Origin of the sequence: Actinosynnema sp. NPDC050436 (genome assembly GCF_040655415.1) — a bacterium.
Classification (GTDB): domain Bacteria; phylum Actinomycetota; class Actinomycetes; order Mycobacteriales; family Pseudonocardiaceae; genus Actinosynnema.
Genome location: NZ_JBFAJV010000001.1, coordinates 1 through 114,633 on the forward strand (window position 1 = coordinate 1; position 114,633 = coordinate 114,633).

The 114,633-nt window shown below is 74.0% G+C and carries 108 protein-coding genes and 1 CRISPR repeat array (1 of these 109 only partly in view); of the genes, 47 read left to right on the forward strand and 61 right to left on the reverse strand.

The window, feature by feature from the left end; all coding sequences use genetic code 11:
- Nucleotides 1-1,469, reverse strand: a 1,469-nt coding sequence (locus AB0I60_RS00005; RefSeq protein ID WP_360724403.1) for an ABC transporter substrate-binding protein, incomplete at its 3' end; no start/stop codon positions are given.
- Nucleotides 1,470-2,184: 715 nt separating this feature from the next.
- Here AB0I60_RS00005 and AB0I60_RS00010 point away from each other — a divergent pair.
- The 3 genes from AB0I60_RS00010 (at nt 2,185) to AB0I60_RS00020 (ending at nt 5,273) form a co-directional block, all read left to right on the forward strand.
- Nucleotides 2,185-3,060 carry a class I SAM-dependent methyltransferase gene (locus tag AB0I60_RS00010; protein ID WP_360724405.1) on the forward strand — a complete coding sequence of 292 codons (876 nt, stop codon included), beginning with the start codon at nt 2,185-2,187 and terminating at the stop codon, nt 3,058-3,060.
- Nucleotides 3,061-3,301: 241 nt separating this feature from the next.
- Nucleotides 3,302-4,453, forward strand: coding sequence for an acyl-CoA dehydrogenase family protein (locus tag AB0I60_RS00015; RefSeq protein ID WP_360724407.1), 1,152 nt, complete (start codon nt 3,302-3,304; stop codon nt 4,451-4,453).
- A gap of 55 nt (nt 4,454-4,508) precedes the next feature.
- Entirely contained in the window at nt 4,509-5,273 is a 765-nt protein-coding gene (locus tag AB0I60_RS00020) for a class I SAM-dependent methyltransferase (protein ID WP_360724409.1), read from the forward strand.
- A gap of 10 nt (nt 5,274-5,283) precedes the next feature.
- On the opposite strand, the gene AB0I60_RS00025 is transcribed toward AB0I60_RS00020, so the two are convergent.
- From AB0I60_RS00025 to AB0I60_RS00090, 14 genes are all read right to left on the reverse strand, one after another.
- Nucleotides 5,284-6,906 (reverse strand): thiamine pyrophosphate-binding protein, encoded by a 1,623-nt coding sequence (locus tag AB0I60_RS00025; RefSeq protein WP_360724411.1) that lies wholly within the window; start codon nt 6,904-6,906, stop codon nt 5,284-5,286.
- The gene (locus AB0I60_RS00030; protein WP_360724413.1) at nt 6,903-7,664 is read right to left on the reverse strand and encodes a cyclase family protein; all 762 of its coding nucleotides are present in this window, start codon (nt 7,662-7,664) and stop codon (nt 6,903-6,905) included. Before AB0I60_RS00030 ends, AB0I60_RS00025 begins: the two co-directional genes overlap by 4 nt.
- A gap of 116 nt (nt 7,665-7,780) precedes the next feature.
- A complete protein-coding gene (locus AB0I60_RS00035; RefSeq protein ID WP_360724415.1) occupies nt 7,781-8,482 on the reverse strand; it encodes a cupin domain-containing protein in 702 nt (233 codons plus the stop codon).
- Nucleotides 8,479-8,910, reverse strand: a complete 432-nt coding sequence (locus tag AB0I60_RS00040) for an OsmC family peroxiredoxin (protein WP_360724417.1) — start codon at nt 8,908-8,910, stop codon at nt 8,479-8,481. The genes AB0I60_RS00035 and AB0I60_RS00040 overlap by 4 nt, the downstream gene beginning before the upstream one ends.
- Nucleotides 8,911-8,919: 9 nt before the next feature.
- Complete coding sequence (locus tag AB0I60_RS00045) at nt 8,920-10,062, reverse strand: aminotransferase class V-fold PLP-dependent enzyme (protein ID WP_360724419.1); 1,143 nt, start codon at nt 10,060-10,062, stop codon at nt 8,920-8,922.
- A 169-nt stretch (nt 10,063-10,231) separates the two neighbouring features.
- Entirely contained in the window at nt 10,232-10,765 is a 534-nt protein-coding gene (locus AB0I60_RS00050; RefSeq protein ID WP_360724421.1) for an XRE family transcriptional regulator, read from the reverse strand.
- Between the two features lie 46 nt (nt 10,766-10,811).
- Nucleotides 10,812-11,810, reverse strand: a complete 999-nt coding sequence (locus AB0I60_RS00055; protein ID WP_360724423.1) for an LLM class flavin-dependent oxidoreductase — start codon at nt 11,808-11,810, stop codon at nt 10,812-10,814.
- Nucleotides 11,786-12,685 carry an ABC transporter permease gene (locus tag AB0I60_RS00060; protein WP_360724425.1) on the reverse strand — a complete coding sequence of 300 codons (900 nt, stop codon included), beginning with the start codon at nt 12,683-12,685 and terminating at the stop codon, nt 11,786-11,788. The genes AB0I60_RS00055 and AB0I60_RS00060 overlap by 25 nt, the downstream gene beginning before the upstream one ends.
- Nucleotides 12,682-13,686, reverse strand: a complete 1,005-nt coding sequence (locus AB0I60_RS00065; RefSeq protein WP_360724427.1) for an ABC transporter permease — start codon at nt 13,684-13,686, stop codon at nt 12,682-12,684. The genes AB0I60_RS00060 and AB0I60_RS00065 overlap by 4 nt, the downstream gene beginning before the upstream one ends.
- Nucleotides 13,687-13,689: 3 nt before the next feature.
- Nucleotides 13,690-14,076 (reverse strand): hypothetical protein, encoded by a 387-nt coding sequence (locus tag AB0I60_RS00070; protein WP_360724429.1) that lies wholly within the window; start codon nt 14,074-14,076, stop codon nt 13,690-13,692.
- A gap of 1 nt (nt 14,077) precedes the next feature.
- The gene (locus AB0I60_RS00075) at nt 14,078-15,685 is read right to left on the reverse strand and encodes an ABC transporter substrate-binding protein (RefSeq protein ID WP_360724431.1); all 1,608 of its coding nucleotides are present in this window, start codon (nt 15,683-15,685) and stop codon (nt 14,078-14,080) included.
- Entirely contained in the window at nt 15,682-16,671 is a 990-nt protein-coding gene (locus AB0I60_RS00080) for an ABC transporter ATP-binding protein (RefSeq protein ID WP_360724433.1), read from the reverse strand. Before AB0I60_RS00080 ends, AB0I60_RS00075 begins: the two co-directional genes overlap by 4 nt.
- Nucleotides 16,664-17,653: an ABC transporter ATP-binding protein gene (locus AB0I60_RS00085; RefSeq protein ID WP_360724435.1), complete on the reverse strand. Its 990-nt coding sequence runs from the start codon at nt 17,651-17,653 to the stop codon at nt 16,664-16,666. Before AB0I60_RS00085 ends, AB0I60_RS00080 begins: the two co-directional genes overlap by 8 nt.
- Before the next feature lie 254 nt (nt 17,654-17,907).
- The gene (locus tag AB0I60_RS00090) at nt 17,908-19,845 is read right to left on the reverse strand and encodes an FAD-dependent oxidoreductase (protein WP_360724437.1); all 1,938 of its coding nucleotides are present in this window, start codon (nt 19,843-19,845) and stop codon (nt 17,908-17,910) included.
- Between the two features lie 295 nt (nt 19,846-20,140).
- Between AB0I60_RS00090 and AB0I60_RS00095 the strand changes: the two genes are divergently transcribed.
- Together AB0I60_RS00095 and AB0I60_RS00100 are read left to right on the forward strand one after the other, a co-directional pair.
- Nucleotides 20,141-20,935: an SDR family oxidoreductase gene (locus AB0I60_RS00095; RefSeq protein ID WP_360724439.1), complete on the forward strand. Its 795-nt coding sequence runs from the start codon at nt 20,141-20,143 to the stop codon at nt 20,933-20,935.
- Nucleotides 20,936-21,032: 97 nt separating this feature from the next.
- Nucleotides 21,033-22,457 (forward strand): WGR domain-containing protein, encoded by a 1,425-nt coding sequence (locus AB0I60_RS00100; RefSeq protein WP_360724441.1) that lies wholly within the window; start codon nt 21,033-21,035, stop codon nt 22,455-22,457.
- A gap of 129 nt (nt 22,458-22,586) precedes the next feature.
- Here AB0I60_RS00100 and AB0I60_RS00105 read toward each other — a convergent pair whose 3' ends face one another.
- Nucleotides 22,587-23,078, reverse strand: coding sequence for a GNAT family N-acetyltransferase (locus tag AB0I60_RS00105; protein WP_360724443.1), 492 nt, complete (start codon nt 23,076-23,078; stop codon nt 22,587-22,589).
- 142 nt (nt 23,079-23,220) lie between these two features.
- On the opposite strand from AB0I60_RS00105, the gene AB0I60_RS00110 reads away from it, so the two are divergent.
- From AB0I60_RS00110 to AB0I60_RS00130, 5 genes are all read left to right on the forward strand, one after another.
- Nucleotides 23,221-23,418, forward strand: a complete 198-nt coding sequence (locus AB0I60_RS00110) for a hypothetical protein (RefSeq protein WP_360724445.1) — start codon at nt 23,221-23,223, stop codon at nt 23,416-23,418.
- A gap of 3 nt (nt 23,419-23,421) precedes the next feature.
- The gene (locus AB0I60_RS00115; protein ID WP_360724447.1) at nt 23,422-23,895 is read left to right on the forward strand and encodes an alpha/beta fold hydrolase; all 474 of its coding nucleotides are present in this window, start codon (nt 23,422-23,424) and stop codon (nt 23,893-23,895) included.
- Nucleotides 23,883-24,128 (forward strand): hypothetical protein, encoded by a 246-nt coding sequence (locus AB0I60_RS00120; RefSeq protein WP_360724449.1) that lies wholly within the window; start codon nt 23,883-23,885, stop codon nt 24,126-24,128. Before AB0I60_RS00115 ends, AB0I60_RS00120 begins: the two co-directional genes overlap by 13 nt.
- Nucleotides 24,110-24,829: an aminoglycoside phosphotransferase family protein gene (locus AB0I60_RS00125; protein WP_360724451.1), complete on the forward strand. Its 720-nt coding sequence runs from the start codon at nt 24,110-24,112 to the stop codon at nt 24,827-24,829. Before AB0I60_RS00120 ends, AB0I60_RS00125 begins: the two co-directional genes overlap by 19 nt.
- Before the next feature lie 69 nt (nt 24,830-24,898).
- Nucleotides 24,899-25,819 (forward strand): TIGR01777 family oxidoreductase, encoded by a 921-nt coding sequence (locus AB0I60_RS00130; RefSeq protein WP_360724453.1) that lies wholly within the window; start codon nt 24,899-24,901, stop codon nt 25,817-25,819.
- 36 nt (nt 25,820-25,855) lie between these two features.
- Here AB0I60_RS00130 and AB0I60_RS00135 read toward each other — a convergent pair whose 3' ends face one another.
- The 5 genes from AB0I60_RS00135 to AB0I60_RS00155 all read right to left on the reverse strand — a co-directional run bounded on the left by AB0I60_RS00135 (nt 25,856) and on the right by AB0I60_RS00155 (nt 30,548).
- On the reverse strand, nt 25,856-26,815 hold the full coding sequence (locus tag AB0I60_RS00135) for a tat pathway signal sequence (RefSeq protein ID WP_360724455.1): 960 nt from the start codon (nt 26,813-26,815) through the stop codon (nt 25,856-25,858).
- A gap of 77 nt (nt 26,816-26,892) precedes the next feature.
- On the reverse strand, nt 26,893-27,384 hold the full coding sequence (locus AB0I60_RS00140; RefSeq protein ID WP_360724457.1) for a metallophosphoesterase family protein: 492 nt from the start codon (nt 27,382-27,384) through the stop codon (nt 26,893-26,895).
- A gap of 34 nt (nt 27,385-27,418) precedes the next feature.
- The gene (locus tag AB0I60_RS00145) at nt 27,419-29,020 is read right to left on the reverse strand and encodes an ABC-F family ATP-binding cassette domain-containing protein (RefSeq protein WP_360724459.1); all 1,602 of its coding nucleotides are present in this window, start codon (nt 29,018-29,020) and stop codon (nt 27,419-27,421) included.
- A gap of 87 nt (nt 29,021-29,107) precedes the next feature.
- On the reverse strand, nt 29,108-29,470 hold the full coding sequence (locus AB0I60_RS00150) for a hypothetical protein (RefSeq protein ID WP_360724461.1): 363 nt from the start codon (nt 29,468-29,470) through the stop codon (nt 29,108-29,110).
- Nucleotides 29,471-29,618: 148 nt separating this feature from the next.
- Nucleotides 29,619-30,548, reverse strand: a complete 930-nt coding sequence (locus AB0I60_RS00155; RefSeq protein WP_360724463.1) for a hypothetical protein — start codon at nt 30,546-30,548, stop codon at nt 29,619-29,621.
- Between the two features lie 138 nt (nt 30,549-30,686).
- Between AB0I60_RS00155 and AB0I60_RS00160 the strand changes: the two genes are divergently transcribed.
- Nucleotides 30,687-31,112: a hypothetical protein gene (locus AB0I60_RS00160; protein WP_360724465.1), complete on the forward strand. Its 426-nt coding sequence runs from the start codon at nt 30,687-30,689 to the stop codon at nt 31,110-31,112.
- Nucleotides 31,113-31,202: 90 nt separating this feature from the next.
- Here the strand turns inward: AB0I60_RS00160 and AB0I60_RS00165 are convergent, their stop codons facing one another.
- Both AB0I60_RS00165 and AB0I60_RS00170 read right to left on the reverse strand, forming a co-directional pair.
- A complete protein-coding gene (locus tag AB0I60_RS00165) occupies nt 31,203-31,982 on the reverse strand; it encodes a DUF3152 domain-containing protein (RefSeq protein WP_360724467.1) in 780 nt (259 codons plus the stop codon).
- Nucleotides 31,979-33,520, reverse strand: a complete 1,542-nt coding sequence (locus AB0I60_RS00170; protein WP_360724469.1) for a putative glycoside hydrolase — start codon at nt 33,518-33,520, stop codon at nt 31,979-31,981. Before AB0I60_RS00170 ends, AB0I60_RS00165 begins: the two co-directional genes overlap by 4 nt.
- Before the next feature lie 178 nt (nt 33,521-33,698).
- Here AB0I60_RS00170 and AB0I60_RS00175 point away from each other — a divergent pair, with 178 nt between their 5' ends.
- The 5 genes from AB0I60_RS00175 (at nt 33,699) to AB0I60_RS00195 (ending at nt 41,549) form a co-directional block, all read left to right on the forward strand.
- Entirely contained in the window at nt 33,699-34,754 is a 1,056-nt protein-coding gene (locus AB0I60_RS00175) for a polysaccharide deacetylase family protein (protein ID WP_360724471.1), read from the forward strand.
- Nucleotides 34,755-34,889: 135 nt separating this feature from the next.
- Nucleotides 34,890-35,630: a hypothetical protein gene (locus tag AB0I60_RS00180; RefSeq protein ID WP_360724473.1), complete on the forward strand. Its 741-nt coding sequence runs from the start codon at nt 34,890-34,892 to the stop codon at nt 35,628-35,630.
- Nucleotides 35,631-35,723: 93 nt separating this feature from the next.
- Nucleotides 35,724-37,409: an ABC transporter ATP-binding protein gene (locus AB0I60_RS00185; protein WP_360724475.1), complete on the forward strand. Its 1,686-nt coding sequence runs from the start codon at nt 35,724-35,726 to the stop codon at nt 37,407-37,409.
- A complete protein-coding gene (locus tag AB0I60_RS00190; RefSeq protein ID WP_360724477.1) occupies nt 37,406-39,145 on the forward strand; it encodes an ABC transporter ATP-binding protein in 1,740 nt (579 codons plus the stop codon). The genes AB0I60_RS00185 and AB0I60_RS00190 overlap by 4 nt, the downstream gene beginning before the upstream one ends.
- 217 nt (nt 39,146-39,362) lie before the next feature.
- A complete protein-coding gene (locus AB0I60_RS00195; protein ID WP_360724479.1) occupies nt 39,363-41,549 on the forward strand; it encodes an RICIN domain-containing protein in 2,187 nt (728 codons plus the stop codon).
- 70 nt (nt 41,550-41,619) lie between these two features.
- Here the strand turns inward: AB0I60_RS00195 and AB0I60_RS00200 are convergent, their stop codons facing one another.
- Together AB0I60_RS00200 and AB0I60_RS00205 are read right to left on the reverse strand one after the other, a co-directional pair.
- Complete coding sequence (locus AB0I60_RS00200; RefSeq protein WP_360724481.1) at nt 41,620-44,973, reverse strand: S8 family serine peptidase; 3,354 nt, start codon at nt 44,971-44,973, stop codon at nt 41,620-41,622.
- A 79-nt stretch (nt 44,974-45,052) separates the two neighbouring features.
- The gene (locus AB0I60_RS00205; RefSeq protein WP_360724483.1) at nt 45,053-46,633 is read right to left on the reverse strand and encodes an FAD-dependent oxidoreductase; all 1,581 of its coding nucleotides are present in this window, start codon (nt 46,631-46,633) and stop codon (nt 45,053-45,055) included.
- Between the two features lie 288 nt (nt 46,634-46,921).
- Between AB0I60_RS00205 and AB0I60_RS00210 the strand changes: the two genes are divergently transcribed.
- The 4 genes from AB0I60_RS00210 (at nt 46,922) to AB0I60_RS00225 (ending at nt 50,003) form a co-directional block, all read left to right on the forward strand.
- Nucleotides 46,922-47,302, forward strand: coding sequence for a hypothetical protein (locus AB0I60_RS00210; RefSeq protein ID WP_360724485.1), 381 nt, complete (start codon nt 46,922-46,924; stop codon nt 47,300-47,302).
- Nucleotides 47,303-47,399: 97 nt separating this feature from the next.
- A complete protein-coding gene (locus AB0I60_RS00215) occupies nt 47,400-47,948 on the forward strand; it encodes a DUF5134 domain-containing protein (protein ID WP_360724487.1) in 549 nt (182 codons plus the stop codon).
- 76 nt (nt 47,949-48,024) lie between these two features.
- The gene (locus tag AB0I60_RS00220; protein WP_360724489.1) at nt 48,025-49,170 is read left to right on the forward strand and encodes an MFS transporter; all 1,146 of its coding nucleotides are present in this window, start codon (nt 48,025-48,027) and stop codon (nt 49,168-49,170) included.
- Nucleotides 49,167-50,003, forward strand: coding sequence for a hypothetical protein (locus AB0I60_RS00225; RefSeq protein WP_360724491.1), 837 nt, complete (start codon nt 49,167-49,169; stop codon nt 50,001-50,003). The genes AB0I60_RS00220 and AB0I60_RS00225 overlap by 4 nt, the downstream gene beginning before the upstream one ends.
- Nucleotides 50,004-50,210: 207 nt before the next feature.
- A CRISPR array of direct repeats spans nt 50,211-50,478; the repeat unit is 26 nt; unit sequence TTTCCCCGCGCACGCGGGGGTGGTCC.
- Between the two features lie 74 nt (nt 50,479-50,552).
- Here AB0I60_RS00225 and AB0I60_RS00230 read toward each other — a convergent pair.
- Nucleotides 50,553-51,659, reverse strand: a complete 1,107-nt coding sequence (locus AB0I60_RS00230) for an acyl-CoA dehydrogenase (RefSeq protein WP_360724493.1) — start codon at nt 51,657-51,659, stop codon at nt 50,553-50,555.
- A 56-nt stretch (nt 51,660-51,715) separates the two neighbouring features.
- On the opposite strand from AB0I60_RS00230, the gene AB0I60_RS00235 reads away from it, so the two are divergent.
- Both AB0I60_RS00235 and AB0I60_RS00240 read left to right on the forward strand, forming a co-directional pair.
- Entirely contained in the window at nt 51,716-53,479 is a 1,764-nt protein-coding gene (locus tag AB0I60_RS00235) for a CoA transferase (protein ID WP_360724495.1), read from the forward strand.
- Nucleotides 53,476-55,122: a class I adenylate-forming enzyme family protein gene (locus AB0I60_RS00240; protein WP_360724497.1), complete on the forward strand. Its 1,647-nt coding sequence runs from the start codon at nt 53,476-53,478 to the stop codon at nt 55,120-55,122. The genes AB0I60_RS00235 and AB0I60_RS00240 overlap by 4 nt, the downstream gene beginning before the upstream one ends.
- Nucleotides 55,123-55,172: 50 nt before the next feature.
- Here the strand turns inward: AB0I60_RS00240 and AB0I60_RS00245 are convergent, their stop codons facing one another.
- The 5 genes from AB0I60_RS00245 to AB0I60_RS00265 form a co-directional block, all read right to left on the reverse strand.
- Nucleotides 55,173-55,973 (reverse strand): zinc ABC transporter substrate-binding protein, encoded by an 801-nt coding sequence (locus tag AB0I60_RS00245; protein WP_360724499.1) that lies wholly within the window; start codon nt 55,971-55,973, stop codon nt 55,173-55,175.
- A complete protein-coding gene (locus AB0I60_RS00250) occupies nt 55,946-56,902 on the reverse strand; it encodes a metal ABC transporter permease (RefSeq protein ID WP_360724501.1) in 957 nt (318 codons plus the stop codon). Before AB0I60_RS00250 ends, AB0I60_RS00245 begins: the two co-directional genes overlap by 28 nt.
- Nucleotides 56,899-57,534, reverse strand: coding sequence for an ATP-binding cassette domain-containing protein (locus AB0I60_RS00255; protein ID WP_360724503.1), 636 nt, complete (start codon nt 57,532-57,534; stop codon nt 56,899-56,901). Before AB0I60_RS00255 ends, AB0I60_RS00250 begins: the two co-directional genes overlap by 4 nt.
- Before the next feature lie 81 nt (nt 57,535-57,615).
- A complete protein-coding gene (locus tag AB0I60_RS00260; RefSeq protein ID WP_360724505.1) occupies nt 57,616-58,167 on the reverse strand; it encodes a sigma-70 family RNA polymerase sigma factor in 552 nt (183 codons plus the stop codon).
- 210 nt (nt 58,168-58,377) lie between these two features.
- Complete coding sequence (locus AB0I60_RS00265) at nt 58,378-59,562, reverse strand: M35 family metallo-endopeptidase (protein WP_360724507.1); 1,185 nt, start codon at nt 59,560-59,562, stop codon at nt 58,378-58,380.
- 389 nt (nt 59,563-59,951) lie between these two features.
- Between AB0I60_RS00265 and AB0I60_RS00270 the strand changes: the two genes are divergently transcribed.
- A complete protein-coding gene (locus AB0I60_RS00270; protein WP_360724509.1) occupies nt 59,952-60,578 on the forward strand; it encodes an ATP-dependent Clp protease proteolytic subunit in 627 nt (208 codons plus the stop codon).
- Nucleotides 60,575-61,165 (forward strand): ATP-dependent Clp protease proteolytic subunit, encoded by a 591-nt coding sequence (locus AB0I60_RS00275; RefSeq protein ID WP_360724511.1) that lies wholly within the window; start codon nt 60,575-60,577, stop codon nt 61,163-61,165. The genes AB0I60_RS00270 and AB0I60_RS00275 overlap by 4 nt, the downstream gene beginning before the upstream one ends.
- 97 nt (nt 61,166-61,262) lie before the next feature.
- On the opposite strand, the gene AB0I60_RS00280 is transcribed toward AB0I60_RS00275, so the two are convergent.
- From AB0I60_RS00280 to AB0I60_RS00290, 3 genes are all read right to left on the reverse strand, one after another.
- On the reverse strand, nt 61,263-61,550 hold the full coding sequence (locus AB0I60_RS00280) for a helix-turn-helix transcriptional regulator (protein WP_360725734.1): 288 nt from the start codon (nt 61,548-61,550) through the stop codon (nt 61,263-61,265).
- A gap of 326 nt (nt 61,551-61,876) precedes the next feature.
- Entirely contained in the window at nt 61,877-63,301 is a 1,425-nt protein-coding gene (locus AB0I60_RS00285) for an amidase (protein WP_360724513.1), read from the reverse strand.
- Nucleotides 63,288-63,521, reverse strand: coding sequence for a hypothetical protein (locus tag AB0I60_RS00290; protein ID WP_360724515.1), 234 nt, complete (start codon nt 63,519-63,521; stop codon nt 63,288-63,290). Before AB0I60_RS00290 ends, AB0I60_RS00285 begins: the two co-directional genes overlap by 14 nt.
- A gap of 146 nt (nt 63,522-63,667) precedes the next feature.
- On the opposite strand from AB0I60_RS00290, the gene AB0I60_RS00295 reads away from it, so the two are divergent.
- Entirely contained in the window at nt 63,668-64,279 is a 612-nt protein-coding gene (locus AB0I60_RS00295) for an isochorismatase family cysteine hydrolase (RefSeq protein WP_360724517.1), read from the forward strand.
- A gap of 12 nt (nt 64,280-64,291) precedes the next feature.
- On the opposite strand, the gene AB0I60_RS00300 is transcribed toward AB0I60_RS00295, so the two are convergent.
- Together AB0I60_RS00300 and AB0I60_RS00305 are read right to left on the reverse strand one after the other, a co-directional pair.
- Nucleotides 64,292-65,209, reverse strand: a complete 918-nt coding sequence (locus AB0I60_RS00300; RefSeq protein WP_360724519.1) for a winged helix-turn-helix domain-containing protein — start codon at nt 65,207-65,209, stop codon at nt 64,292-64,294.
- Nucleotides 65,210-65,249: 40 nt separating this feature from the next.
- Entirely contained in the window at nt 65,250-67,139 is a 1,890-nt protein-coding gene (locus tag AB0I60_RS00305) for a PIG-L family deacetylase (RefSeq protein ID WP_360724521.1), read from the reverse strand.
- 285 nt (nt 67,140-67,424) lie between these two features.
- Between AB0I60_RS00305 and AB0I60_RS00310 the strand changes: the two genes are divergently transcribed.
- Together AB0I60_RS00310 and AB0I60_RS00315 are read left to right on the forward strand one after the other, a co-directional pair.
- A complete protein-coding gene (locus AB0I60_RS00310; RefSeq protein ID WP_360724523.1) occupies nt 67,425-68,213 on the forward strand; it encodes a DUF6544 family protein in 789 nt (262 codons plus the stop codon).
- Nucleotides 68,214-68,384: 171 nt separating this feature from the next.
- Nucleotides 68,385-70,988: an exo 1,3/1,4-beta-D-glucan glucohydrolase gene (locus AB0I60_RS00315; protein ID WP_360724525.1), complete on the forward strand. Its 2,604-nt coding sequence runs from the start codon at nt 68,385-68,387 to the stop codon at nt 70,986-70,988.
- 241 nt (nt 70,989-71,229) lie between these two features.
- Here AB0I60_RS00315 and AB0I60_RS00320 read toward each other — a convergent pair whose 3' ends face one another.
- Together AB0I60_RS00320 and AB0I60_RS00325 are read right to left on the reverse strand one after the other, a co-directional pair.
- A complete protein-coding gene (locus tag AB0I60_RS00320) occupies nt 71,230-72,096 on the reverse strand; it encodes a hypothetical protein (protein ID WP_360724527.1) in 867 nt (288 codons plus the stop codon).
- Nucleotides 72,097-72,229: 133 nt separating this feature from the next.
- Nucleotides 72,230-73,084 (reverse strand): DUF4253 domain-containing protein, encoded by an 855-nt coding sequence (locus tag AB0I60_RS00325; protein WP_360724529.1) that lies wholly within the window; start codon nt 73,082-73,084, stop codon nt 72,230-72,232.
- A gap of 159 nt (nt 73,085-73,243) precedes the next feature.
- Between AB0I60_RS00325 and AB0I60_RS00330 the strand changes: the two genes are divergently transcribed.
- Nucleotides 73,244-73,918, forward strand: coding sequence for a TetR/AcrR family transcriptional regulator (locus AB0I60_RS00330; protein WP_360724531.1), 675 nt, complete (start codon nt 73,244-73,246; stop codon nt 73,916-73,918).
- Between the two features lie 106 nt (nt 73,919-74,024).
- Here the strand turns inward: AB0I60_RS00330 and AB0I60_RS00335 are convergent, their stop codons facing one another.
- The 6 genes from AB0I60_RS00335 to AB0I60_RS00360 form a co-directional block, all read right to left on the reverse strand.
- Nucleotides 74,025-74,363, reverse strand: coding sequence for a hypothetical protein (locus tag AB0I60_RS00335; protein ID WP_360724533.1), 339 nt, complete (start codon nt 74,361-74,363; stop codon nt 74,025-74,027).
- The gene (locus tag AB0I60_RS00340; protein WP_360724535.1) at nt 74,318-75,010 is read right to left on the reverse strand and encodes a hypothetical protein; all 693 of its coding nucleotides are present in this window, start codon (nt 75,008-75,010) and stop codon (nt 74,318-74,320) included. The genes AB0I60_RS00335 and AB0I60_RS00340 overlap by 46 nt, the downstream gene beginning before the upstream one ends.
- Nucleotides 75,011-75,153: 143 nt before the next feature.
- The gene (locus AB0I60_RS00345) at nt 75,154-75,618 is read right to left on the reverse strand and encodes a response regulator (RefSeq protein ID WP_360724537.1); all 465 of its coding nucleotides are present in this window, start codon (nt 75,616-75,618) and stop codon (nt 75,154-75,156) included.
- 262 nt (nt 75,619-75,880) lie between these two features.
- The gene (locus AB0I60_RS00350; RefSeq protein ID WP_360724539.1) at nt 75,881-76,306 is read right to left on the reverse strand and encodes an ATP-binding protein; all 426 of its coding nucleotides are present in this window, start codon (nt 76,304-76,306) and stop codon (nt 75,881-75,883) included.
- Nucleotides 76,307-76,482: 176 nt separating this feature from the next.
- Nucleotides 76,483-78,315, reverse strand: a complete 1,833-nt coding sequence (locus AB0I60_RS00355) for a SpoIIE family protein phosphatase (RefSeq protein WP_360724541.1) — start codon at nt 78,313-78,315, stop codon at nt 76,483-76,485.
- Nucleotides 78,316-78,381: 66 nt separating this feature from the next.
- Entirely contained in the window at nt 78,382-78,717 is a 336-nt protein-coding gene (locus tag AB0I60_RS00360) for an STAS domain-containing protein (RefSeq protein ID WP_360724543.1), read from the reverse strand.
- A gap of 426 nt (nt 78,718-79,143) precedes the next feature.
- On the opposite strand from AB0I60_RS00360, the gene AB0I60_RS00365 reads away from it, so the two are divergent.
- The 4 genes from AB0I60_RS00365 to AB0I60_RS00380 all read left to right on the forward strand — a co-directional run bounded on the left by AB0I60_RS00365 (nt 79,144) and on the right by AB0I60_RS00380 (nt 83,922).
- Nucleotides 79,144-79,647, forward strand: a complete 504-nt coding sequence (locus AB0I60_RS00365) for a 2Fe-2S iron-sulfur cluster-binding protein (protein WP_360724545.1) — start codon at nt 79,144-79,146, stop codon at nt 79,645-79,647.
- Nucleotides 79,644-80,633 carry a xanthine dehydrogenase family protein subunit M gene (locus AB0I60_RS00370; protein ID WP_360724547.1) on the forward strand — a complete coding sequence of 330 codons (990 nt, stop codon included), beginning with the start codon at nt 79,644-79,646 and terminating at the stop codon, nt 80,631-80,633. The genes AB0I60_RS00365 and AB0I60_RS00370 overlap by 4 nt, the downstream gene beginning before the upstream one ends.
- The gene (locus AB0I60_RS00375; RefSeq protein WP_360724549.1) at nt 80,630-82,714 is read left to right on the forward strand and encodes a xanthine dehydrogenase family protein molybdopterin-binding subunit; all 2,085 of its coding nucleotides are present in this window, start codon (nt 80,630-80,632) and stop codon (nt 82,712-82,714) included. The genes AB0I60_RS00370 and AB0I60_RS00375 overlap by 4 nt, the downstream gene beginning before the upstream one ends.
- 170 nt (nt 82,715-82,884) lie before the next feature.
- On the forward strand, nt 82,885-83,922 hold the full coding sequence (locus tag AB0I60_RS00380) for a glycosyltransferase (RefSeq protein WP_360724551.1): 1,038 nt from the start codon (nt 82,885-82,887) through the stop codon (nt 83,920-83,922).
- Nucleotides 83,923-83,967: 45 nt separating this feature from the next.
- On the opposite strand, the gene AB0I60_RS00385 is transcribed toward AB0I60_RS00380, so the two are convergent.
- The gene (locus AB0I60_RS00385; protein WP_360724553.1) at nt 83,968-85,128 is read right to left on the reverse strand and encodes a cytochrome; all 1,161 of its coding nucleotides are present in this window, start codon (nt 85,126-85,128) and stop codon (nt 83,968-83,970) included.
- Between the two features lie 139 nt (nt 85,129-85,267).
- Here AB0I60_RS00385 and AB0I60_RS00390 point away from each other — a divergent pair, with 139 nt between their 5' ends.
- The 4 genes from AB0I60_RS00390 to AB0I60_RS00405 all read left to right on the forward strand — a co-directional run bounded on the left by AB0I60_RS00390 (nt 85,268) and on the right by AB0I60_RS00405 (nt 89,345).
- Complete coding sequence (locus AB0I60_RS00390) at nt 85,268-85,744, forward strand: MSMEG_6728 family protein (RefSeq protein WP_360725735.1); 477 nt, start codon at nt 85,268-85,270, stop codon at nt 85,742-85,744.
- Between the two features lie 59 nt (nt 85,745-85,803).
- On the forward strand, nt 85,804-88,344 hold the full coding sequence (locus tag AB0I60_RS00395; RefSeq protein ID WP_360725736.1) for a nitrate reductase: 2,541 nt from the start codon (nt 85,804-85,806) through the stop codon (nt 88,342-88,344).
- Nucleotides 88,345-88,347: 3 nt separating this feature from the next.
- Nucleotides 88,348-88,806, forward strand: coding sequence for a hypothetical protein (locus tag AB0I60_RS00400; RefSeq protein ID WP_360724555.1), 459 nt, complete (start codon nt 88,348-88,350; stop codon nt 88,804-88,806).
- A 137-nt stretch (nt 88,807-88,943) separates the two neighbouring features.
- Nucleotides 88,944-89,345, forward strand: a complete 402-nt coding sequence (locus AB0I60_RS00405) for an STAS domain-containing protein (RefSeq protein ID WP_360724557.1) — start codon at nt 88,944-88,946, stop codon at nt 89,343-89,345.
- Between the two features lie 21 nt (nt 89,346-89,366).
- Here AB0I60_RS00405 and AB0I60_RS00410 read toward each other — a convergent pair whose 3' ends face one another.
- From AB0I60_RS00410 to AB0I60_RS00420, 3 genes are all read right to left on the reverse strand, one after another.
- Nucleotides 89,367-89,837 (reverse strand): STAS domain-containing protein, encoded by a 471-nt coding sequence (locus AB0I60_RS00410; protein WP_360724559.1) that lies wholly within the window; start codon nt 89,835-89,837, stop codon nt 89,367-89,369.
- A gap of 192 nt (nt 89,838-90,029) precedes the next feature.
- Entirely contained in the window at nt 90,030-91,280 is a 1,251-nt protein-coding gene (locus tag AB0I60_RS00415) for a glycosyltransferase (protein WP_360724561.1), read from the reverse strand.
- 409 nt (nt 91,281-91,689) lie between these two features.
- The gene (locus tag AB0I60_RS00420; RefSeq protein WP_360724563.1) at nt 91,690-92,283 is read right to left on the reverse strand and encodes a DUF6082 family protein; all 594 of its coding nucleotides are present in this window, start codon (nt 92,281-92,283) and stop codon (nt 91,690-91,692) included.
- Between AB0I60_RS00420 and AB0I60_RS00425 the strand changes: the two genes are divergently transcribed.
- Complete coding sequence (locus tag AB0I60_RS00425) at nt 92,274-92,843, forward strand: hypothetical protein (RefSeq protein WP_360724565.1); 570 nt, start codon at nt 92,274-92,276, stop codon at nt 92,841-92,843. The genes AB0I60_RS00420 and AB0I60_RS00425 overlap by 10 nt on opposite strands.
- Before the next feature lie 59 nt (nt 92,844-92,902).
- Nucleotides 92,903-93,763 carry an alpha/beta hydrolase gene (locus AB0I60_RS00430; protein WP_360724567.1) on the forward strand — a complete coding sequence of 287 codons (861 nt, stop codon included), beginning with the start codon at nt 92,903-92,905 and terminating at the stop codon, nt 93,761-93,763.
- Between the two features lie 119 nt (nt 93,764-93,882).
- On the opposite strand, the gene AB0I60_RS00435 is transcribed toward AB0I60_RS00430, so the two are convergent.
- Nucleotides 93,883-94,071: a DUF3072 domain-containing protein gene (locus AB0I60_RS00435; protein ID WP_360724569.1), complete on the reverse strand. Its 189-nt coding sequence runs from the start codon at nt 94,069-94,071 to the stop codon at nt 93,883-93,885.
- A gap of 141 nt (nt 94,072-94,212) precedes the next feature.
- On the opposite strand from AB0I60_RS00435, the gene AB0I60_RS00440 reads away from it, so the two are divergent.
- Nucleotides 94,213-95,019, forward strand: a complete 807-nt coding sequence (locus AB0I60_RS00440; protein ID WP_360724571.1) for a GNAT family N-acetyltransferase — start codon at nt 94,213-94,215, stop codon at nt 95,017-95,019.
- Between the two features lie 65 nt (nt 95,020-95,084).
- Here the strand turns inward: AB0I60_RS00440 and AB0I60_RS00445 are convergent, their stop codons facing one another.
- The 5 genes from AB0I60_RS00445 to AB0I60_RS00465 form a co-directional block, all read right to left on the reverse strand.
- Nucleotides 95,085-96,617: an alpha-amylase family protein gene (locus AB0I60_RS00445; RefSeq protein ID WP_360724573.1), complete on the reverse strand. Its 1,533-nt coding sequence runs from the start codon at nt 96,615-96,617 to the stop codon at nt 95,085-95,087.
- Nucleotides 96,614-97,573 carry a TIGR03885 family FMN-dependent LLM class oxidoreductase gene (locus AB0I60_RS00450; RefSeq protein ID WP_360724575.1) on the reverse strand — a complete coding sequence of 320 codons (960 nt, stop codon included), beginning with the start codon at nt 97,571-97,573 and terminating at the stop codon, nt 96,614-96,616. The genes AB0I60_RS00445 and AB0I60_RS00450 overlap by 4 nt, the downstream gene beginning before the upstream one ends.
- A gap of 106 nt (nt 97,574-97,679) precedes the next feature.
- Entirely contained in the window at nt 97,680-99,905 is a 2,226-nt protein-coding gene (locus AB0I60_RS00455; protein ID WP_360724577.1) for a catalase, read from the reverse strand.
- Nucleotides 99,906-100,094: 189 nt separating this feature from the next.
- The gene (locus AB0I60_RS00460; protein ID WP_360724579.1) at nt 100,095-100,310 is read right to left on the reverse strand and encodes a DUF6766 family protein; all 216 of its coding nucleotides are present in this window, start codon (nt 100,308-100,310) and stop codon (nt 100,095-100,097) included.
- Nucleotides 100,311-100,392: 82 nt separating this feature from the next.
- On the reverse strand, nt 100,393-100,569 hold the full coding sequence (locus AB0I60_RS00465; protein ID WP_360724581.1) for a hypothetical protein: 177 nt from the start codon (nt 100,567-100,569) through the stop codon (nt 100,393-100,395).
- 169 nt (nt 100,570-100,738) lie between these two features.
- Here AB0I60_RS00465 and AB0I60_RS00470 point away from each other — a divergent pair, with 169 nt between their 5' ends.
- The 3 genes from AB0I60_RS00470 (at nt 100,739) to AB0I60_RS00480 (ending at nt 103,684) form a co-directional block, all read left to right on the forward strand.
- Nucleotides 100,739-101,191 (forward strand): DUF4383 domain-containing protein, encoded by a 453-nt coding sequence (locus tag AB0I60_RS00470; protein WP_360724583.1) that lies wholly within the window; start codon nt 100,739-100,741, stop codon nt 101,189-101,191.
- A 127-nt stretch (nt 101,192-101,318) separates the two neighbouring features.
- Nucleotides 101,319-102,848 (forward strand): FAD-dependent oxidoreductase, encoded by a 1,530-nt coding sequence (locus AB0I60_RS00475; RefSeq protein WP_360724585.1) that lies wholly within the window; start codon nt 101,319-101,321, stop codon nt 102,846-102,848.
- Between the two features lie 74 nt (nt 102,849-102,922).
- On the forward strand, nt 102,923-103,684 hold the full coding sequence (locus AB0I60_RS00480; protein WP_360724587.1) for a CPBP family intramembrane glutamic endopeptidase: 762 nt from the start codon (nt 102,923-102,925) through the stop codon (nt 103,682-103,684).
- Between the two features lie 90 nt (nt 103,685-103,774).
- Here AB0I60_RS00480 and AB0I60_RS00485 read toward each other — a convergent pair whose 3' ends face one another.
- Together AB0I60_RS00485 and AB0I60_RS00490 are read right to left on the reverse strand one after the other, a co-directional pair.
- Entirely contained in the window at nt 103,775-104,155 is a 381-nt protein-coding gene (locus tag AB0I60_RS00485; protein ID WP_360724589.1) for a DUF6292 family protein, read from the reverse strand.
- A gap of 120 nt (nt 104,156-104,275) precedes the next feature.
- The gene (locus tag AB0I60_RS00490) at nt 104,276-105,454 is read right to left on the reverse strand and encodes a zinc-dependent alcohol dehydrogenase (RefSeq protein WP_360724591.1); all 1,179 of its coding nucleotides are present in this window, start codon (nt 105,452-105,454) and stop codon (nt 104,276-104,278) included.
- Between the two features lie 187 nt (nt 105,455-105,641).
- On the opposite strand from AB0I60_RS00490, the gene AB0I60_RS00495 reads away from it, so the two are divergent.
- Nucleotides 105,642-106,634 carry an iron-containing redox enzyme family protein gene (locus AB0I60_RS00495; protein WP_360725737.1) on the forward strand — a complete coding sequence of 331 codons (993 nt, stop codon included), beginning with the start codon at nt 105,642-105,644 and terminating at the stop codon, nt 106,632-106,634.
- Nucleotides 106,635-106,774: 140 nt separating this feature from the next.
- Here AB0I60_RS00495 and AB0I60_RS00500 read toward each other — a convergent pair whose 3' ends face one another.
- Complete coding sequence (locus AB0I60_RS00500; protein WP_360724593.1) at nt 106,775-106,969, reverse strand: CDGSH iron-sulfur domain-containing protein; 195 nt, start codon at nt 106,967-106,969, stop codon at nt 106,775-106,777.
- A gap of 122 nt (nt 106,970-107,091) precedes the next feature.
- Nucleotides 107,092-107,760 (reverse strand): DNA alkylation repair protein, encoded by a 669-nt coding sequence (locus tag AB0I60_RS00505; RefSeq protein WP_360724595.1) that lies wholly within the window; start codon nt 107,758-107,760, stop codon nt 107,092-107,094.
- Nucleotides 107,761-108,231: 471 nt separating this feature from the next.
- Here AB0I60_RS00505 and trpB point away from each other — a divergent pair, with 471 nt between their 5' ends.
- From trpB to AB0I60_RS00525, 4 genes are all read left to right on the forward strand, one after another.
- Nucleotides 108,232-109,398 carry a tryptophan synthase subunit beta gene (gene trpB / locus AB0I60_RS00510; protein WP_360724597.1) on the forward strand — a complete coding sequence of 389 codons (1,167 nt, stop codon included), beginning with the start codon at nt 108,232-108,234 and terminating at the stop codon, nt 109,396-109,398.
- A 6-nt stretch (nt 109,399-109,404) separates the two neighbouring features.
- A complete protein-coding gene (gene trpA / locus AB0I60_RS00515; protein ID WP_360724599.1) occupies nt 109,405-110,199 on the forward strand; it encodes a tryptophan synthase subunit alpha in 795 nt (264 codons plus the stop codon).
- On the forward strand, nt 110,199-111,104 hold the full coding sequence (locus AB0I60_RS00520; RefSeq protein ID WP_360724601.1) for a DMT family transporter: 906 nt from the start codon (nt 110,199-110,201) through the stop codon (nt 111,102-111,104). The genes trpA and AB0I60_RS00520 overlap by 1 nt, the downstream gene beginning before the upstream one ends.
- Before the next feature lie 213 nt (nt 111,105-111,317).
- The gene (locus AB0I60_RS00525; protein WP_360724603.1) at nt 111,318-112,628 is read left to right on the forward strand and encodes a M14 family zinc carboxypeptidase; all 1,311 of its coding nucleotides are present in this window, start codon (nt 111,318-111,320) and stop codon (nt 112,626-112,628) included.
- Nucleotides 112,629-112,713: 85 nt separating this feature from the next.
- Here the strand turns inward: AB0I60_RS00525 and AB0I60_RS00530 are convergent, their stop codons facing one another.
- The 3 genes from AB0I60_RS00530 to AB0I60_RS00540 form a co-directional block, all read right to left on the reverse strand.
- Nucleotides 112,714-113,379 (reverse strand): hypothetical protein, encoded by a 666-nt coding sequence (locus AB0I60_RS00530; protein WP_360724605.1) that lies wholly within the window; start codon nt 113,377-113,379, stop codon nt 112,714-112,716.
- 131 nt (nt 113,380-113,510) lie between these two features.
- The gene (locus AB0I60_RS00535; RefSeq protein ID WP_360724607.1) at nt 113,511-114,380 is read right to left on the reverse strand and encodes an AraC family transcriptional regulator; all 870 of its coding nucleotides are present in this window, start codon (nt 114,378-114,380) and stop codon (nt 113,511-113,513) included.
- 186 nt (nt 114,381-114,566) lie between these two features.
- On the reverse strand, nt 114,567-114,633 hold the end of the coding sequence (locus tag AB0I60_RS00540) for a lipase family protein (RefSeq protein WP_360724609.1). Its footprint extends 752 nt past the window's final position; only the last 67 of its 819 coding nucleotides appear in the window; its start codon lies beyond the right edge, outside the window; it ends in the stop codon at nt 114,567-114,569.

Sequence of the window (114,633 nt, forward strand, 5' to 3'; positions counted from 1 at the left end):
TTGTCGTTGAAGTCGGCGGCCTGGTCGTCGACGATCTCGATGCCGGCCTGGCGGCACTTGTCCTGCAGGATGCGGACGGTGTCCGCACGGCGCTGCACCGTCTTGTGGCCCAGCTTGAAGGACGCGCGGTACTCGCCCTTGGTGAAGATGCCGTCGCCGCCCTGCTTCCAGCCGGCGTCCTCCAGGGTCTTCTTCGACGCCGCGACGTCACCCTTGCCCAGGTCCGTGTAGTGGTCCTCGTAGCCCACCTCGTTGGGCATGAACGTGAACGAGCCCAGCGGCTTCGCGTTCTCGTCCACGTCCTTGACCAGCTTCTCGACCAGGTCGTCGCGGTCGAAGCACTGGGCGACCGCCAGGCGCAGTTCCTTGTTGTTCTTGAACAGCGGACGCGCCATGTTGAAGTCGACGTGCTCGTAGGTCTGGCCACCGGCCGCGTACACGGCGAACGCGCTGTCGCCGCGCAACTGCTGCGCCACCGCCGCCTCGGCCTGCGGCGCGATCACGACGACTTCCTTGTTCTGCAACTGCTGGGCAGCCGACTGCGCGTCGGTGTTGGTCTTCAGCACGACCTTCGCGGCGGACGGCTTCTCGCCCCACCACTTCGGGTTGCGCACGACGACCGTCTGGTCCTTCAGGTCAGAGGACTCGATCAGGTACGGCCCGCCCGACAGCGCCACCGACGCGTCGAAGCCCAGCCAGCCCTTCGTGTAGAACTCGGCGACCTTCTTGACGGTCTCGTCGTTCTGCGCCGGCAGCACCTTGGTGATGTCCGCGACGCCGGTCTTCTCCTCCAGCACGTGCGCGGGCAGGAGGCTGTCACCGCCCGGCTGGGAGAACAGCGCGCGGTAGTCCGCGAACGGCTTGTCCTTGAAGAACGACGTGGTGATCGTCTTGTCGTCGTCCGAGCACTCGAGCTTCTCGATGTTCTCGTAGCCCGTGGGCGAGGTGTCGAAGATCGTGGCCTCCGAGCCGTCCTCGCCCTTCACCGTCGCCTTGCTGGTCGCGGCCAGCCACTTGAGGTAGAAGTCGTCGCAGTCGATCGGCTTGCCGTCCGACCACACCGCCGCCTTGTTGACCTTCCACTCGATGACCTGCGGGTCGGTCGAGGTGACCTTGATCGACTCCATCAGGTCGCCGTCGATCTTGATGACGAACTTGCCGTCGATCAGGTCGGTGATGTAAGGCGAAGGCTGCACGTTCGACAACACGGTGGTGTTGGCGAAGTTGTTGGACGCCCCGAGGTTGTTGTTGTAGTCGTGGAAGCCCTCGTCGACGGTGATGGCGATGTCACCGATGTCGTCGACCTTGGGACGCTTGAACAGCTCGTCCTGACCACCGATCTTGCCGGGGTCGGAGTTCTGCATCGGGCCCTGGCCCGCCGACCCGTCGTTGCCGCTGCCGCACGCCCCGACCAGCAGCGTGGCGCACGCGAGCAGCGCGAACGCCGGTACCGCCTTAGACCGCCTCATTGAATCTGCACCCTCCCCGAGCCGACTCCGCCGCGCACAACCGAATTACCGCGAGCCGGCTACGAACTACCCAAGTAAACGAGCCGACCATATCACCGGACCGCGCGGCGCATTCGCCGCAGAGGACCGCGCAGAGCCGACCGGACAGGTACCGTACGTTACCGCTGGAACATACGCGCAGGTGACGAGGGTCACGAGGTCGCGGTCGAGTAGTTGACCGACAACTGTCAGGCAACGATGTTCGGTCATTCCCCGACGATCCCGGACAACACTCGTGGGTGTGTCACCCCGCCGGGCGACACCGGTTCGCGCACGTCTCCCGGCGACTCACGCACCCGTCCGCGCACGGAATTGCCCACGCCGACCGACCGCCATTGTGATGTGCCACACCACTCCCGAGGGAATTCACTTGACTGCGAATTCCCCCGTTCCGGTGCGTCGTACTCCGGCGCGCGGCACGCGGTGACCGCACCAACGCGGAGTGCCCGCCGACGAACGCCCGCCGGCACCAACGGGTGATCGACCGGTTGTCGGCACGGCGTGCTCGGCGCGGTTCGGCGTCGAGGTGGAATGCGCCGGATTCCCGGCCCCGCAGGGCGTTGCGACCAGCGGCGCGGCCGGAACGGATCGTGCGGGCGGGGAATTGCGGTCCGGTTCGCGCGGGCGCTCGGCAGGATTGCGGCACCGAACTCGGCGACGCGGAAGGGGGCGTGCGGTGGACCAGGCGCGCGCGGTGATCAAGGCGGTCCGGGGTGCGTGGTCGGCGCTCGGTGAGCCGCTGTACGTGCCGGCCGGCCACTTCTACTCGCCGGTGCCAGGGCGGCACGACGTCGCGCGGGCCGTCGGCGTCGACCGGGCCGCCCGGTCGCTGCCCGGGATCGACCTGCGCGAGCAGGCGCAGCGGGAACTGGCCGCCGACCTCGCACCGCGCTGGGCCGACGTGCCCACCGGTCGGCACCCGGACTGGCGCTACCGACCCGACAACGAGATGTTCGGCTTCGCCGACGCCGCGCTCTGCTACTCGGTGCTCGCCCACCTGCGCCCCCGCCGGGTGGTCGAGGTCGGCTCGGGCTTCTCCTCGGCGATCGCGCTGGACGCCGCCGACCGCCACGCGCCCGGGTGCTCCTTCCTGTTCGTCGAGCCCTACCCGGACCGCCTGCTCGGCCTGCTCGACCAGTCCGACCGGCGGTGGGAGCTGCTGCGCAGCCCCGTGCAGGACGTGCCGCTCGACGTGTACGACGACCTCGGGGACGGCGACGTCCTGTTCATCGACTCGACGCACGTGAGCAAGGCGGGCAGCGACGTCAACCACCTCTTCTTCGAGGTGCTGCCCCGCCTCGCGCCGGGGGTGGTGGTGCACGTCCACGACATCTTCTGGCCGTTCGAGTACCCGGTGGGGTGGCTGGAGGAAGGGCGGGGCTGGACGGAGAACTACCTGCTGCGGGCGTTCCTGTCCTACAACTCGGCGTTCGAGGTGCTGCTGTTCGCGTCGTGGCTGTGGACGGCGGAACGCGATTTCGTCCGCACGCACCTCCCCCACGCCGTCGACCAGTCCCCCGGCAGCATCTGGCTGCGCAAGACCGGGTCCTGACGACGGCGGGCCGGTCGGCACCGGGCGAACCCGCCGTCTTCGGTGCGGGCACCCGGACCCGTCGCACCGCCGGCCGGGCGGTGGGCGACCCGATCGGCCCAGCGGGTGCCGTCGTCCGCGGTACGTGCGGTGAGCACGCCGGGACCGTTCGGGTGCCGTGGCCCGGACACCTCCGTGACCGATTATCCGTTGTGGCACAGTGAATCCGGCGGACGTCCGGGGTGCCGGCGCGGGAGGGCAGATGGCTGATCTCATCGAGCGGGTGCGCGCGCTGGTCCCGGCGTTGCGGGCCAACGCGACGCGGTGCACCGCCGAGCACCGGGTGCCGCTGGAGAACCTGGAGGCGTTGCGCGAGACCGGCCTGTACCGGGCGGGGCTGCCCCTGCACGCGGGCGGGACCGCGTGCGACCTGCGGACCAAGTTCGACGCCCTGGTCGAGGTGGCGCGGGGGTGCGGTTCCACCGCGTGGGTCTCGGCGATCTACACCGACGTCGGCTTCCTGCTGACCAAGTTCCCCGACGACGTGCAGGACGAGGTCTACGCCGACCCGGACGCGTTCCACTGCGGCACGCTCGCGCTGCCCGGCCGGGCGGTGGCCGTCGACGGCGGGTACCTGGTCTCCGGGCGCTGGCCGTTCAACAGCGGCTGCCTGGACGCGTCCTTCCTGGTGCAGCCGGCCCTGGTGGAGGGTGGCGAGCTGACCCACTTCGTGTTCCCCCGGGGCGCGCTGACCATCGAGGACGACTGGCACGTGAGCGGCCTGGAGGGCACCGGCAGCCACTCGGTGTCGGGCCAGGACGTGTTCGTGGCGGACCGGTGCGCGATCCCGACCGCGCGGCTGCTCGACCAGGAGCACCGCAGCGCGCGCAACGCCGACTCGTCCTACCACCGGCACCCGCCGATCACCTACCTGCTCACCAGCGCCGTGGCGCCGTTCGTGGGCATGGCGGAGCACGCCTACGAGTTCTACCTGGAACGCCTGCCCGACCGGGGCCAGGTCGCCTACACCGGCTACAGCCACCACCGCGACGCCGCGATCACCCACCTGCACGTGGCGGAGGCGCGGATGAAGATCGACTCCGCGCGGCTGCTCGCCGAGCGGGCCTGCTCGCTGCTGGACGAGCGGGTCGCGGCCGGTGCGGTGAGCGGGCCCGAGGTGCTGGCCGAGGTGTGGGGGCTGACGGTGTACGCGTCGAAGCTGAGCACCGAGGCGGTCGAGCTGCTGCGGCTGGCCTCGGGCGCGTCGGGCATCGCGACCCGGTTCCCCCTGCACCAGGTGTCGCGGGACATCAACGCCCTGGCCACGCACGCGCTCATGGTGCCGTCGACCGGGATGGAGCACTACGGCCGCTCGCTGTGCGGGGTGGAACCGACCACCATGCTCCTGCGGTGACCGGTTCTCGCCCGAACGGGCACCTCGCCCGCGCCCGGCGGCCTACGGTGGGGGGATGAGCGATCTGCCGGACACGTTCGACGACGCGTTCTCGGTCGTCGAGCAGTCGGAGTGGCTGCGGAAGGTGTTCCCGTCCGTGGTCGACGCGGAGCTGCCGGGAGAGGTCGAGCCGTTCTCGTTCGTGCCGGCCGCCGGGTTGGCGGAGGTCGCGGCGGCGGTGCGGGTCGGTCCCGGCGGGCTGCTGGTCGACCTGGCGTGCGGGCGCGGCGGGCCGGGGCTGTGGGTGGCGCGGCGGCTCGGTGCCCGGCTGCGCGGGGTCGACGCGTCCCCGGTCGCGGTGGCCGCCGCGACCCGGCGGCGCGCGCTGTTCGGGCCGGGCCTGGACGCGCGGTTCGCGGTCGGCGACCTGGCGGGCACCGGGCTGGACGACGGCGTGGCCGACGCGGTGGTGTGCGTCGACGCCTTCCAGTTCTCCGAGGACCACGACCCGGTCGTCCGCGAGCTGCGGCGGGTGCTGCGGCCCGGCGGGCGGCTGGCGCTGACCTGCTGGGAGTCCCGGGACCTCGGCGACTCAGCCGTGCCCGCCCGGTTCGCCGGCCTGCGGTGCGGGGAGCTGCTGCGGCGCGGTGGTCTCGCCGACGTCGAGGTGGTCGAGCGGCCCGGCTGGGAGCAGCGCCGCCGGGCCGCCTACGAGGCGGCGCTCGCGGCCGGACCGTCCGACGACGCCGGGTTGGCGCTGATGCGCGAGGAGGCCCGGTCCGCCCTCGGCTCCCTGCCCCGGCTCAGGCGGGTGCTGGTCACGGCCACCAACCCCGCCTGACCGCTCGGGGTCAGTGCCCCCGGAACGCCTCCTCCAGCCACCACGCGGCGCGGTCGGTGGTGACCTTGGCGTCGATCAGCAGCGGGGTGTCGCGCGGGCCGTCCAGCCACCGGGTCAGGCCCGCGAGGTCGTCGCGGCGGCGCACGGTCAGCGCGGCGCAGCCGAACCCCCGGCCGAGGGCGGCGAAGTCGGTGTCGGGGAACCGCACGGTGTCCAGCGGGTGCCCGGCCGGGCCGAAGTGGTGGACCTCGGCGCCGTAGCCGCTGTCGTTGTACACCACGACGACCATCGGCAGGCCGAGCCGGACGACGGTCTCCAGCTCGGCCACGCCCATCAGGCCGCCGCCGTCGCCCAGCGCCGCGACGGGCAGCCGGTCGGGCCGGGCCAGCGCCGCGCCGATGGTGGTGGCCAGGCCGAGGCCGATCGACTGGAACGCCTGGGTGAAGCAGAAGCCGCGCTCGTCGGGCACCGACAGGTACGCGCTCGGGTAGCCCATGAAGTTGCCGGAGTCCACGCCGAGCACCCGCTCGGCGGGCAGCAGGTCGTCCAGCCGGACCGACAGCGCGCGCGGGTCGATCCGGTCCGCTCCGGACCCGTCGGCGAACGGGACGTCGCGCCAGCGGACCGCGGCGGCGATCCGCGACGCCAGCTCGGGCGAGCGGTAGCCGGGCGTCCCGTCCACCCGCACTGCGTCGGCGACGGCCCGCACGTCGCCGACCACGCCCACGTCGACGGGGCGGTGCGCGCCCAGCGCGTCGGCGTCCAGGTCCACCTGGGCGACGGTGGCACCGGGCCCGACCAGCGCGCCGTGCCGCAGGGTCCACCCGTTCAGCGCGCACCCCCAGCCGACCACGAGGTCCGCGCCGGCGATCAGCTCGGCGGCGAGCGGGCTGGCGAACCCGCCGGAGATGCCCAGCGACCACGGGTTGCCGGCGAACAGCCCGTTGGCCACGGCCGAGGTCGCCAGCAGCGCACCGCACCGCGCGGCGAGCCGTTCGAGCCCGGCGCGGGCGTGCCGGGCGCCCCGGCCCGCGATGAACACCGGCCGGCGGGCCGAGGCGATGGCCTCGGCGAGCGCGTCCACCCCAGCGGGAGGATCGAGCACGGGAGGATCGAGCACTGAACGGTCGAGCGCAGAGGAGGCCGAAGGGGCGGGCTCGGACTGCCGGTCCAGCGGCAGGTTGAGCACGACGGTCCGCCGCTCGTGCGTCGCGCGCCGGACCGCCCGCACCACGGTGTCCACGGCGGTCGACGCGGACGTGACCCGCTCGCTGACCGCGCCGACCGCCGTGGCCAGGGCGGTCTGGTCCACGAAGAAGTTCGAGCGCGGCGAGGTCACCTCGGCGGCGAGCACCACCAGCGGCGTCCGGCTCTTGGCGGCCTCGGTGATGCCCGTCATCGCGTTGGTCAGGCCGCAACCCTGGTGCACCGACAGCACCCCGAGCCGGCCGCTGGTCCGCGCGTAGGCGTCCGCCATGGTGGCCGCGCCGCCCTCGTGCCGGGCGGCGACGTACCGCGCGCCGCCGGCGACCAGGGCGTTGGTGACGTGGAAGTTCCCGCTGCCGACCACGCCGAAGACGTGGTCGGCACCGAGGTCGGCCAGCGCGCGGCCGACGGCGTCCGCGACGGTCACCGCTCGACCAGCGCCAGCACCCGGGTGGGGCTGCCCGAGCCGCCGACGATCGGCAGCGGCCCGGTGAGCACCACGGCGCCGGTCGGCGGCAGCAGCGCGAGGTTGCGCAGCTGGGTCAGGCCGTACTTGCCCGCGCCCAGCAGGTAGGAGTGGCAGGGGAAGGCGGGCTCGAACGAGTGCGCCGCACCCGCGTCCGTGCCCACGGTCTCCACGCCGACGCCGATGACCGGCGTCTCCTCGGCCAGCCAGCGGGCGCACTCCGGCGAGATGCCGGGGCTGTGCCCGCCGTTGACGAAGTCCTCCTGGCTCTCGCCGCGCGCGTCCCAGCCGGTCCGGTAGAGCAGCCAGCCGCCCTCCGGCAGCGGGCCGTGCTCGTCCTGCCACTGCCGCACGTGCGCGATCTCCAGCAGGAAGTCCGGGTCCTGCGCGGCGTGCCCGGCGAAGTCCAGCACGGCGGCGGGCGCGACGAACTTCGCCGGGTCGACCTGCGACACGTCCTCGCCGTCCCGGGCGGTGGCCCAGTGCACCGGGGCGTCGAAGTGGGTGCCGGTGTGCTCGCCGGTGTGGATGTCGTTCCAGTACCAGGCGGGTCCCCGGTCGTCGTAGCGGCTGATCTCCTCCAGCCGGAACGGGATGGTGTTGGCGAACGGCGCGGGCAGTTGCAGCAGCGGGGTGCCGGGGTGCAGCGGGGCGGTCAGGTCGACGACCTCGACCCTCCCCGAACCGAGCGCGCCGAGCAGGTCGGACAGAACCGACATGGGCCTCTCCCCTCTCAGGGGCTGTGGGGCGCGGCACCCCGCCGGCGGCGGTCCGCGCCAGGGCGTCGAACGGCACTTCGGCGCGAAGGGTACTGGTCGCCGCGCCGGGCGACGGGTCACGCGGGGCTGTTCTCCGACGGGCTGCCGGCGGGCTCGAACACCCCGAGCAGGCGCAGGTAGCCGTCCTCGCCGAGGTTCTCCACGAGGTGGTGGACGCCGGCCGGGAGGTAGAAGCACGAGCCCGCGCCGATTTCCGAGGTCACGCCCGCGATCTCGACCTGGCCGGTCCCGGACAGCACGAACACCATCTCGCTGTACGGGTGGAAGTGCATGGGCGTGCGCAGGGTCGGGATGTAGCCGACGAACTGGGTGACACCCGAGCACCCGCTGTCGGGGTCGAACAGGGTCTGGAACTCGCGGTCGCTCACCGCGTCCTGCTTGACCTGGTCGGCGAGGTCGATCCACGGCCGGGGCGCGGCGCACGCCACGTCGGGCCGCTGCCGCGCCGTCACCGACACGAGCACGACCTCGTCGTCGGTGGCGATCTCGTAGGACGACTCGCCGACGACGAGCAGCGCGAGTTCGGGGCGCAGCTCGTGGCTCTCCCCGTCCACGTGCAGGGTGCCGGTGCCGGAGAGCACGAACAGCGCCTCCAGCCGGTCCGCGCCGGGCGAGCGCGGCTTCGAGCGGCCGGCGCGCGCGTGGTAGACCGCCTGCCGCAGCCCGTTCGCGTCGTCGCGGTGGGTCTCGCGGACGTCCACCGTGTCACCGTCCGCGCGGGACGGTCGGACCTGCTCGTAGTGGAAGACCTCGCTCACGATTCGACCTCGACTCTCAGGGTGACATCGGCGTTGTAGAGCAGCCTTACCGGACAGGTGCGCTCGGCCTGCTCCGCCATCGCGCGCACGGCGTCCTCCGCGACGCCCGGGGCGCGCACCGTGCAGGACAGCTCGACGGTGGGGATGCGGAAGCCCTCGGGCGTCTGCACCAGGTGGACGACGGCGACCGCGTCGACCGCGTCGAGCGGCGTGCCGGCCTCCTCGGCCAGGTTGGCCAGCGACATCGAGAAGCAGCCGGCCAGCGCGGAGCCGAGCAGCTCCTCGGGGTTGGTGGCGGGCTCGTCGCCGACCCTGCTGCGCAGGCTGAACGGCAGGGACGCGCCGCGCCTGCCGAGGTCGAGCGTCCCGCTCCCGGTGGACGCCGGACCGCGCCAGCTCGCGCGGGAGGACTTGCGGATGTGCAGCACGGTGGCTCCTCAGCCGTTCGCGCGGTGGTCGGCGATCGCCGAGCACACCGCGTCCACATCGGACTCGTCGTTGAAGTAGTGGAAAGCCAGGCGCAGCACCGGACCGCGCGGTGCGGCGGCGATGCGGCGGGTGGACAGCCAGGCGGCCAGGGCGTTCGGGTCCTGGTCGACCAACGCCACCTGGGGCCCGGCGTGCGCGGGGTCGCGAGGTGCCCAGACCTGCTCGCCGGCGGCGCGCAGCCGCTCGGTGGCCAGGGCCGCCAGCTCGCCCACGTGCCGCTGCACGTCGTGCAGGTCGACCCGGGACAGCAGCCGCATCCCGGCGTTGGCGGCGTAGACGGACGGGATGCCGGGGGTGCCGGTCTCGAACCGGCGGGCCTCGGTCGGGTAGTCGACCGTGCGGGGGTCGAACCGGAACGGGTCGACCCGGCCGAACCAGCCGGTGAGCTGCGGCGGCAGGTCGTCGGCGAGGCCGCCCCGGGCGTAGAGGAACGCGACGCCGGGCAGCCCGAGCAGGTACTTGAGCGCGCCGGAGACGAGGTAGTCGCAGTCGAGCGCGCGGACGTCCACCGGGAGCACCCCGGCGGCCTGGTAGGCGTCGACGAACACCCGCGCGCCGACCTCGTGCGCCTTGTCGACGGCCTCGCGGACCGGCAGCCGCGCCCCGTTGCGGTAGGACGCGATCGGCACCGACACCAGACCGGTGCGCTCGTCGATCGCGGCCAGCAGCTCGTCGGTGTCCACGGCGGCGCCGCGCTCGGGCACGTGCGTGACGCGCGCGCCGCGCGCCGCCTGGGCGAGCCAGACGTGCCCCACGGAGGGGAACTCCATGTCGGTGGTCACGACGCCCGGCCGCGCGGACCAGTCCTTTGTGGACGCGACCTGGTAGGCGCCGTCCGAGGCGCAGTGCACCACGGCGACCTCGTCGGGCCGGGCGTTGATCAGCGCGGCGAACCGCTGCCGCGCCTGGTCGACCTCGGCCATCCAGAGGTCCCACGGCGCGGCGTGCTCGCGCATGGTGAAGGTCATCTCGGACAGTGCGGTCAGCAGTTCGCCGGACAGCGCCCCCTGGCTGCAACTGGCCAGGTGCACGGTGTCGGCCAGGACGGGGAAGCACTCCCGGAACTGGCGGCTGGTGAGTTTCACTGACATGACACCTCAACATTTTTAGTGTGACTAAACGATGGTAAGTAGCCTTTCCACACGGCGTCAAGGCGTCGCGGGTGACGACCTGCCTGAAGCTTTTTAGGCACGCTGAAGACGGCCCCTACCACCCCCGGAGCGCGGCCGGGGGTGGCGGGGTGCGACGGGTGACCGGGGATCAGTAGCTGGGCGGCGTCACCGACAGCAGGAAGCGCACCGGCTTGGTGGTCTCGTTGAGGTACCGGTGCGGCAGGCGGGAGTCGAAGCTGCCGCTGTCACCGGGCTTCAGCTCGTACCGCTCGCCGTCCACCTCCAGCACCAGCCGCCCGGTGAGCACCACGACGCACTCGTCGGACGGGTGGCTCCAGCCGGTCTCGGAGGACGCCGCGCCCGCTTCGAGCAGGCCCTCCAGCACCTCGATCTTGCCCGAGCCCGCCGACACCCGCTGGTAGACCAGCCCGCCCTGCGGCGACCGGATGTCCATGCGGCGGTCCTTGCGCACCACCGCGACCCGCTCCAGGTCGGTGTCCTGGAAGAGGTTGAACACCGGGGTGTCCAGCGCCCGCGCGATCCGCCGGACCGTCTCCAGGCTGGGGTCGGTGATCCCGCGCTCGACCTGGCTGATCAACCCGACCGACACGTCGGCCGCCTTGGCCAGCTCGGTCGCCGTCATCGACCGCGCCGCGCGCAGCTCCCGGATCCGTTCACCCATCACGGCGTGTGCACTCCCTGTCGTAGTCGGTCCGGCGGAACTGTAGTCAACCCAGCGCCGGGAGCACCCGCTCGCCCAGCAGGCGGATCGCCGCCGCCGGGTCGGGGCCGAGCGGTCCGCCGATGCTGAGCTGGGTGACGCCCGCGTCGACCAGCCCGGCCAGCCGGGCGGCCACCTCGTCCGGGGTGCCGACCACGGCCAGGCGCAGCATGTCGTCGGTGACCAGCCGGGCCGCCGCCTCGACGCCGCCGTCCCGCATCGCCGCCGTGACCGGCGCGAAGTCGTCCGGGCCGAGGCCCGCCACGGCCAACTCCCGCTCCGACAGGTACGGCCCGAAGAACGCGATCGTCGGCCGGATCAGGTCGCCCGCCTCGGCCGGGTCGTCGGCCACCGACACCCAGACGCAGCCCGCCACGTCCACTTCGGACGGGTCGCGGCCCGCCGCCCCCGCGCCCGCGCGCACCCAGCCGACCACCTCCGGCGCGGTCTCCGGCGGGAACAGGATCGGCAGCACGCCGTCGCCGTAGCCGCCGGCGGCGGTCAGGAACTCCTCGCCGTACGCGGTGACGTGCAGCGGGATCCGCCTGCGGTGCGGGGTGAACCCGAGCGCGCACCCCGGCGCCCACCGGAAGTGCTCGCCGTCGGTCGGCGCCTCCTCCCCCGCGATCAGCGCGCGGACCAGCCGGACCGCCTCCGCCGTGCGGGCCGGGGTGGACTTGCCGTCCAGGCCGAGCCTGGGCACCATCCCGTCGGTGTGCGCGCCGATGCCGACCAGCGCCCGACCGCCGGAGAGCAGGTCGAGCGTGCCGAGGTGGGCCGCGATCTCCGACGGGTCGACGGTCACCGGGTTCACGCCGAGCGCGCCGACGTGCACGCGCGTCGTGCGCAGCGCGGCGGCCGTGCACAGCGACCAGGTGTGCAGCATGAACGGGTCACTGGCGAACCACACCTGGTCGAACCCGGCCTCCTCGGCCGCGACGGCCAAGTCGACCAGCTCGGCCGGTCCGCCGACGAACTGGGTCAGTCGGATGCTGGTGACGACCACTTCTGACGCACCTTTCGCTTCTTCCCACCGGAAACCCGGGAGAGCCGGTCCCCGACGTCGTCGCCGAGGACGGTGAACGCGAGCACCACGAGCGCGATGGCCAGACCCGGGAACAGCGAGTACCACCAGGCGTCGAGCATGAACCCGAGCCCGTCGCTGGTCATCACCCCCCACTCCGGTGTCGGCGGCCGGGCGCCCAGGCCGAGGAACCCGAGCCCGGCGCTGGCCAGGATCACGAACCCCACGTCCGTGGTGGCCAGCACGACGACCGGCCCGATCGCGTTGGGCAGCACGTGCCGGAGCAGGATGCGCCGGGTGGGCACGCCCAGCACGACCGCGCTGTCGACGTAGGGCCGCCGCCGGACCGACACCACCTGCCCGCGCATCAGCCGCGCGTAGGAGGGCCACCACACCACCGCCAGCGCGATGGTGGTGTTGACCAGGCTGGGCTGCAACGCGACGACCACCACCATCGGCAGCAGGATGTAGGGCACGGACAGGAAGACGTCGGTGACCCGCATGACCACCTCGTCCACCCAGCCGCCCCGGAAGCCCGCGACCAGGCCGAGCCCGCCGCCCACCACCGTCGAGAACAGCACCACCGAGACGCCGATCGCCAGCGAGATGCCCGCGCCGTGCACGATCCGGCTGAGCAGGTCCCGGCCGTTGTTGTCGGTGCCGAACCAGTGGTCGGCCGAGGGCGGCAGCAGGCTCGCGCCGAGGTCGATGGCGTTGGGGTCGTAGGGGGCCAGCACGCCGGGGACGACCGCCATCACGACGGTCACCCCCAGCACCGCCAGGGCGACCGCGGTGGACGCCGGCCACCCGGCCAGGCCCGTCCGGCGGCGGATCCGCCGGGGCAGCACGGCCGTCACGACAGCCTCACCTTCGGGTCGAGCACCGCGTGCAGCACGTCGACCAGCAGGTTGACCACGAGGAACGCCACCGTCGCCACGAGCGTCACCCCCATCACGGAGTTGTAGTCCAGCACGGTGATCGACTCGTAGGCGTAGCGGCCGACGCCCGGCCACTTGAAGATCTTCTCCACCAGCACGGAACCGCCCAGCAGGTAGCCGAACGCGAGCCCGGTCACGGTGACCACCGGCATCATCGCGTTGCGCAGGGCGTGCACGTACACGACCCGGAACTCCGGCACGCCCTTCGCCCGCGCGGTCGCCACGTACGGTTCCGCCAGCGCCTCCAGCATCGACGCCCGGGTGGTCCGCATGACGCGGGCCAGCGTCGGCAGCGCCAGCGTGGTCGCGGGCAGCACCAGGTGGTGCAGCACGTCGAGCAGCCCCGCGCCGTCGCCGCGCAGGACCGCGTCCAGCGAGGCGAACCCGGTGATCGCCTCGGCCCCGGACGCCACGTCGGCCTGCCCCTCGCTGGGCAGCCAGCCGAGCTGCGCGTAGAAGACCACGACGAGCACGATGCCGACCCAGAAGACCGGGACCGCGACCCCGGCGAGGCTGAGCAGCCGGGCGAGGTGGTCGAGCACCCCGCCTCGCCGGGTGGCCGCGAGCACGCCGAGCGGGATGCCCAGGGCCAGGGCGACGACCAGCGACGCCACGGTCAGCTCGACGGTCGCGGGCAGCGTGTCGAGCAGGTTGGTCAGCACCGGCTGCTGGTTGGTCAGCGACTCGCCGAGGTCACCGCGCACCAGCCGCAGCAGGTACAGCCAGAACTGGGCGACCAGCGGCTGGTCCAGCCCCGCCTGCTCGCGGATGCGCTGCACGGCCTCCTCGCTCGCGTTCAGCCCGGCCAGCACCCGCGCCGGGTCGCCCGGCACGAGGTGGGTGAGCAGGAACGTGATCACGGAGACCGCGAGCACCAGCGGCACGGCGACCAGGACCCGGAGCACCACGAACCGGCCCATGGGCTAAGACCTCGGTCGCCCCGGGAGCCACAGGCCGCGCTCGACCGGCTCCCAGAAGTTCAGCGTGACGTTGTCGAGGAACGGCTCGTACGGGTCCACCTTCTTGTACTCGGCGTACGGCCCGGACCAGTCCTTGCGCCGCTCCTTGTAGGCGCGGCGCTCCTCCTCGGAGTGGTACTCGAACAACATCGTGTACCGGCCGGTCGGCGCGAGCGTGGGCTGGTCGACCTCGTGGTAGTAGGACGCGCCCTTCCACTCGGGGAACAGCTCCTCCCGGTGGTCGGCGACCCAGCGGAACCAGGTGCGCATCCCCTCGTGGTACTCGGCCGGGTCGACGCCGTCCCGGATCGTCCACGACTCGACCTCGATGATGCTGTTGTCCTCTGGCATCTCAACCCTTCCCGACGGTGAACAGGTCCGGCCGCGTCAGCGCGGACTCCTTGTAGTTGGTGACGTCCTTGCGCACCGCGCGCCGGTCGACGTCCTGGTAGAGCGGCAGCCACGGCGCGTCCTGGCTGATCCGGGCGGACGCCGCGAGCCAGTCCGCGTCCTGCGCGGCGCGGTCGGCCGACCCCCGTGCCCGGTCCAGCAGCGCGTCGACCTCGGCGTTGCGGTAGTGCGCGAGGTTGCCCTCCACGGAGCGGGACGCGCCGCCGTGCAGCTTGCCGTACAGCAGCGCGTCCGGGCTCGCGTAGTTCAGCGTGGACTTCCAGGAGAAGAACGGCAGCTCGCCCTTGCCGACCTTGTCGATGATGGTCGACAGCGGCAGCTCGCCGATCGCGCACTCGATGCCGACCTCCTTGAGGTTGGCCTGCATCACCTCGGCGATCTGCTTGAGCGTGCCGTACCCCGGCACGTAGGTGCTGTCGATCTTCAACCCGTTGGCGTGGCCCGCCGCCGCGAGCAGCTCCCTGGCCTTGGCGACGTCGCGCTTGTAGACCACGACGTCCTTGTTGTCGGCGTAGCCGTCCACCAGGCTGCCCGGGATCGGGCCGCGCAGCGGGATGCCGCTCTCCTTCACGACGTTGGCCATGATCGCGTCGTGGTCGATCGCGTAGCAGATGGCCTGCCGCACGCGGACGTCGTCGAAGGGCGCCTGCTCGGTCTGGAAGATCCAGTAGGTGATGTCGAGCAGCGGCGTGGCGGTGATGGTGACGTCGTCGCGCTGCGCGAGCCGCTCGATCAGGTTGGCGGGCAGGTTGCCGACCACGTCGAGGTCGCCGCGTTCCAGTTGCAGCGCGGCGGTCGACGGTTCGACCGGCGAGTTGAACAGCACCCCGGCCAGCTTCGGCCGGCCGCGCCAGTGGCTGTCCGACGCCTTCAGCTCGATGACCTGGTTGGGCGTCCAGCGGACGAACTGGAACGCGCCGCTGCCGGCCATGTTCCGCGCCAGGTACTTCGCCGCCGTCGGGTCGGCCTGGGTCTTGTTCGCCGCCACCACGGCCGGGTTGACCACCGAGCCGACCGCGTCCAGCGCGAGCGTGCGCAGGAACGGTGAGAACGGCGCGTCCAGCGTGATGACGACGGTCCCGGCGTCCTTGGCGACGATGTTGCCCGGCTGCACGTGGTCGACCAGCAGGTCGCTCGCGCCCTGCCCGACCTCCATCGTGCGGCGCAGCGAGGCGACCACGGCGGCGGCGTCGAGCGTGCTGCCGTCGGAGAACTTGACGCCCTGGCGCAGGTGGAAGGTGTGGCCGATGCCGTCGGGCGTGACCTCCCACCGCTCCGCGAGCCCCGCGGAGACGTCCTTGCCGTCCCCGGTCAGCTCCAGCAGCCGGTCGTAGACGTTGTGGATCACGATGCCGGAGTTGGACTCGCCGGTGGTGGCCGGGTCGAGCCCCTTCGGCTCGGCCGACAGCGCGTAGCGCAGCGTGCCGCCCGCGCCGGACCGGGTGGTCCGGGTGTCGCCGCAGGCGGAGGCGAACGGGACCAGCAGGGCGGCCCCTCCGGCCGCGCGCAGGAATCCCCGTCTGGAGAAGTGGTGGTGGTGACCGGTCACGGTTGTCCCTCCGAGGGGATGTGCGAGCGGCGGATCTGGGGGAAGAGGCAGGCTGCCGAGTGGCCCGGCGCGACGGCGGCCAGGTCGGGCAGGGCGGTGCCGCACTCCGGGCGGGCGTGCGGGCAGCGCGGGCGGAAGTGGCACCCCTCCGGTGGGTTCACCGGGCTGGGCGCCTCGCCGTCGAGCCGGGTCGGTGTGCCCGGGGTCAACGTGGGGATCGAGGCGAGCAGGGCTCGGGTGTAGGGGTGCGCCGGGGACTCGAAGACGTCCTGCGCGGTACCCGACTCGACGATCCGGCCGAGGTACATGACCGCGACCCGGTCCGCGATCTGGCGCACCACGGCCAGGTCGTGGCTGATGAAGACGTAGGCGATGCCGAGTTCGGCCTGCAACCGCCGCAGCAGCGCGATGATCTGGGCCTGCACCGAGACGTCGAGCGCCGACGTGGGCTCGTCGCAGATCAGCACCGCCGGGTGCGGGGCGAGGGCCCGCGCGATGGCGACCCGCTGCCGCTGCCCGCCGGAGAGCTGGCGCGGGTGGTGGCCCGCGAGGGCGGGGTCCAGGCCGACCCGCGCGAGCAATTCGGCCACGGCGGCGCGCGCGGACTCGACGCCGTCGGGCAGGCCGTGCACCTCGTAGGCCTCGCCGACGAGGTCGCCGACGCTCATCCTCGGGTTGAGCGAGGCGAACGGGTCCTGGAACACCATCTGGATCCGCTTGCGGGTGCGCCGGCGGCGGCGCTCGGGCATCCCGGCCAGGTCGAGGTCGTCGAGCAGCACCCGACCGGACGTCGGCTGTTCCAGGCACACCAGCGTCCTGGCCAACGTCGACTTGCCGCAGCCGGACTCGCCGACCAGGGCCAGCGTCTCGCCCCGGGCCAGCTCGAAGCTGACGTCGTGCACCGCGCGGACCGTGGCGCGCGTCCGTCCACTCCGGACCCGGTAGTGCTTGACGACGTTCTCGGCGCGCAGCAGCGGCTCAGCCACCGGCCACCTCCTCCGCGCGGTGGCACGACACCAGGGAGCCGTCCGGCAGGGCGCGCAGCACCGGCTGCTCCACCCGGCAGCGGTCGACGGCGAACCGGCAGCGCGCCGCGAACGCGCACCCGGTGGGCAGCGCGGCAGGGTCCGGCGGGGAGCCCGGGATCGAGCCGAGTTCCTCGACCCGCCGCTCCACCCTCGGCACCGACTCCAGCAGCGAGATCGTGTAGGGGTGGCGGGGCGCGCGGTAGAGCCGTTCCAGCGGGCCGGTCTCGACCACCTGACCGGCGTACATGACCGCGCCGCGCGACGCGACCTGCGCGGCGACGGCGAGGTCGTGCGTGATGAGCACGAGCGCGGTCCGGTACTCGCGGCGCAGTTCCTGGAGCAGCTCGATGATCTGCGCCTGCACGGTCACGTCGAGCGCCGTGGTCGGCTCGTCGGCGAGCAGCAGCTCGGGGCCGAGCGCGACGGCCATCGCGATCACCACCCGCTGGCGCATCCCGCCGGAGAGCTGGTGCGGGTACTCCCCCGCCCGCCGCCGCGCGTCGGGTATGCCGACCTTGGCGATGAGGTCCGCCGCCTGCTCGCGGGCCGCCTTCCTGGACGCGCCGCCGTGCACCCGGAACATCTCGGCGATCTGGTCGCCGACGGTGAACGACGGGTTCAGCGCGGTCTGCGCGTCCTGGAAGACCATGGCGATCTTGCTGCCGCACAGGGCGCGGCGGCGCTTGGCGGGCAGGGCGAGCACGTCCTCGCCCCGGTAGACGATCCGGCCGGCCACCTCGGCGCCCGGGTCGAGCAGGCCCATCACCGCGCGGGCGGTGGCCGTCTTGCCGCACCCGGACTCGCCCAGCACGGCCACGGATTCCCTGGCGGACAGGGAGAACGAGACGCCGCGCACGGCGGGCACCTCCCGTTGGCCGTGGAAGGTGACCCGGAGGTCCTCGATCGAGAGCAACGCGGTGTCGGAAGTGGACTCGCTCATGTCGCCTCCACCTTGCAGATTTCGGGAAGGCTAAATCCGTTTAGCCACACTGTCAACGGGTGCGCAAAGACCGGTGCCGCAACGGGACCGCCCTCGCGCGCGCGTCCTCCCGCGCGCCCGAGGGGGCACCGGCGGGGCAGGCGCGCGGCGCACCCGAGGACGACACGACCGGGGACCTCGCTCCCCGGCGGGACCGGCAGCCACCCGACCGGCCCGGCGACGACGCGCCGCGACCGACCCCTGCCGGAGCGTTGCTAGAGGCCGCCGTGCGGGCGCTGCGCGCGGTGCAGCCGTTGCGCACCGGGCAGGGTCGTTCCGCCCAGCGTGCTCTCCAGCTGTTCCCACCGCGCCACGAGGTTCTCGATCATCAGCATCATGACGTCCGGGAACGCGTAGAGGAACGTCTTGTAGCGGTAGTGGTCCAGGAAGTACGCCCGCACCTCGCCCAGCGCGGTCACCGTCGTGGTGCGCGCGGTGAAGAACAGGTCGTGACCGCCCAGCAGCGCGCCGGCGCCCAGCGCCGCGCGCTCGTAGATGCCCCCGAAGTCGACCTCGACCTCACCGCCGGAGATCAGGTAGACACCGTGCGCGGCGTCGTCCTCCCGGCACAGGACGTCACCGGCGGAGAAGTCGACCTCGTCGAACATCGACGCGAGCGCGTCCAGCTCGGTGCCCTCCAGCGACGCGAAGACGCGCACGCCGTACGGGTCGACGCTCTCCCGCAGGCAGGTGACGCGCTCCCGCACCGCGTCCTCGCCCAGGTGCCCCATGCGCATCCCGGCGAACCGCTTCATCCGGTCGATGTCGCGCCGCTGCCGCCGGGAGATCTCGGCCGTGGGCGGCGTGTAGAGCGCGGGGTTGCCGCTGATCCGCGCGGCCTCGCGCAGGCCCGACTCGTAGGCGCTGTGCACGCAGCCCCAGTGGTAGCTGTTCGTCGCCTCCCCGGCGAAGAACAGGTTCCCGCCGACCGGCTCGGCGAGCGTCCGCAGGTCGCGGGGCGAGCCGTCGACACCGATGCAGGCGTAGGACCCGCGCGCGAACGGGTCGGCCGACCACGCCGTGCGCGTGAGGTGCTCGGGCGCGGGCGCGTCGGGGCCGAACATGTCCCGGACGACGGTCGTTGCGTAGCCCTCGACCTCCTCGTCCGACCAGGTCTCCAGATCCCGGCCCAGCGACGCGCCGAGCAGCATCACCAGGGTCGCCCGGCCGTGCGACTTCCACATGCTGATCACGACCGTCGGGTAGCGGTCGGTGTCCCGGCACAGGTATCCGAACACGTACTGGTCCGGCGGCCAGAACGGCGCGCGGTAGTGCAACGCGACCTTGTTGAGCGTGCCGAAACCGAGCCGCGCGACGGCCGCCCGCTTCGCCTCGGGCAACGGCGGCTCGAAGGTGACCACCCCGCTCTTGAGCACGCCCAGCGGCAGCGTGACGAGCACCTTGTCGGCCTGGAAGTCGCCGCGATCGGTCACCACCCGGACGGGCTGCCCGCTCCCGCTGCTGTCGATCCGGGTCACCACGTGCTCCAACTGCACGTAGAGCCCCTCGGCGAGGGCCGCCACGACGGACTGGTAGCCGTCCCGCAGGATGCTGTCGCCGTAGCCGTAGACCAGGTAACCGTCCTCCCAGTACTTGTGCGAGAGCTTGCTCGCGTCCTCGGCGACGTCCTCCCGCAGGATCACGTTCAAGTGGTAGCGGATACCCCGCTCGTGCTCGTCGCTGAAATCGCGCGCGGCGATGATCGCGTCGACCGCTTCGGCCAGCGAGATGTCCGGGAGTTCCCGTTTCCGGGCGAGTTCGGCGCGTTGTTCGAGTTCGTGCAGCACGCTGTCGGCGAGTTCGAGCACGTGGTTCTTCAGGGCGTGCCCGAGCACCTGCCCGTCCACGCCGACCAGCCGCAGCCGGTCGAAGCCCCCGGTGTACGCGCTGTCCCCGCCGACGTAGCTGTACGGGATGTCCAGGCTCTCCACCAGCTCCGTGACCGGGTTGCCGTCGGTGCCGTGGATCCAGTGCGCGCCCAGGTCGACCCCGTCCCGGTCGGTCCAGATGCGCCCGCCGACGCGGTCGCGGGCCTCCAGGACGGTGACCGGGTAGCCGAGGTCGTGCAGGGTCCGCGCGGCGGCCAGCCCGGCGATGCCGGCCCCGACGACGAGGACGGAGGGCAGCCCGACCGGCAGGTGGTCGTTCGTCATGGGACATCGTCCTCGGGATCGGGGGAACAGCCGCAGACGACACCGACAGCACTTCTCGGCAGGTTTTTCGGAGTCGAACGAATTCCCGCGATTGCGAGTGGAATTATCATAACACGGGGCACCCACCGCCAAAATATCACTAAAGAGTGAAACGGTCGCCGCGGTGAATACGATCGGTGATCGAACGCCGTTCTCCCCGGCACAGCACCCGCACCCGGCCGGCGTCCGTGGCGGCGGCGCGCGGCCCGTGGTTCGGTGGGGGACGACAGCCCGACGCCGACGCAGGGAGACCCGGATGCACCTCGACCTCACCGGCCGGACCGCCCTGGTCACGGGTTCCACCCAGGGCATCGGCGAGGCCATCGCCACCGCCCTGGCCCGCGCCGGGGCCCGGACGGCGGTCAACGGGCGCAGGCCCGACGCGGTGGCCGGGGCCGTCGAGCGCATCCGCGCCGAGGTCCCGGGCGCGGACCTGGTCGGAGCACCCGGCGACGTCTCCACCGCCGAGGGCGCGGACCGGCTGCGGGCCTCGCTGCCCGAGGTGGACGTGCTGGTCAACAACGTCGGCGTGTTCGGCGCGCAACCCGCGCTGGAGATCGCCGACGACGAGTGGCAGCGCTACTTCGAGGTCAACGTCCTCTCCGCGATCCGGCTGACCCGCGCCTACCTGTCCGGCATGAAGGAGCGCGGCTGGGGCCGGGTGCAGTACATCGCCAGCGACTCGGCCGTGGTGATCCCCGCCGAGATGATCCACTACGGGGTGTCCAAGACGGCGCTGCTGGGCGTCTCGCGCGGGTTCGCCAAGGAAGCCGCCGGGACCGGCGTGACGGTCAACAGCGTGATCGCCGGCCCCACGCACACCGGGGGCGTCGAGGACTTCGTCTACCAACTGGTGGACCGCGACCTGCCCTGGGAACGGGCGCAGCGCGAGTTCATGCGCCTGCACCGCCCGCAGTCCCTGCTCGGCCGGCTGATCGAACCGGAGGAGATCGCCAACCTGGTCGTCTACCTCAGCTCCCCGCAGTCCTCCGCCACGACCGGCGCGGCCGTCCGCGTCGACGGCGGCTACGTCGACTCCATCCTCCCCTGACACCCCGCGCCACCCCCGCCGACCGGGAGCGCGCGCGGAATTGTCGGTGTCCCTCGATACGGTGCGCGCAGTTGACGCCACGAGGGGGAACGAACGCATGTCCGGCACGACCTACCTGGAGCTGTCCGAATCCGGCGGCGGCGCGCACAAGTTCTACGAAGTGCGGGTCGACGACACCGAGGTCACCATCACCTACGGCCGCATCGGCGAACAGGGGCAGGTGAGGAGCGCGTCCTTCGCCGACCACGCCAAGGCGCTCAAGGCCGCCGAGAAGAAGATCGGCGAGAAGGTGCGCAAGGGCTACGCCCCCGCCGTCAGGGGGGTGCGCCAACGCCGCTCGGTCAGCCGGCGGCAGATCGTCAGCACCCGCTCGACCGCCCACCAGGCACCCGTGCTCTGGCGGTTCGCGTCCGGGGCCCCGGCCTTCGGCATCTTCATCGGCGAGGACCGCGCCTGGGTCGGCAACGAGAACGGCGACGTCTACACCCTCACCCACGACGGCCGGGTCACCGGGCGGTTCGGCCTGCCCGACTCGGTCAAGTGCATCGTGGCCGACGACTTCTGGATCTACGCGGGCTGCGACGACGGCCAGGTCTACGACCTCGGCGCGAAGGTGCCCCGGGTGGCCTACGAGATCGCCGACGACGTCGACATCTACTGGCTCGACATCCACGACGGCGTGCTGGGCGTGTCCGACCGGCAGGGCAAGGTCACCGTGGTGGACCACGAGGACGAGTTCCAGTGGTCGTCCACGGCCGGCGGCGACAGCGCCTGGATGGTCCGCTGCTCGCCGGAGGGCGTGTTCCACGGCCACTCCCGGGGCGTCACCCACTACACCGGCCGGGGCCACCGGGCGTGGCACGCCGACACCGTCGGCGAGGTGCTGTTCGGCTGGCAGGAGCGCGCCGAGGTGTTCGCCGGCACCAGTCGCGGCCGGGTGCACCGGTTCGCCAAGGCCGACGGCCGCGAGACCGGCCACTACCGCTGCGACGCGGCCGTGTTCTCCTGCGCGACCTCGCCGGACGGCGAGTTCGTCTTCGCGGGCGACAACCAGTCCTCGGTGTACTGCTTCGCCGCCGACGGCACCCGGCTGTGGAAGCTGGCCACGGGCTGCGGCTCGGCGTTCTCCATGCAGTACCGCGACGAGCGGCTGTACCTGGTGACCACGGACGGGTCGCTGGCCTGCCTGGACGCGAGCCCGGCCGCCGTGCACGCCGCCGAGCAGGGGCAGCTGCCGCCGCGCCAGGACATCAAGGCCGGCGCGATCGACCGCGTCGAGGCGACCGCCGAGGTGGAGGTGGTCACGGGCGTCGCACCCGGTGAGGGCGTCGTGGTCGAGTGCGTCCAGGAGGGCGGCCGGATCCGGGTGCACGTCGTGTCGGAGGGCTACGACCGGACGTGGGGCGTGCAGTTCCCCAAGAACATCCGCGTCCCCGGAGCCCGCTACCTGGTGTCCGAGGTGCTCTCCTCGGCCGGCGGCTCGTTCTACCGCGCCCGGGGCGAGATCAAGCGCCTGCGCTGACGGCGGTCGAGTGGGTGATCTTTGGTGATCACTGAAGGAATAGTGAAGGCCGTGCAGGTTCCGCGCGCGGAGCCCTCGGCCGTGCGGTGCGCGCGCGGTCCGGCCGCCGCGAGCGCACCGCACGGCCGGTCAGATCGCCTTCTCCAGCAGGACGTTGACCCAGGTGCCGCCGCCGTAGGTCCGCTCCCCCACCTCGCGGAAGCCCAGGTCGGCGTAGTAGCGGCGGAGCCGCTCGTTGTGCTTGACGCAGTCCAGGCGCAGCAGCGCGGCCCCCGCCCGCCGCCCGTGCTCGGCGACCCAGGCGAGCAGCCGGCCGCCGAGCCCGGCGCCGGCGTACCGGCGGTCGGTCACCAGGCCGTGCACGTAGGCCGCGAAGGCGTTCTCCGCGCGCCACACCGGCTCGTCGGACCACAGCAGCCGGAACGCCCCGCACACCGCGTCGCCCGACCGCGCCACGTACCACTGGCCGGCGTCGATCTGCGGCCCCACCTCGGCGACCGACAACCCGCCGGGCCGCCACTGCTCGATGTTCCGCCCGGCCAGCCAGTCCTCCGCACCCCGGCGCAGCCGCAGCACCTCGTCCGCGTCCTCGCGGGTCGCCCGCTCGATCGACAGCTCCACGGCCGCACGCTACCCCGGCGTCCACTCCCGACCTCAGGACGACAGCGCCGTCCCGGGCACCGGAACGGCATCGCACCCGAGGCCGCCCACCGGCTACCACACGGGGCGAACGCCCTGCCCACCGAACCCGGGAGCCCGGCACATGACCGACCCGACCGAACCCGACGACCGGTGCGCGCCCCTGACGCCCGAGCCGATCCCGGACCAGGTGCCCGCCCGGGAGTCCTCCCCGGACGTGCCGGGCGGACGGCTGTGGTTCTGGGACACCGGCGGGCGCGGCCCGGCCGTCGTCCTCCTGCACCCCGGCAGCGGCAGCGTCCTGTCGTGGCCGTACCGGTAGCCCGTGTTCGCCCGCGCCGGCTACCGCGTGATCGCCTACTCCCGACGCGGCCACCACAACTCGACCCCGCCGGAGCCGGGCAACCCCGGGGTGGGCGCAGCCGACCTGGGCGCCCTGGTCGACCACCTCGGCCTGCGGTGGTTCCACCTGCTCGGCGCAGCGCTGGGCGGCTTCTACGCGACGGACTACGCGCTGCCGCACCCGCGCAGGCTGCTCAGCCTGGTCGTCGTGAGCAGCTACCTGGGCATCTCCGACCCCGAGCACCTGCGGGTGACCGCGCTGCTGCGCCCGCCGGGTTTCGGCGACCTGCCGCACGACTCCCGGGAGCCGAGCCCGTTCTACTGCGCCGCGAACGAGGCGGGGACCGCAGCGTGGAAGGGAATCTCCGCGCGGTCGCCGGCCGGCCGATCGAGGGCCAGGGGCTGTCCGCACCGATCGACTGGGCCCGGCCGGCGACGCTGTCCGTGCGCACCCTGATCGTCACCGGCGACTCGGACCTCTACCTGCCGCCGCCGGTCGTGCGGATGGTCACCGCCCACCTGCCCGAGGTGGACACGCTGGTCTACCGGCAGGTCGGCCACTGCGCGAACGGGAGCGCCCCTCGCGGTTCAACCGCGACGTGCTCGCGTTCTGGTCCGGTGCCCGCTTCGGCCCACACCCGTGCCACCGGCCCGGGTAGGGTCTGCGCCCCGTGGAAGAAGAACCGCTGACCGGTGGGAACGACACCGAGGAGGTCGTCCGCGTGGGCGACACGGTGCGCCGCAGCCGAGGGCCCCGGGCGGACTTCGCCGCCGAGGTGCTGCGCCACCTGGAGGCCGTGGGCTACCCGCACGCGCCCCGGTACCTGGGCACCGACGACGCGGGCCGGGACGTGCTGACCTACCTGCCCGGCCGGACGACCGACCACCCGTCGCAGCGCGCGGCCGGGGCGTACGCGCTCGCCGGGACGATGCTCCGCCGGCTGCACGACGCCACCGCCGGCCACCCCCTGGCCGGCGGCGCGGAGTGCGTCGCGCACGGCGACCCCGGCCCGTTCAACGCGATCTTCCGGGACGGGCTGCCGGTGGCGTTCATCGACTGGACGACGTGCGCCCCGGGCAGCCGGCTGGACGACCTGGCGTACCTGGCGTGGACGTGGTGCGTCCAAGCGGTCGGCAACGTGCCGGTCGCCGACCAGGCCGCCCACCTGGCGGAGTTGCGCGACGGCTACGGCGAGGTCGAGCCGGAGGCGCTGGTGGCGGCGGTGGTCGACCGGCAGACGCGGGTCGTGGAGAGGGCGACGGCCACCCTCGCCGACCCGGCCTCCCCCGCCGCCCGCCGCGCGCACGCCCGCAACGCCGTCGCCTGGGCGACCGCCGACCGCGAGCTGGTCCGCGAGCACCGGGCGCTGCTGCTCTCCGCCCTGCGGTGAGGCCGGCACCGCGATCACCGTCCCGGTGTACCCTCATTTTTGAACACGTTCAAAACCAGGGGGTCGGTCATGAAGATCGTGGTACCCGGCGGCTCGGGGCACATCGGGCGGTTCCTCACGCGGGCGCTCTCGGCCGCCGGGCACGACGTGGTCGTGCTCGGCCGGCGCAGTGGCGTGCGGTGGGACGGCCGGACCCCCGGCCCGTGGACCGCCGAGGTCGACGGCGCGGACGCCGTGGTCAACCTCGCCGGCCGGAGCGTGAGCTGCCGGTACACCACCGACAACCTGCGCGAGATGATGGCGTCCCGGGTCGACTCGACGCGGGCGGTCGGCCGGGCGATCGCCGCCGCCGAACGGCCGCCGAAGGTCTGGCTCCAGATGAGCACCGCGACCGTCTACGCCCACCGCTTCGACGCGCCCAACGACGAACCGACCGGCCTGATCGGCGGCGACGAGCCCGGCGTGCCCGACTACTGGGCGTACAGCGTCGAGATCGCCCGCCGCTGGGAGGAGGCCCAGGCCGAGGTCGACACCCCGGCGACCCGGAAAACGGCCTTGCGCACGGCGATCGTGATGAGCGCCGAGCCGGGAGGCGCGTTCACGGTGCTGCGCACCCTGGCCCGGCTGGGGCTCGGCGGTCCCGTCGCGGGCGGGGCGCAGTACGTGTCGTGGCTGCACGCGGAGGACTTCGTCCGGGCCGTCGAGTTCCTGCTCACCCACGACGTGGCGGGCCCGGTGAACCTCGCCGCCCCGCACCCCCTGCCGCAGCGGGACTTCATGCGCGAGCTGCGCGCCGCGTGCGGGGTGCCGTTCGGCCTGCCGGCGACCAGGTGGATGGCGGAGCTGGGCGCGTGGGCGATCCGCTCGGACACCGAACTGCTGCTGAAGAGCCGACGGGTCGTGCCCACGCGCCTGCTGGACGCCGGCTTCACCTTCCGCCACGAAACCTGGCCGCACGCCGCCCGGGACCTCGCCCGCCGCCCCCGGTGACCCGCTCCGGGCGGCACCCCGCCCGGGTCGGCGTTCCTAGAAGCGGTCGCCGAACAGGATGCGGGCCACCTCGGTGTCGGTCGCGCGGCCCTCGGCGTACCCGCCCTCGCCGCCCAGGTCGTTCATCACGGCGACGGTGAACCGCTCACCCGGCCCGACGAACCCCACCGTGTTCATCACCCAGCCGCCGGCCTCCTCCGACCAGCCGTCCTTGGTGCCCGGTCGCGCCGACGGCCCGGCGCCCCACACGCCCCACTGCTGGTCCGGGCCCACCGCGCGCATCTCGCCGACCACGTAGGACCGGTCGGCGGCGGGCAGGCGGGACAGCACGTGGCCGATCAGCCGGTCCAGGTCGTCGGTCGTGCACTTCTGGAAGCCCCAGTACGGCCGGGACGGGTCCGCCGGCACCAGCGAGGTCAGGCCGTAGGACGGGAACGCGGCGTTGAACGCCCGCCGGTCCTGACCCGCGTAGCGCTCCCACAGCGCGTCGGCCGCGTCGTCGTCGGAGTCGTGCAGCATCGCGGTGATCAGCGCGTGGTCCTCGTCGGTCAGCGCGACCTCGCCCGCGCGGTCGCGGCGGAGCAGGTCGACGGTCATGGCGAGCTTGATGGTCGACGCCGTCCACACCATGTCGCCAGCGTGCTCGTTGCGCCACACCGCGCCGGTCTCCCGGTCGCGCAGGACGATCCCGACGTCGCCCGGCCGGCCCGCGACGTACCGCCGCACCTGCGCGACGCGGCGTTGCAGGTCGCAGTCGAAGCCCGACTCCGGCAGCGGGCACTGCTCGCCCTTCGCCTCCGACGTCGCCACCGGAGGCGCTGCGGAGGCCGTGCTCGTGACCGGCGGTGCGTCGGACGACGGCGGTGACGACGGAGGCGCGACCGAGGAGGTCGAGGTCCGGACCTGGGAGGAAGGCGGGGCCGCCGCCTCGCTGGCGCTGCACGCGGTGACCGTCAACAGGCAGGCGACCAGGACCGGCCAAGCACGCAGATGCACCACGGCAGGTTACGCGGACCGGGTGACGCCGTCGACCGTGAAGAGGACGAGAGCGGCGACCACAGGACACCGCCAGGTCAGTCGACCGGCACGATCGCGGCCTCCAGCACCTGCCCGTCCTCGATGGTGAGCAGGCCGATCGTGCCGTGCGGTTGGCGGCGGCGGTCGGTCGGGGAGCCCGGGTTGAAGATGCGCACGCCCGCCTCGGTGACGTCCAGCGGGATGTGCGAGTGCCCGAACACCACCAGGTCCGCGTCCGGGAACCGCCGGCGCATCCGGGCGGCCCGGCCGGTCTTCTGGCCGCTGTCGTGGACCATCGCCACCCGCAGCCCCGCGATCTCCAGCTCCACCGTCTCCGGGGCACCCCACGCGACGACGTCCGGGCCGTCGTTGTTGCCGCACACCGCGTGCACCGGGGCGTAGGCCGACAGCTCGTCCAGCACGCCGGGCACGCACACGTCGCCCGCGTGCAGGATGAGGTCGGCACCGCGCAGGTGCTCGGCCACCTTCGGCGGGCACCCCTTCCACCTGCGCGGCGCGTGGGTGTCGGACAGCACGACCACTCTCACCACCTCATCATGCCCCGGCGGGGGCTCCCGGTGGTCACAGCGCGAGGTGCGGCCAGGCGCGGGTGTCGCGCAAGAGCTGCCGGTCGTGGGTGGCGATCACCACCGCCGCCGGGGTCGTCGCCAGGGCCGTGGTCAGCTCGTCCACCAGCGCGGCCGACAGGTGGTTGGTCGGCTCGTCCAGCAGCAGCACGTGCGGCTGCCCCGCCAGCACCAGCGCGAGGTCCAGCCGCCGGCGGGCACCCACCGACAGCTCCGACACCGGCCGGTGCAGGTCGTGGGGGTCGAGCAGGCCCACGTCCGCGAGGCGCGGCGTCGGCAGCGGCGAGCGGGCGCGGCGCTCCTCGTGCAGGTCCACGGCCGTGCGCCGGCCCGGCGGCTCGGACTCCTGGCCGAGCCACCCCACCCGCGCCGGGCGGGCCCGGGTGACGCCGCCCGTGGTCGGCTCCAGGCCGCCCGCCAGCACCGCCAGCAGGGTCGACTTGCCCGCGCCGTTGGGGCCGGTGACGACCAGCCGGGCCCCGGACTCCAAAGCCAGGTCGACCGGCCGGGCGAGCCGTCCCGCCACGGTCACGCCCTGCGCCCGCAGCAGCGTCGTGCCCCGGAGTTCGGGCAGGTCGGGCGCGGTGAACGCGGTCGGCGGCGGCGGCACCTCCACCACGTGCGCGTCCAGGTCCTCCTGGCGGCGGTGCACGGCGCGGACCAGGCCGGGCGCGCGGGTGGCCCGGGTGTGCTTGCCGTGGCCCTTGTCGGGCCGCCAGTTGTCCCGCAGCCGGTTCTGCGCGGCGGACAGGTCGTCGGCCAGGCGCTGCCGCTCGGCGACCTGCTCGGCGTGCAGGGCCTCCCACCGGGCGCGCTCGGCCCGCCGGCCCTCGACGTAGGCGTGGTAGCCGCCGCCGAACACGCGCGGCCGGCCGTCGCTGGACGGGTCGAGGTCGACCACCGCCGTGGCCACGTCGGCGAGCAGCGCCCGGTCGTGGCTGACCAGCACGACCACGCCGGGGTGGGCGCGCAGCCGCTCGGTGAGGTGGGCGAGGCCGGCGGCGTCGAGGTGGTTGGTCGGCTCGTCGAGCAGCAGCACCTGGTGCCCGGCCCCGAGCAGGCACGCCAGCCGCACCCGGTGGCGCTGCCCGACCGAGAGGGTGCCCAGCGGGCGCGCGCGGTCGGTGACCGCGCCCAGCGCGGCCAGCGAGACCTGCACGCGCCGGTCGGCGTCCCACGCGTCGAGCGCGTCGACCTCCGCGAGCGCGGCGGCGTAGGCGTCGTCCGCGCCGGGACGGCCGGCGGCCAGCTCGTCGCCGGCGCGCTCCAGGCGGGCCAGCGCGCCGTGCGCCGACGTCAGTTCGAGGTCGACCAGGTCGCCGACGGTGGCGTCGAGGTCGAGCGGGATCTGCTGGTCCGCGACGCCCAGCGAGCCCGCGCGCCGCACGTCGCCGCGATCGGCCGGCAGCTCGCCGGCGAGCACGCGGAGCAGGGTGGTCTTGCCGCGCCCGTTCTCCCCCACCAGGGCGACGCGGTCGCCGCCGGCGGCGACGAGGTCGACCCCGACGAGCACGGGCCGCCCGCCGAAGGAGAGGTGGACGTCGGACGCGCGGACGTGCGCGGCCCGGACCGGGGCGTGCGAGAGGTGCGACGACATGGGGAACTGCCTCCAACGAGAGGTGATGCACGGAGAGGACGAACTCCGGTGCCGCGAAACGCGCGGTACCGGTGGAGGCGTCGTCCCTCAGACGAAGAACAGCTGCTGGTGCATCACGGCGGCCACGGTAGTCGGGCCGGCGGTCGAGGTCATCCGGATTTCGCCCGACCGGTCCCCGGACCACGGCACCACCCACTCCCGGGTGCCGGCCTGGAGGGCCACTCGCACCGGGGGCTCGGACGGAGGGCAGTGGTCCAGCCGGCGTGTGCCCGAAGTGTCCCCGGGCGGACGTCCGGCCGCTGTGCCGGCCGTGCAGCGGGGTGCAGTGGAACGGGTCGGCCCGGCGTGGCGCATCAGCTCGTCGCGGCGCTGCCGGCCGCTCACCCCGGGCGGGTCGGTCAGCGGGCCGGGTGCGCAGGAGTAGTCGGTGAACTCGTTGGCGTGCAGCACGACCGCCCGCGCCGGGCGACGGCCCGGCGGAACTCGTCGGTCGGGCCCGGCCGCACCGCCCCGACGAACCGCGAGCGCACCCGGGTGACCGGTTCCGACCGGGGGAAGCCCGGCCGCCGCACCGGCTTCCCGCGCGCTGGTCGTGGTGTCACCGGACGGCCTCCCGGTGGTGCGTCGGCCGGCCGGCCGGGTCGAAGGTGAGCCACGACCCGTCGCCCAGCGGCCGGATGCCCTCGGAACCGTCCGGCGGGGTGTCGAGGACGCCGAGCGGCTGCCCGCCCTCGACGTCGACCAGGTGGTACCGGGTCCAGTCCTCGCCGTCGGTCTCCCCGACGAGCGCGACCACGGCGGTGGCCGCGTCGAGGAAGCCGCCGCTCCACTCCACGAACACCTCCCCGGGGTCGTGGCCGAAGTCGTCCACCGCGAGCCGCGCCACCACCTCGCCGTCCGGGAAGGTGTGCAGGGCGACGTCCTCCTGGGCGTGGTCGGCGGTCAGGAACCGGTGGCCGTCCGGGGCGACGCCCAGCAGGATGCGGTCACCCCACGGGTAGGCGTGCAGGTCGAGGGAGCCGCCGGGGGCGGTGCCGTCGAGGCGGCCCCGGTAGACCCGGACGCCGTCCTGGCCCTCGCCGACGTCGAGCAGCACGTGCACGCCGTCCGGGTGCGGGAAGTGCCGCCCGCCGTGCCCCTCGGAGTCCAGCGCGGCCTGCGCGCGCACCTCGCCGGTCGCCGCGTCCAGGACCAGCCACCGGTCGCCGCCGTCCCCGCGCCCGGCCATCGCGTCCGGCAGGTAGAGCCACACCGACCCGCCGTCCGGGGAGAACGCACACGCCCCTTCGGCGGAGTACCGCGCCCGCACGACCGGACCGAACCCGTACCGCCACAGCACCGCGCCGGTCCGGTCCACGGCGACCAGCTCGTCGCCGGTCACGTACGCGGCCCGGCCGAGGTCCCGCGCGGCGGCGTGCCGGACCGGCCGCACACCCGCCTCGACGGGGAAGTCCACCACGTGCCCGCCCGGGAACACGTGAGCCCGCACGGAACCGTCCACGGAACAGGTCACGACGTCGCCGCTCATGGGCCGCAACGCTAGGCCACGCCCCGGACCGCCCTCGCCGGGAGGCAGCCGACGAGCCGGGGCGGGTACCTCACCCGATCCGGGAGTTTGCGGATCGCGCGCGGCTCGGTATGGCGGCGGCGCTCTTACATTGGGGTCATGACCACGATGCCGACCGGGACCCCCCAGGTGTGGCTCCCGACCTACGACCGGGGTCTGGTGCGCGCCGACCTGCTGCTGCGGATCGGCGCCGCCCTGCTGCTCACCCCCGACCCGCCCCGGCCGTACGGCGTGGTCGTCCAGCTCCACGGCGACGCGGACGGCCAGCGCGGCCGGAGCCACGAGTACGTGATCACCCACGCCGACACCCTGGAGCACGCCCAGCTCGTGCTGCTGGAGATCCTCGCCGAGATCGACCGGGCGCTCACCTCCGGCCGGTCCGGCGTGATCGAGTTCGACACCGGGGGCCACCCGGTCCTGATCAACCTCCAGCACCCGACCGGGCCGCCGCTCGCGCCGACCACCCCGGCCCCGGAGCCGAGGGAACCGGTCGACCCGGTGCTCGAACGGCCCCTGCTCGACTGACTTCCCCAAGAGCATCCGCCCGGCGGAGCGGTCCGGCTCGACCACCGGTTCCCCGCGCCCGCTTCCTGCCGGGCGGAGCCGCACTCGCGGTCAGGGGGACGGCCACGGGTTGGCGGTGCACGAGTTGCCGTTGGCGGCGATCGCCACGCCCTGGTCCACCCCGGACGTGAGGGCGGCCAGCTCGTCGTTGTCGGTGCTCAGCGTCTGCTGCATCATCACCGGCGCGGGCGCCCCGTCCGCCGGGCACGGCTCGTGCCCGTGGCCGAGGAAGTGGCCGACCTCGTGGTTGACCACGTACAGCCGGTACGACCGCAGCTCGCCGCCGTACGCGTGCGCGCCCCGGAACCACCGCGCCGCGCTGACGTACACCTCGGGCCCGATGCGGCACGAGACGTCGTAGGGCAGCTCGAAGCCGCACAGCCGCCGCGCCGTCTCCTGCGAGGTGAGCCGGACGCGCAGCTCGGGCTCGACGGTCCCGTCGACCCGGCGGAACGCGGCACCCGTCCGCGCCCACCCGCGCGGGTGGGCGAGCGCGTAGTCCACCACGGCCGCGAAGTTGTCGCCGTCGCGCGGCAGCGCCGCGCCCTCCTCCACCTCCACCGCGTACGGGGTGCCGGCGGTCCCGAACGTCCCGGGGACCACCCGCCAGGTGCCGGTGCCGTGCTGCGGGAAGGGCAGCCCGTCCGGCAGCTCGGCCGACCGGCCCGGCGGCGGAGGCGTGGTCGGTGCCGCCACCGCCGTGACCGCCGGCACGCCCGACGCGGGCCACCGGACCGCCGCCGGCCGGGGCGTCGCGCCGAACTCCAGCGCGAGCACGGCGGTGACGGCGAGGCTCAGCCCCGTCAGGTACGCGACGGGCACCACCTTCATGCCGGCTCCAGGCCCGAGTCCCCGTAGCCGCACGCCGCGTTCCACAGCAGGAAGGACGGGGCTCCCGCGTCCCGGCTCGCCGCGACCTGCGCCTGGATCTCGCCGGGGCCGTAGTGGTGCCCGAGCGAGAACGCCTGGAGCCACGGGATCACGACCGTCCCGGTGCCCTTGGTCATGTCCACGAAGTTCGCCACCGACGCCCGCACGATCTCGTACGGCTGGGCGTTGGGGTTGCCCACGCCGTACTCGCCGGGGCCCCAGTGCGACGGGTAGACCATCGGCGCGACGTAGTCGACGTGCGGCGACATGGCCGGGATGTCCTGCGCCACGTCGGTGGGGCTATGCGCGGCGATGCCGAACACCGACGCGCCGAGGTACGCGCCCAGCGGGCGGATCGCGGCCCGGGTGTCGCGCAGGAACTCCACGATGGACTGCTCGGGCGTGACGGCCAGGCCGGGGAACGCCATCCGGGACAGCGGGCCGTCCGGCCGGCGCACGTAGTCGTAGAGGATGTCGTCGAAGCCGAGCTGGGCGGCCTCCTTGGCGATGGCGATGTTGTAGTCGCGCACCTCGGGGTTGGCGAAGTTGGTGAACGCGTACTCGCCGTAGTGCGCCGACCAGGCCGCACCGGAGGTGTCCTGGGTGACCCGGTCGCGCGCGCCGGACTCCCAGGACGCGCGGCCCAGCACCGGGTCGCGGAAGGCGACCACCCGGCCCACCACCCGCAGCCCCATGCCGTGCAGCTGGTCCAGCGCGGCGCGGGCGTCGTAGTAGCCCTTGTTCGCGCCGACCTGGCGGGCCAGCGGCACCTGCGAGTCGTACCCGATCTCGCCGCTCTCGTCCTTGATGTCGAGCTGCACGGTGTCGATCCGGTGCTCGCGGGCCAGCGCCAGCACCGGGTCGCGCAGCTCCGGGGTCGCCCACGCGGTGGCGCTCAGGTGCACCGCGCGCATCCCCGGGTGGGTGACCCGGACCGCGACGTCCTGCTGCGCGGTGTTGCCGGCGCGGTCGTCGGCGCGGACCTGCAACCGGGTGGGCACGGCGTCGAGCGACGCCTCGAACCGGCCGTCGCGCACCTCCACCTCGCGGTCGCCGAGCCGGACCTTGTCCGCGCCCTCGACGGTGCCGCGCACGGTCAGCGGGCCGCGCGGCGAGGTCGCCTCGGCGGGCTCGACCACCACGGCGGGCGGCGTGCCGTCCACGGTGAAGGTCCGCTCGACGGTCTCGTCGGGCAGCCACGGCAGCGGGTTGGGCGCGCGGGCGGACAGGGTGTGCGGCCCCTCGGCCAGGTCGACGCCGGCCAACGTCATCCGGCCGCCGTCCCGCTTGACCTCCACCGGCCGGCCGTCCACCTGGACGGAGACCTCGCCGAGGTCGGCGGGGTCGGCGGTGGTGACGGCGACCCGCGCGACGCCGGCCGGGGTGATGGAGGTGCCGTCGGCCAGGTCGGCGACGGCGAGGCTGACGTCGCGGCTGTAGACGATCGTGGTGACGGTCCCGGCCACCAACAGCAGTACCGCGACTGCGACGAGAGGCACCAGGACCCGTTTGGTCGTGGCTGGTTTCTGTGACACCGGCAACTCCTCGGCTCTCCGGGTCCGGCACAGTCAAGCAGCGACTAGCCCGCCGCGTCGCCCTCCAAACGCAACATCATCCGATGGTGGGTATGTTCTGCGTGCGCCGTCGCCGGGAGCGCGGGCACGCCAGTATCGGTGTGTGAACGACGCACCCGTGCCCACCCGCAGGAGTCCGCTCGCCGTCGCCCTCGTCGCCGCCGCCTGTTGCGCGTGCGGTGCCCAGTCCGCGCCCGAGCCGCCCTCCTCGACACCGCCGGCACCCGCCGCACCCGCCGCCCAGTCCTCCTCGGCGCAGCCCTCGTCCGCACCGGACCCGGCGTCGGTCGGGGCCGACGAGCTGGGCCAGGTGCCGGTGCTGATGTACCACCGGCTGACGGCGCAGCCGACGTCGGTCTACGACCGCACCCCGGACGGCTTCCGGGCGGAGCTGGAGCGGCTGGCGGCCGAGGGCTACGTGCCGGTGACGGCGACCGAGTACGCCACCGGCCGCCTCGACGTCCCGGCCGGGCGTCACCCGGTGGTGCTGACGTTCGACGACGGCGACCCGACCCAGTTCGCGCTCGGCCCGGACGGCGGCCCGGCACCGGGCACGGCGATCGCCGTCCTGCTCGACGTCGCCGCGCGCCACCCGGGCTTCCGGCCGGTGGCGAGCCTGTACGTCAACGCCGCCCCGTTCGGCACGGCGGACGGCGCGGGCGTGCTGGCGTGGCTGCGGGACCACGACTTCGAGGTGGGCAACCACACCCAGCAGCACACGAACCTGTCCGCCGCCGGCGACGAGCAGGTGCAGGAGGCGATCGTGTCGGGCCTGCGCGAGATCCAGCGGGCGGTGCCGGGGTACGCGGTGTCCAGCCTCGCCCTGCCGTTCGGCGCGGTGCCGGGGACGGCGTCGCTGGCCCTGCGCGGGTCGTTCGACGGCACGTCCTACGAGCACGCGTGCGTGCTGCTGGTGGGCTCCAACCCGGCACCGTCGCCGTACTCGACCGGGTTCGACCCGCTCAACGTGCCGCGCATCCGCTCCCAGGACGCGACCGGCGAGGAAGCGGCCTTCGGCTCCACGTCGTGGTTGGACCAGCTCGCCGCCAACCCGGCCGCCCGGTACACCTCGGACGGCGTGGCGGACCGCATCTCCTACCCGGCGGCCTCGCCCAACCGCCCCGCGCCGCAGTACGCCGGCAAGGCCGTCGCGTACTGACCCGGAGGTGGGCCGCGCCGGTCGTCGCGGCCCACCTCCCGGCGGTGCTCACGGCACGTGGCGGAATTTCACCTCCCCGGGGCAACAAGGAGGTTCCGCAGAGCGCGATCCGCCGCCGACCTCTACGCAGGGGGCATGAGCAACGACCCCGACCGCTCCGCCGCCCGCACGTTCGCCCTCGCCGCCGCTGCCGTCGCCGTGGGCATGATGTCGTGCACCGGGACCACCAGCGCCGAACCGGCCCCGGCCGACCTCGGTCCGTTCCCGGCCAGACCGGCTTGGGACGCCCCGTCCCCACTGGACAACCCCTTCCTGCTGCTGACGAACCAAGTTCCCCAAAGTGTGTCCCACCCGGACATGTCCTCTTCGGACCAGGACCTCCCGGCCGAGGAAGCGCCGGCAATCACGCCGGCGGGCGCGGACTCCGACCGGGGCGACCCGCCGATCACCACGACGACGGCCGTCCGACCCACCACGACCACGACCACGGTCGTGCAGGGCGGCCCCACCCCGCCCAACGCCACCACCGCGACGACGACCCAGCTCACCACCACGGCCGCCACGACGAACACCACGGCCACCACGGCCTCCCCCACGGTGTCCGGGACGTCGGTCCAGCCGCCCTCCGTCGAGCGCGTGACCGCAGCGGCAGCCGCCCCGCAGGGCACCGCGCCGCCCGCCCGGCAGGTGGCAGCGGCACCCGCTGCGGCACCGGTCGTGGCAGCCGGACACCACCCGGACGGGCAGGCGCTCGCCGCGACCGGCACCGACGACCGGCTGACCGACCTGCTGTGGCTCGGCCTCGCGCTCATCGCCGCCGGCGCGGCCACCACGCGCGCCGCCCGCAAGCGCCGCCCGGGCCCGCACCACCGCTGACCCCACCGCTGTCCCGCGACGACCACCCCCGGCGGCCGAGGTTAGGGTAGGCACACCTGGGCAGGGGTGCCCGGTCGACCGGGGGAGGCTGGGGTGGGTCGATCCGGTTCGCCGGACGGCGGGGTGCTGCGCGGGTCGGTGCGCGGACAGCGCGGGCGCATCGCGGCGACCTCCGCGCTGTTCACCGGCCACCAGGCCGGCGAGGCGATGGTGCCGCTGCTGATCGGCGTGGTGCTGGACCAAGCGATCACCACGGGCGACCCGGGCGCGCTGGCGTTCTGGCTGGCCGTGCTCGCGGTGGACTTCCTGGTGCTGTCGTCGTGCTACCGCTTCGGCGCGCGGGTCGGGCTGCTGGCGGGGGTGCGCGCGGACCGGGCGCTGCGGCTGGCGCTGGCCGGCCGGGTGCTGGACAGCCGGGGCGGCGCGGACGCCGGCCTGCCGCCGGGCGCGCTGGTCAGCATCGCCACGGCGGACGTGCGGCGCACCGCGATGGTCAACTACCTGCTGCCGCACGGCATCGCGGCCGTGGTGGGCGTGGCGGTGGCCGGGGTCGCGCTGCTGCTGGTGTCGATCCCGCTGGGACTGCTGATCCTGCTCGGGACGCCCCCGGTGATGCTGCTGGTGCGGGCGCTGAGCAGCCCGCTGGAGCGGCGGGCCGCCGCGCAGCAGGAGCAGGCCGCGCGGGCGGCGGGCGTCGGGACGGACCTGGTGCGCGGCGTGCGGGTGGTCAAGGGGCTGGGCGCGGAGGGCGCGGGCGTCACCCGGTACCGGGCGGTGAGCCGGGCGTCGCTGGCCGCGACCCTGCACACCAGCCGGGCCGAGGCCGGGTACTCGGGCGCGGTCGTCGCGGTGAACGGCGTGTTCCTGGCGGTCGTGGCGCTGGTCGGCGGCGGGCTCGCGGCCTCCGGCGAGATCACCGCCGGGCACCTGGTGTCGGCCGTGGGGCTGGCGCAGTTCCTGCTGGGGCCGCTGGGGACGCTGGGCGAGATCACCGCGTCGGTGGCCGCCGGGCGCGCGTCGGCCGCCCGGATCGCCCGGGTGCTGGACGCGGCACCGGCCGTGACCGGCGGCGGCGACCTGCCCGGTGGGGTGACCGGCCGGGTCGAGCTGGCGGCGGTGACCGGCGGCCGGCTGGCCGGGCTGGACCTGTCCGTGGCGGCGGGCGAGTGGGTGTGCGTGGTGACCGCCGACCCGGCCGAGGCGACGGCGCTGCGCCGGTTCCTCGGCCGCGAGGCCGACCCGGACGCCGGGCGGCTCACCCTCGACGGGACGCCGCTGACCGACGTCGCGCCGGACGTGCTGCGCGCGGCGGTGCTGGTCTCCCCGCACGACGCGGACCTGTTCGAGGGCACGGTGGAGGACAACGTCCTGGCGGGCGGCGGCGGTGACCCGGGCGTCGCCGTGCGGGCCGCCCAGGTGGACCGGATGGCCGCCGCGCTGCCCGACGGGCTCGCCACGGCGGTGACCGAGCGCGGGCGCTCGCTGTCGGGCGGGCAGCGGCAGCGCGTCGCGCTCGCCCGCGCGCTGCACGCCGACCCCCCGGTCCTCGTGCTGCACGACCCGACCACCGCCGTGGACGCGGTCACCGAGGCCGCCATCGCGGCCGGGGTGCGGGAGGTGCGCGCCGGGCGGACCACGATCGTCCTGTGCAGCAGCCCGGCACTGCTCGCGGTGGCCGACCGGGTCGTCTACGTCGAGCGCGGGTCGGTCGTCGCGTCCGGCGGGCACGCGGAGCTGCTGAGCGCCAACGAGTCCTACCGAGAGCTGGTCCTGTCGTGACCGCGCTGCTGCCCGTCGCCACGCCGAAGCGGACCCGCGCCGTGCTGTTGCGGCTGGTCCGCACCCACCGGTGGGCGGCCCTGACCTCGGTCGGGTGCCTGCTCGGCGCGGCCGGGGCGAGCACGGTCACCGCGCCCCTGCTCGGCCGCGTGGTCGACCTGGCGGTGGCCGGCGGCTCGGTCGTGGTGCCGGTGGCGCAGCTCGCGGCGGTCGCGCTGGTCCAGGGCGGCCTGGCGTACGCGGGGCTGCGGTCCACGGCCCGGCTGGGCGAACAGGTGCTCGCGGCGCTGCGGGAGGACTTCGTCGCGCACGCCCTGGACCTGCCGCTGGAGCGCATCGAGCAGGGCGGGTCGGGCGACCTGACCTCCCGCATCACCGAGGACGTCGCGCTGGTCGGCTCGGCGGTCCGGGAGGCGATCCCGGAGTTCGCCCAGTCGGCCCTGGTGATCGCGCTGACCGTGGTCGGGCTGGCCGCGCTGGACTGGCGGTTCGGCGCGGCGGCGCTGCTCGCGGTGCCGATCCAGGCGTGGACCTCGCGCTGGTACCTGCGCCGCTCCGCGCCGCTCTACGCGGCCCGGCGGGAGGCGGCCGGCGGCGAGCAGCAGCAGTTGCTGGACTCGCTGAGCGGCGCGGTGACCGTGCGGGCGTTCCGGCTGGGCGCCGACCACGTCGGGCGGGTCGGCCGGCGGGTGGACCGAAGCGTGGCGATGGCCGTGGCGGTGACCCGGGTGCAGACCCGGTTCTTCGGCCGGCTCAACCTGGCCGAGGTGGTCGGCCTGAGCGCGGTGCTGGTCGCGGGCTTCCTGCTGGTGCGCGGCGGGGTGGCGACGATCGGCGCGGCGAGCGCGGCGGCCCTGTACTTCGCCAACCTGTTCACGCCGATCAACGGCGTGCTGTTCCTGCTGGACACCCTCCAGTCGGCGGTGGCGAGCCTGGCCCGGCTGGTCGGCGTGGTGGACCTGCCGCCCGGCACGCGCCCGGGGCGCGGCGACCGGCCGTCCGACGGGTCGGTGAAGGCGGTGGGCCTGCGCTACGCCTACCTGCCCGGCCGGGACGTGCTGCACGGCGTCGAGCTGGACGTGCCGACCGGGGCGACGGTGGCCCTGGTGGGCGGCAGCGGCGGCGGGAAGACCACGCTGGCCAAGCTGCTGGCGGGCGTGCACGAGCCGACCGGCGGCGCGGTGCGGATCGGCGGCGTGGCGCTGGAGGACGTGGACCCGGAGACCCGGCGCACGGCGGTCGCCCTGGTGACGCAGGAGGTGCACGTGTTCGCGGGCACCCTGGCCGAGGACCTGCGCCTGGTCCGGCCCGGGGCGGGCGAGCCGGAGCTGTGGGCGGCGCTGGACGCCGTCGGCGCGGCGGACTGGGCGCGGGCGCTGCCGGCCGGGTTGGGCACGGTGGTCGGCGACGGCGGCCACGACCTGACCGTGGTGCAGGCGCAGCAGCTCGCCCTGGCCCGGCTGCTGCTGCTCGACCCGCTGGTGGCGATCCTGGACGAGGCGACCGCAGAGGCGGGCAGCAGCGGCGCGCGGCTGCTGGAGAAGGCGGCCGAGCGGGTGCTGCGCGACCGGACGGCGATCGTCGTGGCGCACCGGCTCACCCAGGCCGCGTCGGCGGACCTGGTCGTGGTGCTGGACCGGGGCCGCGTGGTGGAGCAGGGCACGCACCACGACCTCGTCGCGGCGGGCGGGCACTACGCCCGGCTGTGGCAGGCGTGGACGGCGGGCCGGGACTGACCCTGGCCCGACCTGCGCCACCGCCCCGGTCGGCGCGATCCACCCGGTCTGCGCGACCCGCAATCCGGCCGACCCGCCCGCTGCCGTCCACCGGGAGGAAAGCGTTGCCGGTCAACGGGTCGACCGCGTAGTGGATCTCCCCCTCGGGTAGTCGGGTGGCGGTCCCCGCCGCCCCGGCCGGGACCGCATCGCAGGTCCGGCGAGGAGGAACCCCCTCATGACACGACGATTACTGCTCGCCCCGGTTGCGGCACTGGCCGTCTTGACCGGGTCGATCGCAGTACCGGGCGGGCCGCTCGGCTCAGCCGCGCCCGCCGAGGCTGCGACGGTCGTCGCACAGCACTCCGGCAAGTGCCTGGACGTGCGCGGCGGCCCGCAGGCGGTGCAGGACGGCGCGTTGATCGAGCAGTGGGAGTGCACCGGCGCGTTCAACCAGAACTGGACGTTGCGCGACGCCGGGAACTCGCAGGTCCGGCTCGTTGCGCAGAACAGCGGCAAGTGCGTTCAACCGGTCGGTGGCGGCACGTCCGACAACACCGGCCTGGAACAGCGGACCTGCGACAGCTCGGCCGCGCAGTTGTGGAAGAGGCAGAACGCCACCACGGCCGGCACCTCCCACTTCGTGCACGTGTCCAGCAACCGCTGCCTCGACGTCCAGCGCAGCGGCACGGCGGACGGCGCGTTCGCCGTCCTCTTCGGCTGCACGGGCAACCCCAACCAGACCTGGACGACGGCACCCGCCGCGCCCGCGCCCCCGAGCGTCGAGGTACGCAACGGCGAGTACTGGGCGCTGCCGGCGCGCTACCCCGCCAAGAGCCCGTACGGCGGCCTCAACCAGATCTGGGGGCCGGCGGTCACCTGGAGCCCGACCACCGACCTGCACTGGGTGGGCGCGTACTGGCGGGACCTCAACCCGGCGGAAGGGGTCTACGACTGGGACCGCATCGAGCGCGTCACCAGCTCCTACTCCTACAGCCTGGACCAGCTCGGCGCGGCCGGGAAGACCGCGCTCATCTGGACGATCCTCGGCACGGTCGACGACGAGGGGAAGTGGCACGCGCCGCAGTGGGTCCTCGACAAGTGCCGCACCGTGAGCCAGATCTTCAACGGCTCGCAGCGGTGGGGCCTGGCGCTGTGGGAACCGTGCCCGCGCGCGGAAGTGCTCAAGTTCATCAAGACCATGTTCAGCCGCTACCGGACGGACGCGCGCGTCAAGTACGCGTACGCGACGACGTTCAACGCCGGTGAGTTCTGGATGCCCAAGGCCGTCTACCTCGACGCGGTCAAGAAGGGCCTCACCCCGGCGATCCTCAAGAGCTACGCCAAGGACATCATCGACACCTGGGCAGCCGCCGTCGGCGCGGACAAGGTCGTCTGGACCAGCGCCGGCGAATGGACCCTGCCCGACGAGCAGGTCGACCCCACCGCGCCCAAGTGGGTGTCCGAGTACGCGCTGCGGACGGTGGGCACCCAACTGCGCGAGGGCAACGGCGAAAGCGTGACCGCGCAGCTGAAGCAGCCGCTGATCGGGCAGGACACCACGGTCGTCCAGCCGACACCGGTCGGCGCGCAGCCGGGCCAGTCCCACTACTACCTGACGGCGAAGACGGCGCGCGAGATCGGCCGCAGCGGGTTGACGTTCTACGGCAACGAGTTCGAGATCGCGAACCTCGCCGGCGTGTTCGGCAACTACGACTACTACCGCCTGGCGGTGCTGAACATGCTGCGGAAGGGCCACAACTGGGCGATCTTCCCGCGTGAGCTGCGCACGTCCGCCAACGACGCGGCGCGCCCGGAGTTCGCGGCCCTGCGCAACTACTTCCGGCAGAGCGCGGGCTACCCGGTGAACGAGTCGCCGGACGCTTGGGCCACCCTCCAGATGTTCTACGACGGCTGCTACAACGGGACCCGCCGCTACCACAACTACGAGAAGTTCCTCCTGCAACGGGACGTCGAGGGCGGCGGGCGCACCACGCCGACCGACCAGCACACGTGGGCCCCGGACCAGTACGGCTTCTGCAAGGTGGGCGAGGGCGGGTCGACGCAGCCGGCGGTGACCTACTTCGCCCGGCGCACCGACCACGCGAGCGGCAACGACTACATCTACTTCGACGTGGACAACCGGTTCACACCGAGCACCGCCCGCGACTTCCGGATCGCCGTCACCTACCGCGACACCGGGACGGCGAAGTGGCGCTTGCAGTACAGCACCGCGAACGCCGCGATCGCCTCGACGCCGACCGTCACGAACACCGGCTCCGGGGCGTTGAAGACGGCGATCTTCACCGTGTCGGACGCGGCGCTGCGCGGCGCGCAGGCGAACGGGATGGACTTCCGCCTGCACAACGGCGGCTCAGCGGACATCGTCGTGCGCAGCGTGCGGCTGCTTCGCGGCGGCGCGTGAGCCCGGGAGGACGATGAACGGCACGCCCGGGGGCGGGGCCGCACAACGCGACCCCGCCCCCGGAGCGCCATCACGAGCCGGCGACGCCGTACGCCCTGATGATGGTCTGGTCGAGGGCGTTGCCGTCCCCGTCCGTCGCCGTCAGGTGCAGTGACACCGCGCCGGACGGCGGGTTCACCACCTGGGCCACGTAGTTCCCGCCGCCCAGGTCCAGCAACGGCATCGGGGTCCACGTGCGGCCGTCGTCGGTCGACGCCCGGCCTCGGACCTCGGTGATCGGCGGACCCGCCACGCCGGGCACGTGGCCCACGTGGACCGGGAAGCCGTACGAGCCCGCCGGCGCGCGGTTGTAGTCGTCCAGGGCCGGTCGGTAGTCCGCCTGCACCAGCGGGACGCGGTCCGTGCGGCCCGGTTGCGGCCGGCTGGAGCGGAACGTCCACGTGGTCTCGGTGCGCGTGGAGTAGTTCCACCACGGTTTCGTGCGCTCGTTCCGGTAGGTCAGCCGGTACGTGGCCGGCGTCGGCACGGCGGGCACCGCGTTGTCCGGGGTCGGGTGGCGGTCCAGCCGGAACAGCGGCACGCCGTCGGCCTCCAGCTCGGCCAGGTGCACGTCGTCGAAATCCGTGCTGTTGCCGTTGCCCTCGGGGTCGGCGTACGGGGCCACCGAGAACCGGAACGTGTCGTCGGTGCGCGTGGACGGCGCGGCGGACGGCACCGCGCCCGGCCGGGCCGGTCGGCGCAGCCACTCCTCGCGCTGCGCCGTCCCCGGCCGGTAGGTCGTGACCGGCCCGGTGAACCGGCCTTCGGCGGCCGGGCCGGACCACACCTGGTGCTGCCACGAGGTGTCGTCGGCGGCGGACACGAAGTAGGTCCGGTGCAGGGGCCGGGGCACGTCCCGCTGCCGGTCCACAACCCTGCTGCTGTACGGGCGGAAGGCGTAACGCATGTCCCGGCCCTCGGTGCCCGGTTCGTCGGCCAGGTACCAGGTGTCGAGGATCGCGGTGTTGCCCCGGTCGGCGCGGTAGGTCAACGACGCCGGCACGCGCTGCTTCTCCGGCAGCAGCAGGTCGTACTCGTAGGACGGGGGCGTGCCCTGGCCGTCCGGCGGTGTGGTGAGGTCCCACTTGCTGAAGAACTCGAACTCGCCCTCGGTGACCGTCTCGGTGGGCGCGGCGAACGCCCGGACGGCGTGCGTCTTGGACGCGGTCATGTGGTCGGACCGGCCGCCGAGCGCGCGGTAGTAGGAGAGGGTCACTGCGGACGTCGCGGTGGGCAGCTCGGTGTTCACCACGATCTCGTTCGCCGTCCGGCCGTCCAGGGTCAGCGACGTCGCGCCGGACACCTCGAACTCCGGGTCGCTGACGAACGTCGTCTCCACGACCTTCTCCCCGGAGGCGTCTGCGGTCTCCAGGAAGCCCACGGCGGTGTAGGTGCCAGGCGGGACGCGGAAGGTCGCGGTCGGCGAGCCGGCCGACACGTACTGCTCGACGTGGCCGCCGGCCGGGCTCCACAGGACGACCCGGCTGCTCCAGTCCAGGGTGCCGCTGTGCGGGATGGCGGTGACCGCGACCTCGTGCAGTTCCCGCTCCACGTACGTGCCGATCGACGTGTGCACGGCGATGTCGCCGCCGACCGCGTGCAGGTAGCCGCCGAAGCGGCCACTGGCCCCCGCTGCGGGGTCGAGCGTCAGGGTGACGGACGCGGTGCCGTTCGCGGGTACCGCCACCTGCGCCCGGTCGACGGTGACCATGCCTGCGGGCGGGGTGCTCCCGTCCTGGTGGGTCAGCTCCAGCGACAGCCGCAGCGTCACCTCGGCGGCCGTGGCGTTGGTGTAGGTCACGGTCCTGGTCACCGGGCCGGGGTGCGGCCACGACAGGTAGCCCAGGTTGAGCGTCCCCGGTGCGGCGTGCACCCGTTGGCCGTGCGCCCGCGCCACGTCCAGCCGCCCGCCGCCGACCTGGTAGGCGCTGTGGCCGGGGCCGGTCCGCGCGGTGGAGATCAGGGCGTCCTTGAGCGCGGTGCCGGTGTAGCCGGGGTGCTGCTGGGCCAGGATCGCCGCTGCCCCGGCGACGTGCGGGGTGGCCATCGACGTGCCGGACAGCCGCTGGTAGCGGTCGTCCACGATCGGGCCGCGCGCGGTGCCGTCGGCGCGGGCCGCCGCGATGTCCACGCCGGGCGCGGTCAGGTCCGGTTTGACGGCGAGGTCGCCGCGTCGCGGCCCCTGGCTGGAGAACTCCGCGAGCTCGTCCTCCCGGTCGACCGCGCCGACGGTGAGCGCCTCGTCGGCGTACCCCGGGCTGGTGATCGTCCGTTCGCCCTGCTCGCCCAGGTTCCCGGCGGCGACCACCACGAGCGCGCCGCTCGACCGGCTGACCGAGTCGACGGCCAGCGAGATCGGGTCGGGCCCCTCGGCGGGGAACAGCCCGCCCAGGCTCATGTTGACCACGTCCGCGCCCTGCTCGACGGCCCATTCCAGGGCGTTGATCACCCCGTCGGCACCGCCCTCGCCGTCCTTGTCGAGGGCTTTGGCGTTGAGCAGGCTCGCACCGGGCGCGACGCCCTTGCGCACCACCGGGGTGGCCTCGCCGGTGCCCGCCACGGTCGAGGCGACGTGCGTGCCGTGCCCGTTGCGGTCGGTGGTGTCCGGGTCGGCGGAGAAGTTGGCCTCCGCCACCACCTTCCCGCCGTCCAGGTCCGGGTGCGCGCGGTCGATGCCGGTGTCCACGACGGCGACGGTGACGCCGGTCCCGTCGAACCCGCCCGCCCACGCCTGCGGCGCACCGACCTGCGGCACGCTGTGGTCCAGCACGGTCCGGAACTTGCGGTTCAGCCACACCTTGCGCACCGCGCCCGAGGCGGTGACCTCCGACCAGAACGCCGTGGCCCGCGCCCGGTCCTGCGACACCGACCGGGCGTTGATGCTCTCCAGCACGAACCGGTCCGTCGCACCGGTCGGGGCGGACACCGCCTCGGCCCGCACCGACGCCGGGTCGTACTGGACGATCAGCGGCAACTGCGGGCTGCGCTGGTCGTCGTACCCCTCGGCAACCAGCGCGGTGAGGTCGAACAGGCCCTCGTCCACCCGGTCGGCGGCCACCAGCGGCGCGACGTCGTCCGGCACCACCAGGAACCGGCCGTCGACGGACCGGGAGGTGTATCCGACCGACTCGCGGCCGGGCGCGGCCGAGAACGCCGCGCCCTGCCGCCCGTCCGACAAGGTGCTCAGCTCGACCCGGTCACCGGTGACGAGCGTGATGGTGTGCCGCCCGACCACCGACGGCGGTGCCGGCTGCCCCGCTGCCGGCTGCCCCGCTGCCGGCTGCGCGCCGGCGGGTGGCGCGACCAGGGACGCGGCCGTCACCACCGCCGTCACCAGCAGCGCCGATGTCCGCGCCCGGCGCGGACGTGATCTTCCCGTATCCATCCGACTACCCCCATTACCCCTCGTGGTGTTGCGCCGATGTGCCCGTGCGACCACCGGTCCGCCCCGGACCGGGTCGCCGTCAGCCCGCCGCGACGCGGCTGTGGATCGCGCCGACGACCGCGCGCGCGGACAGGAAAGCGCCGTTCTGCCAGGAGATCCAATGCGTGAGCCAGTCGCCGGCGAAGTACACGCGGCCGGCCGGTTTCGTCAGCAACCGGTACTCGGGCGTGTCGCGCGACGCCCAGTTCACCCAGCCGCCCTCGCTCCACGGCGTCCGCGACCACGCCACCGAGAACGACGACCGCACGTCCTGCCGGTACACGTCGCCGTAGATCCGCGCGCCCAGATCGAGCGCCCGGCGGACCCGGTCCTCGGGGGCCAACCGGTCGTAGGTGGTCGCCTGGGTGTCGAAGTTGTAGTAGCCCAGGATCACGCCGCGCTCGCCGTGCAGGCCGGCGGACGGGAACCAGATCTGGTTGAGGTCCAGGTCGGTCCGGGTGATGCCGCCGTAGAGCCGCAGGTCCTGCTCCCACCAGCGGCGGCCGTACTCCAGGCCGAGCTTGCCCACCGCGTACGGCACCGGGGTGGACAGCGCCGCCGTCACCTCCGGGCCGAGGTTGTGCGGTATCCGCGCCATGATGTGCGGCGGGAGCGAGGCGACGCAGAAGTCGCCGTGCACCACTTTGGTCACGCCCTGCGCGTCGCGGTAGGCGACCTCGACGCCGTCTTCGCGGTTGGTGACCGAGCGGACCTCCGACCGGCACCGGATGCGCGACCGGCCCACGGCCGACGCCAGCGCCTCCGGGATGCGGTCCATGCCGCCGACCACCTGGAACATCATCATCGCGTACTGGTGGTCCAGCTCGAAGAAGAAGGCGCGGCCGAGGTTGCGGGAGAACACCCGGGACAGCGCCTCCGGCGGCCCCAGCGGCGTGCCGGCCTCGGTGCCCGCCCCCGGCAGCACCGAGAAACCGCGCCGGTCGCCGCCCCGGTAGGCGAACCCGTCCGCCTTGCCCCCGATGCCGCCGAAGGTCTCCAGGAACGCCAGCAGCCGCTCCCGGTCCGCGCCGGTCAGCTCGGCGTCCAGCGCGCCCCGGTCGGTGGCCTTGGCCAGCAGTTCGGAGACGTAGCCGAAGGTGTCGGCCTTGACCGCGCGCATCGTCGTCGCGCGCTCCTCGACGTTCGAGTCGAACATGTGCGCGTCGGCGTTCTGGTTGGCGAACGGCTCGATCGGGACGCCCAGCTCGCGGCAGTAGTCCAGGGTGACCATGGACTGCGCGATCCGCGCGGCCCCGGCGTTGAAGTAGTGGCCGCGCGAGAACCCGGCCGTCTGCACGTGCCCGTCGAGGTCGCGCGCGCGGTCGCCGCCGCGCACCGTCCACACGCGACCGCCGGGCCGCTCCCCCGCTTCCAGCAGCACGCAGTCGTAGCCGGCCTTGCCGAGCTCGTAGGCCGTGGCCAGCCCCGCGATCCCGGCGCCCAGCACGACGACGCGCCGCCCCCGGCTGCCCGGCACCAGGTCACCCTCCCGGGGAGGGGTGAACGGCGTCGCGTCCGCTTCGGGCACCAGCCCGAGCGCGCCCATCGTGTGGAACATCGCGCCGGCACCACCGGCCAGGCCGACGGCCTCCAGAAAACGCCGACGTGTCAAGGCGGACATCTGCACTCCCAACGTCGAATGCCGCGAGTGACCGGACGCGGTCCCGCACCGGCCGAGCGCCAGGGGCTCATTCACGGCGGACCTGCGAAACATGAGGATCCGACCACCACCGGCGGTCGGGCGTCCACGTCCGGGGGCCCGCCGTTGCCCTTTCTTCCGCGAGGACTGCCCGTACGGGCACCGCGCCCGTTGCTCCGTCCCGGGGAACGTGGCGGCGTCGGGGATCCTGCGCCGCCCCGGATCCGTCGAACGCTCGCTGTGTCGGTGCCAGGTGGGGAGCGTGTGGACGTGACGGCGGAGAGCAAGAGCGGCGTGCAACCGGCGGGGCGGGGGGTGGTCCTGACGATCTGGCTCGTCCTCTACAGCGCGGCGGTGCTGGTGGGGCTGGTGGCGGCGCTCGTCGTCGCCTCGAAGGATCTGGACCACGGGCAGAACCTGACCATCCCCATGGTCCTGGGCATCATCGCCCTGGTGTCCGAGGCGATCGCCCTGGCCGCCCTGTGGCTGTGGCAGCGGTGGGGAGCCGCCCTGGTCGCCATCGCGGTGGGCGTCTGGCTGCTCGCCGCGGCCATGAGCGGCGTCGCGGGGCTGGTCATCTCGGCGCGGATCGTGGCGGTGTGCGCCCTGCTGTTCGTGCTGGCGCCCCGGTGGGAGAAGTTCCGCTCCTGACCGGTCCGGGGAATTCCGCGCGCTGCGGGAACCGGGAGGCCCACCCGCACGACCACTGGGGTGGGCCGACCGGCCCGGTGACGGCGAACGGACGCGGATGGTCGAGAGTGTGGTGGCGCGCTGGGTCGTGACTGCCGCGATCGGGTCGGTCGGGCTGGCGCACCTGTGCGGCCTGACCACCGGTCGGGCGGTCGTGCACCGGGTCGACGGCTGCGCGCACGCGGTGACGTGCGGTGCCCTGATCGCCGTGGTGTGGCCGTGGGGGTCGTGGCTGCCGGTGTGGCCGCAGGTGGCGCTGGTGGCGTGCGCCGGGGCGTGGTTCACCGCGCGCGGGCTGGTGGCCGTCGGCGGCGGTGAGCCCGACCTGCGGGTGGCCGCCGTGCCGGCCTCGCACGCGGTGGGCGGGTTCGCGCTGGTGTGGGCGCTGGTCGCGGTCGGGGTGGGCGCGCACGGGCGCGACGACCCGGGGTGGCCGGTGTCCTTCCCGGCGTCGGTGCTGGGGCTGGGGTCGTTGCTGGTCGCCGGCTGGTGGCTGCGCGAGGCGTGCACGCGGGGCGTGGCGGACCGGGTCGCGTCCCGGGTCGCGGTCGTGGGGCACGCGGTGCTCAACGGCGGCGTGGCCGTGCTGCTGTTCGCGCTGAGGTGACGGGTCTGGGCGCGGGATGGGTCGGGTTCGCGCTCGGCGCGGAGACCGATCCGGGCACGGGTGGTGTGATGTCGCGGTGACGACGAGGGTGACGGTCCTGTCGACGGCGGCGATGGCCGTGTCGATGCTCCAGTTGTTCGTGCTGGGCGCGCTGGGTCCGGTGCTGGTCACCGAGTCCGGGGTCGCGCGGTGGCAGCTCGGGGTGCTGGTCGCGGCCGGGTTCGGGGTGGCCGCGCTGCTGTCGCTGCCGGTGGGGGCGCTGGTCGACCGGATCGGGCCGAGGCGCAGCCTGGTCGGGCTGTTCGCGCTCAGCGCGGGCGCGCTGGCGGTGCTCGCGGTGGCCCGTTCGCCGTGGTGGGTGGCGGCCGGCGTGGCGCTGGGCGGGGTGCCGCAGGCGCTGGCCAACCCGGCGACCAACAAGCTGATCATGGCCTCGGTCGGGCCGGCCGAGCGCGGCGCGGTGACCGGGTGGAAGCAGTCCGGCGTGCAGTTGGGCGCGTTCGTCGCCGGGGTCCCGCTGGCCGGCGTGGCATCGGTGGTCGACTGGCGCTGGGGCGTCGCCGTGCTGGCGGCGCTGTGCCTGGTCGGCGCGCTGGTGTCGGCGCGGCTGCCGGTCGGGGCCGCCCCGGGCGCGGCGCGCGGGCCGGTCGGCGGTGTCGGGGACCGGGTGGCGGCGCTGGCCGGGTTCTCGCTGGCGCTGGGGTTCGGGCTGGCGTCGGTGAACACGTACTTCGCGCTCTACGGCGTGGACCGGTTGGGTTTGGCGGCCCCGGTGGCGGCGTGGCTGATCGCGGTGATGGGCGTGCTGGGCATCGCCGGCCGGGTGGTGTGGAGCGGTGCGGCGGGACGGGCCGCCGACCCGGCCTCGGTGCTGCCCCGGCTCGCGCTGGGCGCGGCCGGGTCGGTCGGGTTGGTGCTCGCGGCGGAGTGGGCGTCCTGGCTGGTGTGGGTGGGAGCGGTCGGGATCGGCGTGTTCGCGGTGTCGGGCAACGCGGTGTCGATGGTCGCGGTGATGCGCGCGGTGCCGCAGCGGGCCGCCGGCCGCGCGGCGGCGGTCGCGTCCTCGGGCTTCTTCGGCGGGTTCGCCCTGGGGCCGCCGGTGACGGGTCTGGTGGTGCAGCACGCGGGCTACCCGTGGCTGTGGGGCGTGGTCGGGGTGGCGTTCCTGGTGTCGGCGGCGGTGGCGGTCTGGATGGCCAGGCGCACGGCGGTGGGCACGTGACCGACTGGGTGCGGGAGCTGCTGGACAGGGCGTGCGACCGGGTCACCGAGGTGGAGCGGGAGGTGGGGACCAGGTTCCCGCTGTTCGCGGACGGCGGTTCGTGGACGACGACGGCACGCGGCTCGTGGACGGGCGGCTTCTGGGCGGGGTTGCTGGCTTTGCGCGCGTCGGCGACCGGCGTCGGCGACCCGGTGCCGGTCCGGCGGCGGCTGGACGTGTGGGCGGAGGCGGACACGGTCTGCCGGGGCATGGTCTTCTGGTACGGCAGCGGTGGCGAGCGATCGGGCTTGCACGCCCCGGAGCCGTCCACTTCGGACGTTGCACGGCGGTTGGCTGAGTGTTATGACGAGCGGATCGGCGCGATCCCCTGGGGTACGGCCCTGGCGCCCGATGGCCCACCGATCCGACCGGACGGCGCGGCGGGCGTGGTGCCGTTGCTCGCCGCGCACGGGTACGACGAGGTTGCGCGTCGACACCTGGAAACCCACCTGGGTTGCGGAGAAGTCGCGTGGCGGCGGGGCTCTGCGTGGTTGCTACTGTCCTGTGTGGATGGTGATCGTCGGTTCGACGGCTTCGATCGGCGGTTCCGCACTCTGGCCGACCAGTGGACCGCGCCGGACCCGGATGCGTCGGCGACCGCCATCGCGGCGGTGGCGCTGCTGAAGTCCGACAATGTCCGTACCCGGGCAACCGGCGAGCGACTCCTGCGCGAGGCCGCCCGGGGCACCGCCGAGTACGACGGGCGAACCGGGTTGAGGGTGGTGTGGGGCGACTTCTTCATGGCCTTGGGCGCAGCCCTGCTCCTCGGCCTAGCCAACCCCGACCACTGGTGACCGCACGCTTTAGCCGTCCGGTCAGCCATGCCGCGCTTGGATCCGGTGCACGCTGACTGCTGCCGATGGGAGCGGAAGTGCGGGTGCGTTGATGGCTGAGTTCGCGGATCAATGACCTGTTGTGCACCCCCAACCTCTATTTCGAGACCGGGACAAACCGAATCAAAACCAGAGTACTGACGGGTAGACTCCCAGCTCAGCAAGTGTTTTCCCCGCGCACGCGGGGGTGGTCCCAGATCGGCGACCTTCTCCGCGCCGCAGCCCAGGTTTCCCCGCGCACGCGGGGGTGGTCCCCCGCGCCGCACCTCGCCGGGTTCCTCGTCAGCGTTTTCCCCGCGCACGCGGGGGTGGTCCTCGGTGTACCGCGCGTCAACCGGCCCGTGCGTGGTTTCCCCGCGCACGCGGGGGTGGTCCCTCAGCGGCTACGGCGTCAAGGTCAAGCCGTACGTTTTCCCCGCGCACGCGGGGGTGGTCGGCGGGCACTCGGGTGCTGGTGATGGTTGCTTGCGAGGAGCCGTCTCGACCGCACCAGTCGAGCCCCCGACCCGGTCAACCTCGACCGCGAAGTAGACGACGGCCTGTTGTGGAGATGTGCCATTCCTCTGCGCCGTCGAGGATTCGGGCCGAGCGGGCTACTCGCAGCAAACGCGGTAGGCCCGACTCGGCGGTTAGTCCTTCTGCGCCGTGTACCTGCACTGCCGCGTCGGCTGCTTCGCCCAGTGCTCGCGCGGCGGCGGTTTTGGCGAGGCTTACTTCTACCGGTGCTCGTTCGCCGGCGGCTACTGCGGTGGCGGCTTCACGAGTGAGGAGGCGGGCGGCGCGGACCGCCAGTTCGGCCTCGAACGCCAAGCGCTGCACCAGTTGCCGGTCGGCCAGCACGCCGTCGCCCAGCACCCTCGTGGACGCCCGGGCGGCGAGCAGGTCCAGGCAGCGCTGCGCCTGGCCCACCCAGCGCAACGCGCGCAGCGTGCGGCCCAGCGCCAGGCGCTCGGCGGCGAGCCTCAAGCCCTGGCCGGGCTCGCCGACCAGGTGGGTGGGCGGCACGCGAACCCCGTCGCACTCGATCTCGTGCTGGCCGCCGACCCCGAGCACGTCCAGCTCCCGCACCACCCGGAAGCCCGGGAGGTCGGTCGGCACCGCCACGACCGAGCAGCCGTCACCCGTCCGGACGACCACGAGCACCAGGTCCGCGTCGCCGCCTCCGGTGGTGAACCACTTGCGGCCCCGGACCGTCCACCAGCCGTCCGTCCCCTGGTCCGCTGTGGTGCGCAGGCTCGTCGGGTCCGATCCCGCTACTCCCGGTTCGGTCATCGCGTAGGCGACCGAGATCGCGCCGGCGACCAGGGGTGACAGCACGGCCTCGCGCAGCGCGGGATGAGCGTGCGCGGTCAGCATCCGGACCGTGAGCAGGCTGGACGACCCCAGCACGGCGGGCCCGTGGTCGCTGCGCCCCTCGTCCTCGGCGAGCGCCAGGTAGTCGGCCAGCGGCAGCCCGCCGCCGCCCAGCGCGGCGGGCAGCGGGAGCGCCCAGAGGCCCGCCGCCCTGGCCTCGTCGCGCAGGTCGAGCGTGCCCGCCTCCAGTTCGGCTTCGGCCGGGACCACGACCGCGTCCACGAACTCCCGCAGTGCTCGGCGCAACTCGCTGTCACGTTTCACGTCTCACATCACACCATCGCGGGAACCCGAACAGAGGTTGGTGCGACCTGTCTGTCATGACGGGACGCAAAACGGCGTGCTTCGCCGCGCTCGACGGCGCGACAGCGGCCGTGTCGGGATCGAGCGCCGCCGCGCAGGTGCTCCGCGAGCACTTGGCGGCCCTCGGCGCAGAGGTCACGGCCGGAGACGACCACGGCCGCATCGGAGGCTCTCAACGCAGCAGCCTTCAGCACGACCGCGAAGACCTGCTTGGCACAGGTCGCGGCGGCCCCTTCGACGACACGGCTGCGCACGCGGTCCTCAGCCTGCCGACCGGGCGGCATTCGGTGGTGGTCGACTGGGCGGGGCCGGTCGACGTGCCGGGCCTGCGCGACGAAGCCACCGCGCAGGCCGCGTGCGGGGTGATGCACGTGCACGGCCGACGCTCGGGCGCACCGCGCGGCCCGGCCGTCGACTACTGCGGCACGGCCGCCGGCGTGCTCGCCACGACCGGGCTGCTGGCGAGCGTGCTGCGCCACCCGGACGGCGAGCACGAGGTCCGGACCAGCGTCGCCGAGGCGGCCCTGCTGACCGTGTCCCAGTACCTCGCCGCCGCCGGCGCGGCCGAGGGCGAGGCGGTCGACCTCACCCCCGGCGGTCCGCCGTTCACCAGTGCCGACGGCGTGCGGTTCGAGGTGGAGGCGCTGGTCCCCGAGGTGTGGGCGGCGTTCTGGACAGCGCTCGACGCCGACCGCGCCGCCGTCGGCGCGGGCTGGCGGCCCTACCAGTTCCGCTACGCCACCGCGACCGCCCCGCTCCCCGACGCCCTGCACGCCGCCGCCCGCGCCGCCCCCTTCGCCCGGATCACGGCCGCCGGCGCGGCGAGCGGCGCGAGCACCTGCGCGGTGCGACCGGCAGCCGACCTCCCGGCCGACGTCGTCCCCTGGCGGCTGACGCCCACAACGGGCACTCACACCACGGGCACGCACACCACAGGCGCAGCACCGGACCCGTTGCTGGGGAACGAGTTCGCCACGCCGGACCCGTGGCGGGTGTCCCCGACCGGCTTGGACGGCCTGGTCGTGTGGGAGGCGGGCCGGCGCATCCAGGCCCCGTTGGCCGCGCACCTGCTGGGGCTGCTGGGCGCGCGGGTGGTCCGGGTGGAGCCGCCGGGCGGCGACCCGTTGCGCGGGATGCCGCCCACCAGCGGCGGGGTGTCCGCGCGCTGGCTGGCGCTCAACCGGAACAAGGAGTCCGTCGAGGTCGACCTCAAGGACCCCGCCGACCGCCGACGCCTGCGCGCGGCGCTCGCGCCGGCCGACGTCTTCCTGCACAACTGGGCCCCGGGCAACGCGGAGCGGTGGGGGCTGGCCGCCGCCGACCTGCCCGCCGGCCTGGTGCACGCCTACACGTCCGGCTGGGGCGGCGCGACCGACGCCGACCTGCCGGTGGGCACCGACTTCATGGTCCAGGCCCGCACCGGCCTGGCCGACCTGGTCCGCGCCGCCGACGAGGCCCCGGCCCCGTCGCTGATGACGCTGGTGGACGTGCTCGGCGGCCTGGTCGGCGCGGAGGCGGTGCTGGCCGGGCTGCTCACCCGCCGGGCGACCGGTCGCGGCGTCGCCGTGGAGAGCAGCCTGCTGGGCGCGGCGGCGCTGCTGGGCCGGACCGCGCCCGCCCGCCGCCCGGCCGGGTTCCGGGCACCCGTCGACGGCCTGGTCTGCGGCGTCCCGGTGACCGACGACCTCGCGGCGCTGCCGAACGACCCCCGCTTCGCCGCCGTCCTGGGCCGCGACGACCGCGGCTGTCCCGTGCTCGGCTCTCCGTGGAGGTTCAGATGACCCTGGCCGCAGCTCCGCACGTCCGCCACCTGGTCGACCTGGTCCCGGCCGAGGTGCGCCGGTCCTGGGCGGCCACCGGCCGCTACCGGGACCGCGACCTGTACTCGCTGTTCCACGAGCAGGTCACCACCCACCCGGCGCGCGCCGCCGTGGTCGACCCCGGCGGCACCACCACCTACGCCGAACTCGACGTCCTGGTGCGCTGCCTGGCCGTCGGGCTGGCCGGGTTGGGCGTCGAACCGGGCGACGTCGTCGGGGTGCAGCTGCCCAACGGGCGGCTCGCCTGCGCGGTCGACCTGGCCGTCGCCGCGCTCGGCGCGATCGTCCTGCCCTACCCGGTGGGCCGGGGCGACCGGGAGGCGTGGAGCCTGCTCAGCCGGTCCGGCGCGGTCGCCGCCGTGACCGCGACCGCGCACGGCGACTACCCGTGCGCCCGCACCACCCGGGCAATGGCGGGCGACCTGCCCCAGTTGCGCACGGTCGTGGCGGCCGGCGACGGGCCGACGCCCGCCGGGTGCGTGCCGCTGTCGGCGCTGCTGCGCTCCGACCCGACCCGGTTCGTGCCCTCGGCACCCGACCCCGACGGCCCGGCCCGCATCCTGGTCACCTCGGGCTCCGAGGCGGAGCCCAAGATGGTGCTGTACTCGCACAACGCGCTCGTCGGCGGCCGTGGGCGGTTCATCGGCGCGCTAATCGGCGACGTGCCGGTGCTGCGCAACTTCGTCATGGTGCCGCTGGCGTCGTCCTACGGCAGCAACGGCACGTCGGTCACGTTGGCGGTGCACGGCGGTACGCTGGTGCTGATGCCGGGGTTCAGCGCCGAAGCGGCGCTGGCGATGATCGAGAGCGCCCGGCCGACGCACGTGCTGGCCGTGCCGACGATGTTCCGGATGATCGCCGACCACGCCGCGCTTTCCCGCTACGACACCACGAGCTTGCGCGTGGTCGCCCTGGGCGGAGCCGCGCTCGACGCCACCACCGCCGCACGGGTGCGCGACGCGCTGGGCTGTGCCGTGGTCAACGTCTACGGGTCGGCGGACGGGGTCAACTGCCACACGGCGGTGGACGACCCGCCGCACCGCGCCGCCACCGCAGGCCGGCCGAACCCGGACGTCGCGAAGATCCGGATCGTGGACGACGAGCTGCGCGAGGTGCCGCGCGGCCAGGTCGGGGAGATCACCTCGCTCGGCCCGATGACCCCGATGTGCTACGTCGGCGCACCGGAGCTGGACCAGCGCTACCGGCTGCCCGACGGCGGGGTGCGGACCGGCGACCTCGGCCTGGTCGACGCCGACGGCTACCTGCACGTGGTGGGCCGGCGCAAGGACGTCGTGATCCGGGGCGGGCTCAACATCAGCCCGGCGGAGGTGGAGGGCCTGCTGGTGACGCACCCGGCGGTGCGGGACGTGGTGTGCGTCCCGGTGCCGGACCCCGTGCTGGGCGAGCGGTTGTGCGCCTGCGTCGTGGCGGACCGCGACCTGGCGCTGGAGGAGCTGACCGCCCACCTGGCGGACCGGGGCCTGGAACCGCGCAAGTTCCCCGAGCGCGTGGTCCGGTTCGACGAACTCCCCCTGGGCGCGGCGGGCAAGGTGGACCGCCGCGCCGTCCAGGCGCACGCCGCCGAACGCCTCTCCGCCGGCTAGGGCCGGCCCGTGCCGACCTGGCCCGTGCCGACGCCGGCGGGTCGGCGGTGTCAGCTCTCGAGGGCCTTGGCGATCTCCTCGGCGTTGGTGGTGAAGACGCCGAGGAGGTCGAGGTCCGCGCCCGGGTAGTTGACCACCTTCACCTGCTTGGCCGGTGAGTCCGGCAGCACCGTGCCGGTGGACATGTGGGCGTTGTCCAGCACCAGGTCCGGCTGCTTGGCGGCCAGGTCGGCGAGCTGGGCGGGCGTCACCGGTCCGGGCCCGTAGGTGCCCACGACCTCCGCGCCGGTGATCGCCGCCATGTAGGCGACGAACGCCTGGCTGACCACCTTGGGCGCCTTGCCGTCGCGCCACGCGGCCTTCACGGTGCCCGCCGCGCCGGACAGGGTCGCGTCGAACTTCGTCACCCACTCCTCGGCGGCGGGTGCCGTGCCCAGCAGGCCCGCGAGGCGGCGCACCTCCGACTTCACCACGTCCGGGGTGTTGTCCAGCGTGACGGCCTCGACCTTCGCGTTCCCGCCGGCGGCGTCCTTGAGCTTGCCCGCGAAACCCTCGAACTCCGCGTACAGGACCAGGTCCGCCTTGCCGACCGCCACCAGGTCGGAGGGCTTCGGGTCGTAGTCGGCGGCGTGCGCGGTCGACGCCGGGACGATCACCGCGACGTCGGTCGCACCCGCCGCCTTGGCCAGCGCGCCCTCCCAGGCGGTCGCCGCGACGACCTTCTTGCCGGCGGGTGCGGCCGGTTCGGCGGCGGGCGACCCGCACGCCGTGAGCGCCAGCAGCGCGCCGAGCAGCGCGACCCCGAGGTGTCTCGTCTTCACGGTCAGGTTCTCCTTGTCGGTGCCGACCACGTCCGGGTCGGCTTCTCCGGGGCCGCCTCCGGTGCGGTACCCCGGCTCGTCTTCCGGGTCGTCTTCGGTGCGGTACCCCGCGTCGTCTTCCGGGTCGTCTTCCCCGGTGCCGGCGTCGTGGTCGACCGGGTCGGGGCAAGCTGGGCGAGCAGCGCGATCACGCCGGCCAGCAGGACGAGCACCGGGCCGGGCGGCTGGTCCAGCGCCAGGGCGAGCAGCAGGCCGGCGACCGCCACCACCAGGCCGATCGCGATCGAGGCGACGACCATGCCGGTCAGGCCGCGCCCGATCCGCCGCGCCGCCAGGGCCGGGAGCAGCGTGAGCGCGTCCACCAGCAGCGCCCCGGTCAGCTTGATCGCCCCGGCGATCGACACCGCGATCACCACCAGCAGCGCGGCGGTCAACGGGCCGGTGCGGACACCGGAGGACGCGGCCAGCTCGCGGTCGTGCAGCAGCAGCGACAGGTCCCGCCGACGCCACCAGAACAAGGCCGGGATCGTCGCCGCCAGCACGGCGAGCACCACGAGGTCCACCACGCGCGTGGACAGGATCGAACCCCACAGCAGCTCGAACGCCCCGTTGGCGTTCACCCCGGAGATGGACAGCACCAGCAGCGCCACCGCGATCGCCAGGCTCATCAACAGGCCCATCGCGCCCGACAGGCCGCCGGGCGTGGTGGCGAACGGTGCCAACCCGCCGCCCGCGACCGCGCACAGCAGCAGCGCCCACAGCAGCGGGTCGGTGCCGGTGAGCAGGCCGATCGCGCTGCCCAGCAGTGCGACGTGCATGATGGCGAACCGCACCGGGTAGATGTCCAGCCCGACGATGAGCACCCCGACCGGGGGCAGGGCGACCGCGCCCAGCAGCAGCCCGAGCCCGGCGCGCTGCACCGGCACGAGCCCCAGCAGCTCGGCCCACTGCGCGCTCACGCGACGTCCCGCAGCCGCCCGGCGGCCATCTCGACCACCCGGTCGCACGCGTCGACCACGGCCCGGTCGTGCGTGGCGACCAGCACCGTCACCGGCAGCCCGGCCAGCACGTCCGCCGCCTCGGCCTGACCCGCGAAGTCCAGCGCGGCGGTCGGCTCGTCGGCCAGCAGCACGCCCGCGCCCGCCGCGACGCAGCCGGCGGCCCGCGCGAGCCACGCCCGCTGCAACTGCCCGCCGGACAGCGTGTGCACGCCGCGCCCGCCCAGCCCGCCCAGCCCCAGCCGGTCGGCGACGGCCCCGGCCGCCTCGGCGGCGCCGCTGCTGGCGAGCAGCTCGCGCAGCAGCAGCGGGAACCGGCCCGTCGAGCGCAGTTGCGGTATCCACGCCACCTGGCGGCGGCGCACCCGCCACTGCGCCGCGCTGACCGCCCGGTCGCCGCCGACCTCGATGATCCCCTCCGCGAGCGGCTGGAACCCGAGCACGGCGCGCAGCAGCGTCGACTTGCCCGACCCGTTGGTGCCGATCAGCGCCACCCGTCGGCCGGGCGGCACGTGCAGGTCGACCGCCGCCACCGCCGGGTGTCGGCCGTATCGGCAGTGCACGTCCTCGAACTGCACGGACAGCGCGGTCACGGGCACCTCTCCGGTCGGGGTGCGCGCGGGAGGCGCGCTCCCCCACAGGTCGTTCACCCCACCGGGTTGGTTCCCGGGACTTCAGCCCACTTCGGACGCACCCCGCCCGGTCGCGCGGACCAGGTCCTCCCGCGCGCGGGCGACCCGGGACCGGATGGTGCCCACCGGGCACGCCACGACCTCGGCCGCCTCGGCGTAGGACAGGCCCAGCACCTGGGTGAGCACCAGGGCCTCCCGGCGGTCCGGGTCGAGGGCGTCGAGCAGCATCGTCAGCTCGACCGCGCCCTCGAACCCGGAGTCGACGCGGCGGCGGTCGGCCGCGCCCACCCAGTCCTCGGCGCGCGACAGCCGGGGCCGCGAGCGCGCCAGCCGGATCTGGTCGACCACCACCCGGCGGGCGATCACCAGCAGCCAGGTGCGGGCCGACGAGCGCCCCGCGAACCGGGGCAGGCTGGTCAGGGCGCGCGCGTAGGTCTCCTGCGCGAGGTCGTCGGCGACCCGCACGTCGGCCAGGTGCGCCACGAAGCGCCACACGTCCCGCTGGGTCGCGCGCACGAACCGCTCCAGCGCGTCACGGTCGCCGGCGCGGGCGGCCAGCGCCCAGCGCGTCACGTCGTCATCGGTGTGGGCCACGATTCCGGATCGTATTCACATCCCGCCGGGAACTCGTGGGCCGAACGGCCCGACTACCGGGGTGGAGGCCCGCAGCTTCGGGCCGCGACACACCGGGCCGGTCCACGACCACCGACCCGGTGTCCTCGACCGCCGTGCACGACCGCGCCGGCCGGGAGGCTGCTCCCGACCGGCGCGGTCGTTCCTGGTCGTCCCGGGTGGTGCGGCGGGTCAGATCGAGATGGACTCCGCGAAGTACTCGTGGTTGTCCGCGTTCATCACGGCCTTGTCCGGGTCGTCCTTGGCCAGCTTCTTGCACGCGTCCTGGCCGTACTTGTAGTCGTCGGTGCCGCCGTTGACGGTGAAGTGGCTCTGCTCGTGCACGATGGTCCCGGCCTTGGAGTCGGTGCCGGTGCCCGGTGCCTTCCAGAACTGCCCGCAGAGGTAGATCTTGGTCGGCTGGTTCGGGTAGACGTAGGCGTAGACCGACGACTTGCAGCCCGCGGGCTCCAGGTCGTAGGTGATCACCGTGTCCTCCATGTGCTCGCGGATCTTGACGAAGTGGCTCCGGGCCAACGCGTACCGGTCCTTCTGGTACTTGCCGAACCAGGTGATGTAGCGGTTCGGTGCCGGGTTGGGCGCGGGGTTGGGCAGCGCGCCGACCGACTTGTCGGCGTACTTGTACGCGTTCTTGTGCGCCTTCTCCGTGGCCTCCCGCCGGGACGCGGTGCCGCCGACGAACTTCGGGTCCTTGGGCGAGTCGGCGAGGTGCGGGCGGTCCGCCGTCTGGTCGCCGGGCTGGAGGGCGGCCGAGAGGGGCAGGCGCGGCGTGCCCCCGGCCACCACCTCGAAGGTCACCGACGCGGTGCCCAGGTCGACCCGGGTGAACTGGCCGAGGGCACGGGCCGCAGGCGCGTCTGCGGAGCGGTCGATCACGTCCCGCAGGTGGGTGTCCAGGGTCGCCGTGTAGGTGCCCGGCTCGGTGATCTCGAACGAGGTCGACACGTCGATCGTGGACCGCAGCGTCTCCCCGGCCCGGATCAGCCGGTAGTCCGAGGGTTCCGGGTCGCCGCGCTTGATCACGCGGCCCGCGTAGCCCAGCTCGCCGCCGTCGCGGCTGACGCGCAGGTAGTCCAAGACCTCCTGGTCGGGGTTCTCCAGCGGGGTGTTCCACTCCAGCACGGAGTGGTCCCGGCCGGTCGCGTTGTGCAGGTCGAACGTGAGCGCGATCGGCTCACCGAGGCGGTACCGGGGTTGCGCGGTCAAGGTCGCGGAGAACTGGCCGGCCATGCTGACGGCGTCCTTGTCGGGCGATTGCTGCGATGTGACCGGGTGGTGGGGTGCTCCCGCGAGCGCGGGCAGCGGCCCGGCCACGAGAAGCGACACGGCAATCGCCGCTCCCACTGCGGTTGACACGGTTCTCACCTTCGAGACTCCTCACGACGGTAGACGTGAAAATGCCTTCGGATTTCAACGCGGTGCCACCGGTGACCTCCCCAGGGTCGCCCCGGACCTGAGGGAGCGGAAGCGCACTCACCGCATCGGCGACGGCGCTCACGCGATCGCGTGACCACGACGACCAGCCGTCACGCGCGGACGTGCTCGAACGGCCCCGCGCCGTCATCCGAAGGCGTGGTGGGGTTTCGAATCCGGTCCCGAACGCAAAACGCGGTAACGGCCGGCCGCAGAGCACAGTGGACGGACACCGCGCGGCACAGTGGACGGACGCGTCCGTCCGCCGTGGGCTGATCCGCTCACAGCAGCAACGGCGGCGGGCCGCGCCGCCGACGCGGCATCGTCGGGGCATGACGAACAACGAGAGGCAGCAGCTGTTCGACCACCGGCTGCGGGAGCGGTTCCTCGCTCAACGGGTGCTGGTCCTCGACGGCGGGCTGGACGACGACAACGGCACGGTGCTCGCCACGCAGATGCTGTCCCTGGCGGGCGAGGACCCCGAGCGGGACATCGCGCTGTGGATCCACTCGCCGGGCGGCTCGGTGCCCGCCATGCTGGCGATCCGCGACGTGATGCGGCTCGTCCCGTGCGACGTGGCCACGCTCGCGCTCGGCCTGGCGTGCAGCGCCGGCCAGTTCCTGCTGTCCGCCGGCACGCCCGGCAAGCGGTTCGCGCTGCCGCACGCCCGCATCCTGATGCACCAGGGTTCGGCCGGCATCGGCGGTTCCGCCGTCGAGGTGGAGGTGCAGGCCGACGACCTGCGGCACACCCGCGACACCGTGCTCGCGCTGATCGCGCAGGACACCGGTCAGCCCGTCGAGCAGGTGTTCGCCGACTCCCTGCACGACCGCTGGTTCACCACCGACCAGGCGCTGGAGTACGGCTTCATCGACCACGTGGTCCGGGAGCTGGGCCAGGTGGTGCCCGTGCGCAGGCACGAACTGGGACTGGGCAAGACGACGGGAGCACGCGCGTGAGCACCTACACCATCCCCAACGTGATCGTCCGGGACGCGGGCGGCGAGCGGATCATGGACGTCTACTCGCACCTGCTGTCCGAGCGGGTGGTCTACCTCGGCACGGCGATCGACTCCGGCGTGGCGAACGCGCTGATCGCCCAGCTGCTGCACCTGGAGGCGGACAACGCGGACCGCGAGATCAACCTGTACATCAACTGCGAGGGCGGCGACCCGTCCGCGATGCTGGCGCTGTACGACACCATGCGCTACATCAAGGCCCCGGTCGTGACGACGTGCATCGGGCAGGCGGTCGCGGCCGGCGCGGTGCTGCTGGCCGCGGGCCGCGCGGGGCACCGGTACGTGCTGCCGCACGCCCGGGTGGTGCTGCACCAGCCGGCGGCGCAGGGGCGCGGCACGATCCCGGACCTCATCCTCCAGGCCGACGAGGTCGTCCGGGTGCGCACCCAGCTGGAGGAGATCCTCTCCGCGCACACCGGCCACGACGTGGCGGAACTGCGCCACGACACCGACCGCGACCGGGTGTTCGACGCGGCGGGCGCGGTCGCCTACGGGCTCGCGGACCACGTCCTGGAACAGCGGGCCTGAACACCGGGCCGGACGACGGGAGATCGGGGACGGCGGTCCGGGCGGCAGGCGGTTCGGGTGGCGGCAGGTCCGGGGGCGGGGCGGAGGATCGGGCGGCTCAGGCGGCCAGGAGGACGGGGCCGGCGGGGCGGCGGTGGTGGAGGGCAGGCGGGGCGACGCGGGTCCGCCGGATGCCGCCCGCGATGCCGACGAGCAGGTCGGCCAGGTCGACGCCGAGTGCACCGGTCACGGCGGCGATCATCTCGCTCGACGGCTCCTTGCGCCCGCGCTCGATCTCCGACAGGTACTGAGGCGAGATCCCGGCGCGCTCCGCGACGTCCACGAGCCGGCCGCCCTGCTCCTCCCGCGCGGTGCGCAGGCTGCGGCCCAGCGCCTCGCGCCACAGCGGCCCCGGCGAGGGTTCGCGTTCCCGCCCGGATGCGGTCCCGCGACCGGACCCGGTCCCGCGACCGGACCCGGTTCCGAGCGCGGAGCCGGTCCCGCGACCGGACCCGCTTTCCCGCCCGGACACGCGGCCGGACGCGCGGCCACGGGCGGGCTCGCGGTCGGGCCCGGGAGCGGGCGTGCGGTTGCGGTCGAAGGGGAGGATCTCCGCCATGCGGTCATCCTGGCACCCGACCACCGCCCGCACCTCGCCGTTCCGCTCCCAGCGGAACGGCGAGGTGCGGGCGGCCCGACAGCCGGCGCGGCCCGACAGCCGGTGCTCACCCCTCACCGCAACGCGAAGTCGTCCGCCCGCTCCACGCGGTCACCGCGCCACCCCGCCCCTCGCACGGCCTCGTAGGCGCGGCCGACCTTCAGCACCGTCGCCTCGCCGAGCGGTCGGCCGATGAGCTGCATCCCGATGGGCAGCCCGGCACCGTCCACGCCGACCGGCAGGGACAGCGCCGGCACGCCGACGACGTTCGCCGGGGACGAGAACCGGACGTAGGTCGCCGCCACGTCCTCCACCGACCCGTCCGGCCACGTCACGGTCGGCTGGTCGGCGCGGACGGCGGTGCACGTCACGGTCGGCGCGGCGACCAGGTCGACGTCGTCGAACAGCCTCGCCCACGCCCTGCGCATCAATGTACGGGCGCGCTGGGCGCGCAGGTAGTCGACGGCCGAGAGCAACTCCCCGGCCTCCAGCAGCAGGCGGACTCCCGGCGAGTACAGCTCGGGCGTCGAGCGCAGCCACTGCTCGTGGTAAGCGGTGGCCTCGGGCACCATCAGGCCCCAGTGGGCGGCTTGGACGTACCGGGCCAGCGGGATGTCCACGTCCACCAGGACGGCGCCGAGCCCGGCCAGCCGCGTGACGGCCCGACCGACCGCGTCGGCCACCTCGGGGTCGACCCGCTCGGAGTAGTAGTCGCGCGGGACGCCGACGCGCAGCCCGGTGAGGTCGCCGTCCGGTTCGGCGCGCAGCTCGGCGGCCAGGCCGGGCGCGGCCGGCGAGGCCGGGTCGCGCGGGTCGTGCCCGACGAGCGCGGCGAGCACGAGCCCGGCGTCCTCGACGGTGCGGGTGATGGGGCCGACGTGGTCCAGGGACCAGGACAGGGAGGTCACGCCGTGCCGGGGCACCAGGCCGTAGGTGGGTTTGAGGCCCACCACGCCGTTGAGCGCCGAGGGGACCCGGATCGAGCCGCCCGTGTCGGTGCCCAGGGAGAACGTGGCCAGGCCGGCGGCGACGGCCACCGCCGACCCGCCGCTGGAGCCGCCCGCCACCCGGTCGGCGGCCCGCGCGTTGCGGGTCTGGGGCGTGGTCAGGCCGTAGGCGAACTCGTGGGTGTGCGTCTTGCCGAGCAGGACCGAGCCCGCCCGGGACAGCCGTTGCGCGACGGTGCTGTCGTGCGCGGCCCGGTGCCCCTCGCGCACGCGGGAACTGGCCGTGGTCGGCAGGCCGGCGACGTCGATGAGGTCTTTGAGCGCCATCGGGATGCCGTGCAGCGGTCCGCGTGACCGGCCTGCGACGATCTCCCGCTCCGCCGACGCGGCGGCGTCGAGCGCGGCGTCCGCCACGACCAGGACGTACGCGCCCAGGTGCCCGTCGGTGGCCTCGATCCGCCCGAGGTGCGACCGGGTCAGCTCGACCGGCGAGAGCTGCCGGGCGGCGATCTCCTTCGCGGCGGCGGCGATCGTCAGCTCATAAGGCTCCACGAGCCCGCTCCTGACCGTCGTCGGTGCCGTGCGGGTCCTGCGCGTGGTAGGCGATGGCCGGCGGGGTGTCGCCGAAATCCAGCTCGCGCAGGATTTCCACCACCCGCCGGACGTGGTTCGCGGTGACGGTGAGCCCGTCGAGCTGCGCGACCGGCGCGGGCAGGCCGGCCCGCGCCGCCTCCCGCGCCACCTCGTCCGGCGTGAGTTCTGCTGTGCTCATCGCGTTGGTCCCCTCCCGACGACGACACAAACGCACATTCCTCGCATCACGCGAAGCTACCGGACCGGGCACCCGCCGAACCCCGTTCCGGCTGCCGGGACCGGGTGTTGGCGTCCCCGCACGTCCGACCGCCGCGAAGGAGCACCATGACGACCTCACCCTGGACCGTCGACCCGGAGTCCTGCGCGCTGCTGGTCATCGACATGCAGAACGACTTCGTGCGCGAGGGCTACCCGATGGCCGTGCCGATGGCGCGCGAGCGCCTGGCCACCATGGAGGACGTCATCGGCACCTGCCGTGACGCAGGTGTGCCGGTCGTGTACACGCAGCACATCCTCTACGACAGCTTCGACGTCTCCCCGTTGGAGACCGCCTACATCCCGCGCCTCCGGCAGACCGGGATGCGCGACGGCGCGCACGGCGCGGCGATCGTCGACGAGCTGGCACCCCGCCCGGACGAGATGGTCATCCGCAAGCACCGCTACGACGCGTTCCACAACACCCCGCTGCACAGCGTGCTGAACACCATCCGGGGCCTGCGCCGGGTCGACACGGTGATCATCATCGGCACGCTGACCGAGGCGTGCTGCGAGTCGACCGCCCGCAGCGCCTACATGCACGACTACCGCGTGGCGTTCGTCTCCGACGCGACCGGTGCCCTCTCCGACGCGGCCCAGGAAGCCACCCTGCGCTCCATCCGCACCTTCTTCGGCCGGGTCCTGTCCACCGCCGAGCTGACCGCCGAGCTGGGGCGGTAGCCGGCCTGCCGCTCACCCCCCGGTCGCGCGCTCGACCAGCGCCGAGCCGAGGTCCGTGCGCAGGGAGACGAGGTGCCGGCCCTCCCTGCGCCCCACGGCCAGCCCGGCGGCCCGCAGGACGCCCAGGTGCTGGGAGACCGCCCCGACCGTGATGCCCAGCCGCGCCGCCAGCTCCGACACGGTGCCGGGTCGCCCCAGCGCCACCAGCAGCCGCGCCCGGGTGGGCCCGACGAGCTGCGCCAGGCCGTCCCGCGCCGGCGCGGCCGGGCGGTCCCACAGCGAGCCGAAGCCGTGCGCCGGGTAGCACAGGGCCAGCCGGCACGGGCCGTCGCGCAGGTAGGCGTCGGGCCAGGTGAACGCCGACGGCACCAGCACCAGGTCGCGCTCCCCCGCCACGACCGGCCGGCCCCGCACCTCGGCGCCGTCGGGGTGCCACCCCACGTCGCCGGGCAGCCCGTCCAGCACGGCCCGCCCGCCCCGGTCCACCAGGGTCCGGCCCCGGCGCTCGATGTCGCCCTGGAGCAGCCCCTCCAGCCGTGGCCACACCGGGGCGACCACCGCGTCGTACACCCGCCGGAGCCGGTCGAGGACCGCCGGCAGCGCACCGGCCCGGTCGTCCAGCAGCGGCCCCGCGCGCGGGTCGTCCGGCAGCGCGGCGGCCACCCGCTCGGGCCGCGCGACCTCCGGCAGCCCGTGCAGCGCTGTGTCCATGTCCAGCGACCGGACGTCCGGCGTGGGGATGAGGAACTCGGGCACCACCGGCATGGTCGCCAACCCGGTCAGCAGCGACGGGTCCGGGCCCAGGTCGGCCAGGCGCGGCTCCGCCCAGGCGGCCCACCGCCGGTGCACGGGCGGGCGGCCGGGCGCGGTCAGCGCGCGCAGGGCCGCCACGGTCTCCCACAGCGGCGAGACGGCGAATCTGAGGAGCACGGTTCATCTGACACCAGCGACCCCGTCCTTGTCACCCGGCCTACCCCACCTCCGTCCAGGGGCCGAACGGGCTGTCGCCGCCGCGCGTGGTCTGCGTCCGGTGGTGCAGGGCGCCGTCCGAGCCGATGGCGACCAGCACGACCCGGCCGTCGGCGGTGGTCGTCACCGCCGGGTGGTCCACGATCACCCCGCCGAAGTCCTCCCACGGCCGGTAGCCCGCGTCCGGGCCGGCCTGGCGGGTGCCGCTCACGCCCGTGCCGCCGTTGCGGTGGAAGAGCATGATCCGGGCGTCCGGTCCCGGTGGCGCGGACACCACGGCCGGTTCGCCGACGCCCGCGTGGCCGCCGAGCACGGTCGGCGTCGGGTGCCAGCCGCCGCCGGGTGCCACCTGGCGGACGACCACGGTGTCGGCGGTGCCGGCGAGCCGGTAGGCGACCACGACCCGGCCGTCCCGGGAGACGGCGGCGGACGGCGGGCTCGCGGGCGTCCGGGACGGCAGCGCGGTGTCGAGGGCGAACCCGCCGCCCGGCTGCGCCTGGTACCAGCGCAGGACGCGCTCCCGGGTCGAGGCGAACACCTCGATGCGGCCCTGCGGCGTGGTCACGGCGGCCACCCCGTCCTGCACGTCGGTCCCGTACAGGTCGACCCAGCCGCCCCACGGGCCGCCGGGCCGGGTCTGGGCGGTGGTGCTGACGCCACCGCCGCCGTTCTTCGCGAACACCGCCAGGCGGCCGTCGCCGTGGGCCGCCACGGCGGGCACGCCGACCTGGTCCTCGTTGCCCAGCCCCGCGTTGGGGTTGCCGAGGTCGGTCCACGCGGTGGACCACCCGCCGTTCGGCCGCTCCTGGGCGGTGGTGACCAGGTGGTGGTCGGACAGCCGCCGCGCGAAGACCCGCAGCCGGCCGTCCGCCTCGGAGCCGACCGCGACCGCCGTCGCCACGGGTCCGCCGGCACCGGCCAGCGCCTGCGGGCCGGCCCACCCGCCCTGCGGCGTCTGCCAGTGCGTGTGCACCGACCCGGCGCGCACCACGAACACCTGGGGGCGGCCGTCGGCGTTGCGGCCCGCCCACGACGTGCCGCGATCCCACCGGTAGTACATGCGGTCGGGCCAGCCGCCGGGGTTGAACGCGTGGTCGTAGCGCTGGTAGTGGGCGAAGACCGCCCGCTTGCGGTCACGGGCCGGCCCGTCGAGGTTCACCGGCACGTCGGCGGTGTTGTAGTCGCGGTAGTTCACCTGGAGGACCGGCAGGCCGGACGCGTGGGCCGCGTCGCCGGCGAACCTCGCCGCCGCGACGTGGTCGCCGTGGTCGCCGGTGTACCGCCGGTCCGGCAACGGGTCCTGCGCCCGCAGCACGGTCGGCCGGTAGACGCCCACCAGGCCCGCCAGCACGGCGACCACGTCCGCCCGCGCGTACGGGAAGGACCGGGTCACGAGCCCGTTCTCGGGCAGCACGGTGTGGTCGGTGACGCCGGAGTCCCGCACCGCCGCCAACGCGCCGTCGTGCAGGTTCACGAACACCAGGTGCACGGAGGGCCGGCCGGTCAGCACGTACCGCTCGACCGTCCGGCCCGCCACGGTCAGCACCCGACCGGCCCACTCCTCCTGCCCGGCCGGGTCGAGGTCCGGGATGCCCGCCATCCGCGCGTAGGCGTCCTGGATGCCGCGCTGCCGGTTGCGCGCCCGCTGCTCGTCGGTGGCGCCGTCCCCGGTGATCTGGCCCGCCGTCAGGAAGACCGTGACGGTGGGTGCGTGGTTGCGGATCGACTGGTCGATGTCCGGGTTCATGAACAGCAGGTCGTCGTCCTCGTGCGCCACGACCTGCATGACCTGCTCGGACGGCGCCGCCAGTGCGGTGGCCGGGGTGGTTGCGGCCACCAGCGCCGCGACCACGCCGAAAACCGCCGAACGGCCGAAGTTCCCGATTCCCACGTGTTCTCCTCCCCCGGAGCACAGCGGAACGCGAAGTCGTCGCGGGAGCCAGCGTGCCACCCGACCACGATCGCGTCGAGGTCCGACCGGGCGAGCCGTCGACTCGCAGTCCACTGTGGACTATCAGTGTGCGGAACCGGGGAGATGTGCCTCGGGCCCTCCCGCGCCACCCGGTCGAAGCGGTCGCTCCAACACACCTCGGGACGAAGGTCCCGTACCTGCCGGTCCCCTCGGCTCTGCTCTCCCCGACCCGGCCGGACCAGGCTGGGAGCGGAGGTACACACCATGCAGCGCCAGGACTTCCCGGTCGACCACGCCACCGACCACGACGTCATCGCAGAAGACCGGATCGCCGACCTGCCCGACCCCGTCCGACGCCACCTGACCTTCGCCGGGGTGGTGGGCCGTCCGCTCGACCGGTGGTTCGAGGCGGAGTTGCGCGGGTGGTTCCGGACCGCCCCCGACCGGCGGTGGGCGGCGTGCCGCTGCCACCAGCGCAACAGCGCGCCGGAGGTCACCCGCACGTTCCGGATGCGCACCACCCTGGGCCGTGTGGTCCCGGTGCGCGCCGAAGACACTTACAGCGCAGGGCGCGGCCGGCTGCGCGCCACCGCGTTCGGCCTGTTCACCCTGACCGACGAGCAGGGGCCCGAGCTGGACGCGGGCGAGCTGGCCACGTTCCTGGCCGACGCGCTCCTGCTCGCCCCGTCGATGCTGCTGTCCCTGCCCGTCGAGTGGTCGGCGGCCGGCGAGCACGCCTACCACGTCGCCCTGACCGACCTCGGTCGCACGGTGACGGGCCGGGTCGAGCTCGACGGCCGGGGCGCACCCCGCGTGTTCACCACCGAGGACCGCTGGGCGCTGCGGCCCGGGGGCCTGGTGCGCACCCGCTGGTCCACCCCCGTCGACGGCTGGCTGCTGACCGCCGGCCGGGTCCGGCCGCGCCGGGGCACCGCCGTCTGGCACCTGCCCGGCGAACCGTTCGCCTACGCCCAGTTCGACTACTCGCACAGCACGCTCACCTACGGGCACCCGCCGGTCCGGTCGCAGGCGGCCCTGCCGCCGACCGGGTGAGGGGGCACCGGGTGCGGACCGTTCGGGCTCCCGCAACCGGAGCGCCGGCGGTATGCCGCCGTTCGCCCTGGTGACCGCGCTGGAACGACTTCCGGCCGATCTTGACCACGTCGGGTGGATTGGTGAGGATCTAGCCGTCATGCCGCCGCATGTCGACGAACGGACGTTCCGATGTCACGCAGACACCTGGGTGCCGTGCTCGCGGCGGTGCTCGCCGCCGGCTGCCTCAGCGCCGGGGCCCACGCCTCCCCGGGCCGACCGGTGGTGGGCGAGCCGCGCACCGAGCACGGGTGCGCCAGGATCGAGAAGTCGTTACCGGTCCTGCCGGACTGGCCGGAGGTGGACAGCCGCGTCGAGTCCGGCGCGGGTGACGAGCGGAGGGTGCGCGCGCTCCTGAACTCGATGACCCTGGCCGAGAAGGTCGGCCAGATGACCCAGCCCGAGATCACCGCGATCACCCCCGACGAGGTGCGCTCGTACGGGATCGGCTCCGTCCTCAACGGCGCGGGCTCGTCACCGGGCGGGGACAAGCACGCCTCCCCCGGCACGTGGGTCGCGCTCGCCGACGCCTTCTGGGCCGCGTCCACCTCGTCGCGCACCCGCGTGCCGCTGATCTGGGGCACCACTGCGGTGCACGGCAACAACAACGCCTTCGGCGCCACCCTCTTCCCGCACAACATCGGCCTGGGCGCGGCGCACGACCCGTGCCTGGTCCGCGACATCGGCCGGGCCACGGCGGACCAGCTCCGCGCCACCGGCCAGGACTGGACGTACGCGCCGGGCCTGTCCGTGCCTCAGGACGACCGGTGGGGCCGCACCTACGAGGGCTACTCCGAGGATCCCCGCATCACCCGCGCGTACGGCTACGAGGCCGTGAAGGGCCTTCAGGGCTCGGACCGGCGGCGGGTCGACGTGCTGGCCACGGCCAAGTACTTCATCGGCGACGGCGGCACGCTGCGCGGCCGGGACCAGGGCGTCACCCCGGCCACGGTCGCCGAGATGGTCAACACCCACGCCCAGGGCTACTACGGCGCGCTGGCGGCCGGTGCGCAGGCCGTCATGGTCTCCTACAGCAGTTGGACCAACGCCGACCACGGCATCGGCGAGGGCAAGCTGCACGGCAGCAAGCGCGCCGTCACCGACGTCCTCAAGGGCAGGATGGGCTTCGACGGCCTGGTCCTGTCCGACTGGAACGGCATCGGCCAGGTCCCCGGCTGCTCGAACTACTCCTGCCCGCAGGCGATCAACGCGGGGATCGACGTCGTGGTGGTGCCGACCGACTGGAAGGAGTTCATCGCCACCACCGTCGCGCAGGTCGAGGCCGGGCACATCCCGTTGTCCCGCATCGACGACGCGGTGACCCGCATCCTGCGCGTCAAGCTCCGCGCGGGCGTGCTGGACGGTGTGAAGCCCTCCTCCCGCGCCCACGCCGGGTCCGCGAAGGCGCTCGAAGCGCGCAAGCTCGCCCGTGCGGCGGTGCGCGGGTCGCAGGTCCTGCTGAAGAACAACGGCGGCGTGCTGCCGCTCAAGCCGCGCGCCAAGGTGCTGGTGGTCGGCAAGAGCGCGGACAGCCTCCAGAACCAGACCGGCGGCTGGACGCTGACGTGGCAGGGCACCGGGAACACCAACGCGGACTTCCCCGTCGGCACCACCGTGCTCGGCGGGCTGCGCGAGGTGCTGGGCGCCGGGAACGTGGTGTTCAGCGAGACCGGTGACGTGGACCCGGCCGGGTTCGACGCGGTGGTCGCGGTGCTCGGCGAGACCCCGTACGCCGAGGGCACCGGCGACATCGGCAGGCGCACGCTGGAGGCGGCCACGCTGTACCCGCAGGACCTGGCCGTGCTGGACAAGGTGCGCGGGCGCGGGGCACCGGTCGTGACGGTGTACCTGTCGGGCCGGCCGCTGCACGTGAACAAGGAGCTGAACCGCTCGGACGCGTTCGTGGCCGCGTGGCTGCCCGGCACCGAGGGCGGGGGCGTCGCGGACCTGCTGGTGCGCGGGCGGCACACCTACCCCGGCTTCACCGGGACCCTGTCCTACTCGTGGCCGCGCGCCGCGTGCCAGACCCCGCTCAACCCCGGGCAGGAGGGCTACGACCCGCTGTTCGCGCCGGGCTACGGGCTCAAGTCGTGGCAGCGCACCACGATCGGGCAGCTGGACGAGACGTCGCCGGGTGCCCGGTGCGACGACGACGGGGGCGGCACGGCGACCGAGGACCTGCGGCTGTTCGTCGACGGCGACGTCGCGCCGTACCGGGGCTACATCTCCTCGCCGGACAACTGGGACGGCACCGAACTGGGCCCCGACCGCACGGCAGCGCACAGCAGCATCTCCGTCGCGCCGGCGGACGTCAACGCCCCCGGTGACGCGGTGGGCGCGACCTGGACGGGCACCGGGCCCGGCCAGTTCTACCTCCTGGACCCGGCCGGCGGCGCGGACCTGCGCGGCTACCGCAACGCCGACGCCGCCCTGGTGTTCGACGTGGTCGTGCACCGGCCGCCGACCAACCGGACGGCGCTGGGCACGCACTGCGGGTGGCCGTGCGTGGCGGAGGTCGACGCCACCGGGGTGTTCACCGGGCTGCCGGTGGGGCGGCCGTCGACGGTCAAGATCCCGGTCTCCTGCTTCGCGGCGGGCGGGCTGGACCTGGAGAAGGTCAACATCCCGTTCCTGGTGTTCACCGACGGCCCGTTCCAGGCGTCGTTCGCCAACGTCCGCTGGGTGCCGAAGGCGGCCCAGGACCCGGACGCGCGGGCCTGCTCCGACCTGACCTGACCCTGCTCCCCTACGGGACGCTGTTGGCGAACCGGCTGGAGTTCGCGGTCGAGACCGTGCGGGCGACGGTGAACGCGGTGGCGGCGGTGGCGGGTAAATCCGACGCCCCGCACCTGAACATCCCACTTCGCAGCAATCCGCCCCGCCGCACAGCGCGGTGGGGCGGATTCGCCAACAGCGTCCCCCGCCGAAGGCGGGGGTGCGGGGGCGAAGCGGCCGGTGACGGTGCGGCGGGCCGTCCCTACGGCTCCACGCCGTCGGCCAGGTCCTCCAGACCTCGGCGGTCGAGCAGGTCGAGGCGTTGGCCCTCCGGCGAGTCGGACCGCTTGACCAGGCCCTTGCGCTCCAGGTGGCCCATCGTCTTGCGGAGCCGCTCGGTCGCCAGCGAGCCCTTGCCCTTGGCCGCGAACTCGGTCTTCTGCTCGGGGGCCAGGGTCGGCGCGACGGTCTTCTTCCACACCGTCAGCAGCGCGGAGCGCGGGACCGAGGTCGCGTCGCCGGCCACGTCCAGGATGATGCCGGCCAGCACGCGGCCCAGGTCGTCCTGCCGCGCCGCGTGCCGCTGGACCAGGTCCTCCACCGACGTGCGGTCCTCGCCCCCGGCGCTGCCCGGCACGTCCAGCGCGGCCAGCCGGTCCCACAGCGCCCGGTCGGACGCGGCCGGCTCGGCGCCGGAGGCGAGCACGGCGGCGCGGTGCGCGTCGATCGCGGACCCCAGGGCGAGCACCAGGTCCGTCAGCTCGTCGCGGACGTCGTCGCCGCGCAGCCGGCGGGCGGCCTGCGCGATCGACCGGTGCTGCTCGCGCAGCATCGTCTCGAAGTGGGCGGTCTTGGTGGCGCGGGTGGCGTCCTCGGCCGCGTCGCGCTGGTAGTCGGCCTGCGAGATCTCGCCGGCGAGCGCCTGGACGCGGGCCTTGGCGCGCTGGGCCGTGCGGTGCGTGCGCGCGACGGCGATCCGGTCGAGCATCGCCCGCACGACCCGGTCGGTCTGCTCGACGTGGGAGTCGGCGGCGAGCAGCCGCCACGCCTCGGCGTCCCGGCTGCGCAGCGCGGCGTTGATGTAGCGGTAGGCGGCCGGGTCGTCGTCGGGCGGGTAGGGCAGTGTCACGTGTCGGTCCTCGGTAGTGGCTGCGGACCCAGCGGGGGTGACGGGGCCGTGGACAAGGGTGCCCGGCCGGGTCCGGGCACGCCGCCCCGGGGTGGCACCCCGTCCGGGCACCGCAGGTGGTAGCGCGCCGGGCTCAGTCCCACCAGAACGTCCACGAGTGGTCGCCGACCAGCCTCTCCGCGTACGCCTGGAGGGTGTGCGGCTCGCCGTCCTGCCAGACGTTGTCCGGGCACAGTGCGAAGTGCTCGGCGGCCACCGCCACGGCTTCCTCCCGGGTGGCGGGTGGCGCGGCGACCGCGAGCAGGAGGGTGGCGAAGCCGACCGCGACGACCCGCGCGCCGAACCGGTCCTCCCAGCTGCGCAGCACCGCCGACAGCTCCGCCGCGTCCTGCGTGTAGTTGGCCGGTCCCAGCCAGCCGGCCGCCGTCACGGCGTCGGCGGCGCGGTCGGCCGCGACCAGGCCCAGCCGCACCGTCGGGTGCCCGGCCCGGATGTGCTCGGCCAGGCCGTCGGCGATCCGGCCGGGGTCGGCCGCGACCGGCCGCGCGGGGGCGAGCCCCGGCCACCGCCGGCCGTAGGGCGCGGTCACGGCGTCCCGCTCCCCCGGCGTGAGGGCGTCGTCGGGGTCCTCCCCGGTGTGCTCGGCCCACCAGCGGGCGAGCAGCGCGGCGGGGTCGTGGGCGGCGGGCGAGGACATCCGGCCGGGTGCCACCTCGCCGTTGCCCCACGGCCGGTAGTCCGGCTCCTCGTCGTCCAGCGCGTCCAGCAGCAGCGGCCACAGCCCCGACCGGGCGTGCTCGGCCCGCAGCCGGGCCCACAGCCCCTCGGGGACGGGTCCGTCGCCCAGCCAGAACGCGGCGCGGCCACCGTTCTCCCCGGGGACCACGGGGCGTCCGGGCGGCAGCGGGACCGACAGCGTCCGGCCCGCGTCGGCACCTCCGGCGAACAGCGCGCGGAGGTCGGCGGGCAACGGCGGTTCAGTGATCACGCCGGGGATCGTAGGCGGTGGGCACGGCCGGCGGACCCGCGTTCGCCGGAGTTCCGCCGCCGAGCGCACCCACCGGCCACGCCGCGTGCCGGGCGGTGCACCCGGCAGCGCCGCTACCATCTCGCTGGATGTGGTCCTCGTAGCGGTGGAGGTTGACGGATGCCCGTAGAGGGTCCACGGGCGAAGAGCGTCGGCCGGCCACCGCGCCTGTCCCTGGAGGCGATCATCGCCGCGGCGGACCGCATCCTGGAAGCCGAGGGTTCCGAGAAGCTGTCGATGCGACGCCTGGCGCGCGAGATGGACAGCGCGCCGATGGCGCTGTACTACCACGTGCGCGACAAGGACGAGCTGCTGCTGCTCGTGATGGAGGCGCACGCCCGGCGGATGCCGCGCCCGGAGTTCCCGGACGACCCGCGCGAACGGCTGGTGGAGGCCGCCGTGCTGCTCTACGGAATGCTCTCCGAGCGGCCGTGGATCGTGGAGGTGCTGACCGGCGACGACCTCATCGGACCCTCGGCGCTGTGGGTGGTGGAGGTGATGGTCGGGGCCGCCGTGGACTACGGCCACACCCCGGAGGAGGCCGTCTTCGTCTACCGCGCGGTCTGGTTCTACATCGTCGGCGACCTGATCATCCGGGTGAACAGCGCACGCCGCCGCGCCCGTCCGGGCAAGCTGGTCTACCAGGACCAGGTGATCGCCGACCTGGAGGCCGGCACGCACCCCCGGCTCGCCGAGGTGGCCGACCGCTGGGCGGAGATCACCGACCGGGACACCCACCGGCAAGGGCTGACCGCGCTGGTGGACGGCCTGCTGCCGCGCCGCCCGCCCCCCTGACCACCCGGCACGGCGCCTCCCGACGCCGCGAACCCCGGGGCTGCGACGTCCCTACGCGCCCTGTCCGGCACCTCCACCGAGAGCGCTGTTCCGCGCCGCCCCGGGATCACGTGTGCGTCGCCGGGGCGTGTCCGCCGGCTTCCCAGAACCCGGCGTAGCGACCGTCCCGGCGCAGCAGCTCGTCGTGGGTGCCCTGCTCCACGATTCGGCCGCCGTCCGGGAACGCGATCCGGTCGGCGCTCCGGACGGTCCGCAGCCGGTGCGCCACCACCACGACGGTCCGGCCGGCCGCGAGGCGCTCGACGCCCTCGTGCGCGGCGGCCTCGTTGACCGGGTCCAACGCCGAAGTCACCTCGTCCAGCAGCACGGTCGGCGCGTCCTCCAGCAGCGCCCGCGCGATCAACTGCAACAGCGTGCTCTTGCCCGCGCCCGACGGTCCGACCACGGCGAGCCGCTGCCCCTGCGGCACCGACAGCGACACCCCGCCGACCACCTCGCGCGCAGCTCGACGCGGTGGCCCTGCGGCAGGACCGGTGTCGCGGGTTCCGGGAGCAGCGGCTCGTCCAGCACGCCAGTGATCCGGCCGACCGCGCGCCCGGCGGCCTGAAGGTCGTCGAAACCGTGACCGGGGGCGGCCACCGGGGCGGTCGGCCCGAGCCCCAGCAGCAGGAACGGCACGAGGTCGACCGGGGCGAGGCCGCCGGACCCGACCAGTGCCGCGCCGGAGAGCAGGTAGACCAGCGAGGCCACCGGCATCACGAACACGGAGACGAGTCCGCCTGGGGCGTGGGCGATGAACGGGTGCACCGCGCTCACGACCTTGGCCGGCTCGCCCGTCCGCCGCCGGGAGAACCAGCCGAGCGGCACGCGCCCCAGGTGGGCGGCCGGCCGCAGGCGCAGGCCCAGTTGCACGTCGCCGTCGAGGAGGTGGCCGAGCCCGGAAAGCGCGCCGACGACTTGCAGGGCCACGACAGTGACGAAGGCCGGGACGTGCGGGCGCAGCAGCCGCGCACGTCCCGGTTCCGGCACCGGACCGCCCTCCGACAGCGGTGCGGACCGCTCCCCCACCTCGGCGAGGTCGAGGGCACTCATAAGCCCCCAGCCTTTGGTACGCGTACGATAAATCAACGCGGCCAGGGACCAAGAAGGGGCGGTGCTGTCGGAACGGGTCGGCGACCGGGGCGACCTCGGGCCGGTGACGCGGCGGCCAGGCACCGCGATTCGGGCGGTCGGGCCTACCGGCCTTGGCGGGGCAGCCGGGCGACGTCGCGGTAGAACTCGTCCACCCGGTTCACCAGCGTGGAGAAGTCGTCCGGGTCGACGGGCTTGGTGAGGTAGGCGTTGGCGTGCGACTGGTAGGTCCGCACGATGTCCTCGGTCGCGTCGGACGTCGTCAGCACCACCACCGGGATGGACCGCAGGTCGGGGTCGGACTTGATGTGCGCCAACACCTCCCGCCCGTCCATCCTCGGCAGGTTCAGGTCCAGCAGGACCACGTCGGGCCGTGGCGCGGAGGAGTGCTCGCCCGCCCGGTACAGGAAGGACACCGCCTCCGCGCCGTCGGACACCGTGTGCAGGCGGGGGTTGCGCCCGCGCTCGCGCAGCGCTTCCGTGATCAGCACGACGTCACCCGGGTCGTCCTCGACCAGCAGGACCGTCAACGGGGCGGGCGGACCGGCGTCGCCGGGGAAGGACCTCATGACACACCTCGGGACTTCGCAGGACACGCCGGGCGGGAGCCTCGGCGGGGGTCTCCGCGTCATCGCCGGCGATCGCCGTCCACCGTGCGCGCAGGCGCGGGACGGGCGGGGGCCGGAGCCGACACGGAGTACTCGCGCCCTGTCGACTCAAGGCGGCACCGGACTGTACCCGGCCGGGTGGCGCGGTGTCCCCTCCCGGGGGACGGTGCCGGCAGCGGTGCCCGTCGAGGGGGTGGACGCGGAGTCGGGTGGTCGGGGCGGTTCAGCCCTCGGGCCTGCCGGGCTGCTCGGGCACGACGATGTCCGCCCACACGGACTTGCCGACCAGCAGCGGCGACGTCCCCCAGGACGAGCAGAGCGCGTTGACCATCACCAGTCCCATGCCCCGGGTGTCGGCGATCCGCGACCGGCCCAGCACGGGCAGTTCCGACGAGCTGTCGTCCACCTCCACCCGGACGAGCCGGCGGTGCCGCAGCGGAGGCACCAGCCGCACCTCCAGCGCGTGCCGGCCGTGGTCGTAGGCGTTGCTCACCAGTTCGGTGACCACCAGCAGCACGTCACCCAGCGTGTCCCCGTCGACCTCGTCGTCCAGCAGCCGCTGCACCCAGCGGCGCACCTCGGCGAGCTGGTTGTCCCCGTCCGCCAGCACCCACTTCTGCACCTCGGAGGCCGGATGGTGGTCGTCCACGTTCACTGCGCCATGTCCGTCTCCTGTCCGGGGTCCGCCGGAACGGTTTCCCGGATCGAAGGCCGGCAAACCGCCCGCGCGGGAAGTGTGGCGGACACATCACCGACCCGTCCGGGGCATCCGGTCACCGGTGGTGACCGGAGCCGGCGGTCACGCCGCCGCGGCGGGTCCGGGGGTCACCGCTCGTCCGGGTCGAGCAGGGCGACCAGGTCCAGCACGTGGTGCGCGACGCTGCCCGGAGGGGCGGTGCAGGTCAGGCGCTGGCTGTTGGCCGAGCACCGCCCGCTGGCCTCGTGCAGCGCGCTCACCCCGGCGCTGGCCAACAACGTCACCCCCGCCAGGTCCACCCTCCGCGACGCCGCACCCGCCGCCGTCACCTTCAACAACGTGTCCCGCAGGTCTGGTGCGGTCGTCACGTCCACCGCGCCCCGGACCACCAACGTCGCCTCCGCGTCGTCCGCCGTCAACGCCGCCACGTACGGCTCCGGCTCTCGCTCCGCCTGCCGGGCGGGCACGGGCAGCGCCATCACCTGCGCGGGTCTGGTCGCGGCGGCGACCACCCGCACGGTCGTCCCGCCGGGTCCCCGGGTCACCACCAGCTCGTCGACCAGGTCCGCCGCCATCGCCAGGCCCAGCCCCCGGTGCGGGTCCGAGACCGGTCGCCGCCACGCGCCGTCGTCCGCCACGGTCACCACGACCCGGCCGTCGGCGGTCAGCTCCGCCTCGACGCGGAACTCGTGCACGCCCTCCGCCGAGTCCGGGTGCGCGTGCTCCACCGCGTTGGTCACCACCTCGCCCACCGCGTGCTGCACCGCCAGCACCCCCACCGCGTCGAGCCCCAGCCCGCCCAGCCACCCCGCCAGGCCCCGCCGCACCACGCCGATCGACCCCAGCACCGACGGCAGGCGCGCGTCCCAGCCGGCCACCACCGGACGCCGTCGCGCCACCAGCACCGTCACGTCGTCCGAGTACCCCGACTCCGCCACCAGGCCGTCCACCACGTACCCGCACAGCCGACCCGCCGACCCCGCCACCGGACCGGCCAGGCGAGCGCCCGCCAGCTCCGCCAGTTCCTCCTCCGCCTGCGCGGGCGTGCGGCCCGGCCGCTCCACCGCGCCGTCGGTGTACAGCAGCACCGTCCCGCCCTCGCCCACCACGACCGACGACTCGCGGTACCGGGAGCCGGTCACCAGCGGGCCGCCTCCGGCCGGTGCGAGGAACCGGTGCCCCGCAGGGGAGAGCACCAGGGGCGGTGGGTGACCGGCGGTCGCGTGAACCAGCTCGCCGGTCACCGGGTCCAGCACCGCGACGCACGCCGTGGCCACGCGCGCACCGGGCACCCGCGCCGCGAAGGCGTCCAGGTCCGACAGGGCCTCCGCCGGGCTGCGGCCGGCCGACAGGCGCTCGCACAGCACCGCCCGCAGCTGGCCCATCACCGCCGCCGCCGACACCCCGTGCCCCACGACGTCCCCCACCACCAGCGCCACCCGCCCGTGCCCGACGACGAACGCGTCGAACCAGTCACCGCCCGCCGCCACCTCGCGCTCCGCCGGCAGGTACCCCGCGCCCAGCTCCACGCCGGGCACCACGGGCAGGGACAGCGGCAGCAGGGCGCGCTGCGCCGAGTCCGGGCTGTCGGCGCGGCGGTCGCCCTCCCCGGTCGGGGTCACGTCCACCAGCTCCGCCAGCACCCCGCCGGCCACCGGCACCAGCACCAGGTCCAGGCAGCGCGAGATCGCGACGCCGTCCGCGTCCACCAGCCGCACGAGCCACTCGCGCGCGCGAAACGGCTTCCCGTCGGCCACCGGCGGACGTTCCAGCACGTCGAACGCCGAGCGACCGGACACGTCCCGGGACAGGAACGCACGCGCCACGGCGTTCACCGCGAGGGTCTCACCGCGCTTACCGAACACGACCAGGGGAACCGACGAATGCTCGAAACCGCGCAGGGCGGCGACGGTCGAACCCGCTGCGCCACCGCCCGCCCCGTCCATCGCCGTCCCAACCATGCCGCCTCCCAGACCGCGCCCCTGCGCAGATCCTCCCCCACCGCCCACCGCGAGGCGACACCACGGTCAGGACCACGAGCGCGTCGCGTCCTCCAGCGAGAGGTGCAGGTCGAACACGTCGTGCCCACCCGCCGCGCGCAGCACCAGCGCCGCCGCCGGTCCCACCACCACCGCCAACCGGCCACCGCCCGCCAGCCCGCGCAGCACCCGCACGCCCGCCGCCGACAGGTGCCCCACCTCGCGGAGGTCCACCACCACCGGGCCGCCCGGGGGCAGGCCGAGCAGCTCCTCGCCCAGCCGGACGGCCGACGCCGCGTCGATCTCGCCTCTCACGGCCACCACGCGGACCTGGGCGGGTTCGGTCGCGGGCCGGGTGCGCGGGTGTCGGCGGGAGTCGTCCACGCGGACACCTTTTCACCTCGCCGCAGCCGCGCGGGCGTGAACCCCGCGCCACGGGGTATTCCGCCGCCGAGTGGACTCGCAGGCAGGAGCAGAACCGTGGAGCAGCCGACCCCGCCGACACCGGCCCGACCCGAGCCCGTCCCGCCCAAGCCGACGCCACCCCCACCGGCCCGGCCACCGGAGACGCCACCCCCGCCGACCCAGCCCCCGCCGACCCAGCCGCCGACCGGGCCCGTGCCGACCCGGCCGGAGCCGTCCCGCCCGGCGGACCCGGGACGGCCACCGGCACCGGACCCGGATCGTCCTCCTGCGACGGAGCCGCCGGTCCCGCCGACGCCCGCCCCGCCACCGCCGACCCTGCCCGATCCCCCTCCCCCGAACCGCTGACCGGACGACCGGCGAGACGCGCAACGGAAGGGGACGCTCGTGGACGGTGACGTCGAACTCCAGGTGGACGGGCAGATCAGACGGCTGCGGGTGGACAACCGGACGACGCTGCTCGACGCGTTGCGCGACGGGTTGGGCGTGACCGCGCCGAAGAAGGGCTGCGACCACGGCCAGTGCGGGGCGTGCACGGTGCTGCTCGACGGGAGGCGCGCGGTCACGTGCCTGTCGTTCGCGGTCGCGCACGACGGGGCGCGGATCACCACGGCGGCCGGGTTGGGCGAGGGCGGCGAGCCCCACCCCGTGCAGGAGGCGTTCCTGGAGCGCGACGCGTTCCAGTGCGGCTTCTGCACGCCCGGCCAGGTGTGCTCGGCGGTCGGGGTGCTGGACGAGGTCCGGTCCGGTCACCCCAGCGCGGTCACGCCGGACCTGACCGGCCCGGTCGAGCTGTCGGCCGAGGAGGTCCGCGAGCGGATGAGCGGCAACCTGTGCCGCTGCGGGGCGTACGTGAACATCGTGGCGGCGGTCCGGGACGGTGCCCGGTGATCCCGTTCGAGTACCGGCGGGCGGTCGACGTCGACGGCGCGGTCGCCGCCGTGGCGGAGCGCCCGGCGGTGGTGTTCCTGGCGGGCGGGACGAACCTGGTCGACCGGATGAAGCTCGGCGTCGCCGAGCCGGAGGCCCTCGTCGACATCAGCCGGCTGCCCTTGGATCAGGTCGAGGAGCTGCCCGGTGGCGGACTGCGGGTGGGCGCGACCGTGCGCAACAGCGACCTGGCCGCGCACCCGGCGGTCCGGCGGGACTACCCGGTGCTGTCGCGGGCCCTGCTGTCCGGGGCGTCCGGCCAGCTGCGGACCCTGGCGACGACCGGCGGCAACCTGCTCCAGCGCACGCGGTGCGCGTACTTCCAGGACCTCGGCACGCCGTGCAACAAGCGCGTCCCGGGCACCGGGTGCTCCGCGATCGGCGGGCACACCAGGGGGCACGCGGTCCTCGGCGCGTCGGAGCACTGCGTGGCGGTGCACCCGTCGGACATGGCGGTGGCGATGGCGGCGCTGGACGCCGAGGTGCGCGTGAGCGGTCCGGGCGGGTCGCGCACGATCCCGGTGGTCGACCTGCACCGGTTGCCGGGCGACGAACCGGACCGCGACACCGTGCTGGCACCCGCCGACCTGATCACGGCGGTGGATCTGCCGCCGCTGCCCCGGGATGCGCGCTCGCTGTACCGGAAGGTGCGCGACCGGGCGTCATACGCGTTCGCGCTGGTGTCGGTCGCGGCCGTGCTGGAGGTCGCGGACGGGGCGGTGCGCGACGTGCGGATCGCGCTCGGCGGCGTGGCCCACAAACCGTGGCGCGCGCGGAAAGCGGAGGACGTGCTGCGCGGCGGTCCGGCCACTGTGGACGCGTTCCGGGAAGCGGCGGCGGCCGAACTCGCCGACGCGCACCCCCTGCCGGGCAACGCCTTCAAAGTCGCGCTGGCGCGCAACACGATCGTCGCCGCGTTGCGGGACCTGACCGAGGAGACGCGATGACGGACCTGCTGCGACCACGGGTGCTGGGCACCGGTCCGCGACGCGTCGACGGCCCGGCGAAGGTCACCGGCACCGCTCCCTACGCGAACGACCAGCCGGTCGACTCCCCCGCCCACGCGTGGCTGGTGCAGGCCGACGTCGCCCGGGGTGTGGTGACCTCGATCGACGTGGAGCGGGCCACCGCGCTGGACGGCGTGCTGGCCGTGCTCTCGCCGGACAACGCGCCGCGCCTGGCCGACACCGACGACGGCGAGCTGGCCGCGTTCCAGTCGCACGACGTGGACTTCCGGGGGCAGGCCGTGGCCGTCGTGGTCGCCCGCACCCCGGAGGTCGCCCGGCACGCGGCCTCGCTCGTCCGCGTGGAGGTCGACCAGCGCCCGCACGACGTGCACCTCAGCGCCGACCGGGACGACCTCTACGCGCCGGACGAGGTGAACGGCGGCTTCGAGACCGACACCGCCCAAGGCGACGTGGCGGCCGGGCTCGCCGAGGCGGTGCACGTGGTCGACCACACGTACACGACGGCCTGGTACAACAACAACCCGTTGGAACCCCACGCCACCACGGCGCTGTGGTCGGACGGCGAGCTGTCGCTGTACGAGTCCACCCAAGGCGTGTACACCACGCGGGAGGCCGTCGCCAAGACGCTCGGCCTGCCCCCGGAGCGCGTCCACGTCGTCTGCCCGCACGTCGGCGGCGGTTTCGGGGCCAAGGGCACGCCGCACGTCCACACCGTCATCGCGGCCCTGGCCGCCCGCGCCGTCCCCGGCACCCCCGTCAAGCTCGCGCTCACCCGTCAGCAGATGTTCGCCCTGGTCGGCTACCGCACGCCGACGATCACCCGGGTGCGGCTGGGCTGCGCCGGGGACGGGCGGCTGACCGCCGTCGCGGTGGACACCGTCGGCCAGACCTCCCGGTTCAAGGAGTTCGCCGAGCAGACGGCCGTGCCCAGCCGCACCATGTACGCCGCGCCGCACCGCGCCGACACGCACCGGTTGGCCGCGCTCGACGTCCCGGTGCCGTCGTGGATGCGCGCCCCCGGCGAGTGCCCCGGGATGTTCGGCCCGGAGGTCGCCGTGGACGAGCTGGCCGCCGCGTGCGGCGTCGACCCGGTCGAGTTCCGGGTGCGCAACGAACCCGAGGTCGAGCCCGGCTCCGGCAAGCCGTTCTCCAGCCGCAACCTGGTGGCCTGCCTGCGCGAGGGCGCCCGCCGGTTCGGCTGGGCGGACCGCGACCCGGCACCGCGCGCGCGGCAGGAGGCGGGGTGGCTGGTCGGCACGGGCGTGGCGGCCTCGACCTACCCGGTGAACCACTCACCGGGGTCCGTGGCGGCGATCCGGACCGACGGCGCGGGCCGCTACCGCGTCGCCATCGGGGCCGCCGACCTCGGCACCGGCACGTGGACGTCGCTGGCCCAGGTCGCGGCCGACGCGCTCGGCGTCGACCTCGCCGACGTCGACCTGCGGATCGGGGACACCGCGCTGCCCAAGGCGACCGTGGCCGGCGGGTCGTCCGGCATCACGTCGTGGGGTTCGGCGGTGGTGGCCGCCGCGCGGGAGTTCCGCGAGAAGTTCGGCGCGCACCCGGCCGAGGGCGACGAGGTGCGCGCGTCCGCGCCCGAGCCGTCCGCGCCGGACCACTACGCCCTGCACGCCTTCGGCGCGCAGTTCGCCGAGGTCCGGGTGCACGTGGACACCGGGGAGGTGCGGGTGCCGCGCCTGCTCGGCGTGTTCGCGGTCGGCCGCGTCGTCAACCCCCGGCTGGCCCGCTCGCAGCTCGTCGGCGGCATGACCATGGGCCTGTCCATGGCGCTGCACGAGGCGAGCCTGCTCGACGAGCGCTTCGGGCACGTGGTGAACCACGACTTCGCGGAGTACCACATCGCCACCAACCGGGACGTGCCTGACGTGGAGGCGCACTGGGTCGAGGAGCACGACCCGCACACCAACCCGATGGGCACCAAGGGCGTCGGCGAGATCGGCATCGTCGGCACGGCCGCCGCCGTCGTGAACGCGGCGCACCACGCCACCGGCGTCCGGGTGCGGGACCTGCCCGTCACCCTCGACCACTTCCTCCGCTGAACCGTCCCGGTAGGACGGCACGGGCGGAACCTCCTGTCAAGCACCCGATGTGACGACGGGTGACGCAGTGCCGGGTCTGGTTGCAGGCGACCGCGTGGCCGCTATGGTGGGCCGGAACCCACGGTCACGCGTACGTCATCAAGCGTAGTTCCAGCCGCCTGGGAGGGCGCGTGAAAATCGCCGTCGTCACCGAAGCCGACGACCTCGTGGACGCCGCGCTCGCCGGACTCGGGCACGACGTGGACGTCGAGCAGGTCCCGGCGGCGGCACGCGGCACGGCGGAACGCCTGCTGGACAAGTGGCGCCTCGCCCCGCCCGACGTGGTGCACGCCCGCAGCGCCGCCGCCGGCGTGCCCGCGCTGCTCGCCGCGCACGAGCTGGGCCTGCCGACGGTCCAGTCCTACGGCGGGATCGCGGTCGGGGGTCCCGGCGGCGACCCGGAGCGCACCAGGGCAGAGCGGCTGACCGGGCGCGAGGCCACCCACGTGATCGCGGTGGGCACCGGGCAGCGGGCCGACCTGCTCTGCCTGGGCGTGAAGCGGGCCGACGTCACCGTGGTGCCGCTCGCCGTGGACACCGACGTCTTCCGGCCGGACGGCCCCACCGCGCCACGGGACCGGCGGCACCGGCTGGTCGTGGTCGGCGAAGTCCGGTCCGACCGGGGCTTCCAGGACGTGGTGACCGCCCTGCGCTCGCTGCCCGAGGCCGAACTCGTCGTCGCCGCCGGCGACGACGGGCCCGACGGGCGGCGGCTGACCACCCACGCCCACGTCTGCGGCGTGGAGAAGCGGGTGCGGTTCGAGGCCGACCCCGACCTGCCGGCGCTGCTGCGCTCGGCCGACGTCGTGGTGTGCCCGGCCCGGTGCGAACCCGACCCGACCACCGCGCTGCGCGCAATGGCGTGCGGCGTGCCGGTGGTGGCCGCCGCCACCGACGTGCTGGTGGAGACCGTCGTGGACGGCGTGACGGGGAGTCTCGTGCCGCCACGTGACACCACCTCCCTGGCACGGGCGTTGCGGGACCTGCTGCCCGCGAAGGCCCGGCGCGAGGCGTACGGCACGGCGGCCGTGGACCGCGTCCAGGTCCGGCACTCGGTCGAGCGCGTCGCCGCCGCGACCGAGCAGGTGCTCGAAGCGGTCCTCTCCGCCGTCCGGGGCCCGAAGCGGCAGCCCTCCGGCAAGGCGGTCGCCACCACCACCTCCCGCTGACCCCGGCCCGCCTGCGACCGGTCGAGCGCGCGCCGGGCCCGCTCCTCAGGCGTGCGCCGGGACGGGCAGGCGGAGGGCGAAGTGGTTGAGCGTCGCGGGCAGGGGCGGGTGCAGGACCGGGCTCACCACGTGCTCGCGCAGCGCGTCCAGCACCAGCCCCGCCGTGACCAGCACCAGGTCCCGCCCCGGGCACACGCCCGGCCCGCCGCTGAACGGCACCAGCGCGGGGCCGCCGGCCGGCCACAGGTCCGGGCGGTACTCGTCGCCCGCCATCCGGTGGAAGTACGGCGTGAACACCACGAAGGTGGTTTCCTCGGGCAGCCACACATCACCCCACCGGGTGGCGATCGTGCTCTCCCGGAGGATCACCGGGGTGGTCGGCCACAGCCGTGCCGATTCGAGGATCCCCTCCGCACCGCTGCCGCCGAGGGCGAGCGCCCGCAGGGTGACGATCGCGGCGGCGTCGAACGCGAACAGCCAGTGCGGCACCTGGTCCACCAGGTCGTCGACGGACGCGGTCGCCGCCAGGCTGCCCGGCTCGCGGCGCTCCAGGTGCGCGCGCAACCGCCGTTCGAACGCCTCGCGCAGGCCCCGCCGGCGCGGGTGCAGGTAGGCCCAGTTCCCGTCGCCGCGCAGCTTCTTCAGCTCGTCGGTCAGCCGCTCGTCGGCGCGGGCCCCGCTGCCGAGCACGAGCCGCCGCACCAGGCGCCACCAGCCCTGGGCGAACCCGTCCCAGGTCAGCTCGCCGGTGCTGTGCACGTGCCGGACGAGCAGGTCCACCTCGTCCCGCACGACCTCCTCGACGTCGAGGCCCTCCGGCCGCAACGCGGCCTCGACCACCCGCCTGCGCCGCTCCCGTTGGGCACCCCGGGAGATGAGCACGCCGTGCGGCTGGAAGTGCCGCAGCGCGGCCCGCTTCTCCCGGGTGGCCAACGCGAACGGCTCGGGCGAGCCGTCGAGCAGGCGGGCCACGTCGGACGGGTCGAGGAGCAGGGCGACGCTGCGCCCGGTCACCCGCAGGCGGAGCGGCGCGGAGCCGTAGCGGGTGCGGAAGGACCGCATCGTGTCAACGGCGGTGGCGTCCACTTGGGCCCGTTCGGCGAGCGCCATCACGCCGGGGCGGCGCACGATGACACCCTTGGCGAGCGTGGGCAGCAGGACCTTCCCGAACGCGCGCCCGGTGTCCACTCGGCTTGCCACGGCCATGACGTCCTCCTCGTGCCTGCCGCAGTTACAGGTAGGAGCTTTCCCACAGCGCGATTCGCAAACATGTGGAATCGCGGACGCGAGGGTGTTCTTCCGAACAGGCCGGGGTTGGGTGAGGTGGAGCGGGTACCCGGTGGGCGTGCAGACGTTCCTCCCCTCTCCCGACTTCGTCGCCACCGCGCGGGTCCTCGACCACCGTCGGCTGGGCAAGCAGCGGGTCGAGGCGATCCAGGTGCTGCGCGGGTTGCTGGTGCCCGGCTACGGCTGGCGGCACCACCCGGCGGTCGCCATGTGGGCCGGGTACGAGGAGGCGCTCGTGCGGTACGGGTTGGACGTCTGCGCCGCCTGGTGCGCCATCGGCCACGCCGACACGTGCGCCACGACCCTGCGCGCCGACCTGACCGCCGGCCTCGGCGAGGTCGAGGTGCGCGAGCAGGCGGAGCTGGCCGCCGCCGGTGAGCTGCCCCCGTGGCTGGGCGACGACCACGTGCACCGCAGCCACCGCTCCGCCCTGGTGCGCAAGGACCCCGCCCACTACGGGCCGCTGTTCCCCGACGTGCCGCCGGACCTGGCGTACGTGTGGCCGGCGTCCGACCGCGCCCGCCGCGTCGCATGACCACCGCGCCGAGCGGGTAGCCGAGCGGGAACGGGTCCCGGATGGACGGAGAGAACCTCGTGGCCGACCGCATTTCGGACATCTGGGGCACCCGCACCCCGCACGCCCGGGACACCCCGTGGCCCGTGCGGGTGGACCTGCACCTCGAACGAGGGGTCGCGGAGTCCGACGTGGACCGCTGGGTGCAGTCGGCGTGCGTGCTGTGCAGCAACGGCTGCGGCTGTGACATCGCGGTCAAGGACGGCCGAATGGTCGGGGTGCGCGGTCGGGCCGGCGACGTGGTCAACCACGGGCGGCTGGGGCCGAAGGGCCTGTACGGCTCGTGGCAGTGGCAGCGCTCCGACCGGCTGACCCACCCGCTGGTGCGGCGCGGCGGCGAGCTGGTCGAGTCCGACTGGGACACCGCCATGGACCTGGTCGTGCAGCGCTCGACAGCGCTGCTCCGGGAGACCGGCCCCCTGTCGCACGGCTTCTACACCAGCGGCCAGTTGTTCCTGGAGGAGTACTACACGCTCGGCGTGATCGGCAAAGCCGGCGTGGGCACGCCGCACATGGACGGCAACACCCGGCTGTGCACGGCCACCGCCGCCGCCGCGATGAAGGAGAGCTTCGGCTCCGACGGCCAGCCCGGCAGCTACACCGACGTCGACTCCTGCGACGCGCTGTTCCTGTTCGGCCACAACATGGCCGAGACGCAGACCGTGCTGTGGGCCCGCGTGCTGGACCGGCTGGCCGGTCCGGACCGCCCGCTGCTGGTCGTGGTGGACCCGCGCCGGACCAAGGTCGCCGAAGCCGCCGAGGAGCACGGCGGCGTGCACCTGGCCCCGCTGCCCGGCACCAACCAGGCGCTGATGAACGGCCTGGTCCGGGAGCTGATCGCCCACGGCTGGGTGAACCACGACTACGTCGCGGCGCACACCCTCGGCTACGCCGAACTGGCCGCCACCGTGCAGCCCTGCACGCCCGAGCACGTCGCGCGCACCTGCCGGGTCGACCCGGACGACCTGCGCCGGGCGGCGCGGATCTTCGGCACCGCCGACCGCGTGCTGTCCACCGTGCTCCAGGGCTTCTACCAGTCCCACCAGGCCACCGCCGCGTCCTGCCAGGTCAACAACCTGCACCTGCTGCGCGGTCAGCTCGGTCGGCCGGGCTGCGGCGTGCTGCAGATGAACGGCCAGCCCACCGCCCAGAACACCCGGGAGGCCGGCGCGGACGGCGACCTGCCCGGCTTCCGCAACTGGGACAACCCGGCGCACGTCGAGCAGCTCGCCGCGCTGTGGAACGTCGACCCGCTGACCATCCCGCACTGGGCCCCGCCCACGCACGCCATGCAGATCTGGCGCTACGCCGAACAGGGCTCCATCCGGTTTCTGTGGATCTCCGCGACCAACCCCGCCGTGTCGCTGCCGGAGCTGGCGCGCATCCGCCGCGTCCTGGCGCGCGAGGACCTGTTCGTCGTGGTGCAGGACGGGTTCCGCACCGAGACCGCCGAGTTCGCCGACGTCGTGCTGCCGGCGGCGCTGTGGGGCGAGAAGCAGGGCACCTTCACCAACGTCAACCGGACCGTGCACCTGTCGGACAAGGCCGTGGAGCCGCCCGGCGAGGTCCGCCCCGACCTGGAGATCTTCCTCGACTACGCGCGCCGCATGGACTTCCGGGACCGGGACGGCGCACCGCTGGTCAAGTGGCAGGACGCCGAGGGCGCGTTCGACGCGTGGCGGGAGTGCAGCCGGGGCCGGCCGTGCGACTACACCGGCCTGTCCTACGACCGGTTGCGCGGTTCCGGCGGCATCCCGTGGCCGTGCGACGACGAGCACCCGGACGGCTGCGACCGGCTGTACGCGGACGGCGTGTTCCCGACTCACCCGGACGTGTGCGAGGACTTCGGCCACGACCTGCTGACCGGCGGCAACACCCCGCCCGAGCAGTACAGGGCGCAGCGACCGGACGGGCGGGCCTTCCTCAAGGGCGCCGAGTACACGCCGCCGCCCGAGGGGCCGGACGACGAGTACCCGTTCGTGGTCACCACCGGCCGTACGGCCTACCACTTCCACACCCGCACCAAGACCGGCCGCTCCCGGCAGTTGGACCGGGCGGCCCCGCGCCCGTGGGTGGAGCTGTCCGCCGCCGACGCCGCCGCCCTGGACGTGGCGGAGGGCGACCTGGTCCGGGTGGAGACGCGACGCGGGCGGGTGGAGGCCCCGGCCCGGATCGGGCGCGGGCGTGACGGGGTCGTGTTCGTGCCCTTCCACTACGGCTACTGGGACGACGACCACGGCGACCGGGACGGGGACGGCGGTCCGCACACGCGGGCCGCGAACGAGCTGACCGCCACCGAGTGGGACCCGGTGTCCAAGCAGCCGCTGTTCAAGTTCGCCTCGGCCCGGCTGACCAGGCTGGCCGACGCCGAGGGCCCCGCGCCCGCGCCCACCACAACGGCCTCCGCCCCGCACGCCGGCACGGCGCACCGCGTCCGCGCGGTGCCCGCCACGGCCGGCGAGGACGACGTGCGGGAGGACGTCGCGCCGGTCGAGCCGCCCGCCCCTCCCCCGACACCCGCGCGGACGCCGAACGTGCCGCACCCGGCGACGGAGGGCTGACCCGTGCACCTGGCCACCTACCTGGGACTGCTGCACACGTCCCTGACCACCCTCGCCGACGCGTTCCGCGAGGTCGCCCGAGGTCACGGCGAGGAACCCGACGTGCGGCTGACGTGCGAGACCCTGGCCGCGCGGACCGACGGCCAGGCCGGGGCACTGGCCCCGGTCGTGCGCCGCTACGGCGAGCACCGCGAGGCGGAACCCGAGCGCCTGCACGCCGCCGGCCTGGAATCGACCCGCAGCGGCCCGGTCGGCCTGCTGCGCGACCTGCAGGACCTCTACACGTTGGCGAGCCTGGCCGACATCACGTGGACCGTCGTCGGGCAGGCGGCGCAGGGCCTGCGCGACCGCGAACTGATCGACGTGGTCACCTCCTGCGAGCAGGACACCTCCCGCCAACTGGCCTGGTTGCGGACCCGCGTCAAGCAGGCCGCGCCCCAGGCCCTCATCGCCGCGCGGTGACCTCGCACGACCGGCCGCACCACCGACGTACCTACCGGGGCCTGCCGGCCCCGGCGGGCGACCGCCGACCGGTGGGCCGGTGGTGGGCCTTCCGGGGGCGCGATACGCTGGCCTGACTCTCGGGGGAGGTTCGCCACATGCCACCGATCGGAGTCGTCGAGGAGCGGTTCGGACAGGCGCTGCTCCTGCGGTTGACCGGGGACCTGGACGCCGCCGCGGTGATGGACTGCATCGACGCGATCCGCCAGGCCACCGCGTCCGCTCCGCCACCACGGCTGGTGGTGCTGGACCTGGCCGGGCTGGACCTCCTGTCCGCCGCCGGCATCCACGCGTTCGGCCGCCTCGCCCGCCTGCACGCCGAGTGCGGCGTGCGGACGGCGATCGTCAACGGCGAGGGCCTCGGGCCCGTGCTGGAACAGGTGCTGCGCCGGCAGGTCCCGGAGATCGGGCCCGCGCCCGACCCGCCGACCGGAGAACCCGGACCGGACGGCGGGCGGCCGGACGGGCTCGACCGGGCAACGCCGACAGGCCAGTCCTGACCTGCGAGAAGTGCCGCGCTCTCACTTCTTGCGGTCACCGACCGTCCACTGAGGACGCCCGAGGGCGGGTTGCCCGGTCGCGCGGAATTCGTCGGGGCGCGATTGGGCGGGAATGCGGAGGACGTCCGGCCCGGCCAACCACTCCCGCGCCGCCGCCAGGTTCGGCAGGGGCCACAAGCGCGGGAACAGCCCGGTGACGGCGATCGGCTTGAGCACCGCGCGGCAGTCCGCCACGATCGCGCACGGCACGCCGGCCGAGCGCGCGCACGCGGTGACGTCCAGCAGGACGTGCAGGACCGCCGCCGCGCAGAATTCCACGCCGGTCAGGTCGAGCACGAGCGCCGGCGGCCTCCCGGCGACCGCGTCGAGCAGCCGGACGCGCAGGACCCCGACGACGGCGGCGTCGAGATCGCCGGTCACCCGGACCACGGTGGCTTCGCCGAACGCGGTGGTCATCGTCGTGGCGGTGGTGTCGGGGGCGGTGCCGGCCATGGTCGTCGACCTCCTGCGGGGAACGGGGAGGCCGCACCTGCGACGTCTCCCGACCGTCTCGCGGGGTGGGGTGGCGGCGGGCTTGGCAGCACCGCGTCCACCGGACCCTACTCCTCCACCGACCCGCCGGCCGGCCGGAACGCGAGCGCAACGGCCCACCGACCTGCCACCCCCGCGCCCGCCGCAGGTGCGTCAGCCGCCCTTCCGGGCCGGCACCTCCACCAGCGAGGTCGCCCGCATGACCGGCAGCGCCACCTCGACCGGCGTCGACCACGGCCGGTCCTTCACGGCGTGGACCGGCGGGGTGGCCCCGGCGACGAGGTGGTGCACGCGCTCCACGTCCGAGAGCGCCAGGTCCTCGCTGTAGCACGACTCGGCGCGGTCCACGGCCGCGATGCCGTAGGCGAACCTGCGGGCGTCGTCGGCCAGCAGCCCGCGCAGCACCGACGCCAGGGCCCGCGCGTCCCGCCGGGGCACGAGCGTGCCGGTCACGCCGTCCACCACCGTCTCGGCCAGGCCGCCGACCTCGGTGGCCACCACCGGCGTCCCGCACGCCATCGCCTCCACCGCGACCGTGTAGCGCAGGCCGTCCCACGGGGCGCACACCACGACGTCGGCCGAGCGCAGCAGGTCGGGCATGGACGCCTGCGGTGCCGGCACCGCCAGCCGCACCCGGTCCGCGACGCCGCACGCCTCGGCGTGCGCCCGCAGCCAGCCGGTCGGGTCCGGGCCCATCACCGGCGACGGCCGGCCCACGACGACCAGCTCGGTGTCCGGGAGGGCGCTCAGCGCGGTCACCACGTCACCCAGGCCGCCGTAGGGCAGCAGCGCGCCGGCCGCGACCACGCGCTTGGCCAGCCGGCGCGGCGCGGTCGCCGCGCCGGGGCGGAAGCGCCGGGTGTCCACCGCGTGCGGCACCACGGTGACCCGGCCCCGGTGCACGCCCATCGCGGCCAGTTCGCGCAGCTCGGCCCGGGACGCGGCCACCACGTGCGCGACCCGCCGGCCGACCAGGCGCTCCAGGTTCATCCGCTCGGCCGACGTCGGCACCCACCGGCCGAACCTGCGCGCCACCGTGCCCAGCGAGTGGAACGACTGGACGACGGGCACGTCGGTGCCGTCGACGGCGGACACCGAGGCCAGCCCCGAGGTCCAGTGGTGGGCGTGCACGACGTCCGGCCGCTGCTCGCGGAGCCGGTCGGTCAGGAACTCGGCGAAACCGCCCAGCGTGCTGCCCTCCGCGTGGTCGGGGCAGTGCACGACCCGGTAGCCCGCGCGCACGTCCACCACGTCCGGCGCGGCGGGGTCGTGCCGCCGGGTGTGGACAACCACCTCGTGGCCCCGCCGGCTCAGCCCGGCCGCCAGCCACGAGACGTGCGCCCGGACGCCGAACGCCTGGACGTCGTCCGCGCCGACGTGCTCCGCTACGAGTGCGATCTTCAAGAGTCCCCTCCGCTCCCCCGCGCACAGGAGCCGCGCGGAGTTCGTTGGCCGATCTCGGAGGGCTGGGTTCTCAACCCGGTGACCTGCTTACCCGGGACGCCCCACCACCCAAACGCCGGCCCCGCGCCTTCGCTCGATCGGGTACCGACACCGTCGCAGGGTCCACTGTGGACCGTTCCGGCCGAGCGCGCCGCCCGAACGCCGATCCGCCGCCGGTCGGGCGATCCCGCCCAGCCGCCGGCATGACCCTCCGGTGTGATGCCGGCACCCGAACCGGTGACCCGACTTCCCGACCCGGACCGGGTGCCGGATCGTGCGCTCGGCGGGCGGGCGGTCGTCAGCCGCGCGGCCTCCGGCGGGCCACGGCGAACGCGAGCCCGCCCACCGCGCCCGCCACCGCCGCCACGGCTTACCGCGCCCTGCGGTCCCGCTCAGGGGCGCTCGCCCGGTCCGCGACAACGCGGGCGTGCTCGTCCTCGACCACCCGGACGAACCTGCGGTCCCTGCGGCGTTGCGCAGCCCTGCCGTGCCATGAGTCGCGTGCAGAACGCCAGTACCGGCGGCCCGGTTCGCCCCGGAACACCACCAAGGCCGCCGCGACACCGCCGAGCGCAAGCGCGGCGAACACGGGAGGTGGCCCCGTGGGTCTGGCCGATGTCGCTGAGCCGCGACCAGTACCACCCGACGCCGCCACTGGCCCGCGCTGTCCACGACCGGGCAAGCGACCGGGTCGGCCGGTGGGGTGCGCCCGGTTCTCGCCACCGAGCCGGCCGAAGGTCGACCGCACCCGGCAGCCGGGTCGGTCGCAGCCACAAGCCTGGCCCGGACGCACGCGACAGCCCGGCCCGGCGGCCTCACCGGCCGTGCGTGGGCCTGCCGGTGTGATGGGCTCCGGATTCCACTTTCGCGTGATTCCCCGTCGCCGGCGCGAGGTCGGGGTCACGGGCGGGAACTTCCTCCTGTGACCCGCGTTCCCGGCCCGGAGGAAACGACATGAAGACACTGTGGACGGCCGTGGTCGGCGTGCTGGCCCTCGCCTTGCCGAGTCCCACCGCCCACGCCGAGCCCACCCACGGCGGCCAGGGGCCGGACCCCGCCGCCGTCGACCGGGTGGTGGCCGGGGCGGAACCGATCTCCCGGTCCGAGGTCATCACCCGGGCGCGCACCTGGCTCACCCCGCCCGTCCCCTACAGCATGGAGCAGTGGTACCAGGGCTGGCGCACGGACTGCTCCGGCTACGTCTCCATGGCCTGGCGGCTCGACAGCTCGCTGACCACGGTCAGCCTGCCGAGCATCGCGCACCGCATCGAGAAGCAGGAGCTGCGCGCCGGCGACGTGATGATGAACGGCGGCCCCGACTCGGGCGGCGCGAACGGCCACGTGGTGATCTTCGAGCGGTGGGTGGACGACTCGCACAACGCCTACTGGGCCTATGAGCAGACCCCGCCGCAGACGGTGCACCACCAGGTGCCCTACCCGTACTCCGGTCACGACACGAAGTTCGTGCCCTACCGCTATAACCTGATCGAGGAGGACACCCTCCCCCAGACGCCGGACCGTTGATCGTCGCCGCGCACGCCGCGTGACTCGCGGCCACCCATCCGGTATGTGACGCTCGGGTGATGTTCGAGGGATTCCGGGAAGAGACGATCGACGTCGGCGAGGCGCGGATCTTCGTGCGCCACGGCGGCGAGGGGCCACCGGTCCTGCTGGTGCACGGCCACCCGCGGACGTCGGCCACCTGGCACCGGGTCGCGCCGCTGCTGGTCGCGCGCGGGTTCTCCGTGGTGTGCCCGGACCTGCGCGGGTACGGGCGCTCGCGCGGGCCCGCGCCCGCGCCGGACCACAGCGCCCACTGCAAGCGGGCCGTCGCGGGTGACCTGGTCGCGGTGATGGGTGCGCTGGGCCACCGGCAGTTCCGGCTCGCCGGCCACGACCGGGGCGGCGCGGTCGCGCTGCGGCTGGCGCTCGACCACCCCGCCGCCGTCGAGCGGGCCGCCCTGCTGGACTGCCTGCCGATCAGCGAGCACCTGTCCCGCATCACCCCGGAGTTCGCCACCGCCTGGTACCACTGGTTCTTCTTCGCCCAGCCGGACACGCCGGAGCGGGTCGTCAACGCCGATCCGGTGAGCTGGTACGGGGGCGACCCGGACCGGATGGGGCACGAGAACCACGCCGAGTTCCGCGCGGCCACCGGCAACCCAGAGGTGGTGCGCGCCATGCTGGAGGACTACCGCGCCGGTCTCACCGTGGACCGGCGGCACGAGGAGGTGGACCGCGCGGCGGGGGTCCGGCTGCGCTGCCCGACCCTCGTGCTGTGGTCGCTGGGCGACGACCTCGGCGACCTGTACGGCGACCCGCTGGAGATCTGGCGCGACTGGGCGGACGACGTGCGCGGCCACGGCATCGACTCAGGCCACCACGTCGCAGAGGACGCCCCCGATGCACTGGCCGCCGACCTGGCCGACTTCTTCGAGCGGTGACAGCCGAGCCGGTGACATCCGTGCGGTGAGGGCCGTGCGGGGTGACGGCCGGGCGGTGGCGGTCGCGCCGTCACCGCCCGCCCGGCGGGGCAGCCCCGTGCCCCGCCGGGCACCGGACGTCACGCGCCCCGGCCGGTCTTCTGCTGGAGCCGGTCGATCAACTGCGACGCCTCCACCTTGGTCAGGCCGTCGGGCACCTGCTCACCCGCTTCCTGGGCGAGGGTGTTCAGGTAGGACTCCTGCGGCCCGGTCATGGGCTCGTCGCCGGTCGTCCAGTCCTCCGGGTCCTTCTCCGGTGTGCGGTCCACGGACGTCTCCTCTCACTCGAACGCTCGTTCGAGGTACCCCGGACGGCGGCACCTCAACCACCCGGACGGCGGTCACCCGCGCGACCTCCGGACCCGGCACCCGCGCCCCCGCCGGTATGCTCGGTGACCACCGTGGAGCCCGTGGACACGCCGTCGAACGACGGACCTGACCTCCCGCTCGCCATGGAGCGGAACCTCGCCGAGCACGCCTGCCACCTGCACCGGGAACTGGCAGGCGCATCCGTCACCGAGACCGACGACCTTCTGGTCGCCGACAGCGGCCTCCCCGACGACACCTTCAACATCGTCGCGGCGGCCCGCTTCGCCCCCGGCACCGCCCCGACCCGCACCACGGAGGTGGTCCGGTCCCTCGCGGCCACCGGCCGCCCGTTCTCCTGGTGGGTGGGCCCCTCCTCCGCACCGGGCGACCTCGCCGACCACCTCCGGGCCGCCGGGCTGGAGGCGTCGGAGACGGAGACGGGGATGTGGAAGGACCTGCGCGACCCCGTCCGCGACGCGCACGTCGACGGCCTGGAGATCCGCCCGGTCACCACCCGGGAGCAGCTCGCCCAGTACGCCACGGTCCTCGCGGCGAACTGGGACCCGCCCGCCGCCACCGTGCGCCGGTTCTTCGCCGACGCCGCCCACGCGGCGCTGCGCCCCGACTGCCCCGCCCGCTACCTGGTCGGCCACGTCGACGGCCGCCCGGTGTGCTCGGCCGAGGTCTTCCCGCACGCGGGCGTCGCCGGGATCTACAACATCGCCACGCTCGCCACCGACCGCCGGCGCGGGTACGGCGGTGCCATCACCCTGGCCGCCCTGCACACCGCCCGCGAGGCCGGCTACCGGACTGCGGTGCTCCAGGCGTCCGCCGACGGGGAACCCGTCTACCGCCGCCTCGGTTTCACCGCGTGCGGCCGGTTCACCGAGTACGCCCTCATCCCCTGACCGACCACACCGGCCCTCGACGCGGGCGGTCATTCCCCCTTCCGCCGGCAGGCGCGGGCCGGCCCTCACCCGTCCGCCTCGACCCGAAACCAGCGGAACCCGTACGGTTCCAGGGTGATCCGAGCCGGGGAGGACGCGCCGGACAGGACGTCGGTCAGCTCGCCGCCCACGTCGGTCAGGTCCACCTCGGCGTCGGCGTCGCCGAGGTTGTGCACGACGACCACCGTGCCGCCGTCGATGTCGCAGCGGTGGGCGAACACCGCCGCGTCCGGCGCGTCGATCACCTGGAAGCGGCCCCAGGCCAGCTCCGGGCACTCCCGGTAGCGCTGGACCAGCAGCCGCACCAGCGACAGCAGCGAGTCCGGGTCGTGCCGCTGCTCGGCCGCCGCGTCCCACCACATCGGCGTGCGCACGGCGAGCCGGTCGGGCTGCGACAGGTCCTCGGTCATCCCGACCTCCTCGCCGTAAAACAGGACCGGCGTGCCGGGCAGCGAGAACAGCAGGCTGTAGACCATCTTCGTGCGCTGCGGGTCGCCCATCATCGACGGGAGGCGGCGGCGCAGGCCCCGGCCGTAGAGCTGCATGTCCTCGTCCGGGCCGAACGCGGCGAAGACCTCCTGCCGCTCCGGCTCGGTGAGCTTGTCGAGGATCAGCTCGTCGTGGTTGCGCACGAACGTCGCCCAGTGGCAGTCGCGGGGTGGCTGCGGCCGTTCCCGCATGGCGTGCGCCAGCGGGCTGGCGTCCTTGCGCGCCAGCGACAGGTACATCTGCTGCATCCCGATGAAGTCGAAGCACATGTGCAGCTCGTCGCCCACGCCGTCGGCCGCGCCGAAGTACGCCATCGCGTCGGTGTAGGGCAGGTTCACCTCGCCCAGCAGCACGCCCTCGCCGTTGCGCCGGGACAGGAACGCCCGCAGGTCGCACAGGTAGTCGTGCGGGTCGGGCAGGTCCTCCACCGGGGCTTCGAGCAGGAACGGCACGGCGTCCACCCGGAACCCGGACAGCCCCAGCTCCATCCAGAACCCCATCACGCGGGCGATCTCGTCGCGCACCGCCGGGTTGGCGACGTTGAGGTCGGGCTGGTGCTTGTAGAAGCGGTGCAGGTAGTACTGGCCGGTCTTGCGGTCCCGCTGCCAGAGGGACTTCTCCTTGTCGGGGAACACCACGCCCTGCTCGGCGTCGGGCGGCGGCTGGTCGCGCCACACGTACCAGTCGCGGCGCGGGTCGTCCAGGGAGCTGCGGGACTGCTGGAACCACGGGTGCTGGTCGGAGGTGTGGTTGACCACCAGGTCGGCGATCACCCTCATCCCCCGGTCCTTGGCGGTGCGGACGAACTCCACGAAGTCGCCCAGCGTGCCCAGGCGCGGGTCCACGCCGTAGAAGTCGGTGATGTCGTAGCCGTCGTCCCGGTCCGGGGTGGGGTAGAACGGCATCAGCCACAGGCAGGTGACGCCCAGCCCGTGCAGGTGGTCGATCTTGTCGATCAGACCTCGGAAGTCGCCGTGGCCGTCCCCGTCGGAGTCGTGGAACGTCTCCACGTCCAGGCAGTACACGACGGCGTTCTTCCACCACAGGTCGGCGGTCCGGGTGAGCTTCACCGGCGCACCTCCGGCAGCACGCGCTCGCCGAACACGTCCAGGAACTCGTCCTGGTCCTGGCCGACGTGGTGCAGGTACAGGGCGTCGAACCCCAGGTCGAGGTAGCCGCGCAGGACCTCCGCGTGCCGGCCGGGGTCGGCGGAGACGTTGACGGTCTGCCGCACGCGCTCGGGCGTGACGTGCTCGGACAGCACGTCGAAGTGCTCGGCGGTGTCGAGGTCCCAGCACACCGGAGGGCCGAACACGTTGCTGCGCCACTGGTCGTGGGCGATGGCCTCGGCCCGGTCGGCGTCGGGCGCCCAGCTCAGGTGCACCTGGAGGGCGAGCGTCCCGGTGCCGCCGGCGTCCCGGTAGGCGGCCACGACCCGCCGCAGGTGGTCGTCCGGTGCGTTGACGGTGATGAGCCCGTCCGCCCAGTCGGCGCACCACGCGGCGGTGGCGGGGCTGACCGCCGCGCCGACCAGCTCCGGTGGTTCGTCCGGCCTGGTCCAGAGCTTCGCCCGGTCGACGGTGACCAGGCCCTCGTGGCTGACCTCGGCGCCGCCCAGCAGCGCCCGGATCACCTCGACGCACTCGCGCAGCCGGGCGGCCCGCACGTCCTTGCGGGGCCACCCCTGCCCGGTGATGTGCTCGTTGCTGGCCTCACCCGTGCCCAGGGCGGCCCAGAACCGGCCGGGGTACATGGCGGCGAGCGTGCCGATCGCCTGCGCGACGATCGCCGGGTGGTACCGCTGGCCGGGTGCGTTCACGACGCCGAAGGGGAGCGAGGTCGCCTGGAGGGCGGCACCCAACCACGACCAGGCGAACCCGGACTGGCCCTGCCGCGCGCTCCACGGCGAGAAGTGGTCGGAGCACATCGCCGCGTCGAACCCGACCTCTTCGGCCCGCCGTACCGCGTCCAGCAGCCGCGACGGGTGTACCTGCTCGTGCGAGGCGTGCACGCCGATGGTGGTCATGCCCGGACACGTACCCCGGAGGAGCGGTCACGACACCGCTCGGCCGATCACCCCGTCCCCGGACACCGGCCCCGACCCGGCGTCGCGCCGGGTCGGGGCCGGCCGCTCACGACAGGCGGTCCCACACCCGGTGCTCGCCGAGCAGGGTCAGCACCTGCTGCGCGACGTCGGTGGGGCTGTCGCCGGTCACCACGCCGGGGCCGGTGCCGGCCGCCGCCGCGCCCGCGCCCCACGCGCCGACCGCCTTGCCGTGCCGGTACGCCTCGCCGACCAGCAGCTCGACCCGGGGGTCCAGCGGCGAGGCGGCGGCCTGGCGGGGCAGCGGGGCGTCGGGCGCGGGCGGGGGCGCGGCAGCCAGCAGGACGGCGTCGAACTCGACCGACCGGGCGGTGGCGAAGGTGCGCTGGGCGACCAGGCCGTGCCCCAGCTCGCCGCCGCGCGCCGCGATCACCAGCGGCACGACGTCGGCGGCGAACAGCGCGTCCCGCACGGCCCGCACGCCGTCGAGGCCGTCCGGGTCGTCCGCGTCGACCACGATGCCCACCATCCGCCCGGCGACGGGCCAGGTGTGGCCGAGCTGCGACAGGGCCGGGCTGGGCGCCACCTCCGGCAGCTCCACGGGGTCCGGCGCGGGCAGGCCGAGCCCGGCGGCCACGGCGGCGGCCAGGTCGGTGTCGACCCGGGCGAGGACCGTGAGCTGGCGCTCCTTGATCGCCTGCTCGTAGCACTTGCCCAGCTCGAAGGTCAGCGCCCGGACCACGTGGTCCTGCTCGATCGGGCTCAGGCTGCGGAAGAACAGCCGGGGCTGGGTGAAGTGGTCGTCGAACGACGCCGCCGCGCGCCGGACCTTGGTGGCCTCGACCACCCGCTGCGGCACCTCGATGTAGGCGTTGTCGGCCGCGCCGGCGTGGAACGGGCAGCCGCCGTCGAGCGTGTTCGGCTTGTAGGGCGCCACTCCCCGGTGCACGGCGTGCTGGTGGAACCCGTCGCGGAGCATGTCGTTGACCGGCGCGTGCGGGCGGTTGATCGGGATCTGGCCGAAGTTCGGCCCGCCCAGCCTGGTCAGCTGGGTGTCCAGGTAGGAGAACAGGCGGGCGTGCAGCAGCGGGTCGTCGGTGACGTCGATGCCCGGCACCAGGTGCCCGGTGTGGAAGGCGACCTGCTCGGACTCGGCGAAGAAGTTGGTGGGGTTGCGGTTGAGCGTGAGCATCCCCACCGGCTGCACGGGCGCGAGCTCCTCCGGCACGATCTTCGTGGAGTCGAGCAGGTCGATCCCCTCGAAGGTCTGGTCCGGGGTGTCGGGGAAGACCTGCACGCCGAACTCCCACTGCGGGAACGCGCCGGACTCGATCGCGTCGTAGAGGTCGCGGCGGTGGAAGTCGGGGTCGAACCCGCTGAGCATCTGCGCCTCCTCCCACAGCAGGGAGTGCACGCCCAGCTTCGGCTTCCAGTGGAACTTCACCAGCGAGGTCTCGCCGGCGTCGTTCACCACCCGGAACGTGTGGACGCCGAAGCCCTCCATGGTCCGGTAGGAGCGCGGCACGCCCCGGTCCGAGACGTGCCACAGCACGTGGTGGGTGGCCTCGGTGTGCTGGGAGACGAAGTCCCAGAACGTGTCGTGCGCGCTCTGCGCCTGCGGGATCTCCCGGTCGGGGTGGGGCTTGGCGGCGTGGATGATGTCGGGGAACTTGATCCCGTCCTGGATGAAGAACACCGGGATGTTGTTGCCCACCAGGTCGAACGTGCCCTCGTCGGTGTAGAACTTCGTGGCGAACCCGCGGGTGTCGCGCACGGTGTCCGCAGAACCCCGCGACCCCACCACCGTGGAGAAGCGCACGAACACCGGGGTGCTCTTGCCCTCGCGCAGGAACCCGGCCTTGCAGATGCCCTCGGCGGCGCCGTAGGCGACGAACACGCCGTGCGCGCCCGCGCCCCGGGCGTGCACCACGCGCTCCGGGATGCGCTCGTGGTCGAAGTGCATGATCTTCTCGCGCAGGTGGTGGTCCTGCAGCAGCGTCGGGCCGCGCTCCCCCGCCTTGAGCGAGTGGTCGGTGTCGTAGAGCCGCACCCCCTGCGCCGTGGTCAGGAACGCGCCCTGCTGCGCGGGGACCGACTTGTCCACGCCGCTCGCCGCCCCCGTGGGCGACACCGTCTCCGGGCCGTCCTGGTCGGGCTTGGGCGGCAGCGGATCGCGGGGGTCGGTGGGCGGCACCAGAGCGGGCGGTTCACTCGACGGTGCGCCGGGGATGGCCGGTTCGAGCAGGTCGGACACTTTTTCGACCGCCTTCTCCAGCGCGTTCTTCACGATCTCCGCGGGGTTCTTCGCGTTCACCGGACCTCCTCCTGGTCGTCTCGCGGCTACCCGTGCAGCGGCGGTTCACACCACCGCTCCCGACCTCCGATCGGGTCGGCGTGGAATACGAGCCGTGACCAGGTCGGGGCCGTCGGGTGATCCCGGTGACGCGTCACCCGGACCCGTCGGTGGTGTCGTGCGCGGCACCGACCGGCGTGGACTCGGCCTTCACGTGCGCACCCAGGTACTGCTGCCGGTCGGACTCGGGACCGCGCCGGCGTCCGAGGAGACCAGGTACTGGAGCAGGCCGACCGGGTCGTTGCCGTCGGCGAGCCGGCGCTCGTCGAGCAGCGCTTCCCCGGAGATCGCCTGCCCGGCCGGCGACAGCAGGAACAGCAGTCCGAAGCCGAGGCCCAGCCCGTTGCCCCGCAGGAAGCCCTTCACCAGCCCACCACCCCGACCACGCAGAAGAACACCAGCAGCCCGACCACGACCACCAGGTAGGCGGCGAACAGCCCGCGCCGCATCAGGGACCGCCCACGTCGCACGCGTAGGGCCGGCCGTCCACGGCCCGGCAGCCCGCGCCGGCCACCCGCCACCCCGAAGCCGGCTCGCGCAGGAACACCGTGTCCGACCCGGCGCGCACCCGGGCCGCGTCACCCCGCACCACGACGTCCTCCACCTGCCCGGACGGCACGCCCAAGGCCGCGCAGTCCGCCCCGTCGCGGGCGCGGTCGGTCAGCAGCTCGCAGGCGCGCGAACGGACGGTCCGGGTACCCCGACAACCGCGAGCCCGCCCCGGCCACGGCTGGGTGCGCCAGGTTTACCGCCTGTGACGGGGGTAGCCGTGGTGCACGGCGAAGGAGGCCCTCATGACCAACCCGACGAACGTCACCCGCACCCCGGTCCAGTCCGCCGCGCTCGCGGTGGGCGCGGTGTTCCTGCTGGTCGGCATCGCGGGGTTCATCCCCGGCATCACCACCGACTACGACATGCTCAGCTTCGCCGGCCACCACTCGGGCGCGAAGCTGCTCGGCGTCTTCGAGGTCTCGGTCCTGCACAACATCGTGCACCTGCTGTTCGGCGTCGCCGGCGTGGTGCTGGCCAAGACCGCGTCCGGTGCCCGCGCGTTCCTGGTCGGCGGCGCGGCGGTGTACCTCGTGCTGTGGCTCTACGGCCTCGTCATCGACCACGACAGCGCGGCGAACTTCGTCCCGGTCAACGACGCCGACAACTGGCTGCACCTGGGCCTGGCGCTGGGCATGGCCGCGCTCGGCTTCGGGCTGAGCCGGCGGACGGTGCCGCGTGACGGCCGCAGCGTCTGACCACGCCCGACCCGCACCACCACACCCCGCGCACACCCCGCGCCACCCGTCCCCCCGACGCACCGTTCCCGGACACCGGACCGCCTTGGCTCCCGGCCTTCCGCGCACCAGGAGGTACTCGCCCACCATGGACACGACAACCGCACAGGAGTCGCTGTGGCTCCTCGACGCCCGGCGTCAGCACCCGCTCGCGGCCGACACCGCGGTCGACGTCGCCGTGGTCGGCGCGGGCGTGGTCGGGGTCACCACCGCGCTCCTGCTCAAGCAGGCGGGCCTGCGGGTCGCGCTCGTCGAGGCCGACCGGGTCGGGTCGGGCGCGAGCGGGAACAACACCGCCAAGGTGACCGCGTTGCAGGCCACCGTCTACTCCGAGATCCGCAAGGCGCACGACGCCGATGCGGCGGCCGACTACGCCGCCGCGAGCCTGGCGGGTGTCGCCCGGGTCGCCGCGCTGGCCGGGGGCGTGGACTGCGACCTGCGGCGGATGCCCGCCTACACCTACGCCCAGACCCGGGACGAGGTCGCCGCCGTCGACCAGGAGGCCGACGCCGCGTCCGACGCGGGCCTGCCCGTCGCCCGGGACCGGGGCGAGCTGCTGGGCGTGCCGTTCGAGGTCTACCACGCCGTGCGGCTGGACGACCAGCTCGCGCTGCACCCGGTGAAGTACCTGCGGGCACTTGCTCAGCAGGTCGACGGCGACGGCTCCCACGTGTTCGAGGGCAGCCGGGTCACCGGCATCGAGTCGGGCGACCCGTGCCAGGTGCACACCGGGTCCGGCACGGTCGTCGCGGACCGCGTCGTGGTGGCCACGCACTTCCCGCTGCTGGACCGGGCCGCCTACTTCGCCAGGCTGGAGACCACCCGCGCCTACTGCGTGGCGGCGCGGCTGCGGTCGGGCGCACCGCCCACCGGCCTGGGGATCAGCGCGGGCAGCCCGTCGTGGTCGCTGGCCACCCACGGCGACCTGCTGATCGTGTCCGGCCAGAGCCACTCGACCGGCTCGCCCGAGGGCGAGCCGTACCGGGTGCTCGCGGACTTCGCGCGCGAGCACTGGGACGTCGCCGCGTTCACCCACCGGTGGTCGGCCCAGGACGTCGTGGCGTTCGACAAGCTGCCCATGGTGGGCACCTACGCGCCCGGCTCCGACCGGCTGCACGTGGCCACCGGCTTCCGCAAGTGGGGGCTGTCCGGCGGCACGTTCGCGGCGCTCGCCCTGACCGGAGCGCTGACCGGGAGCCCGCAGCCGTGGGCGGACCGGTTCTCCCCGCACCGGCTGTCCCTGCGCTCCGCGCCGACGCTGCTGCGCAAGAACGCGGAGGTGGTCGTGGACCTGGTGGGCGACCGGCTCAAGCCCGGCGAGGCGGCGTCCCCGGACGACGTGCCGCGCGGGTCGGGCCGGCTGGTGCGCCAGGGCCTGGGCAAGGTCGGGGTGTTCCGCGACGACGACGGCGCGCTGCACGCGGTGTCGGCCCGGTGCACCCACCTGGGGTGCCTGGTGCGGTTCAACGACGCCGAGCGGAGCTGGGACTGCCCGTGCCACGGCTCCCGGTTCGGCGTGGACGGCGAGGTGCTGGAAGGCCCGGCGAGCACGCCGCTGCCGACCCGTGACCTGGGCGGGAGCGGGTCTGCGGACTCCCCCGCGCCCTCCGGAGGCTGAGCGCGGGGGGTTCGGCCGCGACCGCCGGGGTAGCCGAGTGGGTGACGTCGTCCACGGCGGTAACGAGGTGCCCGGTGAAGCCACGGCAATTCGACGCCTTGAAGACGCCCTTTAAGGACAACCGGACCGGTGTGCGCCTGCTGGGCGTCTTCCTGGCCGCAGAGGTCGTGCTGCTGGGCACCTCCGCGCTGTCGGCGGCCCTGTTCGCGGCTGCGGGCTGGTCGCCGGCGGACGAGACGCAACCGCTGTGGCCGTTACCGGTGCTGCTGCTGGTGCCCGCGCTCGTCACGGCGGCGGCGGTCGTGGTCGGCGTGCGGCTCTACGGCGGTGGGCCACGGCGCGAACGGGTGCAACGTGAACTGCTCGGGACTCCCCGCCGCCGCGACGTGCGGGTCGGTGCGCTGTTCGGCGCGTGCGGCCTCGTGCTCGTCGTCCCGGCCGCCGCGATGTGGTCGGCGTGGACGGACGGCGGCGGCTCGCCCGTCGGGCACGTGCTCGACGGGCGGGAACCCGACCTCGGCGCGGGGCTCGCCATCTTCGCCACGGTGTGGCTGATCGCCCCGATCGCCGAAGAAGTGCTGTTCCGGGGCGTGCTGTGGCGCGCGCTGGAGCGCTGGGGCTGGAACCGGTGGCTGGTGTTCGCCACCACGACGGTCGCGTTCGCGGTCTCGCACGTCGACTGGCAGCGCACGCCGCTGCTCGTGGTCGTCTCCATCCCGATCGGGTTGGCCCGCATGTTCACCGGCACCGTGGCCGCAGCGGTGGCCGCGCACCAGGTGAACAACTTCCTGCCGGCCCTGGCCACGCTGCTGACCGGCCTGGGCGTCCTCGACTGACCTGACCCACGGCCGTTGCGCCACCACCAGCCAACAACGCCAGGACGCCCCTCCGGCCGCGGACGGAGGGGCGTTCCTCGTGCGGAGTGCTCAGGCGCTCAAGCGCGTCAGGAGCGGGTCGGCGGTGCGGGTGCCGGGCACGATCACGGCCGGCGGTTCGCCGTCCAAGACCTCGGCCAGGAAGCGGGCGACCACGTCCGGGCGCGGTCGGACCTCGCCGCCGAGGCGGCCCACCACCACGTCGCCCCGGGCCGTCTCCACGATCGCCGACCAGCCCGCGACCTGGTCCCACAGCAGCGCGACGTCGTGGTCCGGGAACGCCTCGACGTGCCCGTCCACGGCCAGGTAGGCCGCGAACGGCGGGCCGAGGTCGAAGGAGGAGCAGCGGCCCCGGTTGCCCAGTGCCTCGCTGACGCGGTCGACGTACCGGCTCAGCTCCCGGACCATCGTGTCGTCGAGTTCAACGTTCATCGCAGCCACCACCCACCGTTGTCCAGCCTGACGCGCCGACTGCTTGACGCATCAACGGACTACCCCGGCGGACCGCCCGCCAATCACCCGGTCAAGTGACCCCCGTCTCGGTGGTCTTCCTCACGGCGTCAGCAGGATCTTCACCGCGTTGTCCCGCTTCTGCTGGAAGATCTCGTACGCGTGCGGCGCCTCCGCGAGCGGCAGGCGGTGCGTGGCGAAGCCGTCCACGCCCAGCGGGTCGTCGTCGGTGAGCAGCGGCAGGATGTCCGGCACCCACCGGTGCACGTTCGCCTGCCCCATGCGCAACTGGATCTGCTTGTCGAACAGGGTCAGCATCGGCAGCGGGTCGGCCATGCCGCCGTAGACGCCGGACAGCGAGATGGTGCCGCCCCGGCGGACGATGTCGATCGCCAGCCGCAGGGCGTGCAGCCGGTCGACGCCCGCCGTCTTCATGAACCGGGCCGCGATGGCGTCGGGCAGCAGGCCGACCGCCTGGTGCGCCAGCTTCGCCACCGGGGCGCCGTGCGCCTCCATCCCGACCGCGTCGATCACCGCGTCCGGCCCGCGCCCGCCGGTCAGGTCGCGGATGTGCTCGACCAGGTGGCTGTCGCGCACGTCCAGCGCCGTCACGCCGCGCGCGGAGGCGCGGGCCAGGCGCTCGGGCACGAGGTCGACGCCGATGACGGTCCCCGCGCCCCGGTGCTTGGCGATGCGCGCCGACATGTCGCCGATCGGTCCCAGCCCCAGCACGACGAGGCTGGAACCCTCCCGGACCCCGGCGTACTCGACCGCCTGCCACGCCGTGGGCAGCACGTCGGACAGGTACACGAACCGGTCGTCCGGCGGCCCCTCCGGCACCTTGATGGGCAGCGTGTTGCCGAACGGCACCCGCAGGTACTCGGCCTGCCCGCCCGGCACCTGCCCGTAGAGCTTGGTGTAGCCGAACAGCGCCGCGCCGGACCCCTGCTCGCGCACCTGGGTGGTCTCGCACTGCGAGTGCAGGCCCTCCCCGCACATGAAGCAGGTGCCGCACGAGACGTTGAACGGCACCACGACGCGGTCACCCGGCTTCAGTTCCGTGACGCCCGCGCCGACCTCCTCCACGACGCCCATCGGTTCGTGCCCGAGGATGTCCCCCTCGTCCAGGAACGGGCCCATCACCTCGTACAGGTGCAGGTCCGAACCGCACAGGCCGGTGGACGTGATGCGCACGACGACGTCCGTCGGCTCCTTCAGAATCGGGTCGGGCACGGTGTCCACCCGGACGTCCCGCCGCCCGTGCCAGGTCACAGCCTTCATGTCATCTCCTGTCGAGTGGCTCCCGCGCCGGGGTACCCGCGAAGGCGTCGGCCGAACAACGTCCACGCCGGACCGCGCGCCGACGTCCCGGGCCGGGCCCCGCGAACGGGCTCACCGCTTCGGTCGAAAGGGTGGTCGCCGGGTGCATCTCCGCAGCGGAACCGGGTAACCGGACCCCGTGACCCAGATGCTGCAAGGTTTGGACACCGCCGCGCTCCCCGCCGCGCGCGGGCCCCTGTCCGACGCCGTGATCACCGCCCTGCGGTCCGAACCGGACCCCGGCCGCACCCTGGCCGCACCGGGGCCGGCCGACCCGTACGGCGACGACCTCCAGCTCGCCCTGCACGTGTGCTACGAACTGCACTACCGGGGGTTCCTGGACGTCGCGCCGGAGTGGGAGTGGAACCCCGGGCTGATCCGGCTGCGGTCCGAAGTGGAGGGGGTCTTCCTCGACGCGCTGCACGACGACCTGCCCGGCAGACCAGGGGTGGGCGACGTGCTGGACGAACTGCTGGTCGAACCCGTGGACGGCCGGGGCGTGAGCCACCACCTGCTGGCCCGGGGCGAGTGGTGGCAGGTGCGCGAGCTGTTCGCGCACCGGTCGATCTACCACCTCAAGGAAGCCGACCCGCACGCCTGGGTGATCCCCCGGCTGACCGGGCGGGCGAAGGCGGCGCTGGTCGCGGTCGAGTTCGACGAGTACGGCGGCGGGCGCGGCGACCGGATGCACTCGCAGCTCTTCGCGCGGCTGCTCGCGGGGGCGGAGCTGGAGACCGGCTACCTGCGCTACCTCGACCACGTGCCGGCCGTGCTGCTGGCGACGGTGAACCTCATGTCGGCACTCGCCCTGCACCGCGCGCGGCGCGGGGCGCTGGTGGGCCACTTCGCGGCAACCGAGATCACCACCGCGCCCAACGCCACGCGAATGGCCAAGGCGTTGCAGCGCATGTCCGCGCACCCGGACTGCGTGGAGTTCTACACCGAGCACATCGAGGCCGACGCCGTGCACGAGCAGGTGATGCGGCACGACGTCGTCGGGGACCTGCTGGCGCGCGAGCCGGAGCTGACCGACTCGGTGGTGTTCGGCGTCCGCGCCACGGAACTGCTGGAGCAGCGGCTCTCCGACCACCTGCTCGGCGCGTGGGAGGACGGCCGCAGCTCGCTGCTCCGCCCGTTGTGACGCGCGGACCGGGGCGGGGGTGACGCGTCACACCCGCCCCGGTCCGCACTCAGTCCATCGAGGACCGCGCCGTCGCGCGGCACCCGGCCGGCACCGCGACGAGCGGTTCGCCCTCGTGCGTGGTCAGCGCCTGCGCGCGGTCAGCGCTTGCGCGCGCGATGACTGGTGTCGCACAACGGGAACCTCTTGCTGCGGCGGCACGCGCACACCGCGACCACGAACCGGTCGGACTCGACCACCGTGCCGTCTTCGAGCACCATCTCCACCGGACCTTCCACCAACACCGGACCGCCCGTGATCACGGTGACCCGGCGCTTGTCACGCGGCGTCGCCACGGCCCACCCCCCGGGTCCCGGCGGTCGGCACGTCGTCCCGGAACCGGTCCACGACCGGTGTTCTGCGCAGCCACATGCGAACAACGTTCCCGAAGACCGCAGCGCCAAACGGAAAGCGGCCGTCAGCTCTCCCGCCGGCGCACCATCTCGGCGATCCAGGTGGGAGCGAAGGGCGACGTGCAGTTCGGCGGGGTCGGGTAGTCCTTGAGCACTCCCAGGCGTTCACCGATGGCGACTGCGCGGACGCGGTGCCCGGCGTGCTCGATCCCGATCTGCGCCAGGCAGTGGTTCATCGCCCACTGGAGGCGGGGCGGGGCGCCCGCCATCTCCGCCTCGACGACGTCGAGCAGGCCGGCCAGGTCGAGCCCCTCGGGCTCCTTGGCCACCCGTTCGGTGGTCAGCGCCCACCCGCCGCTCGCCACCACCGGGTCCGGGTCGGCGGACCAGGCCACGCGCAGGTCCTCGGCGTGCGGGCTCTTCTTCACCACGTAGTTGATCAGCCAGTCGTGCACCTTGGGCGTCCGCGCTTCGCGTGCCATGGCGTCGAGTTCGTCGCGCTCGAACGCCTTGGGGCGGCACACGAGCAGCGCCAGCAGCCGTGCTGCGGTGTCGCCGGTCGCCCACAGTTCACGCGCCAGGTCGTGCCGGGTCTTGAGCCGCTTGGCGACTGCGCGCAGCTTGCCGAGGTTCACCCCGTGGTCGTCGCCGTGCTTCTCGTTGACGGCGCGCGCCCGGGGGTCGTCCAGCGCAGCCAGTTCGGCCATGACCTCGGCCACCGTCGTTCCGGTCACCACGACCTCCTGTGAACCGCGTGCGGAAGTGCAGCCTACGCGGTGCACCGGTCGCGGTTGTCGGCGACCGTGCCTTCCCGTCGGTCTGCCCGCTGAGAATGGCGATGAATTCGCACTGTCAACGGACAAAAGCCCCGGCGCTCTCGCGCGGGCGCATTATGCACGGGCCCACCACTTCCGCCCAGGCACGACTTCGGGGTTGCTCAGCGTGTTCGTCACATCACCCATTCAGTCCTGTCTGCTTTCGGAAAGGTCAATTACGTTCGCTTTCGGCGGAGACCGGACGACGGTCTCGCCTGCCCACGCGGGGGTGGGACGACACACGAGGGGTTCTGGCGCGCGCGGTGACGCCGCCGGCACCCTTCCTCGCCGACGCGCCCCCGGCACGGCGAATGCTTTCTTCGAGCAGCCCATTCCGGTAATGGGCCGAGTTCTGGGGCGGGGGAAATGTTCGCAGAGCTTGATCTGCGCGTGCGTTTCGGGGACAAGGGGTACGGCGGTTTCTACTCGTCGGAGAGCCTGGTGGCGGTCCTCCAGGAGGTGGAGGACGGGTTCGTCAAAGCCCAGGCGGACCCGGTGTTCATGGACCGGTTCCGCGAGCTGCTCACCACGTTCGCCGGTCGCGCCACACCGCTGATGTTCGCCGAACGGCTGTCGGAGAAGTACGGCCGGCGCATCTACCTCAAGCGCGAGGACCTGCTGCACGGCGGCGCGCACAAGACCAACAGCACCATCGGCCAGCTGCTGCTCGCCCAGTACATGGGCAAGACGCGGATCATCGCCGAGACCGGCGCGGGCCAGCACGGCGTCGCCACCGCGATGACCGGCGCGAAGCTCGGCCTGCCCGTCGAGGTCTACATGGGCGCGGTGGACGTCGAGCGCCAGCGCACCAACGTCAAGCGGATGGAGCTGTTCGGCGCGACCGTCCACCCGGTCAGCTCGGGCGGCGCGACGTTGAAGGACGCCATCAACGACGCGATGCGCGACTGGATCACCAACGTGGGCAGCACGTACCACTGCTTCGGCACGGCGGCCGGGCCCTACCCGTACCCGTCGATGGTGAAGTACTTCCAGTCCGTCATCGGCACCGAGGCCAGGGCCCAGCTGCACGAGCAGGCGGGCGTGCTGCCGGACGCGGTGTTCGCGTGCATCGGCGGCGGCAGCAACGCGGTCGGCCTGTTCGCCGGGTTCGCCGACGACCCCGACGTGCGGCTCTACGGCGCGGAACCGGCCGGGCTGGACGACGGCTCGGACCGGCACGCGGCCACGCTGACCAGGGGCACGCCCGGCGTGTTCCACGGGATGCACTCGCTGTTCCTGCAGAACGCCGAGGGCCAGATCACCAACACCCACTCCATCGCGGCGGGCCTGGACTACCCGGGCGTGGGGCCGGAGCTGGTAGCGCTGCAGGACGCCGGCCGGGCCCGCTTCGAGGCCGTGTCGGACGCCGAGACCGTGGACGCGTTCGCCGAGCTGTCCCTGCTGGAGGGCATCATCCCGGCGTTCGAGTCGGCGCACGCGCTGGCGCTCGCGCTGCGCACCGCGCCGGAGCTCGACCGCGACGCCGTGCTGCTGGTGTGCATCTCGGGGCGGGGCGATAAGGACCTGGACGAGTACTGGAACTACCGGGGGATCTGACCGACCATGAACCGATTCGACAGCGCTTTCCAGGGCTCGGACCGCAAGCTGTTCGTCCCGTTCTTCACCCTGGGCGACCCGAACCGGGAGGAGGGCCTGGCGCTGGTGCGGGCCGCCGTGGACGCCGGCGCGGACGCCGTCGAGCTGGGCTTCCCGTTCTCCGACCCGATCACCGACGGACCGATCAACCAGCGGTCCATGCAGCGCTCGCTCCAGGCGGGCACCACCTACGACGCGTGCGTCGACATGGTCCGCGAGCTGCGCGGGGACTACCCGGACCTGCCGATCGGGCTGCTGCTGTACTACAACCTGCTGTTCAAGCGGGGGCCCGGCGCGTACGCCGAGCTGGCGGAGGTCGGGGTGGACGCGGTGGTGTGCTCGGACCTGCCGGTGGAGGAGGCGGACGAGCACGTCGGCCTGCTGCGCGAGCACGGCCTCGGCTGCATCCAGATGGTCGCGCCGAACACGCCGGCCGAGCGGGCCGCGCGCCTGTTCGAGTCGTCCAGCGCGTTCACCTACGTGATCAGCCGGTTCGGCACCACCGGGCCGAGCGCGCGGTTCGAGGACGACTCGGCGCAGCGGATCCGGTCGCTGCGCGGCCTCACCGACAAGCCGATGGTCGTCGGCTTCGGCGTGAGCACCCGGAGCCAGGTGGTGGACTTCTGGGACGCGGGCGCGGACGGGGTGATCGTCGGCAGCCACTTCAGCCTGCTGGTCGAGCGCAACCTCGACGACCTGGGCGTGGCCCGCAAGGAGATCGAGGACTTCGTGCGCGCGCTGCGCACGCCGGACGGGGTCTGATGCGGAGAGCGGACTGGGCGCGGCTGCTGGTGCTGGGCGCGTTGTGGGGTGCGTCGTTCATGTTCCTGCGCGTCCTCGCGCCGGTGATCGGCGCGGTGCCGACGGCGGGCCTGCGGGTCGGCGTGGGCGGGTTGGCGTTCCTGCCGTACTTCGCGGTGGTGCGCTTCCGCCCCCGGTGGCGCGCGCACTGGGTGCCCTACACCGTGGTCGGCCTGTTCAACGTGGCCGCGCCCATGCTGCTCTTCTCCTACGCGGCGGTGCACATCCCCGCGTCCTACTCGGTGATCATCAACTCCAGCACGCCGCTGTTCGGCACCCTGCTCGCGGCGGTGTTCCTCGGCCAGGAGCTGACCGTGCGCGGCGTCGCGGGGCTGGTCGTCGGGATGGTCGGCGTGGCGCTGGTCGCGGGCGGCGGTTCCGGCGACGGGACGGTGGTGTTCTGGCTGGGCATCGGCGCGTGCCTGCTGGCGGCGATCTGCTACGCGCTGTCCGGCGTGTACGTGAAGCGGTTCGCGCACGGCGTGGACCCGGTGGGCACGGCGGGCTGCTCCCAGCTGCTCGCCGGCCTGGTCATCCTCCCGTTCTGGGTGACCGACCTGCCCGCGATCCGGTTCACCTGGCCGATCGTGCTCAACGTGCTGGCGCTCGCGGTGCTCTGCACGACCATCGGCTTCCTGCTGTACTTCCGGCTGATCGCCGACGTCGGCCCGGCCCGCGCGATGATGGTCGCGCTGCTGACGCCGCTGTTCGGCGTGGGCTGGGGGGCGCTGGTGCTGGACGAGCGCATCACCTGGTCGGTGGCGGGCGGGTGCGCGCTGATCATCGCCTCGGCGGCCCTGGTGCTGGTCCGCTCGGCACCCCGGGACGCCCCGGCCACCCCGACACCCAGCCGGGTCCCGGAGTGACGGCGGCCGGGGTTGCGCGATGCCGACGAGCGTCGCGCGGCCCCGGCGGCGGGTCGCCCTCCCGCCACCCGACCGGGGAACCCGGCCGCGCGATGACGCTCCGGAGGCAGGCGACCACCGATCGTAGGTTCTGATCACCTGGGCGGTGCTCCATACTCGCGTTCGGCACGGCGGCACCCTGCCTCGGCCGCCGGCTCGTCTGGAGGTCTGTCCATGAAGCTCAGCACACGGAAGACGCGCCTCGGCGCGGCGTGGGTCGGCTCCGTCACCGCCGCCCTGCTGCTGCTCGGGTCGAGCGCGGTGGCCGCCGGCCCCGACACCACGCCGTACTACTGGCAGGTGCCGGGAGCCGACGAGCACGTCCTGCAGGACTCCGGGTTCGACGTCGAGCACGGTGTGGGAGGTGGCGTGCAGGTCGTCGGCGACGCGCGCGTGGCCGACCGGCTCACCGCCCTCGGCTACCGGCCGCGCAAGGTCGACACGGTGTACAAGCCGGTGCCGCCCGGCCGGGCGGACGTCGGCGTCCAGACGTACTACGGCGGCTACCGGACGGTGGTCGAGCACGAGAAGCACCTGACCGACGTGGCCGCCGCGTACCCGGCGCTCACCCAGGTCTTCGACATCGGCGACAGCTGGCGCAAGACGCGCGGCCAAGGCGGGCACGACATCAAGGCCATCTGCATCACCAAGAAGCAGGCCGGCGACTGCGCGCTGAACCCGGACTCCGCGAAGCCCCGGTTCGCGCTGGTCGCGCAGATCCACGCCCGCGAGCTGGCCACCGGCGAGGTGGCCTGGCGGTGGATCGACCACCTCACCAAGGGCTACGGGTCGGACGCCGAGGTGACGTCCATTTTGGACACCACTGAGCTGTGGGTGGTGCCGATCGCCAACCCCGACGGCGTGGACATCGTCGCCTCCGGCGGCAACCGGCCGCTGCTGCACCGCAAGAACGCCAACAACACCGGCGCGTCCTGCTCCGCGCCGAGCTTCGGCGTCGACCTCAACCGCAACTCGTCGTTCAAGTGGGGCGGCGCGGGCACCAACCGCTGCGGCGAGACCTACCAGGGCACGGGGGCCGCGTCCGAGCCGGAGACCAAGGCGCTGGAAGCCTGGTTCAAGCAGCTCTTCCCGGACCAGCGGGGGCCGGGCGACACCCAGCCCGCGCCGGTGACCACCAAGGGCGTGATGATCACCGTGCACAGCTACGGCAACCTGATCATGCCGCCGTGGGGCTGGACGTGGAACGCCAACCCGAACGCGGCGCAGTTGGCCGCGCTGGGCCGGAAGATGGCCGCGTTCAACGGGTACACGATCAAGGCCGAGGGTGACACCACCGGCACGACCGACGACTTCACCTACGGCAACCTGGGCATCGCCAGCTACACGTTCGAACTCGGCTCGGCCAGCGGGAGCTGCGGCGGGTTCCTCCCGCAGTACTCGTGCGTGGACAGCCTGTTCTGGCCGAAGAACAAGGGAGCGCTCCTGACGGCGGCGAAGGCGGCCAAGGCCCCTTACGCGAGCTGACCGGAGGCCGGTCGCGGACGTGGCAGTGCCGCCCACGCCCGCGACCGGTCCCGCGCGACCGGTGGGCGCGGCAGGTCCCACGTGATCAGGTCGGGGTCGGCTCGTCGGCGCCGGCGGGTCGGCCGAAATCGCGGTGCAGGTTCCTGCGCCACGACTCCAGGTAGGCCAAGCCGCTCGCCCGGGTGTCGCTGTGGTGGTGCACCCAGACGGCCAGTTCCTTCAGCCCGCGCACGTGCGGCTCGTCGACGGCGTCGGTGATCACCCGGTCCCACCACACCACGTGCCCGCCCAGCAGTTCGTGCAGCAGCGGCAGGTCCACGATGCCGGCGGTCCGGGCCGCGTTCACCCGCTCGAAGAAGCGCAGCACCACGTTCACGTCGCGCAGCGGCCGGCCCTGCGCCGGGTCGGGGTAGGAGACGAACTCCGCGTCGTTGCGCAATTGGTGCAGGCTGACCGACGGGGTGTTCCCGGAGATGTCCTGCAAGCGCAGCAACAACCGCACCCTGGACTCCTGCACGGCCCCGGACGTGAGCGCGGCGTGCAGGTCGAGCACCCGGTCCACCCGGCGGTTGCGGCTGTCGGTGAGCAGGGTCGCGGCGCCGAACACCAGCGCGGCGGTGACCCCGAGCGCCTGCACCCCCGCCGCGAGCGCCTGGTACTGGGCCGCGTTGAGCAGCCAGATCGGCACCACGAGCAGGACCAGGGCGACGGCGATGACGAGCACCGCCGCCGACAAGTGGATCCTCCGCATAATCGCCCGCCTCCGGCTGAGCTGGTGCACGCAGGGTCTACCCCGTAGATCGACGTCCGCGACCGTTCCGTTACCCGGCCGACCCGGCCGGCCCCGCGCAGGAGCCGGCCGGGCACATCACACCGGGCAGGTCACGCCGGCTCGACCGGCAGCCACAGCTCGCAGGTCGCAGTGCTGAAGTCGGCGGCGCGGTCGAGCACCGCGACGATCGACGGGCCCGGCCGCGAGCGCCACGGGTTGGAGGGGAACCACTCGGTCGCGGTCGCCGCCCAGGCGTTCTGGAGGGTCTCCGGGTACGGGCCGCTGGTGCGGAACACCGCCCACCGGCCCGCCGGCACCTCGACGGCGTCGAGGTCGGCGGGGGCCGAGGTCTCCCCCGGCACCGCGACCCCGTGCAGGTAGGTCAGCTCGCTGCCCTCGACACCGTCCGGGTCGAGGTCGTCGCACACCTGGAGCAGGCCGGCAGGCTCCATGGCGGACAGCGACTTGAGCCGCGCGTGCTCCTCCGGCGGCAGCGCGGCGACGTGCCGCTGGATGTGCGGGTTGACCCCCCGGTGGATGAGCGGGACGCGGGTCGCGTGTCCGATGAGCCGGAACGCGGGTCGTTCGACGATGCGGGTGTCCACGGGGACGCTCCCTTCGACGGTCAGGCGGAACCTGAGCTGCGGTTGTGTGCGAAGGGGGCCGCCGTGCCGGCGCACCTCACCGGGCCCGGCGCCGTGCACGGCCCGGAACGCGCGCCCGAACGCCTCGGTCGAGCCGTACCCGAACCGGACGGCGATGCCCAGCAGGTCGTCCCGGCCGCGCACGACGTCGGCGGCGGCCACGGTCATCCGCCGCCGGCGCACGTACTCGGACAGCGTCATGCCCGCCAGCGACGAGAACATCCGCCGCAGGTGGTAGCCGGTCGTGCCGACGGCCTTGGCCAGCCGGTCCACGTCGAGCTCCTCGCCCAACTGCTCCTCGACCAGGTCGACGAGCCGGTTCAGTGCCGCGATCACGGTGACCTCCTTCGCCGTCGAGCCTGGCCGACCCGGCACTGCCCGCGCCCGATCGCGGCGATCCGGTCCGATCATTCGACCACGGCCGCCGCCGAACGGGCCGGAGCAGGCCACCGCCCCCGTGGTCGACCACGGGGGCGGTGGTGGTTGTCCGAGCCTCAGGCCCGTGACGACCCTGCCGACCGGTCAGGGCAGGTTCTTCTCCAGAGCCGCGAGGTACGCCTTCATCAGGTGGTCGCGGATGCCGTCGCTG

Bases quoted from the DNA above. Each gene is read 5' to 3' on its own strand.
- AB0I60_RS00015 (WP_360724407.1), top strand. From the start codon at position 3,302: ATGGCTGATCTCATCGAGCGGGTGCGCGCGCTGGTCCCGGCGTTGCGG.
- AB0I60_RS00020 (WP_360724409.1), top strand. From the start codon at position 4,509: ATGAGCGATCTGCCGGACACGTTCGACGACGCGTTCTCGGTCGTCGAG.
- AB0I60_RS00030 (WP_360724413.1), bottom strand. From the start codon at position 7,664: ATGTCGGTTCTGTCCGACCTGCTCGGCGCGCTCGGTTCGGGGAGGGTC.
- AB0I60_RS00045 (WP_360724419.1), bottom strand. From the start codon at position 10,062: ATGTCAGTGAAACTCACCAGCCGCCAGTTCCGGGAGTGCTTCCCCGTC.
- AB0I60_RS00050 (WP_360724421.1), bottom strand. From the start codon at position 10,765: ATGGGTGAACGGATCCGGGAGCTGCGCGCGGCGCGGTCGATGACGGCG.
- AB0I60_RS00065 (WP_360724427.1), bottom strand. From the start codon at position 13,686: ATGGGCCGGTTCGTGGTGCTCCGGGTCCTGGTCGCCGTGCCGCTGGTG.
- AB0I60_RS00070 (WP_360724429.1), bottom strand. From the start codon at position 14,076: ATGCCAGAGGACAACAGCATCATCGAGGTCGAGTCGTGGACGATCCGG.
- AB0I60_RS00085 (WP_360724435.1), bottom strand. From the start codon at position 17,653: ATGAGCGAGTCCACTTCCGACACCGCGTTGCTCTCGATCGAGGACCTC.
- AB0I60_RS00090 (WP_360724437.1), bottom strand. From the start codon at position 19,845: ATGACGAACGACCACCTGCCGGTCGGGCTGCCCTCCGTCCTCGTCGTC.
- AB0I60_RS00095 (WP_360724439.1), top strand. From the start codon at position 20,141: ATGCACCTCGACCTCACCGGCCGGACCGCCCTGGTCACGGGTTCCACC.
- AB0I60_RS00100 (WP_360724441.1), top strand. From the start codon at position 21,033: ATGTCCGGCACGACCTACCTGGAGCTGTCCGAATCCGGCGGCGGCGCG.
- AB0I60_RS00110 (WP_360724445.1), top strand. From the start codon at position 23,221: ATGACCGACCCGACCGAACCCGACGACCGGTGCGCGCCCCTGACGCCC.
- AB0I60_RS00130 (WP_360724453.1), top strand. From the start codon at position 24,899: ATGAAGATCGTGGTACCCGGCGGCTCGGGGCACATCGGGCGGTTCCTC.
- AB0I60_RS00145 (WP_360724459.1), bottom strand. From the start codon at position 29,020: ATGTCGTCGCACCTCTCGCACGCCCCGGTCCGGGCCGCGCACGTCCGC.
- AB0I60_RS00155 (WP_360724463.1), bottom strand. From the start codon at position 30,548: ATGAGCGGCGACGTCGTGACCTGTTCCGTGGACGGTTCCGTGCGGGCT.
- AB0I60_RS00160 (WP_360724465.1), top strand. From the start codon at position 30,687: ATGACCACGATGCCGACCGGGACCCCCCAGGTGTGGCTCCCGACCTAC.
- AB0I60_RS00165 (WP_360724467.1), bottom strand. From the start codon at position 31,982: ATGAAGGTGGTGCCCGTCGCGTACCTGACGGGGCTGAGCCTCGCCGTC.
- AB0I60_RS00180 (WP_360724473.1), top strand. From the start codon at position 34,890: ATGAGCAACGACCCCGACCGCTCCGCCGCCCGCACGTTCGCCCTCGCC.
- AB0I60_RS00195 (WP_360724479.1), top strand. From the start codon at position 39,363: ATGACACGACGATTACTGCTCGCCCCGGTTGCGGCACTGGCCGTCTTG.
- AB0I60_RS00200 (WP_360724481.1), bottom strand. From the start codon at position 44,973: ATGGATACGGGAAGATCACGTCCGCGCCGGGCGCGGACATCGGCGCTG.
- AB0I60_RS00205 (WP_360724483.1), bottom strand. From the start codon at position 46,633: ATGTCCGCCTTGACACGTCGGCGTTTTCTGGAGGCCGTCGGCCTGGCC.
- AB0I60_RS00215 (WP_360724487.1), top strand. From the start codon at position 47,400: ATGGTCGAGAGTGTGGTGGCGCGCTGGGTCGTGACTGCCGCGATCGGG.
- AB0I60_RS00235 (WP_360724495.1), top strand. From the start codon at position 51,716: ATGACGGGACGCAAAACGGCGTGCTTCGCCGCGCTCGACGGCGCGACA.
- AB0I60_RS00240 (WP_360724497.1), top strand. From the start codon at position 53,476: ATGACCCTGGCCGCAGCTCCGCACGTCCGCCACCTGGTCGACCTGGTC.
- AB0I60_RS00270 (WP_360724509.1), top strand. From the start codon at position 59,952: ATGACGAACAACGAGAGGCAGCAGCTGTTCGACCACCGGCTGCGGGAG.
- AB0I60_RS00290 (WP_360724515.1), bottom strand. From the start codon at position 63,521: ATGAGCACAGCAGAACTCACGCCGGACGAGGTGGCGCGGGAGGCGGCG.
- AB0I60_RS00295 (WP_360724517.1), top strand. From the start codon at position 63,668: ATGACGACCTCACCCTGGACCGTCGACCCGGAGTCCTGCGCGCTGCTG.
- AB0I60_RS00310 (WP_360724523.1), top strand. From the start codon at position 67,425: ATGCAGCGCCAGGACTTCCCGGTCGACCACGCCACCGACCACGACGTC.
- AB0I60_RS00315 (WP_360724525.1), top strand. From the start codon at position 68,385: ATGTCACGCAGACACCTGGGTGCCGTGCTCGCGGCGGTGCTCGCCGCC.
- AB0I60_RS00330 (WP_360724531.1), top strand. From the start codon at position 73,244: ATGCCCGTAGAGGGTCCACGGGCGAAGAGCGTCGGCCGGCCACCGCGC.
- AB0I60_RS00340 (WP_360724535.1), bottom strand. From the start codon at position 75,010: ATGAGTGCCCTCGACCTCGCCGAGGTGGGGGAGCGGTCCGCACCGCTG.
- AB0I60_RS00345 (WP_360724537.1), bottom strand. From the start codon at position 75,618: ATGAGGTCCTTCCCCGGCGACGCCGGTCCGCCCGCCCCGTTGACGGTC.
- AB0I60_RS00355 (WP_360724541.1), bottom strand. From the start codon at position 78,315: ATGGTTGGGACGGCGATGGACGGGGCGGGCGGTGGCGCAGCGGGTTCG.
- AB0I60_RS00375 (WP_360724549.1), top strand. From the start codon at position 80,630: ATGACGGACCTGCTGCGACCACGGGTGCTGGGCACCGGTCCGCGACGC.
- AB0I60_RS00385 (WP_360724553.1), bottom strand. From the start codon at position 85,128: ATGGCCGTGGCAAGCCGAGTGGACACCGGGCGCGCGTTCGGGAAGGTC.
- AB0I60_RS00405 (WP_360724557.1), top strand. From the start codon at position 88,944: ATGCCACCGATCGGAGTCGTCGAGGAGCGGTTCGGACAGGCGCTGCTC.
- AB0I60_RS00410 (WP_360724559.1), bottom strand. From the start codon at position 89,837: ATGGCCGGCACCGCCCCCGACACCACCGCCACGACGATGACCACCGCG.
- AB0I60_RS00425 (WP_360724565.1), top strand. From the start codon at position 92,274: ATGAAGACACTGTGGACGGCCGTGGTCGGCGTGCTGGCCCTCGCCTTG.
- AB0I60_RS00430 (WP_360724567.1), top strand. From the start codon at position 92,903: ATGTTCGAGGGATTCCGGGAAGAGACGATCGACGTCGGCGAGGCGCGG.
- AB0I60_RS00450 (WP_360724575.1), bottom strand. From the start codon at position 97,573: ATGACCACCATCGGCGTGCACGCCTCGCACGAGCAGGTACACCCGTCG.
- AB0I60_RS00470 (WP_360724583.1), top strand. From the start codon at position 100,739: ATGACCAACCCGACGAACGTCACCCGCACCCCGGTCCAGTCCGCCGCG.
- AB0I60_RS00475 (WP_360724585.1), top strand. From the start codon at position 101,319: ATGGACACGACAACCGCACAGGAGTCGCTGTGGCTCCTCGACGCCCGG.
- AB0I60_RS00485 (WP_360724589.1), bottom strand. From the start codon at position 104,155: ATGAACGTTGAACTCGACGACACGATGGTCCGGGAGCTGAGCCGGTAC.
- AB0I60_RS00490 (WP_360724591.1), bottom strand. From the start codon at position 105,454: ATGAAGGCTGTGACCTGGCACGGGCGGCGGGACGTCCGGGTGGACACC.
- AB0I60_RS00495 (WP_360725737.1), top strand. From the start codon at position 105,642: ATGCTGCAAGGTTTGGACACCGCCGCGCTCCCCGCCGCGCGCGGGCCC.
- trpA (WP_360724599.1), top strand. From the start codon at position 109,405: ATGAACCGATTCGACAGCGCTTTCCAGGGCTCGGACCGCAAGCTGTTC.
- AB0I60_RS00520 (WP_360724601.1), top strand. From the start codon at position 110,199: ATGCGGAGAGCGGACTGGGCGCGGCTGCTGGTGCTGGGCGCGTTGTGG.
- AB0I60_RS00525 (WP_360724603.1), top strand. From the start codon at position 111,318: ATGAAGCTCAGCACACGGAAGACGCGCCTCGGCGCGGCGTGGGTCGGC.
- AB0I60_RS00530 (WP_360724605.1), bottom strand. From the start codon at position 113,379: ATGCGGAGGATCCACTTGTCGGCGGCGGTGCTCGTCATCGCCGTCGCC.